The 115,343-nt window shown below is 53.4% G+C and carries 105 protein-coding genes; 58 read left to right on the top strand and 47 right to left on the bottom strand.

The features are described from left to right. Positions 1 to 44 precede the first annotated feature (44 nt). Positions 45 to 3,818 carry a carboxypeptidase regulatory-like domain-containing protein gene (locus IPG22_00635; GenBank protein MBK6586816.1) on the bottom strand — a complete coding sequence of 1,258 codons (3,774 nt, stop codon included), beginning with the start codon at positions 3,816 to 3,818 and terminating at the stop codon, positions 45 to 47. Between the two features lie 342 nt (positions 3,819 to 4,160). Next, positions 4,161 to 5,570, bottom strand: a complete 1,410-nt coding sequence (locus IPG22_00630) for a sigma-54-dependent Fis family transcriptional regulator (GenBank protein ID MBK6586815.1) — start codon at positions 5,568 to 5,570, stop codon at positions 4,161 to 4,163. Positions 5,571 to 5,753: 183 nt separating this feature from the next. Between IPG22_00630 and IPG22_00625 the strand changes: the two genes are divergently transcribed. From IPG22_00625 to IPG22_00605, 5 genes are all read left to right on the top strand, one after another. Then, positions 5,754 to 6,353: a methyltransferase domain-containing protein gene (locus tag IPG22_00625; protein MBK6586814.1), complete on the top strand. Its 600-nt coding sequence runs from the start codon at positions 5,754 to 5,756 to the stop codon at positions 6,351 to 6,353. A 189-nt stretch (positions 6,354 to 6,542) separates the two neighbouring features. Continuing rightward, positions 6,543 to 8,336 (top strand): signal peptide peptidase SppA, encoded by a 1,794-nt coding sequence (gene sppA, locus IPG22_00620; GenBank protein MBK6586813.1) that lies wholly within the window; start codon positions 6,543 to 6,545, stop codon positions 8,334 to 8,336. A gap of 2,308 nt (positions 8,337 to 10,644) precedes the next feature. Further along, positions 10,645 to 10,851 carry a hypothetical protein gene (locus IPG22_00615; protein MBK6586812.1) on the top strand — a complete coding sequence of 69 codons (207 nt, stop codon included), beginning with the start codon at positions 10,645 to 10,647 and terminating at the stop codon, positions 10,849 to 10,851. Positions 10,852 to 11,130: 279 nt separating this feature from the next. After that, positions 11,131 to 11,574: a hypothetical protein gene (locus tag IPG22_00610; GenBank protein ID MBK6586811.1), complete on the top strand. Its 444-nt coding sequence runs from the start codon at positions 11,131 to 11,133 to the stop codon at positions 11,572 to 11,574. A 144-nt stretch (positions 11,575 to 11,718) separates the two neighbouring features. Further along, on the top strand, positions 11,719 to 13,641 hold the full coding sequence (locus IPG22_00605; protein ID MBK6586810.1) for a hypothetical protein: 1,923 nt from the start codon (positions 11,719 to 11,721) through the stop codon (positions 13,639 to 13,641). A gap of 1 nt (position 13,642) precedes the next feature. On the opposite strand, the gene IPG22_00600 is transcribed toward IPG22_00605, so the two are convergent. Next, on the bottom strand, positions 13,643 to 14,164 hold the full coding sequence (locus IPG22_00600; protein ID MBK6586809.1) for a hypothetical protein: 522 nt from the start codon (positions 14,162 to 14,164) through the stop codon (positions 13,643 to 13,645). 99 nt (positions 14,165 to 14,263) lie between these two features. Here IPG22_00600 and IPG22_00595 point away from each other — a divergent pair, with 99 nt between their 5' ends. From IPG22_00595 to IPG22_00580, 4 genes are all read left to right on the top strand, one after another. Then, positions 14,264 to 15,274, top strand: coding sequence for a DUF481 domain-containing protein (locus IPG22_00595; GenBank protein ID MBK6586808.1), 1,011 nt, complete (start codon positions 14,264 to 14,266; stop codon positions 15,272 to 15,274). 79 nt (positions 15,275 to 15,353) lie between these two features. Beyond that, complete coding sequence (gene bcp, locus IPG22_00590) at positions 15,354 to 15,812, top strand: thioredoxin-dependent thiol peroxidase (GenBank protein ID MBK6586807.1); 459 nt, start codon at positions 15,354 to 15,356, stop codon at positions 15,810 to 15,812. Between the two features lies 1 nt (position 15,813). Beyond that, a complete protein-coding gene (locus IPG22_00585) occupies positions 15,814 to 16,116 on the top strand; it encodes a rhodanese-like domain-containing protein (GenBank protein ID MBK6586806.1) in 303 nt (100 codons plus the stop codon). 146 nt (positions 16,117 to 16,262) lie between these two features. Further along, a complete protein-coding gene (locus IPG22_00580; GenBank protein MBK6586805.1) occupies positions 16,263 to 16,547 on the top strand; it encodes a rhodanese-like domain-containing protein in 285 nt (94 codons plus the stop codon). A 158-nt stretch (positions 16,548 to 16,705) separates the two neighbouring features. On the opposite strand, the gene wecB is transcribed toward IPG22_00580, so the two are convergent. Both wecB and IPG22_00570 read right to left on the bottom strand, forming a co-directional pair. Continuing rightward, positions 16,706 to 17,794 carry a UDP-N-acetylglucosamine 2-epimerase (non-hydrolyzing) gene (gene wecB, locus IPG22_00575; GenBank protein MBK6586804.1) on the bottom strand — a complete coding sequence of 363 codons (1,089 nt, stop codon included), beginning with the start codon at positions 17,792 to 17,794 and terminating at the stop codon, positions 16,706 to 16,708. Further along, positions 17,795 to 19,132, bottom strand: coding sequence for a nucleotide sugar dehydrogenase (locus tag IPG22_00570; GenBank protein MBK6586803.1), 1,338 nt, complete (start codon positions 19,130 to 19,132; stop codon positions 17,795 to 17,797). Between the two features lie 189 nt (positions 19,133 to 19,321). On the opposite strand from IPG22_00570, the gene IPG22_00565 reads away from it, so the two are divergent. Beyond that, entirely contained in the window at positions 19,322 to 19,633 is a 312-nt protein-coding gene (locus IPG22_00565; GenBank protein MBK6586802.1) for a hypothetical protein, read from the top strand. Between the two features lie 167 nt (positions 19,634 to 19,800). Then, positions 19,801 to 20,544, top strand: coding sequence for a hypothetical protein (locus IPG22_00560; protein MBK6586801.1), 744 nt, complete (start codon positions 19,801 to 19,803; stop codon positions 20,542 to 20,544). 1 nt (position 20,545) lies between these two features. Here IPG22_00560 and IPG22_00555 read toward each other — a convergent pair whose 3' ends face one another. Then, on the bottom strand, positions 20,546 to 21,079 hold the full coding sequence (locus IPG22_00555; protein MBK6586800.1) for a metal-binding protein: 534 nt from the start codon (positions 21,077 to 21,079) through the stop codon (positions 20,546 to 20,548). A 310-nt stretch (positions 21,080 to 21,389) separates the two neighbouring features. After that, entirely contained in the window at positions 21,390 to 22,043 is a 654-nt protein-coding gene (locus IPG22_00550) for a hypothetical protein (GenBank protein MBK6586799.1), read from the bottom strand. A gap of 110 nt (positions 22,044 to 22,153) precedes the next feature. Here IPG22_00550 and IPG22_00545 point away from each other — a divergent pair, with 110 nt between their 5' ends. Next, positions 22,154 to 23,029: a UbiA family prenyltransferase gene (locus IPG22_00545; GenBank protein MBK6586798.1), complete on the top strand. Its 876-nt coding sequence runs from the start codon at positions 22,154 to 22,156 to the stop codon at positions 23,027 to 23,029. A 17-nt stretch (positions 23,030 to 23,046) separates the two neighbouring features. Here IPG22_00545 and IPG22_00540 read toward each other — a convergent pair whose 3' ends face one another. From IPG22_00540 to IPG22_00525, 4 genes are read right to left on the bottom strand one after another with little or no spacing between them, the layout of a single operon-like run. After that, complete coding sequence (locus IPG22_00540) at positions 23,047 to 24,612, bottom strand: hypothetical protein (protein ID MBK6586797.1); 1,566 nt, start codon at positions 24,610 to 24,612, stop codon at positions 23,047 to 23,049. Positions 24,613 to 24,632: 20 nt separating this feature from the next. Beyond that, entirely contained in the window at positions 24,633 to 25,940 is a 1,308-nt protein-coding gene (locus tag IPG22_00535) for an amidohydrolase family protein (protein ID MBK6586796.1), read from the bottom strand. A gap of 9 nt (positions 25,941 to 25,949) precedes the next feature. After that, the gene (locus tag IPG22_00530) at positions 25,950 to 26,405 is read right to left on the bottom strand and encodes a GNAT family N-acetyltransferase (GenBank protein MBK6586795.1); all 456 of its coding nucleotides are present in this window, start codon (positions 26,403 to 26,405) and stop codon (positions 25,950 to 25,952) included. Between the two features lie 2 nt (positions 26,406 to 26,407). After that, a complete protein-coding gene (locus IPG22_00525; protein MBK6586794.1) occupies positions 26,408 to 27,277 on the bottom strand; it encodes a DUF72 domain-containing protein in 870 nt (289 codons plus the stop codon). A 49-nt stretch (positions 27,278 to 27,326) separates the two neighbouring features. On the opposite strand from IPG22_00525, the gene mqnE reads away from it, so the two are divergent. The 12 genes from mqnE (at position 27,327) to IPG22_00465 (ending at position 34,556) form a co-directional block, all read left to right on the top strand. Beyond that, positions 27,327 to 28,427 carry an aminofutalosine synthase MqnE gene (gene mqnE, locus IPG22_00520; protein ID MBK6586793.1) on the top strand — a complete coding sequence of 367 codons (1,101 nt, stop codon included), beginning with the start codon at positions 27,327 to 27,329 and terminating at the stop codon, positions 28,425 to 28,427. Positions 28,428 to 28,453: 26 nt separating this feature from the next. Then, positions 28,454 to 29,050 (top strand): transcriptional regulator, encoded by a 597-nt coding sequence (locus IPG22_00515; protein ID MBK6586792.1) that lies wholly within the window; start codon positions 28,454 to 28,456, stop codon positions 29,048 to 29,050. Between the two features lie 8 nt (positions 29,051 to 29,058). Further along, positions 29,059 to 29,688 carry a restriction endonuclease gene (locus IPG22_00510; GenBank protein MBK6586791.1) on the top strand — a complete coding sequence of 210 codons (630 nt, stop codon included), beginning with the start codon at positions 29,059 to 29,061 and terminating at the stop codon, positions 29,686 to 29,688. A 162-nt stretch (positions 29,689 to 29,850) separates the two neighbouring features. Then, the gene (locus tag IPG22_00505; protein ID MBK6586790.1) at positions 29,851 to 30,606 is read left to right on the top strand and encodes a hypothetical protein; all 756 of its coding nucleotides are present in this window, start codon (positions 29,851 to 29,853) and stop codon (positions 30,604 to 30,606) included. 6 nt (positions 30,607 to 30,612) lie between these two features. Continuing rightward, on the top strand, positions 30,613 to 31,386 hold the full coding sequence (locus tag IPG22_00500; GenBank protein ID MBK6586789.1) for a hypothetical protein: 774 nt from the start codon (positions 30,613 to 30,615) through the stop codon (positions 31,384 to 31,386). Positions 31,387 to 31,409: 23 nt separating this feature from the next. Continuing rightward, on the top strand, positions 31,410 to 31,895 hold the full coding sequence (locus tag IPG22_00495; protein ID MBK6586788.1) for a VOC family protein: 486 nt from the start codon (positions 31,410 to 31,412) through the stop codon (positions 31,893 to 31,895). 13 nt (positions 31,896 to 31,908) lie between these two features. Next, the gene (locus tag IPG22_00490) at positions 31,909 to 32,244 is read left to right on the top strand and encodes a hypothetical protein (protein ID MBK6586787.1); all 336 of its coding nucleotides are present in this window, start codon (positions 31,909 to 31,911) and stop codon (positions 32,242 to 32,244) included. Between the two features lie 21 nt (positions 32,245 to 32,265). Further along, positions 32,266 to 32,487: a DUF433 domain-containing protein gene (locus IPG22_00485; GenBank protein MBK6586786.1), complete on the top strand. Its 222-nt coding sequence runs from the start codon at positions 32,266 to 32,268 to the stop codon at positions 32,485 to 32,487. Continuing rightward, complete coding sequence (locus IPG22_00480; GenBank protein ID MBK6586785.1) at positions 32,487 to 32,804, top strand: DUF5615 family PIN-like protein; 318 nt, start codon at positions 32,487 to 32,489, stop codon at positions 32,802 to 32,804. Before IPG22_00485 ends, IPG22_00480 begins: the two co-directional genes overlap by 1 nt. Then, positions 32,794 to 33,282, top strand: a complete 489-nt coding sequence (locus IPG22_00475) for a DinB family protein (protein ID MBK6586784.1) — start codon at positions 32,794 to 32,796, stop codon at positions 33,280 to 33,282. Before IPG22_00480 ends, IPG22_00475 begins: the two co-directional genes overlap by 11 nt. Positions 33,283 to 33,605: 323 nt before the next feature. Continuing rightward, the gene (locus IPG22_00470) at positions 33,606 to 34,163 is read left to right on the top strand and encodes a DUF4256 domain-containing protein (GenBank protein ID MBK6586783.1); all 558 of its coding nucleotides are present in this window, start codon (positions 33,606 to 33,608) and stop codon (positions 34,161 to 34,163) included. A 3-nt stretch (positions 34,164 to 34,166) separates the two neighbouring features. After that, positions 34,167 to 34,556 (top strand): DUF1801 domain-containing protein, encoded by a 390-nt coding sequence (locus IPG22_00465; protein MBK6586782.1) that lies wholly within the window; start codon positions 34,167 to 34,169, stop codon positions 34,554 to 34,556. A 98-nt stretch (positions 34,557 to 34,654) separates the two neighbouring features. Here IPG22_00465 and katG read toward each other — a convergent pair whose 3' ends face one another. Both katG and IPG22_00455 read right to left on the bottom strand, forming a co-directional pair. Then, complete coding sequence (gene katG / locus IPG22_00460; protein MBK6586781.1) at positions 34,655 to 36,895, bottom strand: catalase/peroxidase HPI; 2,241 nt, start codon at positions 36,893 to 36,895, stop codon at positions 34,655 to 34,657. A 392-nt stretch (positions 36,896 to 37,287) separates the two neighbouring features. Beyond that, positions 37,288 to 38,250, bottom strand: a complete 963-nt coding sequence (locus IPG22_00455) for an SDR family NAD(P)-dependent oxidoreductase (protein ID MBK6586780.1) — start codon at positions 38,248 to 38,250, stop codon at positions 37,288 to 37,290. A gap of 94 nt (positions 38,251 to 38,344) precedes the next feature. On the opposite strand from IPG22_00455, the gene IPG22_00450 reads away from it, so the two are divergent. Further along, the gene (locus IPG22_00450; GenBank protein ID MBK6586779.1) at positions 38,345 to 39,655 is read left to right on the top strand and encodes a PDZ domain-containing protein; all 1,311 of its coding nucleotides are present in this window, start codon (positions 38,345 to 38,347) and stop codon (positions 39,653 to 39,655) included. 2 nt (positions 39,656 to 39,657) lie between these two features. Here IPG22_00450 and IPG22_00445 read toward each other — a convergent pair whose 3' ends face one another. After that, on the bottom strand, positions 39,658 to 40,509 hold the full coding sequence (locus tag IPG22_00445; GenBank protein MBK6586778.1) for an RDD family protein: 852 nt from the start codon (positions 40,507 to 40,509) through the stop codon (positions 39,658 to 39,660). Between the two features lie 146 nt (positions 40,510 to 40,655). On the opposite strand from IPG22_00445, the gene IPG22_00440 reads away from it, so the two are divergent. The 6 genes from IPG22_00440 (at position 40,656) to IPG22_00415 (ending at position 47,960) form a co-directional block, all read left to right on the top strand. Next, positions 40,656 to 41,153, top strand: a complete 498-nt coding sequence (locus tag IPG22_00440; GenBank protein ID MBK6586777.1) for a 6,7-dimethyl-8-ribityllumazine synthase — start codon at positions 40,656 to 40,658, stop codon at positions 41,151 to 41,153. Beyond that, a complete protein-coding gene (gene nusB, locus IPG22_00435; GenBank protein ID MBK6586776.1) occupies positions 41,143 to 41,631 on the top strand; it encodes a transcription antitermination factor NusB in 489 nt (162 codons plus the stop codon). The genes IPG22_00440 and nusB overlap by 11 nt, the downstream gene beginning before the upstream one ends. Before the next feature lie 24 nt (positions 41,632 to 41,655). Next, positions 41,656 to 42,183, top strand: a complete 528-nt coding sequence (locus IPG22_00430; protein MBK6586775.1) for a hypothetical protein — start codon at positions 41,656 to 41,658, stop codon at positions 42,181 to 42,183. A 115-nt stretch (positions 42,184 to 42,298) separates the two neighbouring features. Further along, on the top strand, positions 42,299 to 45,967 hold the full coding sequence (locus IPG22_00425) for a multifunctional oxoglutarate decarboxylase/oxoglutarate dehydrogenase thiamine pyrophosphate-binding subunit/dihydrolipoyllysine-residue succinyltransferase subunit (protein MBK6586774.1): 3,669 nt from the start codon (positions 42,299 to 42,301) through the stop codon (positions 45,965 to 45,967). A 140-nt stretch (positions 45,968 to 46,107) separates the two neighbouring features. Then, positions 46,108 to 47,229, top strand: a complete 1,122-nt coding sequence (locus IPG22_00420; GenBank protein MBK6586773.1) for a CapA family protein — start codon at positions 46,108 to 46,110, stop codon at positions 47,227 to 47,229. 209 nt (positions 47,230 to 47,438) lie between these two features. After that, positions 47,439 to 47,960, top strand: a complete 522-nt coding sequence (locus tag IPG22_00415; protein ID MBK6586772.1) for a prepilin-type N-terminal cleavage/methylation domain-containing protein — start codon at positions 47,439 to 47,441, stop codon at positions 47,958 to 47,960. 74 nt (positions 47,961 to 48,034) lie between these two features. On the opposite strand, the gene IPG22_00410 is transcribed toward IPG22_00415, so the two are convergent. The 9 genes from IPG22_00410 to IPG22_00370 form a co-directional block, all read right to left on the bottom strand. Further along, positions 48,035 to 48,820, bottom strand: a complete 786-nt coding sequence (locus IPG22_00410; GenBank protein MBK6586771.1) for a hypothetical protein — start codon at positions 48,818 to 48,820, stop codon at positions 48,035 to 48,037. An 86-nt stretch (positions 48,821 to 48,906) separates the two neighbouring features. Continuing rightward, positions 48,907 to 52,716, bottom strand: coding sequence for a chromosome segregation protein SMC (gene smc, locus IPG22_00405; GenBank protein MBK6586770.1), 3,810 nt, complete (start codon positions 52,714 to 52,716; stop codon positions 48,907 to 48,909). Between the two features lie 235 nt (positions 52,717 to 52,951). Further along, on the bottom strand, positions 52,952 to 53,713 hold the full coding sequence (locus tag IPG22_00400) for a DUF4388 domain-containing protein (GenBank protein ID MBK6586769.1): 762 nt from the start codon (positions 53,711 to 53,713) through the stop codon (positions 52,952 to 52,954). Positions 53,714 to 53,898: 185 nt separating this feature from the next. Then, positions 53,899 to 56,526: a TonB-dependent receptor gene (locus IPG22_00395; protein MBK6586768.1), complete on the bottom strand. Its 2,628-nt coding sequence runs from the start codon at positions 56,524 to 56,526 to the stop codon at positions 53,899 to 53,901. Next, positions 56,502 to 57,089, bottom strand: a complete 588-nt coding sequence (locus IPG22_00390; GenBank protein MBK6586767.1) for a carboxypeptidase regulatory-like domain-containing protein — start codon at positions 57,087 to 57,089, stop codon at positions 56,502 to 56,504. The genes IPG22_00395 and IPG22_00390 overlap by 25 nt, the downstream gene beginning before the upstream one ends. 138 nt (positions 57,090 to 57,227) lie before the next feature. Continuing rightward, positions 57,228 to 57,629: a helix-turn-helix transcriptional regulator gene (locus tag IPG22_00385; GenBank protein ID MBK6586766.1), complete on the bottom strand. Its 402-nt coding sequence runs from the start codon at positions 57,627 to 57,629 to the stop codon at positions 57,228 to 57,230. 63 nt (positions 57,630 to 57,692) lie between these two features. Next, positions 57,693 to 58,871, bottom strand: a complete 1,179-nt coding sequence (gene dnaJ, locus IPG22_00380; GenBank protein ID MBK6586765.1) for a molecular chaperone DnaJ — start codon at positions 58,869 to 58,871, stop codon at positions 57,693 to 57,695. 135 nt (positions 58,872 to 59,006) lie between these two features. Beyond that, the gene (gene dnaK / locus IPG22_00375; GenBank protein ID MBK6586764.1) at positions 59,007 to 60,944 is read right to left on the bottom strand and encodes a molecular chaperone DnaK; all 1,938 of its coding nucleotides are present in this window, start codon (positions 60,942 to 60,944) and stop codon (positions 59,007 to 59,009) included. A gap of 110 nt (positions 60,945 to 61,054) precedes the next feature. Beyond that, positions 61,055 to 61,255: a hypothetical protein gene (locus tag IPG22_00370; protein ID MBK6586763.1), complete on the bottom strand. Its 201-nt coding sequence runs from the start codon at positions 61,253 to 61,255 to the stop codon at positions 61,055 to 61,057. A gap of 162 nt (positions 61,256 to 61,417) precedes the next feature. Here IPG22_00370 and IPG22_00365 point away from each other — a divergent pair, with 162 nt between their 5' ends. Then, positions 61,418 to 61,816 carry a hypothetical protein gene (locus IPG22_00365; protein ID MBK6586762.1) on the top strand — a complete coding sequence of 133 codons (399 nt, stop codon included), beginning with the start codon at positions 61,418 to 61,420 and terminating at the stop codon, positions 61,814 to 61,816. A gap of 160 nt (positions 61,817 to 61,976) precedes the next feature. Here IPG22_00365 and IPG22_00360 read toward each other — a convergent pair whose 3' ends face one another. Further along, entirely contained in the window at positions 61,977 to 62,198 is a 222-nt protein-coding gene (locus IPG22_00360) for a hypothetical protein (GenBank protein ID MBK6586761.1), read from the bottom strand. Positions 62,199 to 62,569: 371 nt separating this feature from the next. Continuing rightward, positions 62,570 to 64,138 carry a carboxypeptidase regulatory-like domain-containing protein gene (locus tag IPG22_00355; GenBank protein MBK6586760.1) on the bottom strand — a complete coding sequence of 523 codons (1,569 nt, stop codon included), beginning with the start codon at positions 64,136 to 64,138 and terminating at the stop codon, positions 62,570 to 62,572. A 524-nt stretch (positions 64,139 to 64,662) separates the two neighbouring features. Here IPG22_00355 and IPG22_00350 point away from each other — a divergent pair. Beyond that, positions 64,663 to 65,247 (top strand): cation transporter, encoded by a 585-nt coding sequence (locus IPG22_00350; protein ID MBK6586759.1) that lies wholly within the window; start codon positions 64,663 to 64,665, stop codon positions 65,245 to 65,247. 230 nt (positions 65,248 to 65,477) lie between these two features. Then, the gene (locus tag IPG22_00345; protein MBK6586758.1) at positions 65,478 to 66,428 is read left to right on the top strand and encodes a hypothetical protein; all 951 of its coding nucleotides are present in this window, start codon (positions 65,478 to 65,480) and stop codon (positions 66,426 to 66,428) included. Here IPG22_00345 and IPG22_00340 read toward each other — a convergent pair. The 6 genes from IPG22_00340 to IPG22_00315 form a co-directional block, all read right to left on the bottom strand. Beyond that, entirely contained in the window at positions 66,425 to 67,030 is a 606-nt protein-coding gene (locus IPG22_00340; protein ID MBK6586757.1) for a CDP-alcohol phosphatidyltransferase family protein, read from the bottom strand. The genes IPG22_00345 and IPG22_00340 overlap by 4 nt on opposite strands. A 33-nt stretch (positions 67,031 to 67,063) precedes the next feature. Continuing rightward, positions 67,064 to 67,426 (bottom strand): four helix bundle protein, encoded by a 363-nt coding sequence (locus IPG22_00335; GenBank protein MBK6586756.1) that lies wholly within the window; start codon positions 67,424 to 67,426, stop codon positions 67,064 to 67,066. A gap of 76 nt (positions 67,427 to 67,502) precedes the next feature. Further along, positions 67,503 to 68,363, bottom strand: a complete 861-nt coding sequence (locus tag IPG22_00330) for a metallophosphoesterase (GenBank protein ID MBK6586755.1) — start codon at positions 68,361 to 68,363, stop codon at positions 67,503 to 67,505. 193 nt (positions 68,364 to 68,556) lie between these two features. Further along, complete coding sequence (locus IPG22_00325) at positions 68,557 to 69,759, bottom strand: tyrosine--tRNA ligase (protein MBK6586754.1); 1,203 nt, start codon at positions 69,757 to 69,759, stop codon at positions 68,557 to 68,559. Between the two features lie 15 nt (positions 69,760 to 69,774). Continuing rightward, positions 69,775 to 70,029 carry a hypothetical protein gene (locus IPG22_00320; protein MBK6586753.1) on the bottom strand — a complete coding sequence of 85 codons (255 nt, stop codon included), beginning with the start codon at positions 70,027 to 70,029 and terminating at the stop codon, positions 69,775 to 69,777. Positions 70,030 to 70,297: 268 nt separating this feature from the next. Continuing rightward, on the bottom strand, positions 70,298 to 70,783 hold the full coding sequence (locus tag IPG22_00315) for a GNAT family N-acetyltransferase (protein ID MBK6586752.1): 486 nt from the start codon (positions 70,781 to 70,783) through the stop codon (positions 70,298 to 70,300). Positions 70,784 to 70,911: 128 nt separating this feature from the next. On the opposite strand from IPG22_00315, the gene IPG22_00310 reads away from it, so the two are divergent. Both IPG22_00310 and IPG22_00305 read left to right on the top strand, forming a co-directional pair. Next, the gene (locus IPG22_00310; protein MBK6586751.1) at positions 70,912 to 71,118 is read left to right on the top strand and encodes a hypothetical protein; all 207 of its coding nucleotides are present in this window, start codon (positions 70,912 to 70,914) and stop codon (positions 71,116 to 71,118) included. A gap of 29 nt (positions 71,119 to 71,147) precedes the next feature. Then, the gene (locus IPG22_00305; GenBank protein ID MBK6586750.1) at positions 71,148 to 71,987 is read left to right on the top strand and encodes a pyrroline-5-carboxylate reductase; all 840 of its coding nucleotides are present in this window, start codon (positions 71,148 to 71,150) and stop codon (positions 71,985 to 71,987) included. Positions 71,988 to 71,998: 11 nt separating this feature from the next. On the opposite strand, the gene IPG22_00300 is transcribed toward IPG22_00305, so the two are convergent. Continuing rightward, entirely contained in the window at positions 71,999 to 74,635 is a 2,637-nt protein-coding gene (locus IPG22_00300) for a protein kinase (GenBank protein MBK6586749.1), read from the bottom strand. Between the two features lie 7 nt (positions 74,636 to 74,642). Next, the gene (locus IPG22_00295; GenBank protein MBK6586748.1) at positions 74,643 to 75,206 is read right to left on the bottom strand and encodes a sigma-70 family RNA polymerase sigma factor; all 564 of its coding nucleotides are present in this window, start codon (positions 75,204 to 75,206) and stop codon (positions 74,643 to 74,645) included. A 313-nt stretch (positions 75,207 to 75,519) separates the two neighbouring features. On the opposite strand from IPG22_00295, the gene IPG22_00290 reads away from it, so the two are divergent. Beyond that, a complete protein-coding gene (locus IPG22_00290; GenBank protein MBK6586747.1) occupies positions 75,520 to 77,718 on the top strand; it encodes a Vps62-related protein in 2,199 nt (732 codons plus the stop codon). Positions 77,719 to 77,775: 57 nt separating this feature from the next. Here IPG22_00290 and IPG22_00285 read toward each other — a convergent pair whose 3' ends face one another. Genes IPG22_00285 through IPG22_00265 form a run of 5 tightly spaced genes read right to left on the bottom strand, consistent with a single transcriptional unit; the run spans position 77,776 to position 82,940 of the window. After that, positions 77,776 to 78,369, bottom strand: coding sequence for an energy transducer TonB (locus IPG22_00285; protein ID MBK6586746.1), 594 nt, complete (start codon positions 78,367 to 78,369; stop codon positions 77,776 to 77,778). Positions 78,370 to 78,372: 3 nt separating this feature from the next. Next, on the bottom strand, positions 78,373 to 78,774 hold the full coding sequence (locus IPG22_00280) for a hypothetical protein (GenBank protein MBK6586745.1): 402 nt from the start codon (positions 78,772 to 78,774) through the stop codon (positions 78,373 to 78,375). 33 nt (positions 78,775 to 78,807) lie between these two features. Continuing rightward, entirely contained in the window at positions 78,808 to 79,464 is a 657-nt protein-coding gene (locus tag IPG22_00275) for a hypothetical protein (GenBank protein ID MBK6586744.1), read from the bottom strand. 19 nt (positions 79,465 to 79,483) lie between these two features. Continuing rightward, positions 79,484 to 82,753 carry a tail fiber domain-containing protein gene (locus IPG22_00270; GenBank protein MBK6586743.1) on the bottom strand — a complete coding sequence of 1,090 codons (3,270 nt, stop codon included), beginning with the start codon at positions 82,751 to 82,753 and terminating at the stop codon, positions 79,484 to 79,486. Further along, complete coding sequence (locus IPG22_00265) at positions 82,743 to 82,940, bottom strand: hypothetical protein (protein ID MBK6586742.1); 198 nt, start codon at positions 82,938 to 82,940, stop codon at positions 82,743 to 82,745. The genes IPG22_00270 and IPG22_00265 overlap by 11 nt, the downstream gene beginning before the upstream one ends. Positions 82,941 to 83,106: 166 nt before the next feature. Here IPG22_00265 and IPG22_00260 point away from each other — a divergent pair, with 166 nt between their 5' ends. The 4 genes from IPG22_00260 (at position 83,107) to IPG22_00245 (ending at position 88,992) form a co-directional block, all read left to right on the top strand. After that, on the top strand, positions 83,107 to 85,278 hold the full coding sequence (locus tag IPG22_00260) for a PD40 domain-containing protein (GenBank protein ID MBK6586741.1): 2,172 nt from the start codon (positions 83,107 to 83,109) through the stop codon (positions 85,276 to 85,278). 252 nt (positions 85,279 to 85,530) lie between these two features. Next, a complete protein-coding gene (locus IPG22_00255; protein ID MBK6586740.1) occupies positions 85,531 to 87,702 on the top strand; it encodes a M4 family metallopeptidase in 2,172 nt (723 codons plus the stop codon). 84 nt (positions 87,703 to 87,786) lie between these two features. Further along, a complete protein-coding gene (locus tag IPG22_00250; protein MBK6586739.1) occupies positions 87,787 to 88,257 on the top strand; it encodes an NUDIX hydrolase in 471 nt (156 codons plus the stop codon). A 120-nt stretch (positions 88,258 to 88,377) separates the two neighbouring features. Beyond that, positions 88,378 to 88,992, top strand: coding sequence for a phosphoribosyltransferase (locus IPG22_00245; protein ID MBK6586738.1), 615 nt, complete (start codon positions 88,378 to 88,380; stop codon positions 88,990 to 88,992). A 163-nt stretch (positions 88,993 to 89,155) separates the two neighbouring features. Here the strand turns inward: IPG22_00245 and recR are convergent, their stop codons facing one another. Both recR and IPG22_00235 read right to left on the bottom strand, forming a co-directional pair. Then, positions 89,156 to 89,770: a recombination protein RecR gene (recR, locus tag IPG22_00240; GenBank protein MBK6586737.1), complete on the bottom strand. Its 615-nt coding sequence runs from the start codon at positions 89,768 to 89,770 to the stop codon at positions 89,156 to 89,158. Positions 89,771 to 89,859: 89 nt separating this feature from the next. Next, positions 89,860 to 90,165: a YbaB/EbfC family nucleoid-associated protein gene (locus IPG22_00235; GenBank protein ID MBK6586736.1), complete on the bottom strand. Its 306-nt coding sequence runs from the start codon at positions 90,163 to 90,165 to the stop codon at positions 89,860 to 89,862. 374 nt (positions 90,166 to 90,539) lie between these two features. Between IPG22_00235 and IPG22_00230 the strand changes: the two genes are divergently transcribed. The 11 genes from IPG22_00230 to dps all read left to right on the top strand — a co-directional run bounded on the left by IPG22_00230 (position 90,540) and on the right by dps (position 101,232). Beyond that, positions 90,540 to 91,238: a hypothetical protein gene (locus IPG22_00230; protein ID MBK6586735.1), complete on the top strand. Its 699-nt coding sequence runs from the start codon at positions 90,540 to 90,542 to the stop codon at positions 91,236 to 91,238. 79 nt (positions 91,239 to 91,317) lie between these two features. Beyond that, entirely contained in the window at positions 91,318 to 92,025 is a 708-nt protein-coding gene (locus IPG22_00225; GenBank protein ID MBK6586734.1) for a hypothetical protein, read from the top strand. Positions 92,026 to 92,086: 61 nt separating this feature from the next. Next, on the top strand, positions 92,087 to 92,698 hold the full coding sequence (locus tag IPG22_00220; protein MBK6586733.1) for a hypothetical protein: 612 nt from the start codon (positions 92,087 to 92,089) through the stop codon (positions 92,696 to 92,698). Between the two features lie 116 nt (positions 92,699 to 92,814). Continuing rightward, a complete protein-coding gene (locus tag IPG22_00215; protein MBK6586732.1) occupies positions 92,815 to 93,588 on the top strand; it encodes a hypothetical protein in 774 nt (257 codons plus the stop codon). 3 nt (positions 93,589 to 93,591) lie between these two features. Then, entirely contained in the window at positions 93,592 to 96,123 is a 2,532-nt protein-coding gene (locus IPG22_00210; protein MBK6586731.1) for a hypothetical protein, read from the top strand. A gap of 145 nt (positions 96,124 to 96,268) precedes the next feature. Continuing rightward, positions 96,269 to 97,201 (top strand): GGDEF domain-containing protein, encoded by a 933-nt coding sequence (locus IPG22_00205; GenBank protein ID MBK6586730.1) that lies wholly within the window; start codon positions 96,269 to 96,271, stop codon positions 97,199 to 97,201. A gap of 113 nt (positions 97,202 to 97,314) precedes the next feature. Continuing rightward, positions 97,315 to 97,944, top strand: coding sequence for a hypothetical protein (locus IPG22_00200; protein ID MBK6586729.1), 630 nt, complete (start codon positions 97,315 to 97,317; stop codon positions 97,942 to 97,944). Beyond that, positions 97,944 to 98,864: a hypothetical protein gene (locus tag IPG22_00195; GenBank protein ID MBK6586728.1), complete on the top strand. Its 921-nt coding sequence runs from the start codon at positions 97,944 to 97,946 to the stop codon at positions 98,862 to 98,864. Before IPG22_00200 ends, IPG22_00195 begins: the two co-directional genes overlap by 1 nt. A gap of 17 nt (positions 98,865 to 98,881) precedes the next feature. Beyond that, entirely contained in the window at positions 98,882 to 99,949 is a 1,068-nt protein-coding gene (locus IPG22_00190; protein ID MBK6586727.1) for a hypothetical protein, read from the top strand. A 16-nt stretch (positions 99,950 to 99,965) separates the two neighbouring features. After that, positions 99,966 to 100,628 carry a hypothetical protein gene (locus tag IPG22_00185; GenBank protein ID MBK6586726.1) on the top strand — a complete coding sequence of 221 codons (663 nt, stop codon included), beginning with the start codon at positions 99,966 to 99,968 and terminating at the stop codon, positions 100,626 to 100,628. 127 nt (positions 100,629 to 100,755) lie between these two features. Continuing rightward, entirely contained in the window at positions 100,756 to 101,232 is a 477-nt protein-coding gene (gene dps / locus IPG22_00180; GenBank protein MBK6586725.1) for a DNA starvation/stationary phase protection protein Dps, read from the top strand. Positions 101,233 to 101,315: 83 nt separating this feature from the next. On the opposite strand, the gene IPG22_00175 is transcribed toward dps, so the two are convergent. The 6 genes from IPG22_00175 to IPG22_00150 all read right to left on the bottom strand — a co-directional run bounded on the left by IPG22_00175 (position 101,316) and on the right by IPG22_00150 (position 110,464). Next, complete coding sequence (locus IPG22_00175; protein ID MBK6586724.1) at positions 101,316 to 102,602, bottom strand: amidohydrolase; 1,287 nt, start codon at positions 102,600 to 102,602, stop codon at positions 101,316 to 101,318. A 57-nt stretch (positions 102,603 to 102,659) separates the two neighbouring features. Beyond that, positions 102,660 to 103,421 carry a hypothetical protein gene (locus IPG22_00170; protein ID MBK6586723.1) on the bottom strand — a complete coding sequence of 254 codons (762 nt, stop codon included), beginning with the start codon at positions 103,419 to 103,421 and terminating at the stop codon, positions 102,660 to 102,662. A gap of 41 nt (positions 103,422 to 103,462) precedes the next feature. Beyond that, positions 103,463 to 104,407, bottom strand: coding sequence for a nuclear transport factor 2 family protein (locus IPG22_00165; GenBank protein ID MBK6586722.1), 945 nt, complete (start codon positions 104,405 to 104,407; stop codon positions 103,463 to 103,465). A gap of 81 nt (positions 104,408 to 104,488) precedes the next feature. Next, positions 104,489 to 106,144 (bottom strand): M20/M25/M40 family metallo-hydrolase, encoded by a 1,656-nt coding sequence (locus IPG22_00160; GenBank protein MBK6586721.1) that lies wholly within the window; start codon positions 106,142 to 106,144, stop codon positions 104,489 to 104,491. Between the two features lie 186 nt (positions 106,145 to 106,330). Next, positions 106,331 to 108,442: a glycosyltransferase family 39 protein gene (locus tag IPG22_00155; protein MBK6586720.1), complete on the bottom strand. Its 2,112-nt coding sequence runs from the start codon at positions 108,440 to 108,442 to the stop codon at positions 106,331 to 106,333. Between the two features lie 6 nt (positions 108,443 to 108,448). After that, complete coding sequence (locus IPG22_00150) at positions 108,449 to 110,464, bottom strand: hypothetical protein (GenBank protein MBK6586719.1); 2,016 nt, start codon at positions 110,462 to 110,464, stop codon at positions 108,449 to 108,451. A gap of 126 nt (positions 110,465 to 110,590) precedes the next feature. On the opposite strand from IPG22_00150, the gene IPG22_00145 reads away from it, so the two are divergent. The 3 genes from IPG22_00145 to IPG22_00135 all read left to right on the top strand — a co-directional run bounded on the left by IPG22_00145 (position 110,591) and on the right by IPG22_00135 (position 113,108). Then, entirely contained in the window at positions 110,591 to 111,460 is an 870-nt protein-coding gene (locus tag IPG22_00145) for a hypothetical protein (protein ID MBK6586718.1), read from the top strand. 217 nt (positions 111,461 to 111,677) lie between these two features. Then, positions 111,678 to 112,781 carry a redox-regulated ATPase YchF gene (gene ychF, locus IPG22_00140; protein ID MBK6586717.1) on the top strand — a complete coding sequence of 368 codons (1,104 nt, stop codon included), beginning with the start codon at positions 111,678 to 111,680 and terminating at the stop codon, positions 112,779 to 112,781. A gap of 108 nt (positions 112,782 to 112,889) precedes the next feature. Next, positions 112,890 to 113,108: a hypothetical protein gene (locus tag IPG22_00135; GenBank protein ID MBK6586716.1), complete on the top strand. Its 219-nt coding sequence runs from the start codon at positions 112,890 to 112,892 to the stop codon at positions 113,106 to 113,108. A 44-nt stretch (positions 113,109 to 113,152) separates the two neighbouring features. Here IPG22_00135 and IPG22_00130 read toward each other — a convergent pair whose 3' ends face one another. Then, positions 113,153 to 113,749, bottom strand: coding sequence for a c-type cytochrome (locus IPG22_00130; protein ID MBK6586715.1), 597 nt, complete (start codon positions 113,747 to 113,749; stop codon positions 113,153 to 113,155). A gap of 84 nt (positions 113,750 to 113,833) precedes the next feature. On the opposite strand from IPG22_00130, the gene IPG22_00125 reads away from it, so the two are divergent. From IPG22_00125 to IPG22_00115, 3 genes are all read left to right on the top strand, one after another. Further along, entirely contained in the window at positions 113,834 to 114,157 is a 324-nt protein-coding gene (locus IPG22_00125) for a DUF3703 domain-containing protein (protein ID MBK6586714.1), read from the top strand. 133 nt (positions 114,158 to 114,290) lie between these two features. Continuing rightward, on the top strand, positions 114,291 to 114,740 hold the full coding sequence (locus IPG22_00120) for a hypothetical protein (protein ID MBK6586713.1): 450 nt from the start codon (positions 114,291 to 114,293) through the stop codon (positions 114,738 to 114,740). A gap of 242 nt (positions 114,741 to 114,982) precedes the next feature. Then, the coding region (locus tag IPG22_00115; GenBank protein ID MBK6586712.1) for a hypothetical protein at positions 114,983 to 115,343 on the top strand (361 nt) is incomplete at its 3' end.

Below are 115,343 nucleotides of genomic sequence, written 5' to 3'. Positions count from 1 at the left end.
GGTCCTGCGACCGGCGGGTAAATGGTTGGTCAAGCCCTTGAAGCCTAGAACTCGAACCTAAGAGCCAACTGAAGCTGGCGAGCAGCACCGGCACTCGTGACCTGGCCGAACGAAGTGCTGTTGACGTTCTGGATGGTTGCACCTGGGAAGAAGTTAACCTTATTCAGAACGTTGAACGCTTCAACGCGGAACTGAAGACGCGTGGTGCCATCGCTGTTGAACCTGAAGTTCTTCAGCAACGCGGCATCGATGTTGAAAAACGCCGGTGCATTGATGGTCGCACGTCCAAGGGTCCCGGTCTGGCCTGGATCAACGTTGAAGAACACCTGACCAGCGCAAGGGGTTTGTCCGACTCCGGCAGTTCCGGCACCGTTCGAACAGATGATTGACGGATCGATCCAGTAGATGCGGCCGTCTTTTTCAAATGTTCCGAGCAGTGCACGAAGTTGTGGAGTAGTGAGGCTAGTATTTGCCGTCTGGCGTCCCGAGCGTCCTGCACGATTAAGCGTTCCTCGCGGATCGACAAAGGTAATCGGTGCACCCGAGTTCCAGCTAGCGATACCCGACAGTTCCCAGCCGCCGAAGATCGTATCTACAATACCGCCGTTGTTTAAAAACGCTCGGCCTTTTCCAAACGGGAGCTGATAAACACCGTTGAAATTGAACGCGTGCGTCTGATCAAAATCAACTCGCGTACGGTCAAGTTCAGGCTGCAGGTTGTCCAGATACGGTTCAACCAGGGACTGCGAACCATTCGAGGCCGACGCGTTTCCGATATTCTTCGAGAACGTGTAGTTAGCCTGGAAGTATAAGCCCTGCGAAAAACGACGTCGAACTTCCGTCTGAAGCGAATTGTACTTGTAGTAAGCACCATTCTGCAGCAAGTTGACTACGCCCGATGCCGGGTTTGGCAGGAACTTGATGAACGGAACCGCACCAGGAGTCGCAACCGAAGGATGGTTGTTCAGGTTGTTCTGGATATAGACAAGAGCGAGATCGGCTGGCGTTCCAGCACGGATCTGTCCGAGGATGGTTGCATTCGTGAGAAGGGCGTTGCCACCAAGGAGGCCGAAAACAGGCAATGCCTGGCTGCCGGCAATTGCCGCGTTGAAGCCAGCACCCGTGGTGCAGCCGGCTGTTGCCTGACACAAGCGGTCATTGTTTCTTGCACGAATGAAGTCCGCTGCAAATCCATTGCTGCGAATGTCGATCTGGTTGTAATCAACGCTTCGCACCATGTTGTTACTGTCGGTACCAACATAGCGAACTTCGAAAGCAGTGTTGCCCCAGAATTCACGCTGAATACCCAAGCTGTACTGCTTTACACGCGTGACTTCGATATTCGGATCGGTCGCGAAAACCGTTCCAAAGAAACCGAAGGCACTCGTGTTGTTCTGCAGATAGCTGCGCGGAGGCGGAATGAACGTCGGGGTTGACGGAAGCGTGAAGCTGCCCGAAAGCCGTCCGTTCTGGTTGGGTACCGAGATGTTGGTTGCTGCGAGGCCTTGGTTACCAACTGCGGCATTACGGATCGATGTAATGATCGAGTCGTTACCGAACGAATGGCTGTAACCGCCACGGATGACCGAGCGTTTGCCGAAAAGGAATTTGCCGAGGCCGCCTTCAAAACTAGGCGTCCAAGCAAAACCGAGGTTCGGTGCGAAGTTGTCGTACTGCGGCTTGTAGTAGGACTTTTCCTTGCCCGCATTCGTTCCAACCGGAACATACGAACCAGCGGTCGACAAGAGCGACGGGAGCGGATCATCGAGGTTCGAGATCAGCGGCTCAAGTGCCACACCCGTACCGAGGTTTAGGGGCGGATAGTATTCCCAGCGAACGCCGAGCGACAGCGTCAACTGTGAATTTACCTGCCAGCGGTCCGCAAAGTAGAGTGAATGTGCACCATGCTTGTAAGGTTCGTTAACACGTGTCGACTGGAAGCCAGTCGCGAGGTCAGGCACGCTGTACATGCGGTTAGTTGAGTTAACAAGACCTGCAAACAGTCCAAGCATTGCGTTAGCAGTGCCGAGCTGTGCGGTGCTTATGCCGCCGATGTTCGAAAACTGTGTTGCAGCGAACTGCGGCGTATTTGTTCCGATACCGACCGTCACCGTAGGTACGATGTTGCCGTTCGGCGAATCGTTATACGCGTTAACGTCGAAGAACTGTAGCTGTCCTCCGAACTTAAAGCTGTGCTTTCCAGCGATCCAGTCACCGTTAGACTGAAGGTTCCATGACTTGGTCGAACGACCCTGGTTACCAAAAGTGTTTCCAGGGTTCGATACAAGCGGGATCGCGAGGTGATATTCAGGAGCGCTGCTCAAGCGATAGAACGGTACCTCTGATTTGAAAAGGCCACCGCGAACCTCGTTCACGATGTTCGATGAGAACACGCGTCTGTAAGCTGCGGTGTACTGTTTGTTATCCGACGACTGTTCGCCATCCGGCACCGCCGAAAAACCGCTGGTGTCGATGTCAGGCCTGAGATTGACCTCTTTGTTGTAGTTATAGATGAACAGCAATGAGTTCGCATCGTTGATGTCAAAATCAAACCGCGATGCGTACTGGTCACGGGTCTGGTCCTGACGGCGAAGCAGACGATAGCCGGCGGTGTTAAAACCGTCACCACCAGTGAAGTTGCTTGTCGTCGGGAGTTTCGAGAGGACGCGTGCCTGAATGATCGGATCTACCGTCGAAGGGACCGCCAGGCCATTCGAAACAGCGAAGCCGAGTATGTTCGGGATCGTGCAGGTGCTGCCGATCGTCTGCGATGCGCAGAACGGCGTGACTGAGGTGCTGTTGGTACGTTGGTATGTGAATCCGCCGGTCTGTGCCGTTGGCGTCAGGATGGTGCGGGTTGCCGCGCCGCTTACAGGGTCCTTAATTCCTTCATACGAGAAGAAGAAAACCGCCTTGTCTTTAATGATCTGCGGACCTCCCTCTCCAAAACCAGGCAGCCAAAGCGGGGAGCTGAACTTGCCGCCGTACTGCCAGCGATTACGGAAGGACGGCTTGGCCGAGATAGACGGGGTCGTGCTTCGATTATTGAAGAAGTTATTTGCTGCAAAACCATTGTTACGGTTATATGCAAAAAGAGCTCCGGTGACATTCTTGGTGCCGCGCGGTGTCACGAGGCGGATCTGTGCAGAACCATAGCCCTGGTCTGCTTCCTGGTTGGTTGTTGTGATCGTGAACTCAGCGGTATCATCCACCGACGGGCGGCCCGGAGCGAAGTCCGTTGCGTTGGATCGGATGAAGGTATCCTGAATATTGATACCGTCTCTCGTGATGTTGGTCATCGAGGTACGCATACCGTTGATCGTGGTCGCACCGTTCGATGACGTTCCTGCCTGCAGCAGTGTCAACGAAAGCGGGCTGCGGGTGACGAGCGGCAGGGTCATGATCTGCTGAGGGCTGATCGTGCTGCTGACCTGTGCCGTGCCGGAAGTGACGACGTCAGCTCCCGCTGTTACAAGTACCTCAGCCGCGACATCGCCAACCTGAAGGACTGCGTCGAAGGTGGCCGCACGGCCGATGTCGATCTTTTGCTCGCTACCGACGAGCGTCTTAAAGCCGGTGGCTGAAACTCTGATCGTGTAGGTACCGAATTCGAGCTGGTTAAACTGGTATGATCCAGAGCTATCGGTAGTTACTGTGACCTCTCTGCCTGTGCTGTTGTCTTTTGCGACGACTTTTGCCCCTGGAAGTAATCCATCGGGTCCCGACACAGTGCCCGCGAGCCTACCGGTCGTTCCCTGGGCAAATGCCATTGCCGAAGAGATCAAAAGCAAAACGAGAGTAAATAAAACTTTTCTCATTAATACATCTCCATTTCTTAAGTTAGTAAATTGTCCGAAATTGCACTACGGAATTGCAGGAATTTACATTTAGCAATTTATTAAGACGCAATCCTTGTGCCATCCTAACCAGCCTGAAAAATCATATTAATTCGTATATTTCCGGTCACACCTCGTATCATAGCGATCACGTTTTTGAAGGTATATACGAATTTTCGTATTTTGAGGGCCTATGCTTAAGTTGAATTTGTGGGTTTGTCTCAGAGGTAGGGATAGTGGGGTCGATACACAGGTCACGGATTTGCTGAAGTCGGGTTCGTCCCGTAGCACACCGTTTGTGGTCGATCTGATCCGAACTGGCGGCTAGTCCTTCCTGAAGAGATTGTAGGATTTGATCTTTGAGTTGAGAGTGGTGGCATTTAGCCCGAGCAGACGGGCTGCACGCGATTGGTGGCCGCCAGTTTGGTCAAGCGCCCGGCGGATGAGATCTATCTCAAAGCGTTTAACTTCGTCGTAAAAATTGACGCCGCGGGCAAGATCGATGTCACTAGAAACACCTTCGGTATCCGCGATCATTTGAAAGGCGAGCTCCGGATCTCGAACTTCGGGCCGGAGACATTCAACCGTAATCTCATTGCCAGGGGCAATGACTATCGCACGCTCGATAATGTTCTCAAGTTCGCGAACATTGCCCGGATAATTGTAACTCTCCAGCAGCGATAGTACGTCCGGCCCCACCGTTTCCGAGATCTCCCGGCCATTCTCAGCCGCATATTTTCTGATGAAATGCTGCGTAAGCGGCAGAATATCCTCTCGGCGTTCGCGTAAGGGCGGCAGTTCGAGCGGCACGACGGACAAACGATAGTACAGATCCTCTCGAAACTGTCCGTTTCGGACGGCCTCTTTCAGATCAACGTTTGTTGCGGCGATGATCCTGACATCGACCTTCACGGGCGTTGTATCGCCAACCGGCGTAAACTCACGCTCCTGCAAAACACGCAGCAGGCGAACCTGCGTCTCCGGCCGAAGGTCGCCGATCTCATCGAGAAATATAGAGCCTGTGTCAGCAACTTCGAACAAACCTTTCTTCGCGGCGACCGCCCCGGTGAAAGCTCCTTTTGTGTGGCCGAACAGTTCCGATTCGAGCAATTCTGAAGGAATGTTCGAGCAGTTCACGACAACAAATGGATCGCCGGACCGCGGACTGGATTCGTGGATCGCTTTCGCAACGAGTTCCTTTCCGGTTCCGCTCTCGCCGGTGATGAGCACGGTTGATCGGGCCTGAGCAACCCGTTCGACCAGGCGGAAAACAGTTTCCATCACCTCCGAACGTCCGATAAAGCCTTCGCGATTTACCGAGCGGACCATCGCCTGTCGAAGCGTCTGCCGTTCTTCTTCCTTCCGGCGTTTCTTAATGCCCTTACCAACGAGAGCAATTATCTGCTCGTTTTGAAACGGTTTGCGAATAACGCCTGCCGCCCCCTTTTCCCAAGCAGAGATCGCTGTGTCAAAGGTCGCGTACGCGGTCACCATGAGAACCACCGCTTCCGGGTCGAGCTTGATCAGGCCTTCAAGTGCGGTCAATCCGCCTATGCCCGGCATCGAAACGTCCATCAAAACGACGTCGAAGGGCTTTTGAGTATATACCTCCATCGCCTCCTCGCCGGTTTTCGCGAGTTCGACCTTATACCCCGCACCCGAAAGTATCGTTTCGAGCACGTCACGCATTATCTCTTCGTCATCGCAAATTAGGACCGAACCTTTCTTAGCCATAAAAATAATTTGATCTAACCGACACCGAAGGCCGAAAAAGTCTGATTATAGACACTAGCTGGTGAAAAACGAAATTTCAGCTAGCTTCCGACCATCTCTCGCGCTGCCGCGAAGTTACAAAAGACTGCAAAACAACGCGGCTCTCTTCTCGGCGTCTCAGCGTCTCTGCGGTAAACTACCCCCGTGCAGCAGTCCTACGACAAACACGCCCACCGCTACGACCGGATGCTCGCTCCGATCGAGCGGCACTACCTCGCGAAACTCCGGCGTGAAACGCTCGGCCTGCTTCCCGATAACGGCACTATCCTCGAGATCGGTGCCGGAACAGGAGCAAACTTCAAATTCTATCCCAGGTGCAAGCGGGCGATCGCGAGTGAGATATCCTTCAATATGATCGAGATAGCTAAGGGCAGATCGGCATTCATCAGCCTCGTGCAGGCTGATGGACAAGATCTGCCTTTCCCCGCAAATCATTTCGATGCCGCATTTGCAACGTTGGTTTTCTGCTCGATACCCAAACCTGAGAAAGCCCTCGCCGAGATCATTCGTGTCCTCAAACCCGGCGGCAGACTTATCCTACTCGAACACGTCCGCCCGACGGGATTGCTCGGACCGGTTTTCGATCTTCTAAATTTCGTGACGGTCGCTCTCATCGAAGACCACTTCAACCGCCGTACGGCTGATTTGGTTCGGGCGGGCGGGTTTCAAAACGTCACCGAAAAAAGATACCTCGCGGGAATCCTAAACCTGATCGTCGGCGAAATTAAGACACAGGGCAGCTAAGATAGATCACGACCGATCGAAAGACCGATGAGAAGTGCATAAAAACGATCCGCCCGATCCGTTTCATCCGTCAAATCTGCGTCCAATTGACCGGCGGCGAAATATTAATCACTAAACAATACCAAGCGAACTATCGTACTATTTATATGTCGCCCGGCGATCGATCATAAGATCATCGGCACAAGAATTATGGCAATGTCAAAAACTTCAAAAGTCTTTCTCATATTGGGTGGTTTACTGCTCGTTCTCCTGATCGTTGGTGTGATCGGACTGGTTCTGATCTCGCGATCTGTGGGACAGCCGAATGTTGCGAGCAACAGTGTTCTCGTCCTCAAGCTGGCCGGCGACCTGCCAGATTACGTTGCGGAAGAACCTCTCGCCAAAGCCTTTGGGATCGCCCAGGCTCAGTCTTTTACAAGTTTGCTAACGCAGCTTCGCAAAGCTAAGGTCGACAATCGCATCGGAGCGGTCATGCTTGATATCGACTTTCCCGGCATTGGCTGGGGCAAGGCGGACGAGCTTCGCGACGCGATCAAGGAGTTCAAAACGGGCGGGAAACCGGTTTACGCCTACATGGAGATCGGCACGAACAAGGAATACTATATTGCGACCGCAGCCGACAAGATATTCCTGCCGCCATCCGGCGACATTTACGTTAATGGCTTTGCCGCCGAGGCGATGTTCTACAAGGGCTCGCTCGATAAACTCGGCATCGAGGCCGAGGTCATTCAGATAGGCCCAAAATACAAGAACGCTCCCGACCAGTACACCAAGAAAGAGATGGGCGAAGGCCAGCGTGAGGTCATCAATGCCCTGCTCGACGAATATTTCGGCCGATTCACGGCCGCCATCGCCGAGTCGCGAAAGAAATCTGTCGAGGACGTAAATACTCTGATCGACGCCGCTCCTTACAACGCAGTAAAAGCAAAATCGATCGGCCTCATCGACGATGCACTTTATCGCGATCAGGTCGAGAATGATCTGAAAGCAAAGCTTGGTTATAAAGAGACCGACAAGCTTCGCACCGTCAGCGGCGGAGACTACCGTGAGATACCGTCCGACAGCCTTGGACTCAATAAGGGCGAACGCGTCGCCGTTATTTACGCGTCAGGAGCAATAAACATCGGCCCGTCTAGCAGCGGCCCGCTTAACGGTGAAATGGTCGGTTCCGACACTCTGGTCGAGGCGATCAATGATGCCGGGAACGACAAGTCGATCAAGGCCATCGTCCTGCGCGTCGATTCGCCGGGCGGTTCGGCACTTGCTTCGGATCTGATGTGGCATGCGATCGAGAACGCGAAAGCCAAAAAACCTGTGGTCGTATCAATGGCTGACGTTGCTGCTTCCGGCGGCTATTACATCGCGTGCAACGCGAATAAGATCGTCGCCCAGCCCTCGACAGTGACGGGATCGATCGGAATGTTTATGGGCAAACCAGTAATGAAAGGGCTTTACGACTGGCTCGGGATCTCAAACGAATATGTAATGCGCGGCAAAAACGCCGGCATCTTCCGCGAGACCGAAAAATGGACGCCTGAAGAGCGTGCCAAAATGGAAGAGATGGCTCAAAGCGTCTATTACGACAACTTCGTTCCAAAGGTCGCCAAGGGCCGCAGCAAAACTGACGAGGAGGTCAACACCCTCGGCCAGGGCCGCGTTTGGACCGGCACGCAAGCCAAGGCAAATGGGCTCGTTGATGAATTCGGCGGACTCGAAAAAGCGATCGACATCGCTAAAGAGCTTGCGTCGCTCCCGGCAGATAAGGACATTCGCCGCGTCGTCTTCCCCGAACCGCGTCCATTCCTGGAACAGTATTTCGGCCGCGGCAACGCCGAAGCCTCAGCCGAACAAAAAACTCAGGCCGCGATCCTCGGATCGCTGCCCAGAGACGTCCGCCGCTCATTCCGCTTCGCCGCCATGCTTGACCAAATGCAGCGAGGCCAGGCAATGCTTCTGATGCCGTATGAGCTAAACATCAAGTAGGCAGCAAACATCGGCACGAGGGGTAGGGGAAATAGCGATCGGCATGGTATCGTGACCTCGTATAAGTTCAACACGGTTCATTTACTGAACTGGAGGTTCCTATGCCCGATCATGCTTTTTTGCCCACGCTTATAATTTCTTTTTGCCAGAGAAACCTGCTTGTTTTCTTGGTCCTAGTAGTCTTGGCAGCTTCCGGCCTTGCCGCCGCTCCCGTGAACGCTCAAGATCGCATCCTCCGCGTTTCAAGCATGGCAACTGCCGGGGGTGTTCAATCACAGGTCGAGATGCCGATCCGGCTAGTTTCGCTGGGTGATGAAAGGTCGGCAAGTTTCAGCATCCGTTTCAATCCGTTTTTTTTACAATCCCCGGTTGCCGCACTCGCGAGCGAAATGCCGCCCGGCTCTACTCTCGCGGTCAACACCAACAACCTTGCACAAGGCGAACTTGGCGTCATCGTTAACGCACCGTATCCATTCACCGCAGGCACTCACAAAATTGTTACCGTAACGTTCACGATTCCCGCGAATGTACCGCCCGGCATTTCTCAGGTTGCTTTCGGCAGCGTTCCGACGCCACAGTTTGTTTCAAATTCGGCGCGTCCCCCCCCCCTCCCCCCCCCCCGCCCCCCCCCCCCCCCCCCCCCCCCCGCCCCCCCCCCCGCCCCCCCCCTCCCCCCCCCCCCCCCCCCCCGCCCTGCCCCCGCCTTGTCCCCCCCGCGGCGGGCCCCCCCCCCCCCCCCCGCGCCCCCCCCCCCCCCCCCCCCGGCTTTTCTTTCCCCCTTCTTTTCCCCCCCCCGCTTTTCCCCCTCCCCCGCCTCCCTCTTCCCCTTTCCCCCTTCCCCCCCTTTTTTTCCTTTTTTCCCTCCTCTTTTCTTTTTCCCCTCCCTCCCCCCCCCCCCCCGCCCTCCTCTCTCCCTTCCTCCTTCCCCCTCTTCTCCCCCCCCGTTCTCCCCCCCCCCCCCCTTTCTTCTTCCTCCCCCCTTTTTTTCCCCCCCCCCCCGTTCCCCCCCCCCCCCCCCCCCCCCCGTCCGGGGGGGGGGAAGGGGCGTTTTTGGGCCGCCCCCCCCCGGCCGGTCCCTGTCTTTGCTTTTCCCCCCGGCCCTTTCTCCCCCCCCCCCCCCGCCCCCCCGCCCCCCCCCGGGGGGGGAAACCCCCCCCCCCCCCCCCCCCCGGGCCCCCCGCAATTCCTTTGGGCCCGGCCGGGCCGTCGTCCCCTTCCCCCCCCCCCCCGCCCGGGGGGGGGGGGGGGCCCCCCCCCCCCCCCCCGGCCCCCGGCCCCCCCCCCCCGGGTCTCGGGGGGGGTTTTTTGGCCCCCCCGCGGTGGTCGGGAAGAGCCCCCCCCCCCCCCCCCCGGCCCGGGGGGGCCCCCCCCCCCGGGGGGTTTTTTTCCCGCTGGCGGGGGGCCGGGGGGGGGGGGGGCCGCCCCCCGCCCCGGGGGGCGGGGCCCCCCCCCGCCCCCCCCCCCCCCCCGCTCCCCCCCCCGCCGGGGCGGGGGGCCCCCGCCCGGGCCGCCCCCCCCCCCGCCCCCCCCGCCCGCCCGCCCGGCCCCCCCCCCCCCCCCCCCCCCCCCGTTTGGGGGGATTTGGGGCGGGCCGCCGGCCCCCGGCCGCCGGGGGCGGGGGCGGGAGGGGGGAGGAAAAGCCCCCCCGCTGCCCCCCCCGCCCAACGCGCCCCCCCCCTTCCCCCCCCCCCCGCCCCCTCCCCCCCCCCCCCCCCCCCCGCCCCCGCCCCCCCGGGGGGCCCCCCCCGGCCGGTTTTCCCGGGGGGGGGGGGGGGGGGCGTCGGGGGGCTCCTCTGCCCCCCCCCCGGGTGCTCGGGGAATACCGCTTTGAGGTCCCTTCAGCCGTTATTTCCGACGCCTGATAGTTGGGAAAAAGGACAAGGCTTACCATCGACGGCAACTTGGCCGTGTCGTGGCAACCGTCGTCACCCCTTGCCCCCCGCGGCGCGGGGCCCTCTAATTTTTTAAGGGGGCTAAAGGGGGCTCGGATTCGCTGCCGGACGGCAAGATGATCCAGCTAAATCTGGACGGCGGCGAGGAACGCGAAGTTCCCATCACCTGGGACACGAGCGGCTACGGCCCGACGGTAAATGGGGCCCCCCCCCCCCCCGCGGGGGGGGGGGGGGCCGGGGGCAGAAGGGAGAAGGGGAAAATACAGACCAAACCGCGGCCGCCCCGCGCCGGGCCGGGGGGGCGGCCCGGCCGGGCCCCCCCCTCTCTGGGGGGCCCCCCACCGCTCCCCCTGGCCTGGGGCGGCCGCCCCGGCCGGCCCCCCGCGCTTCGACAGGCCGGCGGGCGCAGGGTTCGCGTGATCGACGAAACGGTCAAGAACCTACAAAAGGCCGAGAACGCCTGGCATGTCGACATGGTGGCTCACTCGACCGGCGGCTTGATGGCAAGGTATTACGTTCATGGATCGATGCCCCGGGTATTTGACGGCAAACCAACCGTCACGCAGCTCGTGATGGTTGGGACATCGGACCCCCCCGCGGGGGCGTTTTTTAAAAAATTTTAGCCGCAACGTTCCGGCTTTCAACGAGGTGTCGATCAAGAATATGAAGGCATTTAATGAACGCGTAAAAGCACGAAAGGGTACGAAGTTCTCCGTCTGGTCGTTCCCGGCGACGGGCACCCGCCGAACCGTTCGGCGATCTGGAATATCAGGCAATGGAAATTCTCGACGGTTCCGGCTCGACACGAAAATCAGCTCGGCCACCAGCCGAATTTCGTCCAGATCGTCAACTGGCTCGCGATTCCACCTAAAGGCGATCATAAGCCGGACACGGACAATTTCATGGGCAGCCTCCAGGAAGGCGAGAATATTGGCAGGCTCAGGCGTTACGGAGCGATGGCTTACGCTGATAGCCTTGGCAGCGAAGCTGATCCCGCATTTTTCGGTGACGAAGACGCCGAGCCTGACTTTGCGACCGGCATCAAGGTGGCGACAGGTCAATCAGCGACCGTCGAGATCCCTGTTAAAAAGGGATCGCGGTTCTCAGTCACGTACGTCGCTCCGCCAAATGTCTCGGCAACGCTCGTTGATACGAACGGCAATGTTCTCGGCAAGATCACCGCGGGAACACCCGAAGCCGAAGGTGCGTTTCGCACGATCACCGTCAGCAAACCGTTCGAGGAAGGTACGTGGCGGCTTAAGTTCGACAACGCCGAAACCAGCGAGGCCGAGATCGCGGTAATTGCATTTATTGATTTTGCTTCAACCATCTTCCACGAACCGTAACGCGGCACATCTAAAACCCTGTCGTTTGGCACCGACTCTTGATCCAAAGGCCCGAAAAAGACCCACATCTTTTTTGGGCCTTTTGTTTTTTCGGCTGTTGGCGTAAACTTCGTTATCCCCTTCAATTTCAATAAACGAGGCCCTATGAAAACGAGATCTTTTGTTATCTTTGTGGCTCTTGCAACCATCCTGCAAGGCCAGATGTTATTTGCCCAAGCACCGGCAACTGCCGAGTGGACGCTAATGTTCTACATGGATTCGGACAACGATCTTGAACTTCCGCAGATGATCGATCTGACCGAGATGATGGAGGTCGGCAGCACCGCTCAGATCAACATCGTCGCCCTGGTTGACCGCAATGCAAGCGGTGACGAAGACAATAACTATACCAATGCCGAAGTCGGCGGGCTGAAAAACTGGACCACCGCCAAATACCTCCGTGTCGAAAAGGGCAAACTAAAGGAACTTGCCGATCTGGGCGAGATAAATATGGGTGATCCGAAAAACCTAGCCGATTTTATTGAACACGCGGCTAAGGATTTCCCTGCCAAGAAGTATTCGCTCGTCTTCGGCGATCACGGAAGCGGCTGGCCTGGTATCCTCCACGACGAAGGCAACGGAGAGGACGGCCTGAATATGACCGAGCTGAACACCGCCCTCGGCCGTGCGACCAAGAATATTGGTAAGCTCGAATTGATCGGCTTTGACGCCTGTCTGATGGCAAATTTTGAGGTCGCGAGAACCGTCAGCCCCTATGCCAAATACATGGTGGCTTCCCAGGAACTCGAACCCGGAGACGGATGGAACTACGTCGCGATAATGAACGGCCTGAACGCTTCACCTGTGATGGACGGCAAAACGCTCGGCGAGGGGATAACTCGTTCCTACAAGAGCTATTACAGCGGCGGAAACCAGGGTAATCGCGATGCCTCGATCACGCTTAGCGTAACCGATCTCGGCAAAATTGACGCATTAAATACTGCATTCGCTGACCTCGCAGTTCGAAATCAGACGATCATCAAAACCGGCGGGCGCGAAGGCCTTCTTAGAACCGCTCGTGCCCGCTCGGCAAGTGAGAATTTTGGATCGAGTGGTCAAGGGCCGGCAGCAGCCGAGTTCTTTGATATGGGCCATTACGCGACGAACCTCAAAACGCTTTCGCCCGATCCGGAAACGAAAAAGGCTGCAGATGCCGTACTTGCAGCACTTTCAGAGGCGGTCGTCACAAAGGTTTCGGGTGCGGCCCATCCACGGGCGAGCGGGCTGACCATCTATTTCCCGAATACCGGGCAGCAGCTGACGGAAAGCGGATACAGCAAACATCCATTCCAAACAGGTATGAAGTGGAACGGCATGCTTACCGACATCGCGGCTATTCTCGCCGGAGATACGACGAAACCGCAAGTATCGCCTGTGCAATCGAGCAAACCAAATCTTGCCAAAGACGGCGTTGTCACGGTCAGCGCAAAAGTTAATGCCGATGATGTCGAGGAAGCGACATTCGTCATTGCAGAAGAACACGAAAAGGAATCGATCATCATCGGGGCCATACCGACAGAGCCTGATGAAAAAGGCAACCTGCACGAGGAATGGGACGGTTCGTGGTTCTCGATCGGCGATGGCACAAAGGAAGTGATCTGCCCGATCACCGATTTTGCCGAGATCGATGATGGCAAAGATGTCTATTACGTCGAGGTGCCTGCTCAAGTAAAATACCGTGGCCGCAAGGAGTGGAACGACATAACGCTATATTTTGTGATCGACTTCAACGAAGAAGAGGCTACCGGCGAATTTGTTTATGCCGTTATGGAATCAAAGGGCCTTCAGCGCGAGGTCAAGCTCGACCGCGGCGATTCGATCCGCCCCGTCTACCTCTCGATAGACGACAATGGTGACGAGTCAGATGTCGCGTCAACCGACCCGGCCGACATTCTAACTATTAGCGATAAGGAAGACCTCTACGTCGGCAATATGGATGTTGCCCCCGGGGATTATTCGATCGGCTTTCTGGTAACGGACTTTGCGGGAAACGTCAGTGACAAATTCGTCGACGTAAAGATCGACTAGCTCATCGTCTCCTGATCGCCAGCGGGATCGGCAGCCACTGATCTCGACGCCCGTATGTGCGGGCGTTGAGGTCATCGATCTTTTGTTCTTGGGCGATCTGCAATTCGTCAGGCGGCAGATCGGCTGCGTTTTCGTAACAGGCATGCATCGTACAGGCAACCGGCTTTCCATCGTCGTGAACGAGGCAGCCGGTTCCTTTTTCAAAAAGCGGACAGGCGAATTTCTGGTCGAACGTGTCCCCCTCACGTGACAAATTGTATTCCGCGATCGTCGCCTCGATCCGCCTCAATACTTCGCCTCGATGTTTATCATTCAAAGTCTCCAACTTTGCGTTGATCGCCTCGGCCTCCAGGCGTGAGATGTGAACATTTACAAAATGCGCATCAAGACAGCACGCTCCCGGCGTCGGGCAGGTCAGGCAAGGAGCTGCCTTGTGCTCATAGCCTTCGCGGATCTCGCGAGCAAGATCATCGCGCAAAATTGCGAGTTTCGTGAGTGCATTTTTTTCGGACAGAAGCTTCATCAACACAACCATTCTTTTACGCGGTTGCCGATACGTCAAATACAGTCATCACGAGACCTAATTCACATCCTTTTTTCATAATGTTATTTTATATTCGTGATGAAAAACTTTTCCTGGCCCCTCGCAACATTGCTGCTCTTTTCACTAGCGCTTAACATCGCTGCCAGCGAGATCACGTTGAAAAACGGTGACCGCCTGACCGGCAAGATCGTCGATGAAAGTGACGATACGATCACCGTCGAAACTGTATACGCCGGCAAGGTAAAGATCGCTCGATCACACATCGAGAAGGTCGTGGCAGATCCCGCGACCAAAGATGCGATAAAGCCTGTCGCGACGGCAGTTCAGCCAAAACCAGAAAAAGCTCCTGTGTCGGTTCCGTCTCCTGCAGTCGTAAAAAAAAGCTCTAACGGCTTTTCCGGCCGCTTTAGAGCCCTCGCGACAGGTTGGGAAGGCAATGCAAATATCGGGTTCAGCTACACATCCGGAAACTCGAACAACATTACGATGTCGACAGGCCTTCGAGCTTCGAAAACGCGCCCTCAGGACGGATTCATCATCTACGCTCGGAGCCTGTGGAACAGTAATCACGGAAATCACGTCAACATCACGACCCAGAATGCATTCTGGGGCGGTGCCCGCTATGACCGAACGATCGACCGGCGGTTGTTTGGTTTTATCTCCTACGATTTTGAACGTGATAAACCTCGCCACCTGAATTTCCGCTCAGTTCCCGGTGGCGGCCTTGGACACCGTACGATAAAGAACGACCGTACCGAACTTGAATTCATTGCCGGCGGAGCGTGGAACCGCACGTGGCAGACCGGAAACGACACCAACACACCGGAAGCCCTGGCCGGATTCACATTCAAGCAGAAATTGAATGATCGTATGAAATTTCAGAACACGATGACCTTTTTCCAGAACGTCACTGACCGTAACGAGTATCGCTTCATCTTCGACGCGACGCTCTCGGCCGACGTCACGAAAAAAGTCGGCTTCTATTTCTCGGTCGGCGATCGGTTTAATAACGACCCGAACGGTAATGCCCAGCGAAACGACTTTCTCTTCACGACCGGCATGAAATGGAACTTTGGCAAGAAGAAATAGCGATCCAGTATTGCGCCGAAAGGCTCGATTGTGGAGAATTGGATTATTCTAAAAACGATCAAGCGAGGTTTTGCATTAAATGTTGAAAGAAGGCGATAAAGCTCCCGATTTTACTTCGAAGGACCAGAACGGCAATGACGTAAGCCTATCGGATTTTGCGGGCAAGCGTGTGGTGCTCTATTTTTATCCGAAAGACGATACACCAGGCTGTACGAAGGAAGCGTGCTCGTTCCGCGATGCTGACGATGTGTTTCGTGAAAAAGGTATTACGGTCCTCGGCGTTTCGACCGACAGCGAGAAATCGCATCAGAAATTTATCTCAAAGTATCAGCTTCCGTTCGATCTGCTCGCCGACGTCGATAAAAAGATCGTCGAAGATTACGGCGTCTGGGGCGAAAAGAGCATGTACGGTAAGAAGTACATGGGCACATTTCGCAAGACTTTTTTGATCGATGACAGCAAGATCGTCAAGATCTTTGAAAAAGTGGATGTCGCAAAACACGCCGATGAAGTTTTGGCGGCGTTTGGAGAGAAATAGTATGAATAAACTGAAAGCCTCAGGCTTGTCGCTTTTCGTCCTGGTTCTTTTCCTGGCGTGCCAGAAACCGGCCGTGATCGAATACGTCAAATATACTAACGATCTCGCGGTTCCACGGATCTCAGCGGAAGAAGCTAAGAAGGAATACGATGCTGGAAATGTCGTCTTCGTCGACAGCCGTGGGCAAGCCGCCTTTGACGTCGAGCATCTGCCTGGAGCGATCGTCGTTCCGTATCAGCCGGGTGTTGAACAGAGTTACGATAACCTTCCTAAAGGCAAAAAGATAATTGTCTATTGCTCCTGAGGAGGCGAACACACGAGTGCCAGTTTGGCATTCCAAATGAACCAGAAAGGAATCCCCGGAACCTACGCTCTGACAGGCGGCCCTAACGCCTGGAAGACGGCAGGTTATCCAGTCCAAGGCTCAGCCCAACAACCATAAGGAGAAATATGAGATCGCTACTTTTAGTGTGTTTTATCGCGCTCGCTGCTCTGGCCGCTTTGGGCCAGTCTGGCGATGTCAAGAAACCGTCGACCGACGCGGAAGTGCCCAGAATCGGGATCGAGGAAGCAAAGAAGGCGTATGACGATTCAAGTGCCGTCTTTGTCGATGCCAGGGCGGTCGAAGTTTACAAGGCGGACCACATCAAGGGAGCCGTGGTCATCGAAGGTGCGGCAGAAAATCGATTCGACGCCCTGCCAAAAAACAAGAAGATCATTGTTTACTGTTCCTGACCGGCCGAGCACTCGAGTGCCAGTTTGGCATTCCAAATGAATCAAAAAGGAATTTCAAATGTATTTGCCCTCAAAGGCGGTTTTCAGGGATGGAAAGCGGCGGGGTATCCGACAGAGTCGACAAAATAGTATCTAGTTCCCATACGCCGATCAGTTCGTCACTTAGATAACGTCCAATTCGTCGCATATCGTCCATCCCACAGCGGCGGTATCTTAGCGTCTTCACGCTGTTTTCCGCCGTCGAGAACTTCAGCCGCAGCCTGTTTTATCTTCTCAGGATCGGTTCCGACGAGTACGTTAGTTCCGAGTTCAATGGTCACCGGCCGTTCAGTATTGTGGCGAAGCGTTAGGCACGGAATGCCGAGCACCGTCGTCTCTTCCTGCAGCCCACCCGAATCGGTCAGCACCAATTTCGCACCGCTGTAGAGCCGCATGAAATCGAGATAGCCGAGCGGATCGATGAGGCGGATGTTTGAGCTCGCGATCTTCGCGTCAAACCCAAATTCCGCGATCTTGCCGCGTGTCCGCGGGTGAACCGGAAAAATGATCGGCAGTTTCTCAGCGACCGTGACCAACGCGTCGAGAATTCCCTCGAACACATCTCGCTCATCCACATTCGACGGACGATGCAGCGTCATCACGCCGTATTCGCCCGCCGCAATGCCAAGATCCTCGCGAACGGTCGAGTTTTCAGCGATCTTCAGATGTTCGAGCAGCGAATCGATCATCACGTTGCCGACGAACTTCACCCGCCGCCCTCGAATTCCCTCTTGATCGAGATTTACATCCGCATCCTGCGAAGTCGTCAGCAGCAGGTCCGAGATCGAATCCGTCAGAATGCGATTGATCTCCTCAGGCATCGCTCTGTCACGAGATCGCAATCCCGCCTCGACGTGAGCGATCTTGATCCCAAGCTTTGCACAGACAAGTGCGCAGGCGATCGTGGAATTGACGTCGCCTACAACGAGAACCCACTCCGGCTTATGCTCAAGCACGACCGGCTCGAATTCCGTCATGATCTTCGCCGTCTGCACCGCGTGCGAACCCGAGCCAACACCGAGATAAATATCCGGCTTCGGCATACCGAGATCGTCAAAAAAAGCATCCGACATCGCCGCATCGTAATGCTGGCCCGTATGCACGATCATCGGCACAAATTCCGACGGCCGCCGCTTCATTTCGGCGTAGATCGGAGCGACCTTCATAAAATTTGGCCGTGCACCGGCGATGAGGAGAACCTTGAGCATTTAGAGCCTCACAACCTTCGCATTGCAGGCCCCGCGGATCTCGGGTGACAGGGCATTTCTTGTATCGACAACCACTTTTGCCAGGCGGCAGATGCGTGAGTAGTCAACGGTCGTGTGTTCCGTGCAGATGATCACGCAGTCCGATTCGGCGATCAGTTCGTCGGTCAGTTCTTTGTTGTAAAGCGGGTCGGCATCGCCGATCGTGTAGGCGTGGTCAAATGTCACAACCGGAACGAACGGATCGTGGTAATAAACATCGGCTCCATCGGCACGCAGCAGATCGATGATCGAAAGTGCCGGCGATTCGCGCATGTCGTCGATGTCTTTTTTGTAGGCGACGCCAAGAATCAGGATCTTTGAACCGTTTACCGCTTTTCGCTCTTCGTTCAGCGCGGCGGTCGCGAGTTCGACAACGTAGTTTGGCATCGTCGAATTGATCTGTTCGGCAAGCGAGATGAACTTCGAATCAAATCCATGCTGTCTCGCCTTCCACGACAAGTAGTGCGGATCGAGCGGAATGCAGTGCCCGCCGATTCCCGGTCCCGGATAGAACGGCATAAAGCCGAATGGCTTGGTCGCCGCCGCACTTACGACTTCCCAGGTATCGATACCGAGAGCGTTACATACCTTGGCCATTTCGTTTGCCATTCCGATATTGATAGCGCGGAATGTGTTTTCCCACAGTTTCGCCGCCTCGGCAACGCGTGCTGACGAAACCCGATGAATATTGCTGACGATCTGGCCGTAAAGAAAAGCCGCCACGTCAGTCGAATCGGGCCCGACACCGCCGACAACCTTTGGAATATTGTGTGTCTGAAACTGCGGATTGCCCGGATCTACACGCTCTGGTGAGAATGCCAGAAGAAAATCTTCGTCGAGCTTAAAGCCTTTTTCTTCGAACATCGGCAGCAGTACTTCGTCTGTCGTGCCGGGATAAGTTGTTGATTCGAGAATGATAAGCTGTCCGCGACGCATGTATTTCTGGATCTCGCCGCCGGCGGTCAGAATGTAGGACATGTCCGGATCTTTCGTCTTTCGGAGCGGTGTCGGGACGCAGATGATGATCACATCACACGTGTTGAGCTTGGCAAAATCGGTCGTCGCGGTGAGTTTTCCTTCGTCAACGCACTTCTTTACGTTCTCACTTGTAACATCGACGATGTACGAACGTCCGGCGTTGATCTCGCTGGTCTTTTTCTCATCGACCTCAAAGCCGACAGCCTCATAACCCTTGAGGCAGAATTCAATGATCAGCGGTAGGCCGACGTAGCCAAGCCCGATCACACCGATGCGGGCGCTCTTGTCTGAAATAAGTCCTTTAAGTTCTTCTTTTATCATTATATTTGCTGTATATAGGCGGTATGTGGAGTTATACAATAGAGGCAAAATATGCTCTACGTTTAAACTAGTTTAAGCAGTTGGTATTAGTCAAGATTATAATCATCTATGCTAGAATTAGGCAGGTCTTGATCGACCAGGCCTCTCCTTCAATTTATACGCGCAATAGTGGGATTTCTCCCGCATTATATGAGTTCCGAGATCTCTTCAAGTAATCCAGTCGTCAAAGCCATGATCGAAGGCACGGCTCCGCGTCCAGCCCAGCTTGCGGCGGCCAGAGGTGCACTTCCGCTGCCGCAGACGGATCTTCTTGAGATACTTGTCAATTTTTTCGAAGGCTCCGATGGCGAATTAAGAGACGCGGCGACCGAAACCCTCCGTTCACAGCAGCATCAAGCACTTGAGGCGACGATCCGCTCGGCTGCTCTCGCTCCCCGGGTTCTCGCTCATTTTCCCGGCAGTCCGATCTGTCGCCGTCGATCTATGAAGCGATCCTGCTAAATCCCCACACACCGCCCGCGGCGGTCGCCGATTTTGCAGCGAAGACACCACATGGTCCGCTGATCGACCTGATCTCGTTCAATCAGCAGCTGCTGATCCAGAATCCCGCGATCCTCGATGCGATCATTTCGAATCCGAACCGCACGCCGGATGCTGAACGGCGGGCGTTGGAAATTAAGCGCGAGTTTTTCGAAAAAGAACGCGGTGCCCAGCAGATCGCGAACGAACTTCGCGCTCAGGGTAACGAGGCCGCTGCCGAATTTATCGAGCAGGCAGAAGTTGCCGATGAACGCGGAGGCTCGGGTTTAAGCCTCGAAGACGCCCTTTTTATCGCCCAGCATATTGAGGTTCCCGATCAGGAAACGGATGATTCGTGGCTGGCTCTCGAGTATATCGAGGAGATCTACGAGGAAAGCGAGGAAACCCGCAAAGCGATCCTCAACAAGATACTCGGCGAAATGCAGGCCGAGGACGAGGCGTCGAGCGAACGCATCTCGATGCTCAACCGCATCATGCGAATGGGCGTCAAAGACCGCGTCAAACTCGCCATGAAGGGCGACCGCGAGGCTCGCAATATCCTGATCCGCGACCCGAACAAGCTCGTCTCAACGGCTGTCGTCAACAACCCGCGTATCAGTGAAAAAGAGGTCGAGAATATCGCCTCGATGCGGTCCATCTCCGAAGAGATCCTCCGCCAGATCGCCGCCAACCGCCAATGGGCGCGCAGCTACCCCGTCATGCACAACCTCGCCCGAAACCCGCGGACGCCGCTCGCCAACGTCATCACGATCATGAGCCGCCTCCAGCTCCGCGATCTGATGGCACTCTCGAAAAACCGCAACATCTCCGACGCCGCCCGACGCCAGGCACTGAGGCTTTTTACCGCAAGATCCGGCGGCGGACGAGGTTAAGTCACAAAAACTTCGCAACCCGCCCTGTCTTCACGAACGATCCTGCCATGTCGGTAAACGTATGACTCGCTGCCCCGAGCCATAGCCCGGGAAAGATCAGTTCTAACAAATTACTTCCCAACTTCTCACGCGTATATATGCCTATCGGCCGCCATACATCGGCGATCTGGCCGAACGCGGGCAGGCTTCCGCCCGAATTGGCCGCATAAAGATAGACCGTGAGAAATACGATCAGCGACACGATCCCCATAAAATAAACAACCCGGATCAACGCTCCGAAGATCAAACCGTGCGAAAACCGCGAGCGATGACTGAAAAAGGATCTATAGGGAAACCAAAGAAACCGAAAGATGAACCAACGAGAATATTGCCGCGAAACCGTGTCCAGGTCCGGCCCGAACATCAACCCGCCGAAGATGAACGCTAAACCGACGGTTGCCGATGCAGCGATATCCCGCGTCACACTATACGTCACCGCAAATGCCGGTGCCGCGAGCAGAAATGTGATCGCATCATGAGTTCGTCCCCTGGGCATCGTTTCCTCGACTGAAAACTAGTCACCACAACGGGCCGGCGAAGATCGGCACTTGGTCAGTTTGAAACTCTTCTCTCCCCGCCCCCGCGGGCGGCGGCCGGGGGCCCCGGGGTTTCAGCGCTGCCCGGGGTTTTTGGGGGGGGGGGGCCGGGGGGGGGCGCGGGGTCCGCGGGGGGGGGGGGTCCATCCGGTGTTACCTAAATTTGCCCCACTTACCTCGTTTTCTTAATGACTAACCAACACGTTTGACCAATCTGCCAAATACCTCTACCAATCTCACGCAAACCTCTCAAAAACCCCGTTTTTTCCTCTACCAACGAACACCCGGTTTTTGGCCCGAGCGGCTAGGTGCGGATCGCTGAAACCCAGTATTTATCGGCGTCTCAGCACTGGCTTTTGCAAAAGTGTGAATCGATTCACACTTTTTATGCGGTAATTTTTGGTAAAGTTTGGCGAAAAGTGAAAAAACACAAAAAGTCACGGCTACGGAGATGCATTTCTTGCTCCCCATTCCCAGATGCCGTAGAGAATTTTCTTGTCGAGCGGATGGCCGGATTGCTTGAGAGCGATGATGATCTGCGACCGATGATGTGCATCGTGGGCGGTAAGATATCCGACGAAAGCCGTGACGTGCGGTTTGAATCCTTTGACCCGTCCGCCGTTCGAGGCGGCAAATTCGAGAAGCTTGACGATCGCCACGCCGGACTGCTCGAGCGAGAGTCCTAGGAGCTCCTTGTCGCCGGCATTTTCCTTTTTCGACCTTTGCCTGGCCGGCGAGTTCCTCGGGCATCGAGGCCTTGAGCCACATCAGCCGTACATTATGAATATGTGCGAACTGCTCGCCGACATTCCTGCCCTTCGACGAAAGGCCGTCCGCGAGATGTTCAGGTGCTATAGCGTCGAGCAGATATAGGTTAATGCGGTTGTTGATCTGCCATGTTTCGATTAGCTGCTGGATGTCCATAGATTATCTGGCTTATCGTATTAACTCGGTCTCGATTTTGCAACCTCCGCTCCGAGGGCATATTTTGCCTTTATTTGTTACACTTTTCGTTTGGCCCGAGGGCCGGAACGATGGCATCATTCGCTGAAAAACTTAAGACCACGCTCGCGATGATCAAATTCGAGCATACGCTGTTCGCTCTGCCGTTCGCATTCCTCGGAGCGATCCTCGCAGCGAACGGCCTGCCGACCTGGTGGCAGCTGCTGTGGATCACGGTCGCGATGTTCGGAGCCCGCTCGGCCGCGATGACCTTTAACCGAATCGTCGACCGCGACATCGATGCCAAAAATCCTCGAACCGCTAACCGCGAACTGCCAAGCGGCAAGCTCTCGGTCGGCTTCGCCTGGGTCTTCCTCTACGTTTCTATCGGCGTTTTCCTGCTCGCGTCTTACTCGCTGAACTGGCTCACATTCGCCCTTTCTCCGGTCGCGTTGCTCTTCGTACTCGGTTACTCGTACGCCAAACGGTTCACCGCGCTCGCTCATCTGATCCTCGGTATCGCTCTGGCGATCTCGCCTTCGGCCGCCTGGATCGCGGTTCGCGGAACACTAAATGACGAGATCCCGATCCTGCTTTCGGTGCTGGTTCTGATGTGGACGGCGGGATTTGATGTGCTGTACGCGTGCCAGGATTTCGAATTTGACCGTAAGGCCGGATTGCGTTCGATACCGGCTCGTTTCGGCATCAAAAACTCGCTCTGGATCGCCCGCGTATTTCACTTTCAGGCTTTTATCGTCTTGGTTTTGCTGTATTTGGTGACCGGACTTGGCTGGCTAGCCCTCGCGGGCGTGATAGCCGTCGGGGCGTTGCTGATTTACCAGCACACCTTGGTAAAAGCCAATGACTTGAGCAAAATGAACGCCGCATTCTTTACAACCAACGCCTTTGTAAGCGTGATTTTGCTGATGACTTTCGGTGCGTCAGTGATGCTCAATCAATCCCGCTAGCGTCCAAGTTACAAATACTAGGCCTTCGCGATCGCCTTAACTGCCGCCGCTCCCAGCCGGTCTTTCAGCTGTTGTAAGTAGAGGCTTGCGGGTTCTACATGTCGGCCCAGAGACTCCCAATACCCATCCTGACGCGGCGCAAACGCCCCTGGCTGTTTTTCGCCTACGTGCCCGATCGCCCAATTCTGAGCCGTCGGCGGTTTTTGACAAACTAGCGGACCTTCACAATTCCAAGCGACATAATTTGCACCGGCCCATCCATGTCCCGTTCCCATCCACTGGCGATCCTGTATCGCCATCGGGGCCGAGACATTATCATAAAGTCCGCCGACCGACCATCTGTGGTGAGGTTCGCTCGTATTGTACGAATTTGTCGCCTTGCAGGAAAGGAACACATTAGGGCCGCAAACTCTGGATCCGACAACAAAGGCATGCCGCCCAGTGTCCGCAAAGCATCGCTGCACAAGGCTCAACTGCCCCTCAAGGTGAAAGCAATAACGGCGGCTGCCGGTGATCTCGGAGATCATGTCGAGGCATTTGCTGTCCTGCACCGTTACCCACCTGGCATCCTGACTGACATGAACACCGGTGTAGCCGAAGTGGATCGCTGTCACGTCGCGGACCCAAACATTCTCGGCAAAGTTTATGGTTATAAATTCCCATGAATGCTGTTCATCAGAGAAATATTTGCCTTTGCCGCCCTCAAGGTCGGCCTTGATCTTTGGATCGAACTCAGAGTCGCCACGCAGATCTTCGATACCGACCTGGCTGATACGGCCGCTGTTGTCAACGCTCCGGACCTCGCCGCCGCCCCAACGACCGTCGATCGCACAGGCAATAGGAGCATCGATCGTTATCGTGTCGCCCTTGATCGCTTTGATCACCCGTTCAAAATCTAGATCGAATGGCTCCCACTGAACCGTTCCCCCCGTGGACCTTGGCGTTATCCGGTCCATCCCGATCTCGCGGATCCACTCTTTGTTGCCAATACGCCTAACAATGATCTCATCACCGACGGAAAATCCCGCCGCAGACTCGATCTTGAAGGACCGTGAACCGACAGGCACGTAAGCATCTTTTATCAGAGTCCTCCTACCTGTCGCTTTCCCGGAACCTTTGCCCTTGATCTCGATAAGCGTGTGTTGCTTTCGCTGCGTAGCGACCAGAACTGTACCTTTTTCACTATCGCCCTCGCCCCGCAGTACAACTCCACTCGTTCGGATCATAAGCGTTCGGTCGACCTTGTAAGTGCCTCTCCGAATTAGAACGGCGCCGCGAAATCCATCTTTACCCAACGCCAACGCCGAGACCTTATCGATCGCATCCTGGATCGCTTTGCCTGCATTTTCCGAGGTAGGTTCTACCGTTGCCCGGATCGGCACGGTGGGGAGCTTTACGCCTCCGCCCATATAGCCGCAATTAGAGAAATCCGGGATCGTGTTCCCCTCGCCGTCCGGAACATAGACGAGCCGACCGTCCTTACCCGGATAAACTACTTTGCTGAAGTTCGCGGGAGAAAAAGCACGCGCCGCTCCAAGCAATGGCAAAGCTCCAAGAATGCCGACGAATTCTCTTCGGTCCATATTTTTTTGTGCAAACTGAGCTATTTCTTGACGTTATTCTTATAGATCGTTCCGCCCTTCATCACGAAACTCACATTTTCTAGTATCCCGATGTTTTGTATCGGATCTCCGCTGACGGCGATGATATCTGCATATTTGCCGGCGGTGATCGAACCGATCTTATCGGTCCAGCCGAAAAGGTCAGCGTTACCTACGGTTGACGCCTGAATTGCGGCCATCGGCGTCATTCCCCACTCGACCATCTTCGCAAACTGCTTTGCATTCCAGCCGTGCGGATAAACGCCCGCGTCGGTCCCAAACGCTATCTTCACACCGGCTTGAACCGCCTTCTTAAAATTCTCGCGCTGAAGCCTGCCGACAAGCTTTTCTTTATCGATGATCTTCTGCGGCGTCCCAAACTTCGCAAACTCAGCCAAAATAAAATCGTCGTTGTAGATATCTGCCGACAGATAAGTTCCCTTTTCCTTCATCATCCTGATGCCATCGTCATCGATCAAACTTCCATGTTCGATCGAATCGACTCCGGCCCGGATCGCCATTTTGATCCCCTCGGTCCCGTGAGCGTGGGCAGTGACCTTTATCCCGTGCAGTTTTGCTTCGGCGACTATTGCATTCATTTCTTCCTGAGAGTACTGCGGAGCACCCACGCTAACCTCTTCTGAAAGCACACCTGCGGTCGCTCCGAACTTGATCACCTCAGCACCGTTTTTGATCAGGTACCTTACTTTTTTTCGCACCTCGTCAACACCGTCGGCAATACCCGACATTTCGGGCGGCGTACGATCGGCGAGCCAGGCCGAAAACCCGTTCAGATCGCCATGACTGCCGGTGGAACCGATGTAATACGTCGCCGGAATGATCCGCGGCCCTTCGATCTCGCCGCGATTGATCGCATTCTTAAGTGAAACGGCGAGAAATGCGGTAGACCCGAGATCGCGGACGGTCGTGAAACCGGCGTCCAGCGTTCGCTTCGTGTAAATGTGAGCCGTTACCGCTGTATCGATATAGGTCCGCCGAAACAAGACATCGTAATAGTTCGCGGTTCCCGCCTGTCCCGAGATGTGAACGTGAGAATCCGTCAATCCCGGCAGCACGGTCGATGTCGAAAGATCGATGACCTCAGCTCCAGCGGGAATGGCCACATTTGAACCGACCGCTTTGATCAGGTCGCCTTCGATAAGGATCGTTTGATTCTCGAGAACGCGGCCGTTTACGGTATCGATCAGCCGGCCGGCTTTGATAGCAGTAATTTTCGGAGACTGTGCAATTAACGTTGTCGAAAGCAGGAATAGCGACAGGAATGCGAAAAGGCGTGATGGTTTTGTCATTTTAATATTCTAAGCGAGTTTTTTGTGCATGCAGACGCTGTTTTCGACGCCGACGTATTGTCCGTAATTTGGTATCACGTCGTAGCCGGAACGTTCGTAAAGAGCGATCGCCTCGGGCTGTTTGAATCCGGTCTCCAGCACGTATTCCGAGAATCCAACCTCATTCGCCCACTTTTCCAGTTCCGCCAGTACCTCGGCAGCGATCCGAAGCCCGCGGCGATCGGGCCGGACGTACATTCGTTTGATCTCAACCGAATTTGCGTCGTATTTCTTAAATGCTCCGCAGCCGACTTCCTCTCCTTCGCGATATGCGACCACAACGCCGGTGAGTCCAACCGGTTTATTGAACTGTGCGTAAAACGAATGCTCCTCGCCATCCCGGTCAGCCAATTCGACATCGAGCAGCTTAACGAGCGAAAGAAAATCAGCATCTTCTTCGTTCGTGCGTTTGATAACGTTGGTCATACCTACAATGTCTTCGGGATCTGCAGATCGGTGCCGAGCTTTTTGTTGAGTTTCTCGATGAAATAGGCCGAGAGCAGCGGCGATTCTTTTTCGATGTTCTGATGGACGAAGAAATTAAGCTGCTGCAGACCCTGAGCTTTCCAATCCGCGATTCGCTCGACCCATTCGTCGAGGCGGGCACGATCCGATTCCGGATGATTTGCGCCGACCCAGCGAATGAAAGCGTTCGGCGTCGTCAGCCGCATGTGCATCAGGTCGCGGCGTCCGGCGGTATCGACGAGGACGTTGGTCATCTTGTTTTTCTCGAGCAGTTCATAAAGCCGCGGAGCGACCTCGGGGTCGTTGTACCATTCCGTCTTGCGAAACTCCATCGCCAACGGAACATCGTACTGCCAAAGCTCAACAAACGCCTCGACCCGCTCAAAATCCTTCGGCCCGAAATTGTTATGCATCTGCAGGAACGGCATTCCGAGCTTTTCCTTAAGATGCGACATGTTGGTCACCGAAATATCAACCAGTTCGTCTATATCCTTCAGCCGCCGAAAATGCGAGATGGACTGCGTCAGCTTCGGGAAGAATTTAAAGCCCTCCGGCACGGCATCGTACCAATTCACATAAACGTCAGACTTAAATAGCCGGTAGAACGTCGCGTTCAGCTCGATACAGTTGAACTGCGTCGAATAATAAGCCAACTCGTCCTTCACACCCTTCGGATAAAACCCTTTCAGATCGGTCTTATTCCACTTCGCACAGCCAACATGGATCTCCAGCGAATCCGCCGCCTTCCCGCCCAAAACCGCTGCCGTATCCGCATGATCCGGCGGAATCGTAAAATCGATCTCTTCCGGGTTTTCGACCTGTCCGAACTTCATAATTAAGTGTGTTACCTACCGCTTTTTGTTAGAATCATAGCATACACATATGTTGTTTTCATTTGATCAAAACTTAAGAGACATCGCGGAAAAGGTCGAGGATGGCGAGCGGTTGACGTTCGAAGACGGACTATCGCTGTTTGCGACGGACGACCTCAATGCATTGGGCAAACTGGCCGATCACGTTCGCCGCAAGAAACATGGCAAGACGACGTATTACAACGTCAATCGCCACTTTAACCACACCAATATCTGCGTCGCGGACTGCAAATTCTGCGGCTTTTATCGCCGGGCGAGGCAGGATGATGCCTACACTTATTCCGTCCAGGAAGGCCTCGATATCGCTCGCCGGGCTGTCGAGGAAGGTGCGACCGAGCTGCATATTGTCGGAGGGCTGAACAGCAAACTTCCGTTCGAGTACTACACCAACCTTTTCTCGTCGCTCAAACGCGAATTCCCCAAACTCCATCTCAAAGCCTTGACCATGGTCGAGCTTGATTTCTTTGCCCGCTTTTACAAAATGTCGGACGAGGATGTGATCGAAAAGCTTAAGGCAGCCGGCATGGATTCGTGTCCGGGCGGCGGTGCTGAGATCTTTGCCGAACCGACGCGAAGCAGGATCTGCGACCACAAATGCGACGGTGACCGCTGGCTCGAACTCGCCGGCAAGGTCCACAAAGCCGGGCTCAAAACCAACGCCACGATGCTCTACGGCCATATCGAAACGATGGAAGACCGCGTAGATCATTTCGTACGCCTCCGCGAACAGCAGGACAAGACCGGCGGCTTCCAGTGCTTCATCCCCCTCGCGTTCTATCCCAGCGGCACCGCGCTTGACAGCTTGCCCGGCCCCGACGCGATCGACAATCTCAAGACCATCGCCGTTTCACGCCTGATGCTCGACAACTTCGACCACATCAAGGCCTACTGGGTCATGCTCGGCAAAGCCACCGCCCAGACCGCCCTCCACTTCGGCGCCAACGACCTCGACGGCACCATCACCGACGGCGGCGAACTAACCCACGCCTACGCCGCCGAAGGCGAAGTAAAAATGACCAAACAAGAGATCATCGAAATGATCGAGCGTGCCGGTTTTGAAGCTGTCGAGCGAGATACCGTCTACAACCGCGTGGATAAGGTTGCCGCTTAGGTGAAAATTGCGAGGAATTTTCGGCTATGCATGCAGAAGACAATATCGACTTCGAAGCTTTTCTGCAAGAGTTGCAGACGGAGTCAGACCGCGGACTTGCCCTAATCTCAGCGGCCCTAATTGACGAAAAACTTCTCGAAACACTTTTGTCCTTCACTTGCGAGGACGAGGTGAAAGAACGTTTATTAAAGAGTCCTAACGCCCCTCTTGGAACTTTCTCAGCAAGATCTGATGCCTGTTTTGCATTAGGCTTGATTGACGAGTTTGAATTTCGTGAAATTTCCCTATTGCGAAAGGTTCGAAACGAATTCGCTCATGCGAAGCATGGTATGAGTTTTCAAAACGATCGCGTGAAAGGGCTGTGCTCAGCATTTAAGTCAGGCCTTCCACCGGGGGCTGAACCTGATTTCGCTGACGCGCGAGCCAGATTCATTAACGCAACTATCACGCTCGTTACGAGACTTTACTATCGAGCGGATTGGGTATCTCCAGAACGTCGTCAAACAAAATCTTGGGTTCCAGAAGGAACTTCGCAATGGCGGTCAGTTAATGATGAATTACCTCCCGAGGGCGTACCCGTTCTCGGATTCGTAAAGAAGAAGACTGTGGCTGACAAGCGCTAACTCTGTTTATGAACTGGTCTGATTATCAGAAAAAGGCGGCGGAATTTTTCTCCTCCCTAGGATTAAAAACTGAAATCGAACGAAAACTGGAAGGTGTACGAACTGTCCATGCCGTCGATGTTTATGTGTCCGGAAACTTTAGCGGTGTTGAATTTATCTGGATAGTTGAATGTAAGGCATGGAAGAATAATATTCCGAAGGAGAAGGTAATGGCCCTAACGTCTATCGTTCAAGATATAGGTGCTGACCGTGGGTTCCTGCTTTCGGAGGTGGGCTTTCAGTCGGGAGCTATTCTCGCAGCTCGTAGTTCTAATATTACTTTGACAAGTCTCGAAGACTTATCTGCTTCTGCCGAGAAATTCTCGATCGATACTCTTATTGGACGAAAAGTATGGGAAGTCCAAAAAGCGAAATCTAGATTGCTCGAACTGCGCAGAAAATCTGACGCTTACAAATACAATCCGTTCAGAGTCGGACTTTTTGGAGAACTATCAGTTTTTGAGCTTTTGCTGGACGATGCCTTGCAAGGAAAGTATCCTGTCGTTTATCCAACGAAGGGCCATTCTTTCACTACTTTGGAAGAGTTGTTCGCGTACGGAGACCAAATAATTGAACAAGCCAACGTATGGGACCTTTAATGCAATGTCCTGCGTTGTGTGGTTAATCAATCGTAGGCCTGAAAGTGCCTCACGAAGCGGTGCAAATGGCTTACAAAGCGATTAAAGTCGCTCATTATTCGATAAACAAATGGCAGACTATTTGCCGAAAACACGACCCCAGCACGCGGAATCGAAAAGTTCATGGAAAACCTAATAGCTATTTGTATTCTCTTTGTCATATTGCTTTTATTATTCCACTCTTTTCTTCTATCGGTATCGATAAGAAAGAGTGGCGTCTTCTGGCATTTCGTTGACTATGTATGGTTATCAACGGCTACAGTTGGACTTATGTTTGCAATTATGGATGTGCAAAGGCTTAAAACTCACGATGTATTAGAACAGCGGCATTCTCACGCCAAAGGTGAACTTAACACTGTCAGAATGCATGCGGGACATATTTGGCAATTTCTTCAAGGTGATCTGGATAAGGATGGCGGACATACATGTATCGAGTGGTTCAATAAGGTCGCCGACGAATTGGAGTACGGTTTAGATAGTCCAAAATGGGAATCATTCGCTTCACAGAACCACAATGAACTGATTAGCAACAGAGAATACCCTGGTGAAGGTTCACGTTATGTTGATAATGCTCGATGGAAAGAATACAAATTTGATCTCAGTCAAGCAAATCCAAGGCTAGATAAAGAGGCAACCGAGATCGTGCGGAAATTGGAAGAGTTGAAAAACGAGAAGGAAGAAATTTCTAAGTTAGAAAGTGAGGCAAATTCATCCGAATCCGAAAAATCTTTTCGCTGGACTTGGCCTTGGATCTTTTGCTTTGCTCTAGCGTTGAGAATTACTAAGGTCACGGCCGACCTATGCAAATACAAGGAATCGGACAAAGGCAAAGAGAAGGATATTATTCCTGAAGCGCCAGTGGAAAGTGATGCCCCATAATTATTTATGCTATCAGCGAAATCAACCAAAGAGGCCTTCCGATTTGTCGCTTATCTTGATCTTCTGGGAATGAGTGCCCTAAGTTTGAAAGACCCCGAATGTGCGATAGGAGTTTTGGTCGCTTTCGACGAAATTGTATCTCAAACGAGTAAAATGGCTGTTGTCAAAGTAAAACACAAGAAACCCCTTTCGCATCCTATAACTTGGACTTTTTCTGACAGTGTTGTCATCGTGACTCAAGGAGACAGCGACGCCGACTGGTGGGCAATAGTATCCGTTACAACCACTCTATTTCTCATGGCATTGTCAAGAGTAATTCCATTGCGGGGAGCAATAGCCCACGGCAAATTTCTAATTACTGGCCAGGAGGGGAATATCTTTGGGGGACCGGCTTTGGTTCGCGCACATGACCTTGGCGAAGATACCGGATGGCTTGGAGTCGTAGTTGATGATGAAGTTGGATCTCGATATTTTGATCCGGAATACAAAGGAATAAAGGAAATTAGCGGCAATAATTCCGTTCTTGTGAAATGGCCGGTGCATACTAAGTCTCGTGGAAAACAAACTCTAACTTGTTTGAATTGGCCGGTGTTTATTGAAAATTTAGAGAGCAAAAGAACAGTAAGAGCAGAAGACGTATATGGCAACTTCAGTGTCCTATTTGGAGATTACGACAAACTATCAGCGAGAGCAAAAAGTTTCTACCAAGCAACAGCGGATTTCATGAATCAAAAGTCCTTTGAATTGGCTCCTGCATCACCTTCCAACTCTAAAACTTAATCAGAAGCGCCCGAAAAAGTGACATTATGACACAAGCAAAAAATACAATTTGTCTTTGGTACGATAAGGACGCTGAAGAGGCGGCGAATTTCTATGCGGCGACGTTTCCGGATTCGAGCGTGACGGCAGTGCATAAGGCTCCGAGCGATTTTCCGGGCGGGAAGGAAGGGCAGGTTTTGACGGTGGAATTCACGGTGTTCGGCATTCCCTGCCTGGGGTTGAACGGCGGTTCGTATTTCAAACAGACGGAGGCGTTCTCGTTCCAGATCGCGACCGAGGACCAGGAAGAGACCGACCGCTACTGGAACGCCATCGTCGGCAACGGCGGCCAGGAAAGCGAGTGCGGCTGGTGCAAAGACAAATGGGGCCTCTCCTGGCAAATAACCCCCATCGCCCTAACCAAAGGCACCACCGACCCCGATCCAGCCGTAGCCAAACGCGTCTTCGAAGCAATGATGAAGATGAAAAAGATCGATGTTGCGGTGATCGAAGCCGCTAGGCGGGGTTAGAAGTGAGACGCTCGTGTTAGTTGCTGAAAGAATGAATTGGGGCGAAACTCAGTACATAGACCGAATTGAAATGCTGGATACCGGTGAGCTTTTCCTTGGAATTGCAAACAAGGGTGATGCAGACTACCAGTATGTCTACCGCGAAGCAGCCGGTGTTTACTGGGATCCGTCATTGAATGGTTTCAAGTCAACGCAGTTGAAAGAATGGACATCTTTGCAGTGGTTTCTTCATATGGTCGAGATAATTCGTCAAGGCGTAGGAGTTAGACTTTTACTCCTTGATACCGTCCAATGGCGAGGCATCTCTGATCTCGAGAAAGCAGCCATCGAAGGTGCACGACAGTGTTGACTATTGGGTTATAATCACCGTATGAATACAGCGATCGAAACGAGTGTAATTTCGCAGTCACCTGATGTGATGAGCGGTGCGGCTGTTTTCGCGGGAACCCGCGTAACTGTTCAAAGTTTGCTTGACTACTTGGCTGGCGGGCATTCGCTCGACGAGTTTCTCGACGATTTTCCAACCGTGAAACGTGAACAAGCGGTCGAGCTGCTCCACGAACTCAGTCATTCTTTTGAGGTGATCGGTTAATGAGGGTCCTGCTCGACGAGTGTTTGCCAAAGAAGCTAAAAGCTCACATCGTCGCGGATCTTGTTCAGACCGTCCCTGAAGCGGGCTGGGCCGGAACGCAAAACGGTGAGCTATTGCGGCTTGCGGAGCAGGAATTTGATGTCCTCATCACAAACGACCAAAACATCGAGCATCAACAAGTCATCAGCCGCTTTGGTATCGCTTTCGTGGTCTTAATAGCCCCCACAAACGACATTGTCGACCTCCTGCCGTTGGTGTCCGACCTCAATCGAGTACTACCCTTGGTTAAGGCCGGAACGATCGAATATGTTAGATAAAGTCATGAGCGATTCGTCCTCATTGATCTCCGCTCTCGCCACCGCTCCCGGCGTGATCATCCCAATGATCCGCGAAGTTCCGCCGCAGATACTGAAGCGTCGTCCCGCCCCGGCGAAATGGTCGGCGTATGAGCATGCGATCCATCTGTCGCAGTCGGACGTTGCGTTTCGGGCACGGCTCGATCTGATCTTGTCGACGCCGGAGCCTGTCATTAAGACGATCGAAAATTCTGCCGAGGACGAAGCTGGGGCGATGCTGGAGGTCGATCTGGACGAAAGCCTCGACCGCTACGTTCGTGAACGTGCGTCACTCGTGGAAAGGCTCAAGAAACTATCTCCGGAAGAGTGGCACAAAACCGCCATCCACGAGGCGTTCGATCACTATTCGGTGTTCATTATGTTCCGGCATCTGTTCAATCACGAGATGCTCCACTCCTACCGGATCGAAGAACTGCTGCTCAAGGATGATTGGGATTGATACGTCGTTCACAGTAACCTCTCAACCGATATATCAAAACCACCAACACCGGAGGAAACAAAATCCTTGACTTCTATGCATTTTTGTGTCACCCTTGCAACGTTTTTGGATCTTTGACATTACAGAGGTAGCGATCAGATCATACGAGATAAACTTTTTTGTAAAAATCGTCGAAATTGCCGAGAAACTTGCGGTAAGTAGCTTTTTATCAGTGGTTTAGCTGTCCACGACAACCCGCGGACAAGCCGCGGACAAGCTGCGGACAGCCGGTGGACATCGAGTGGACAAAATAGTCTAATATCGAGAGCAAAAAGGAGGATCTTATGAGTAGCGAACTATTACCCGCGGACCTCGAAGAACTGCTCGAGGAACTAAGAAAACGCTTCGAAAAAAACATGAAACGCCACGAGGGCGTTGAATGGGCCAAAGTTCGTGCAAAACTCGAAGCTAACCCGGCGAAACTCTGGTCACTCAGCGAAATGGAACGAACCGGCGGTGAACCAGACGTTGTCGGATTTGACAAGACGACCGGCGAGTATTTTTTTTATGACTGTTCGCCCGAAAGCCCTAAAGGGCGTCGGAGCCTGTGTTACGATCGTGCGGCTTGGGAATCGCGAAAGGAGCATAAACCCGCGAGCAGTGCTTTGGAGATGGCGGCCGCAATGGGAATCAAGATATTGACGGAAGACGAATTTCAGGAGTTGCAAAAGCTCGGAGGTTTCGACCTGAAAACATCAAGCTGGCTTGAAACTCCTGCCGAAGTGCGGAATCTGGGCGGAGCGATCTTCGGCGATTGCCGCTTTGGTCGCGTCTTTATTTATCACAACGGAGCTGAGTCTTATTACGCAGCCCGCGGTTTCCGTGGTTCGTTACGGGTGTAAATTATGAGCCGAATCTTCCCTTTACCCGGCGCCGTAAAACGAGATCCTGCCGTCGCGAAATGGTTTGACGATCGTGGCGAACTGGGAGCGATCGCCCTACGCTGGTTTGATGTGATGCGTGCGTGCGGCGATGACGTTCGCGAACTGCTCCACGACGGCCATCCAACAGCTTGCATCGGCGACATCGCGTTTTGCTACGTCAACGCATTCACCTCGCATATTAATGTCGGATTTTTCCTCGGTGCCGAGCTCGACGATCCCACCGGCTTACTGATCGGAACCGGAAAATTCATGCGTCACGCGAAAATTGAGCCGGACGCTGAGATCGATACTGCCGCTTTGACCGATCTCATTGCTGCTGCGTACCACGACATGAAAAGTCGGATCAGATAACTCTTTCCTCGTCTTGTTCGGTGTTACTCCGTGCGTTCCGTGGTTAATTTCTTAGATAACTAACCACTGAACACACGGAGCGACACGGAAAGAATACGTCACGCCATATCAAAACGGTCGAGGTTCATCACTTTATTCCACGCTGAAACAAAGTCTTTCACAAATTTCTCCTGCGAATCCGAACACGCATAGACCTCAGCCAGTGCCCGCAGTTCGGAGTTCGAACCGAAGACGAGATCTACGCGCGTGCCCGTGTACTTGAGTTCGCCGGTCTTGCGGTCCACACCACTGAAGACCTGTCCGTCGCCGTTCGCGGGTTCCCATTTTGTGCTCATGTCGAGCAGGTTGACGAAGAAATCGTTCGTCAACTGGCCCGGACGCGAGGTGAAAATGCCGTACCTCGAGCCGTCGTAGTTTGTGCCCAGCACACGCATGCCGCCAATGAGAACGGTCATTTCCGGCGCGGTGAGCGTTAGGAGCTGGGCTTTGTCGATCAGCATTTCTTCGGCCGGTGTTTTGTGATGGCCCTTCTTGTAATTGCGGAATCCGTCAGCCTGCGGTTCGAGATGCTTGAACGAATCAACGTCAGTTTGCTCCTGCGAAGCGTCGCCGCGTCCTGATGTGAATGGCACCGAAATATCGTGGCCCGCGTCCTTCGCCGCTTTCTCGATCGCAGCACATCCGCCGAGAACGATCAGATCCGCCATCGAAACGGATCTGCCGCCCGCGTTGAATTCGCTCTGAATTCCGCCAAGCACGCCGAGCACCTTATCGAGTTCTACAGGGTTATTCACTTCCCAAAACTTCTGCGGCGACAAACGAATGCGGGCTCCGTTAGCACCGCCTCGATTGTCCGAACCCCGAAACGTCGAAGCCGATGCCCAAGCGGTCGAAACAAGCTGCGAGACTGTGAGTCCTGAGCCAATTATCTTCGCTTTTAGAGCAGCTTCGTCACCGGCGTCGATCCGCGTTCCGGCGGGAACTGGATCTTGCCAGATCAGATCTTCCTGTGGAACCAGCGGCCCGAGATAACGGGCTTTCGGGCCCATATCGCGGTGCGTAAGTTTGAACCAAGCGCGAGCGAATGCGTCGGCAAACTCCGCCGGGTTTTCCATAAACCGCCGCGAGATAGCCTCGTACGCCGGGTCCATACGCATCGCCATATCGGCGGTCGTCATCATCGGCAGGTGCTTTTTGTTCGGGTCGGCGGCGTCGGGAACATTCGGCTCGACGCCGACCGGACGCCATTGATGTGCACCAGACGGGCTCTTGGTCAGTTCCCATTCGTTGCCGAAAAGAGTTTCAAAATAGCTGTTGTCCCACGTGATCGGCGTCGCCGTCCACGCACCTTCAATACCGCTCGTGATCGTGTCCGCACCTTTTCCAGATGCATAACTGCTCAGCCAGCCAAAGCCCTGAGCCTCGATCGCTCCGCCTTCCGGCTCGACGCCGACATGAGCCGCGTCGCCTGCACCGTGGGCCTTTCCAAACGTGTGTCCGCCCGCGGTCAGAGCTACTGTCTCTTCGTCATTCATCGCCATTCGGGCAAACGTCTCGCGAATATCGCGTGCCGAGAGCAGCGGGTCAGGATTGCCGTCCGGACCTTCGGGATTTACGTAGATCAGGCCCATCTGTACAGCAGCAAGTGGATTTTCGAGTTCGCGTTCGCCGCTGTAGCGGCTATTCGGTTTGTCGCTGGTCGCGAGCCATTCGCCCTCGCCGCCCCAATAAACATCTTCCTGCGGCTGCCATACGTCGGCACGTCCACCACCGAAACCGAATGTCTTGAATCCCATCGATTCGAGTGCGACATTTCCGGTTAGCACAAAAAGGTCGGCCCACGAAAGCTTGCGGCCGTACTTCTGCTTGATCGGCCAGAGCAGGCGACGGGCTTTATCAAGGTTGCCGTTGTCGGGCCAGCTATTGGTCGGGGCGAAACGCTGTTCACCGCTTCCAGCTCCGCCGCGTCCATCACCGATTCGATAGGTTCCTGCAGCATGCCATGCCATGCGAATAAAGAACGGCCCGTAATGCCCATAATCCGCCGGCCACCATTCCTGTGAATCCGTCATCAAGGCGTGAAGGTCAGCGATCACCGCATTTAGGTCGAGCGACTTAAATTCCTCGGCGTAATTAAAATCCTCGCCCATCGGATCAGCCAGCGACGAGTTTTGCCGCAGGATCTTGAGATCCAAAGCATTCGGCCACCAATCGCGGTTTGAACGCTTGGTACTAGTCGTAAAATTGATCGCTCCTCCCGTAAATGGGCATCGGCTCGAATCGTTTATCTCCAGTGCCTCGCCACTATTCTGAACTTCGGTGTGTTCTGTATTTCCCATTTTTCTTAGCTCCTTTTTTAGATGTTCTAGGTCGTAAAAAGCTGACTGCGTTAATCAATTGGAACGATTATTAGATTTAGAATAATTCTAATCCTTGATGCTGTCAAAGCTCTAGTGGCTTTCTTTCTTCAAAATGCACGGCAGAATGGGGGCGGAACGGTAACTCCCTTCCCAACAAACGAACCAACCTCCTTCAGACCTCTTAACAAAAAAGAAGCAACTATCGTGCCCCCTCTAAAGGCGGAACACTCCTGTTTTTTCTATGGTATCTGCGATCAAACCTTTGAACGCGTGAAGTTTCTCGCGCGCGACAGCGAGTATTTCCGGTCAAGAAATGAATCAAAAATACGTCAGATCGTAAGATCTAGATTATGAGAGAATTGGTTTAGAATCTAACGGCTATTTAGGAACCATTCTACGAACTTCGGAATACCATCCTGGATCTTTGTTTTCGGGTTGTAATCGAGTAACTGTCGGGATTTCGTTATATCTGCATAGGTTGCCGGAACATCGCCCGGCTGCCAGGGTTGGCGGTCGATGATGGCGTGCAAGTCGAGACTCTGTTCGATAAGCTCGATAAGTTCTGAGAGCGTTACGGTTTGCGATTCGCCGAGGTTGAAGACCTCGTGGATCGACTTATCGTAATCGATCGCGGCACGGACGCCCTCGATAATGTCGTCGATATAGGTGTAATCACGCCGTGACGAGCCGTCGCCGAATACCTGTATCGTCTTACCTTCCGAGATCAGTTTCGAGAATTTGTGTATCGCGAGATCCGGCCTTTGACGTGCTCCGTACACGGTGAAAAACCGAAGGCAGACCGTGCGGATGTCGTAGAGATGCGAGTAGGTGTGGCAGATAAGTTCTCCCGCTGCTTTGGTGGCTGCGTAGGGCGAGATCGGTTGGAATATGCGATCATCTTCGGCGAACGGGACTTTTTCGTTAATTCCGTAAACGCTCGACGACGAACCGAAAACGAACTGCTTGATGCCGTGTTCGCGGGCGAGTTCGAGCAGGTTTACCGTCCCGTTGATGTTCGTTTCCATGTACAGTTTTGGCTCGGAAAGCGAGGGCCTTACGCCAGCACGAGCCGCTAAATGGGCGATAACGTCGAATTTCGTCTCACCGAAGATCTCCGCCAGCTTTTCGTCATCGCGAATATCTGCTTCGATCAGCCGGTAATTCTCACTTTTGAGATGATCTGCAATGTTCGCCCGCTTAATTGCCGGTGGGTAAAAATCATTGAAATCATCGACCACCGTCACGTGCCAGGAGCCTTCGCTCAAAAGGCGATCGACCAAATGTGAACCGATGAATCCCGCTCCGCCTGTTACAAGAATATTTTTCTGTGTCATCTAAGTTACTTACTCCACCAACAGCATAAGTTAAAATTATATCGAACTGCCCTTGCCTTATCAGCATCGCAGAAGTTTATTTTAGGAGAATTTGATGTTTAAGCTTTCTGTAACCCACAAAATAATTGTTTCGCTCTTGTTTCTTCTCTCGATCCCGCTCGGCATTACCGCCCAGAGTTACGATCGCATTGAGCGGAGTCGTATGAGTGCGATCCTGGATGTAGTAAAGGACACCGTTAAAAAGAACTACTACGATGAGACATTCCGCGGGATCGATCTGGACGCACGCTTCAAAAAAGCTGAAGAAAGACTTGGGCAGGTCAATTCGACGCCGGCGGCCCTTGCCGTTATTGCTCAGGTTTTGGTGGATTTTAACGATTCGCACCTGTTTTTTATTCCGCCATCGACCGATCTTGCCGTCGAGTATGGCTGGAGGATGAAGGCGATCGGCAATGATGTGTTCATAACCGCCGTCAAACCCGGCAGCGATGCTGAAAAAAAGGGCGTAAAGGTCGGCGATCAGATCCTGAGCGTCGGCGGTTTTCGGCCGACGAAAAGCGAATTATGGAAGGTCCAGTATTTCTACAATGGCATCAGCAAACGTGATCACCTCGTCCTTAAACTCCTGAGCCCCGGAGTCGAGGCTCCGCGCGATGTAGATGTAATGTCCGAAATGAAGCGAACCCCGCGTAACATTACCGCACAGAGCTTTTTCAGATTATTTGATGATTTTTACGAGCCGGAAAATAACAAACATCGCTTTTATACCTTTGACGGGGTTGCACTCTGGAAAATGCCTGGCTTTGACTTTGAGGAAGGACAGGTCGATCAATTGATGGATCGCGTCAAGAACAGCCGTTCTCTGATAATTGACATGCGCGGAAACGGCGGCGGATATATAAAAACCCTCGAACGCCTGACCGGCTTTTTTCTGGACAAGGACGTCAAGATCGCTGATCTAAAAGGCAGAAAGTCGATGGATCCGATATTTGCAAAAACCCGCGGCAAGGATGTTTACAACGGCCGTCTCGTTGTACTCGTCGACAGTGCATCGGGCTCGGCTGCCGAGATGTTTGCAAGATTGATACAGCTTGAAAAACGCGGAAAGGTCGTCGGTGACGTTTCAGCGGGAGCCGTAATGCAGTCGCGTTCCTTTGACCAACAAGTAGGCGTCAGCGGCATTGTGTTGTTTGGCGTAAGCGTGACAAATGCGGACGTTTTCATGTCGGACGGTAAGAGCCTGGAACATATCGGTGTACAGCCGGATGAGGTCATCAGGCCTACCGGTGAAGACCTAGCGAAACAAAGAGATCCCGCACTTGCGAAGGCGGTCGAATTGCTCGGCGGCAACTTATCGGCCGAAACAGCCGGTAAGCTCAATGTTTACTATTGGAAAAAGAACTAGGGTTAGTTCAAAAACCGCTGCTTAGCGTGAAAGCTATGAAGGATCTCCTCGAGAAATCCTTCATAGCTAAAATCTTCCTCGTTGTAGCCGGGCTTGAGTTTGTACATGATCGGCAGAGCGATGCGCCACGCCATCCATAGTCGCTGTCGCTCGGTCAGGTCCCATCGCCGACGTAAAAAACTCTCGACAACTTCGACTTCCCGCTCAGTTAGCAGGCTGACGTTCGCCTTTACGCCGCTGCTCTTATGAACCCGCGTGAAAGCGATGTCCGTCACGCGATTTGAAAAGGTCTCGGCAAACGTCGGAGCCTCATCTGTTCGCTCGCGGACAACGACCGTTCCCGCAAAAATATCTCCAAGGCGCTGATCGCGGCCGCTCAGAAATATCACGATCAACCCGACCGAGTAGACCGGAAGGACAAATCCGGGAACCGCATCGCCGATCCGAAGCAGATTGCGAGCGATCGCTTCCCACAGCGTCAAAGGGCGGCCGTCGTCGCGAATGACCCTGAGTTTCATCAGCCGTTTGCCGGGCGTTTGACCGTTCCAGAGCCATTCAAACGCGATAAAATACCCGGCGAAGATCAAAAAGAGAGTGATGATCAATATGGCGATGGTCCACTTCGGCATCTCGCTCACCAAACGATCTGGAGCATCAACAATGTCGGAGGAGCTAAACCCCGCCAAACTGAGTGCGAACCATGCAACCAGAATGATAGTGAAGTACTGAATAAAATGATCGATCGCCACGGCCAAAAACCGATTCCCTATCGAAGCAAGAGCAAATTCCAACTGCACGCGTTCCGGCGTTTCTATAATCAGAGTTTCTTCGGTTTCTATGATGTGCTTCGGCATCGCCCCTATTATCGCGGACTTCGCCGATGCATTGCAAAAATGAGCGGTTGCTTGTAAATGCTAGGCGGATGTCACTATACTTGGAGTAGATGAGTGATGCCGATGGCAGGTGGTGAGAATTGAAAACTGAACTCAAACGCAGCGACATTTCGGCCGCCGGACGTAGCTTTGCTATTGTTGTGGCCCGCTGGAACGACGAATTCACGTCGAAACTTGCCGAAGGAGCGATGAAGGCATTGCTCGGAGCGGGAGTCAAACGCGAAGACATCGATATTTTTCACGTTCCCGGAGCGTTCGAATTGCCGACCGCATCGCTAAAAGCTGCTGATAGCTGCGAATATAACGCAGTGATCGCTCTCGGCGTCGTAATCCGCGGTGATACACCTCATTTTGATTACGTCGCGGGCCAGGCAGCAGCGGGATTGATGCAGGCATCTATGCAGACAGGCGTCGCGATTATGTTCGGCGTGATCACTGCGGACAACGTCGAGCAGGTTATCGAGCGAACCGGCGAGGGCTCCGATAATAAAGGTTTTGAAGCAGCTATTTCGGCGATTGAAACAGCCAGCACACTTAGCGAGATAACCCGGAAAGCGGAGGCTCGTTTTGAAGCTAGAAAAGAGAGTTATTTGAATGTCGCTTGATAAAGCAGAGAAGAGCTCGGGCACACGTCACAAGGCACGCGAATGTGCTTTGCAGATGCTTTTTGCATCGGATCTCGTCGATCGAGATTGCCCGAGTTTGACAAGAAATTACTGGAACGAACTTGGCGATAACGCCATCGACGATAAGACCCGCGAGTTCGCCAACGGCCTCGTTTGCGGCACGCTGGAAAACCTCGAGGCGATCGACAACGTTATAAAAACACGTGCCGAACACTGGCGTATCGAGCGAATGGCGATCGTTGATCGTAATGTTTTGCGGCTCGCCGTCTATGAGTTCATTTACCAGGATACGCCAAATGCAGTCGCGATAAATGAAGCCCTGGAGATAGCCCGCCGATTCTCTTCATACGAAGCGACCCAATTTATCAATGGTGTTCTGGATGCGATCAAGCAGGACCGTCAGGCTGACCCGCCGTCCGATGCAAAAGCAAAAAAGTCTCAGGCATCATCGAACTAGTGCCGCACTAACAGCTCTTTTTTCATGTTCGTCGTTTGCACGTCGGGTTCAATCGCGCAGGAATGGCCGGGCAAGATCCTTGGTTACAAGACCTACGACGCTAAAATATCGATCTCAAATTCCGACATTCTCCAAACAAACAATTCCGACGCTTTTGTACGGCTCACCGATCCGACGCTCGCTGACATCGGATTTTCGGGAGCTACGATCGAGATCGGCGCCTCCGTTACCTCAACTAAAGAAAGCGGCAGCATTGATTTTGTTACCTTCCGGGACGTATTTGTCAACGGTTTAAAGGTTGATGTCGATGATTACAAACACGCCTTCTCGTTCAAAAATGGCGAAACGGCGATTCTGCCAAGACCCGCCCGCATCACGCTAAAAGCTTCCAGCCTGCCACGTGCCGCCTACAATGAACTCGTAAACAGCAAAAGCAAACTCTCAGTCACCGGAACTGCTTTCGTTTTCGGAAAATTCAAGAAAATGGGATTCAGCTTTAGGCGTGTAGTGCCGGTCAGGATCGATCTGAAGCTAAAGAATCCGCTTCGGTAACACTTCCTTCTCCGCCAAACACTACGTTTTTTCGCTTGACTGCGTTAAAATATGAAGTTTAGTCGAGGTTAATTGAAACAAAGTGAGCGAAAAACAAACTAATTTGTCCGAATTTATAAGTGAAGCATTCGGTTCGAATGCTACCTACGTCGAAGGTTTGCTCGAACGATATAAGACCGACCCGAAACTCGTTGACGAATCATGGCAAACCTACTTCAGCGAGCTGCTCGCTGGTGGAACACCGTCAACCAACGGGCATTCTGCGGCCCCTGCTCAGCAGTCGGCTGCTGCCGTAACGCCTGAAAAACAAACAGCACCCGTTCAGTTAACCGCTGATACTGAGACGAAAGCGATAACTGGCCCGAGCAAAAAGATCGTTGAGAACATGGAGCAGAGCCTAACCGTTCCGACAGCAACAAGCTTTCGGAACATTCCGGTCAAGGTTCTCGAGGAAAATCGACGCATAATCAACGAACACCTCGCCGCCTCGGGCCGCGGTAAGGTTTCGTTCACACACATCATTGCCTGGGCGATCGTTCAGGCCGTTAAGGCTTATCCGCACCTGAATCACGGCTACGGAGTAGCGAATGGGGTTCCGTCGCGGCTCGAACACGAGGACGTCAATCTCGGCATTGCGATCGATATAGAGAAAAAGGACGGCTCGCGGAGTTTGCTCGTTCCCAACATCAAGGGAGCGAACCAGATGGATTTTGCCCAGTTCTTCGCTGCTTATAACCAACAGGTCAAGAAAGCGAGAGAGGGTAAGCTTGAGATCTCTGATTTTCAGGGAACTACCTTATCGCTGACGAATCCGGGAACGATTGGAACCGCCGCATCGAATCCCCGTTTAATGGCCGGCCAAAGCGCGATAATTGCGACCGGTGCGATCGAATATCCGGCCGAGTATCAGGCAATGACCAACGCTGCTCTTTCGCAGATCGGCATCAGCCGTATCGTGACGATCACGAGTACATATGATCACCGCGTGATCCAGGGAGCCGAAAGCGGAATGTTCCTTGCGAAGATCCACGAATTCCTGAAAGGAAGTCACAATTTTTACGACGCGATCTTTGCCGATTTCGAGATCAACTTTCCGCCCCTGCGGTGGGCTGAGGATTATAACCCGAACCTTTTTGGCGCCGATCGAGAACAGGTTGAGAAACAGGCAAATGTTCTGCAGATGATCAACGCGTATCGTTCCCTCGGGCACCTGCTTGCAGATATTGATCCGCTCAAAATGACGCTGCAGCACGCCTCGGAACTCGACCTCGAGAACTTTGGCCTTACGATCTGGGACCTCGACCGCGAATTCATCACCGGCGGCCTGCATGGAGAGAAAACTGCGACGCTCAGACGGATCATCGAGATATTGCGCAAAGCTTACTGCGGAAAAGTCGGTATCGAATACCGTCACATTCAGAGCAACGAGCAGAAAAACTGGATGCGGCAGAAGGTTCGCGAACAATTCGTCGACACCCAACCGCTGCCGGTGGAGACTAAGAAGGAACTGCTTCAGAAACTCATCGAGGCAGAGCAATTTGAACAGTTTCTTCACAAAAAATATCTTGGGCAAAAACGATTCTCGCTCGAAGGCTGTGAAACCGTCATCCCGATGCTCGACCAGCTTGTTGAGGGAGCTTCCGCTCGCGGTGTGGACGAGATCTACATGGGAATGGCCCATCGCGGGCGTCTGAACGTGCTATCCAACATAATTGGCGACCCGGAAACCGGTGAAATGGCCGAACGCATCTTCACAGTTTTTGAGGGAACATCGCACCCCAACTTCCCCGCCGATGAAGGCGATGTGAAATATCACCAGGGCGCAATCGGCAAGAAAGTGACGAAGGCCGGCCGCGAGTTAATTATCCAGCTTTCATGCAATCCGAGCCATCTGGAAACCGTAAATCCCGTCGTCGAAGGTATGGTTCGTGCACGTCAGGATTACCTCCGCGACGGTGAAGGCATGGAGCGTCAAGAAACCTACAAACACATTCTGCCGCTGCTTCTGCATGGTGATGCCGCGTTTGCCGGACAAGGGGTTGTGATGGAAACCCTTCAGCTCGCCGGGCTTCCAGGCTACCGCACGGGCGGTACGATCCACATGGTGATCAACAACCAGATCGGATTTACAACCTCGCCGGGCCTCAGCCGTAGTTCGATATACTCGACCGACGCGGCTCATACTACGCAGTCGCCAGTTTTTCATATAAATGGCGACGACCCGGAAGCCGCATACCGCGTGGTACAGATCGTCCTTGATTACCGCCGCGAGTTCGATAAAGACGTGGTGCTCGACCTGGTCGGTTTCCGCCGCCTCGGCCATAACGAGGGCGACGAACCGAGCTATACGCAGCCTGTTATGTACGCCCGCGTCAAAGCCCATCCCGGAACGCGTCACCTTTACGCTCAGCAATTGATCCGCGAAGGCGTGATCACCGAGAGCGACTTGACCGCGATGACCGACAGGGTAGTAGAAAAGTACGAAGGTATTCTCGCGAGAGCGAAAGAGATCGCGGCAAAGAAACCTGCGAGAGCTGTTCTTGCGGCTCATCCGGTTGATGAAGACGGTTCTGGCGTACTTGAGACCGGCGTTCCGGCAGAGACACTTAAACGCGTTTCTGACAAGATCTCGCTTGTGCCGGAGGATTTCAACATCAATCCGAAAATGGTCGGCCAGTTGGCAAAGCGTGCAAAGATGGGAGCCGGCGAAGTTCCGATGGATTGGGGCTTTGGCGAAGCAATGGCGATCGGATCCCTGGTTCTGGAAGGTATCCCGGTGCGTTTCAGCGGACAGGATTCCGGTCGCGGAACTTTCTCTCAGCGCCATGCCTCGATGTACGACACGATGACCGGCGATCGCTGGGCTCCGCTCAACGAACTAAGGAATGAATCTAATCCGTTTGCCCGGGCATACATTTTCGACAGTTCACTGTCGGAATACGGTGTGCTTGGTTTTGAGTACGGCTATTCGGTAATTTCGCAGGATCACCTGGTAGCGTGGGAAGCTCAGTTCGGCGATTTCTCAAACGGCTCACAGATCATGATCGACCAGTACATTTCAGCGGCTGAGGATAAATGGCAGCAGAAATGCCGTCTCGTTATGCTGCTGCCGCACGGTTACGAAGGCCAGGGACCTGAGCATTCGTCGGCACGTCTTGAGCGATATCTACAGCTTTGCGCCGAGAACAATTTGCAGGTTTGCTATCCGACGACGCCGGCTCAGTATTTCCATCTGCTTCGCCGTCAGGTCAAGCAGGATATCGTTCGCCCGCTGATCGTGATGACACCGAAGAGCCTTTTGCGTCTTCCGGCCGCAAGCTCAACGATGGCGGAACTAGAGCATGGCGGCTTCCAGCCCGTGATAGACGACGCTCGCATCACGGACAGGTCAAATGTAAAGCGTATTGTCCTGTGCAGCGGAAAGGTATTTTATGATCTCGAGGCTGCTCGTGAGGCAAGTGACAGCACTGATGTAGCAGTAGTTCGGTTGGAACAGTTCTACCCCTTCCCTACTTCCAAGCTAACTGAGGTTCTCGCATCGTATCCAAATGCGACTGAGGTAGTTTGGACCCAGGAAGAACCGCAAAATATGGGCGGCTGGACGTTCGTTGAACCGCGTCTGCGAAATATCTTGCCAGCCGGCAAAACGATCGCTTACATCGGCCGGGCTGCCTCGGCATCGCCGGCGACAGGTTCGTATGCTATTCACAACCTGGAGCAGGCTCAACTGGTCAACGGATCGCTATCGATCGGTACGAACAGTACGTTCGCGGCAACCGAATAGGGAACCCCGAAATAACACTAAAAGGCCACGAAACGGAGAGAGTGTTGCTCCCACGTTTCGTGGCCTTTTATTGGTTTTTCGGGCTAGGATTTTTTCTCACCGAAGTTTGCATTAAAGCGATTTAGTGCGAAAATCTCCGTATGAAACACCTCCGGTCCACATCGATCACGATCATTGCTCTCGTTTTTTCTACCTTGGCGGTTATGGCATGCCAGCCAAAGATAGTGGGAAGCGAAGTACCGGTGAACGGAGAAAAACCGAAGGCCGAGGCTACTCCAAAGAACACCGAACCGATCACCGTTGCCGCCGTAGGTGACATTATGCTCGGTTCCCCCTTTCCTAACGACAGCCGAATGCCGCCGAATGACGGCGTCGATATGCTTAAGGACGTCACACCGATCCTTTCAGCAGCGGATATCGCATTTGGTAATCTTGAAGGCCCGATCACTGACACCGGCGTATCTGCAAAATGTAGACCCGGTTCAACGAAGTGTTTCGCGTTCCGCGTCCCGACGCGTTATGGGAAATATCTTAAAGCCGCAGGCTTTGATGTAATGAGCGTTGCCAATAACCATGCCGGTGATTTTGGCGAAGTTGGGCGTATCAGTACCCAAAAAGTTCTCGATGAACAGGGCATAAAGTACGCGGGCAGTCTGCAGCCGCCAGCGACTATCGCCTATCTTGATGTTAAAGGAAAGCGTGTAGGCTTCGTTGCTTTCGGCCATAACAACGGCATGCCCAGCATTAACGATCTCGCGGGAGCCCGATCTCTTGTTGTCGAGGCAAGCAAGAATGCGGATATGGTCATTGTCTCTTTTCACGGTGGAGCCGAGGGTACGGATAAGCAGCACGTACCAAACAGCAGCGAGATCTTTCTTGGCGAGAACCGTGGCAATCTACCCGCATTCACCCACACAGTAATAGACGCCGGAGCCGATCTGGTTCTCGGCCACGGCCCGCACGTCATGCGAGGTCTAGAGATCTACAAAGATCGCCTGATAGCATATTCGCTCGGTAATTTCGCGACCTATGGATGGTTCCAACTCGCTGGCGAAACCGCGATGAGCATGATCCTCGAAACAACCCTCGACGCCGAAGGAAGGTTCATAAGCGGCAAGATCAACAGCGTCAAGCTCGAAGGCCGCGGCATTCCAGCTCTCGAACCAACCGGTGCGTCGACGCGTCTGGTTCGAAGCCTCTCGACCGCCGATTTCGGCCAGAACGCTCCAAAGATAGCAGATGACGGCACGATAACGAGGTAACTTAAACACCTTAAATTCTTCCCAAATGAATACTAGCGATGGCAAGAATATCCCGTGCAATGTCACTATTTTGTAACATTTTTTGTCATTTTACCTAACTCCCCGGATTCTTTCCTTCCGTAAGTTGTTGATTTTATTCGTATATCAACTGGCATAAAAATTGAACTTCCACGTCGGCGGGGGTTCCTCATTCTCTGAGGAAAATTTTTATGCGTAAACACACTGGATCCTTCGATCAAGGATTCTCACTGATCGAACTATTGATCGTTGTGGTGATCATTGGTATCATTGCGGCGATCGCTATTCCAAATCTTATGGCGTCACGGCGGTCAGCCAACGAGGCCAGCGCCGTAAGCTCAGTACGGGTAATTTTTGGTGCTCAGGCGACTTACCGTGCGACCGAGGGTAATGGCTTCTATGCCGACAATCTGGCACAGCTCAGCAGCAGCGGTATCGTTGACAGATCTCTTGGCTGCGCGGCTGATCCGTGCGTTAAGTCGGGATACAGTTTCTCGATCGATCAGGACCCAGGTTCATTAGGCGGAACTCTGCCGAATTGGAACGTCATGGCGGCTCCAATCGTAGCGTCCGGGGCGACACAAACAGGATCACTTTCCTTTTATTGCAACGAAATGGGTGCGATCTATTATAAACTAGGCGGCAGTCCGCCGGTCGCTGGCTTAGGTCCTGGTGTTCGAGTACCGACCGACGGATCTCCTTTGTCGAACTAGCAACGCGCGCGAACAAAATAAGCTGCGACGCGGAAGAACATTTCCGCGGAGCAACTCATTTCTTTTCTCAGCCGTCACGGCTTCTTGCTCTTTTCGATCTCTTTTATAAGCTTGGTCCCGCGGTTGCGAGCCATTAGAGGGAGCCGTTCATCATTCGAAAGTTCCGTTAAGAACGGCACAAGGTGAACCGGATCTGAGATCTCGCCGCGGCGATAATAGGAATCAATGGCATCCATCAAGCTGGGTGTCTGAAGCGGCATGTTCTGCCGCGCGAGCAGGATCTCAAAACGCCACGTGTATTCATTAGAGATCCGCCGATATTCGTCCATCAGGGCTTTCGCTCCTTTATTCTCGGTCCAGTTATATTTGACGGTTCGCGCACGTCCACCCTGCTTCAACGTAAATGTAAGGTTGCCAAGATGCGAATAGTCACGCATGTACTGATAATCCTCGGTCGAATCGAGATAATTAAGCTCGGAAAGAACTTCGGTTATCTTTTTGAGGGTGACAGCCGAGAGTTGGATCGGGTCCGTGAGCATCTCATCGTATCCGTCCTTTAGAAAGGAGATCTTTCCTTTCCCGACATCATCGTGCTCAATTACGATCTCTCCGTAGGAAAAGCCTGGGCGTGTGAATTCGTAGAAGTGTGTCGCTGGAGAGGAAGTTTCGCTCTCTTTGGAGGACTTCGAAGGAGCAGTATCGGGTCGTTCATTACGCTTGCCAGCCGCAGGAACGGTCGGTTCCTGAGTAGGCTGGGGCGTTGGAACAGCCCTTGCGTTGGCTTTCTTTTGTGCCGCTCCCGTTATAGCTAAGAGCCCTATAAACAGCAGGCAAAGGGATAGTTTTGTGGGTATTTTCATTCCTGACAATCCTACCGAAGTCTTGAAAAATAGCTAGTTTTACTCGTAGCAATTGTCTTTGATGCTGCCTTAAAGAATGCGGTTGGTTACTCGAATTTAACCGAAACTACCTTAGAGACGCCAGCCTCCTGCATAGTAACGCCATACAAGGCTCTTGCCGCCTCCATCGTGCGTTTGTTGTGAGTAATCACGATAAACTGTGTCTTCTCAGACATTTCCGCGATCTTAGTGGCGAAACGTCCGACGTTAGCATCGTCAAGCGGAGCATCAACTTCGTCAAGCAGACAAAATGGTGAGGGGCGGTATTTGAATATCGCAAGCACCAGAGCTATCGCGGTCATTGCCTTTTCGCCGCCAGAAAGCAGCATAATATTCTGCAGACGCTTGCCCGGCGGCTGAGCGACAACTTCGATCCCGGCCTCTAAAATATCGTCCGACTCCAACAAGGTCATCTCGCCGCGGCCCCCGCCAAACATATCGAGGAAAAACTGCTTGAAATGCTCGTTGATCGCTTCAAATGCTGATCTAAATCGTTCGCGCGACCGCTGCTTGATCTCTTTCAGTGCTTCTTCGGTTGCCTGGATACTATCTATAATGTCGGTCCGCTGCGACGTCAGGAACAAATGCCTTTCTTCCGCCTCGCCGAGCTCTTCGAGAGCGAGCATGTTGATCGCACCAAAATTATCGAGTTTCTCCCGCAGATCATCCGCATCGCGACGGGCATTTTCGAGTACGAAATTCTCATTCGGCTCGGTGTTTTCGACCAATTCTACAAGTGGAATGTTCAATTCCTGCTGACAGTTATCGCTCGCATTTCGTAACCGCGTCAGAGCCTCGGCCTGACGGATCTCGACCTCGGCTTTCTCGTTTCTCGCCTCGACAGTGCGGCGGTTGATGTCGGCAAGTTCCTCGCTGGTCTTATCTGAAAGCTCTCGGGCCGCAGCCAAACCGGCGATCGCGGCTGCAAGTTCCGTATTTTCCTTCTCGATCTCAGTGCCAGCGGACGAAATGCGATCAGTGATCTCATTGATGGAATCGCGCAGATCTTTGATCTTCGCCTCGGCCTCGGTCAATTCGAGATTCTGCACGGCTATTCGGGATTCGATCTCACGATGTTCGTTCTCTACCCGACGAAGAGCCGACACCGCTGAGCGCCGACGTTCGTCAGATGTCGCGGCGATCATGCGTTTATCATTGAGGATCGCGATCGCTGCTTCGGCCTTTTCGCGAGCAACGTGGAGTTCGAGGCCGACAGAGTCAAGTCTCGCCGACGTTTCTGTTCTCGCGTCCTCAGCACTCTGCTTGTTCGAAATCGCATCGGCACGCCGCTGTTTAACTTCTTCGATCTCCGAGCGGATCTGTCCGGCTTCGTCTGATACGACCTTGCGGTGCCGCTCTGCCCTCGCGATCTCCTCACGGGCGGCGTGAACCTGGATCTGCAGGCCGTGAATACCGCGATCGACCTTGATGATCAGCGACTGCAGATCGACCGTTTTGCTCTCGCTGTCAACTAGGCTCGCTTTCGCCCTCTCGACTACGGCGTTAGCCTTTTCGATCGCCGCCTCAAGCCGTGTACATTCCTTGCCGAGTTGACTCAACTCGCGTTTGAACGCGAGCAGAGAGGAATTTTTTCCCGTCGATTTCTGCTTTCCGCCCACAAACATCCGTCCGCCAAGTAGCAGGTCGCCCTCGTAATTGACAAGTAACTCGCCATCGGAAACCTTCTGGTCGAGATCCTTCACAAGCCTCGCCGACATCTCTCGCGGAAATATCTGCTGCAAGACCTTAGCGAGTTCACCTGATACTCCAAGATGATCTGCCATAGAGCCATCACCTGTTCTTGCCTTATCAGTTCCTGCTTCTAAATCCTTCGGCAGGATGATCATCGCTGTGCGGCCGATGTCGTTCGTTTTTAACCAATTAGAAACCAGCTTTGCATCCCTGACGGATTCGACTACGACAGCTTCCAAAAAATTACCAAAGAGCATCTCGACAGCCGTTTCAGCTTCGCGATCGACGTTCAACCGGTCGGCCAAGACACCGGCGAGATTTACGCCAATATTTTTCTGCTCCGCGAACAACTTCTGCACCTGCGGAGTGTAAACGGCTTTCTTTTCTTCAAGTTCACGCAGGGTCGCGAGCCTGTGACGCTTTGCCGAATGCTCGTCATTTAGAGTTTTGAGTTCGGCCTCTGCAGTTCGAACAACGTTGCGGGCTTCGTTCGTCGCCGCCACAAGAAGATCTTTCTCAGCGTTCAACTCCTTAAGTTTACCTTCTTCCGAAGTCAGATTTTGAGCGAGTTCGTCGGCCTGCTTCTGATTCGCGGCGAATGTTTCTTCTGCTCGATACCCTTCTTTCTGCAGCCCGTCGGCACGCATTTCGAGGCGTTCGAGGTTGTTCTCGAGTTGCCGCGATATCTCATCAAATCGCTCGGCCGCACCTGTGTGCTGCATCAGTTCGCTGCGGAGTTTTTCGATCGTACCTTCGATCGCTGCCAGCGAAGCCGCTTCCTTGCGGTGCTCGTCTTCGGAACTCCGGAGAATTGCTTCTGCCTTGGCGTATTCCGCCGTCTCATTCTGCTCGTCTTTTCGCAGCTTTTCCAGCTCGTCACCGAGCGAAGCATGACGCTCTTTGCTGACCTTGATCTCAGCCCGCAGCGCTTCGCACCGGGTGTTCAGCCCTACGATCTGATCGGACTTATAGATGTGTTCTCTTTCGGCACGGTCGCGTTCGAGGATGTTATTAGCGTGTATTTTTCGAAGCTCAGCAAGGCTTTCCTCAGCATCGCGGGCCTTTTGCGTCGCGTCACGAGCTGCATCTTCCTTTGCTTTGACCTGGGCCTGGAGTTCCGCCTCGATCTCTTCTGATCGACCAAGCTGGATCGCCAGTTCGTTTGAAAGATCGGTCAAATATCGCCCTTCAGCCGCATAAAGCTGGCGGAGAAGTTCGCGAAACTCTTCCTGCAGGATCTTGAACCGCCGTGTTTTCGCAGCTTGCCGACGAAGTGAATTGACCTGCGTTTCGACCTCAGAAATGATGTCGAAGATACGGCTCAGGTTCGATTTTGCACTGTCGAGACGCGATTCCGCAGCGCGCTGGCGGGCACGGAATTTTGAGATCCCGGCCGCCTCCTCAATTAGGTTGCGGCGGTCGGCCGGTTTTGCCGACAGGATCTGCCCGATACGTCCCTGTTCGATGATCGCGTAATGGGCACCTGACAAACCCGTACCGGCAAAGAGATCGGTAATGTCGCGCAAACGGCACGTTTTGCCGTTGAGCTGATATTCACTCTCGCCCGACATATACAAGCGCCGCGTGACCGAAACCGCCTCGCCCGGAGCAAAATCCAGGGCGAAAGAACGCGGACGCCAGTGACGCTTCGTTTTTATCTTGCTCTCAAGCACCTGCGTCGAACCGACAGCCATCGCCTTCACCGCTTCGATCGGTTCGCCTTCTACCGCCTGATCGTCGTGAAATCCGTTCTGCTCGTCAGAAACCTGAGCAGCGATCTCCTCCAATTCCGGCTCGATGCCTTCGATCTCATCCATGTCGACCGCGGCTTCATCGATACCAGATAGAGCCTGATCGATATCGGAAAGCTCGTGATCGTCGCCATCGAAAACGGTATCGTCGCGGACAAGATGCAGGACGACCTCAGCCATTCCGCCCGGTTTTCGGCTGCGGGTTCCGGCAAAAACGACATCCTTCATTTCGCCGCCGCGAAGCGATTTTGCACGCTGCTCGCCGAGCACCCACGACATTGCGTCAGAGACGTTTGACTTGCCGCAGCCGTTTGGCCCTACCACCGCAGTGATGCCGCTGCCGGTAAAAACTATCTCAGTGTAGTCGGCAAATGATTTAAAACCTGATATTTCGAGACGCTGAAGCTTAAACATTCTATAGTGCTGTGAGTTGTGTTGAGCACTATATTTTGTAGGATTGGGCCGTCGAAGTCAACCTTTGAAACCACTGGAACGCAGTTGCCCTCGCCCGCAACGCCGCCACTTCGGCGGGTGTAGAGAACGTCAGGTAAACTCACTTGAGTATTGCCTCAACGTCGTCACGCCGGAGGAACCTGCGTTCCCGGCAAATCGGCAAAAGAATGTCGATCTGAGCAGGCAGACGCACAGCCTACATCAATTCGTCACCGACACTCCGTAAGCCTTGCTTTTCGGCCCGTTCATTATCGAGTTCGGTGAGTACGTCGAGAAGGAAGTTGGTATTACTCGTGATAGCGATCACGATCGGGAATTCCTTTTCGGAAATATTGAACTCAAAAGTGCCGGAGTTGATCTCGATCAGGTCGCGAAAAGCCGCGTGGCCATTAGCTCCATTGCATTCGGCATCAACGATCTTGCCTTCGTTAAAGGAAACGCTGCCCATGTGTAGGTCGGATTTGATGATGCACAGGCCGGTCATTTTCGCACTCTCGATCACCTGCACGGCGTCAAAAATGCTCACGTACGCGAGGCTGCCCGCAAATGTGACATCCGTACGAACTTGCTGAGGCGAACGGTCACGATCGACCGCAAAATCCGGGCGTCGGGCTCGGCGAATGGCTTCAAGGCCGGGAGCGACAGAGATCCGCGGATCGAGCAATTTCGCTTCCTGCAGACGGTCATACGCAAGGTCAAAGTCTTCGCGGGCGATGTATAAGCTGACCAGGGCAAGGCACTGCTTTGCCGCCTCATTCAGATTCTTCTGCTTGACGCAGATATCCCGCATCTTCTCCCGCAGACTGATCGAACGCGGGCTGCGCTCCAGCGACTGCCGAAGCAGTTCAAACGCCTTCTCGGGCGAGCTGTATTTAACAAAAAGATCCGCATCGAGCAGCACAGACTCGATCGTGGTCTCCGTTACGGGAAGTTGAGGTTCAGCGACGGCGAGGCTCATAAATAGAGGTGTGAACAAAAATGTTCAACACATAGGTTAGCATATTCTACGAAGCGGCGTCACCATATTTTTACCCCGATCTTTGACAAAAAAAAGGCTTTCGCCCCCCGGTCAGAACCGCCGGCGTATGCCGGCGGAACGACCATAAATAGCGAAAGCCTAATTAACGACGCTAAGCGTAAGCCTTAGAAATCAAAACGAATACCAGCCCGGATCTGACGCTGGCGATAGGTTCTCGTCGGCACCAGGAAGTTCTGCCGAGCCAGAAGCTGGGCTGACGTCGGAGTTCCGTTCGGATCGTTTCTGAGGGCCGTAAAGTCGATAAATTCCGAACCATAGCTGAAGACCGCCGCGTTCAGAATATTGCCAAACTCGATCACCGGGCGGAATTTAAAGCGTTCTTTAAGCTTAAACTCACGCGACACACTCAGGTCAAAGGTGTAGAAGCTCGGACCAGTACCCGAATTACGCGGTAGATTACCGCCCTTGGCTCCGATCGGCTGCAGCGAAAACTTAGAGATCAATGCATCAGGAACCGGTGAGCCCGGATTTCGGGTTTTGATCTCACTCAGATCGCCGTTGTAGATCAGGCGGTCGGTGCTGACGTCATCGAGGTTCCGGTCCGTGCCGCCGGCTCCGAGATTGAACGGAGCTGACGTACCAAATCGGAAAAGCGGTGAGAATTTCAATTTGCCGAACCACCAAGGCGTATCGAACGTTCCTGACAGAGCAAATCGATGGCGGCGATCCTGTAGATTTCTCGCCCACTCGCGGCTGAAATCGCCATTGATCTCGGCGTTTGAAGTATTATTCAGACCGTCGTCCTTAGTGCTCGAAAGCGTGTATGCCATGCGGAAAGAAGCTCCAAATCCGTATCCAAGTTTGCGATAGCGGCTGCGGAGCTCAAGGATCAGCCCTTGGTAGAACGCGTTACCGATCGAACCAATGCGTGATGTTTCCTGCACCGTCTGATCAGGGCGGAAAGAAGCGATCGCAGCCAAAGCTATACCGATCGGTCCGCCGGTCGCCGCGTTGTTCTGTCCTGGAACCGCCACAGCCGGAGCGGTTGAACTCGTATTGATCGTGTTCAGATTGACGTAACAGTTAGGGGTCGTGGTGCCGCAAACAGTAGTGCCATTCGGAGTCGTGTGAAGTCCGCTGCCATCTGCGGTGTTAGTTCCAAGATAGAAAGTATATTGTCTGCCCGGTGCAAGAGTGTAAGGATTTGCGACCAGATATGCGGTCCAATCGGCATAACCGGAAGGAAGACGCGGCACGTTCGGGTTGTAGTCGCGCCAAAGGTGCACGGTCTTGTTCCAGGTGTAGTTGGCCTCAAAAACCCAGCCCTTTATGATCTCGCGCTCAAATCCGATATTGAACTGATAGCTCTCTGGGATCTTAAGATTTGCCTCAACCGAGCGGAGCGGATTACCTGCAGTCGAAAGATTGTTGACTGAGAACCCGGTGTTCGACGTACACGGTCCCGGAGCACCAACAACGGTGGCACAAGTTGAAGTGACCAACGTGCGGAGTTCTGCGGTCGTCGGGTAGCTGTTAGGGAAATTATTCGCGATCGCCGCGAGAATAGCGACGCGACGCGGATCGGTCGCCCCCGTTCCGATGGTTGTCGAATCGAAGGAAACAAGTGTGCCGCCGCTGTTCTGGATCGAATCACCAACGGTCCGAAGGAGAACGCGATTGTAGAAAATACCGGTTCCGAAGCGGATAACGCCGCGGCCCGATTTGAAAGGATCCCATGAAACCCCAAATCTTGGGCCGATGTTATTCGAATCGTCGACCGCAGTTTCCTTCTCGTACCTGACACCGTAGCTCAGTGTGACATTCGGCTTTACCTGAAGTTGATCGTTGAAAAAAGCCCCATAATAGCGGTTGCGAACATCCTGGCTCGTACCGAAATTCTGACGGTAACGGTTGATCACATTCTGCGTGTAGGAAAGTACGCTGCCGAAATTAAATGTGCCTGTCGCATCGCCCAGTCCGGTGACCTTGGAGACGACGTTCTGGATATCGAAGCCGAACTTGAGGGAATGATCGCCAACTACATGCGTTACAGAGTCCTGAAACTGCCAGCGGGTTTCGTTGCGAGTATCAGCGAAGTTGGACGACGTACTGGTGGTCGAGTTCCCCATGATGAGTGTCCTCACGGTATTTACGACGGGATCACGATAGCTGACCAGCACGACGGGATCGAGCGGGTCCGGAGCCTGAAAACTGGGCTGGTACCGCGACCACTGCATGCGAAATTGGTTGACAGTGCTCGCGCCGAAAACATGATTATCCGTAAAGTTCACGGCATCGGTATTAATGTTTTTCGCCTGAAAGGCATTTTCGAGTCGCGAGGTCGCCGTGCCGTTCGTCCGCCTGTTATTCTTGCGGCCAAACTGGAAGCCGACCGTCAGATCGTTGTTCTCGAACAGTTTATGGTCGATCCTGGCAGTCAAAACGTTGCTCTTATTCGGGGTGTCGTAAAGCTTGTTGTATGGCGAGATCAATCCGGCGGTGGGCGGGACCGCGGTGCAGGCGGCCGGGCTCGCATTATCACAAAACTGACCGCTGCCCGTTGGGGACGGCAAGGTGTATCTTGAATTGGTACCGACCGGCAGATATGCGTCGATCAGAGTCGTATCCGCGAGCTTATTGAATTCGTAAGCAACGGCAAAAAAGGTCTTCTGCTTGATGATCGGCCCGCTAAGGGTGAATCCCGGGTTCAATTCCTGAAGCGGAACGCGGCTGATACCGCGGCTGTTGTTGTACCACGAATTGGCATTCAGGCTTTCGTCTCGAAAGAACATGAAGGCTCGTCCGCGAAGCTGGTTTCCACCGGAACGTGTTCGTATGTTGATACGGCCACCAGATGCCCTGCCGTATTCAGCCGAAAACTGATTAGCAATGACCTGAACCTCGGCGATCGCCTCGAGCGACGGCTGAAAGCGGTCACGTGAGGAACGGTCGTCATTGTTGTCGAGACCGTCGATCGTAATGTTGTTCGAATATGCTGTACCACCAGAGATGGAGAAATTACCCTGCTCGAGTGGGGCAGATGATGGATTAGTACCGTTGCGATCTCAGGCGTTTCCTGGGTTCCAAATCCACTGGCTGCGACCTTTATCTTGTAGGTTCCCGGCTTCAACTTGACAAGCAGATAACGCCCTTCGCCGTCCGTGACTACATTGCGAGACTCTTTGGTCTCCGTCATCGTCGCCGTGACGGTGGCACCAACGATAGCAAGGCCATTAGCGTCAAGCACTTTGCCAGTGATCGTTATATCATCGAGGTCTTGTCCAAAGTTAAGAATGGCCGTGGCCAAAAGCACCAGGGTAAGCGCTAAACTGCGGGTAAAAATTCTTCCAAACATCTATTGCTCCTAACGAATATCCGTATTTTGATTAACCGAAATCGTATCCCAAATTCGCTGGTAAAGCAATCACATTACGGAGGGATATTAAGCAAATGGTAAGACCTTTTAAGTTGGGAAACAGGAGGTTTGGGTGTGTTAGTCATCGAGCGAAGCATCTTGCCGGACTCGCGAAACGCGAAAACGCGACACTGGAATGAGGGCCTCACTCGACGAAAACGCCTCGCTATTACGTGAGAATTCACTCGCATGGGTCTTGAGATATTCAAAAAACTGTTCGAATTCACGCTGCATCTGATCCATCTTGGCACGCATGTTCAGGATGATCTCGACACCGGCAAGATTGACCCCAAGTTCACGTGTGAGCGAGAGAATTATCTCGAGCCGTTCAAGATCCGAATCCTCGTAAAGCCGAGTGTTCCCAATTGATCGAGAAGGCAGCAGCAAACCCTCGCGCTCATAAAGGCGCAAAGTTTGCGGGTGGATATCATACAACTCCGCCACCGCACTGATCGTATAGGTTTTGATTCGCTTCTTCATAGCAAATTGGTATTCGGCATTTGGTCCTTGGTTTTCAAAGGCCAAAAACCAAAAGTCAAAAGCTTATTCCAATCCCATCACCTTTCTCGGATTCTCCGGATTCAGCTTTTCAAACTGCCGCAAAACTTCCTTAGTTTCCTCCGAGATAACACGCGGCAAAGTGATCTTCACTTCTACGAACTGATCTCCTCGCAAACTCGGGTTTCGCAAACTCGGGAATCCACGCTCGCGAAGCCTGAATTTCTGCCCCGATTCGGTTCCCGACGGTATCTTCAACTGCGCCTTCCCCTCGACGGTCGGCACCTCGATCTTCGTACCAAGAGCCGCCTCGGAAACCGTGATCGGTACCGTGATATAGACGTTATCGCCTTTTCTGGTCAGAAAGGGATGCTTACCAACATTTGTCAAAATAAACAGATCGCCGGGCTCGGCTCCCAGCCGCCCGCCATGGCCTTTCTTAGGTACTCGTACGCGAGAACCAGTATCAACACCGGCGGGAATTTTGATCTTCACCTGCTCGGCCTTCGGAGTGACGCCTTTGCCTTGACAAACTGAACACGGCTGGCGACGACGGCCCGTGCCTTCACAATCTGAACAGCTTTGCGAAAATTGCAGCCGTCCCCCGGTCTTCATTACCTGGCCGCTGCCTTTACAGGTTGGACAAGTAACGACAGGCCCTCCGGTGTCGCCCGCACCCTGGCAACGTGAACACTGCTCGCTTCGATTGACTGTAATGTTAGTCGTAAGGCCGGTAAACGACTCCTCAAAACTCAATGCCAGCGGGATCTCAATGTCACGTCCACGCTTTGGCATCGCCCGAGGCGGTTCTGGCTGAGCAGCCCTGCCGGAACCTGCACCGCCACCCCCAAAAAGGTCAGAGAAAATGTCTCTAAAACTCGACCCACTTCCGCCCGTCTGTCCGCCGCTAGAAAAATCGAATCCCGAGAAGTCAAATCCACCCGCCGGCCCAGATCCACCCGCGGCCCCGGAACTGAACGGCGAGGCGTCCGGATCGAGATTGTCCGCGTAGTAACCAAACCGGTCAAAAACCTTACGCTTTTTGTCGTCCGAGAGGACGTCGTACGCTTCTTGAACCTCTTTAAATTTATCCTCGGAAGCCTTGTCACCGGGATTTACATCCGGATGATGCTTACGTGCGAGACGACGGTACGACTTTTTGATTTCGTCCGCTTTGGCGTCTTTTTTTACGCCGAGGATCTGGTAATAGTCTTTTTTAGCCATTTGCTGGTAAGCCGTAAACGTCGGGCCCTGAGCAGTTTAGCTCAAGACCCTGGCATCTTCAATCAACGATCGCAACATAGAAAAGCGGTGGCAGTGAACGACGAAGCCCACTGCCAACCGCTTACTGATCACTGCTTACTTTTTCTCATCTTCCACGTCAACATACTCGGCATCAATGACGTTATCATCGCTTGCAGAAGCCCCACCATCACTATCGGCACCAGCTGCGGCAGAAGACGCCTGATCACCGGCACCGCCGTCCGCTTCAGGTGGCGGCGTCTGGCTATAGATCGCCTCGGCCAGCTTGTGCGAAGCAGTTTGCAGACGCTCGAAGGCATTGTTCATCGCGTCGACATCCTCGCCGCTGAGGGCGGTTTTGGATTCGGCGATCGCGGCTTCGATCTCGCCGGCGGCTGCAGCATCGACCTTATCTTTGTTCTCGGACATGGTCTTTTCAACGCTGTAAACCAAACCGTCCAGACGGTTTCGGCCTTCGATCACGGCCTTTTTCTTTTCGTCCTCACCGGCATGCGACTCGGCATCCTTCATCATCCGGTCGATCTCCTCCTTCGAGAGGCCCGACGAAGCGGTGATCGTGATCTTCTGCTCGCGGCCTGTGCCGACGTCTTTAGCAGATACGTTCACGATGCCGTTGGCATCGATGTCGAACGTAACCTCGACCTGCGGCACCCCGCGCGGTGCGGGTGGAATGCCGACCAGGTGAAATTTACCGAGCGTTTTGTTATCCCCTGCCATCGGGCGTTCGCCCTGGAGCACGTGGACCTCAACCGAAGTCTGGTTGTCCGAAGCGGTCGAAAAGATCTCCGACTTACGCGTCGGAATGGTCGTGTTCTTCTGGATCATCGGCGTTGCTACGCCACCAAAGGTCTCGATTCCCAGCGTCAACGGCGTTACGTCGAGCAGGAGAATGTCGGTCTTCTCACCGCCCAGAACACCGGCCTGAACCGCTGCTCCGAGAGCCACGACCTCATCCGGGTTGACCGATTTATTCGGCTCTTTTCCGAAGAAGTTCTTGACCATTTCCTGGACCTTAGGAATACGCGTCGAACCGCCGACCAGTACGATCTCCTCGATATCCTTGGCGGTCAATCCGGCGTCTTTGATGGCCTGCTCGACCGGCGGCATCAAGCGTTTGAGGACGGGCTCGACGAGCTGCTCGAACTTCGAACGCGTGAGCTTCATCACCAAATGCTTCGGACCGCTAGCATCCGCCGTGATGAACGGCAGATTGATCTCCGTTTCCATCGCCGACGAGAGCTCGACCTTGGCCTTTTCACCGGCTTCTTTCAGCCTCTGAAGGGCCATTTTGTCGTTATGGAGGTCGATCCCCTGATCTTTTTTGAACTCATCGATGATCCAGCTAACGAGGATCTCATCCACGTCATCACCGCCGAGGTGAGTGTCGCCGTTGGTCGATTTTACCTCGACAACGCCTTCGCCAACCTCGAGGACCGAGATGTCAAAAGTACCGCCGCCGAAGTCAAAGACCGCGATGATCTCATCCTTTTTCTTGTCCAAACCGTACGCCAAAGCGGCCGCGGTCGGCTCATTGACGATACGTAGAACTTCGAGTCCGGCAACCTTGCCGGCGTCCTTCGTTGCCTGCCGCTGAGCGTCGTTAAAGTAAGCAGGCACAGTAATTACAGCCTTGTCGACTTTTGACCCGAGGTAATCTTCGGCTGACTGCTTCAGTTTCTGAAGCACCATCGCTGCGATCTCGGGCGGGCTGTACTGCTTGCCTTCGGCGTCGATACGCACGTCGCCATTCGAAGCCTTTTCTACCTTGTATGGAACCTGTTTGATCTCCGAGTTGACCTCATCGTACTTGCGGCCCATAAAACGCTTGATCGAATAAAGCGTGTTCTCAGGATTTGTAACGGCCTGACGCTTGGCGACCTGGCCGACCAAACGATTGCCGTCCTTTGTGAATGCAACGACCGACGGAGTTGTACGTCCGCCTTCGCTGTTCGTGATGACGACGGGCTCGCCGCCTTCCATCACGGCGACGACCGAATTGGTCGTTCCCAGATCGATACCGATAATTTTGCTCATATATTTACTCTCCAAAAATTATGATTGCCACTGCTCTAATAAAAATCATTTAGTTGAGCATGGAGAAATGATAATAGTTGAGTGTGTTGTTGTCAAGTTTATTTATGCCCTTATATGCGCGGGACTTTACCAGACAAAATAACCAGATCATTGGTCGAGCGGCCAGCCCTTTTTGGTCGAGTGTATTCCCAGCGTTTGGTATAGGTGTTTGCCAGTTTGGTAAAGGTGCTTTTTGGCGAAAATATGCTCAGGTATTCTTCAACGATCCACCTTATCGTCGACAAGATCCCCTTGCCGTTCTCGCCGTTCATTGAGCGAACTAGCTGTTCTCACCAAAAAGTACGCAAAACATATCAATCTGAGAAAAACATGTCATTTTGTGCATAACCTATCAATGTGAGAAAAATGGCATTTCAATTCGAATTTGGTTTCGGGATAATTCTGGCTGTACGAACTATCAGGAGGCAAGAATTATGAACAGCAAATGGACCAGATTCGAAGGAAGGCAGCATGGCAGGACGGCTCGGCCCGGATTGCGGGTGACGATCGGCCCGCGGCACGTTATCTATCTAAATGGAAAGGCATTCGATGCGATCGATCGACACCCGGCGGTCGAAATGCTCTATGACGGCAATCGCCGGATCATCGGCATCAAGCCGGTCGATCCGCACAAAAGCTACGCATTCCGCGTCAAAAAGCACGGCAGCTCAGGCGACTATCACCGCATCTCGGCATCGGCATTCTGCCAGCACTTCCGCCTGCAGATCGACAGGACACTGCTTTTCGAAGGTGCGGAACTAGATAACGACGGCGTCCTACTCCTCGACCTGAACCGCACCGTAACGGTCGGCCGCGGGTCAAGATATAAATGAGCGATGCTCGACTGGAGCGGCAAGCATCCCTGCCTGCCACGCCGGTTCCTCCGGCGTTAAGAGTTAAGGTTTAAGGGTGACACCAGCTTGCGAAAATCAAGAGTTTATAACACCGAGGAAGCCTCGGTGTGGCAAGCAGGGATGCTTGCCGCTCCAGTCGTCAGTCTTTATAGCTATTTTCATTGATCTCGAGCGGCCGGTGAATGGTTGGGGGAACATGGGTGTAGCGGCTCAGGAACTTTTCGACCGCCGGTGTTGATCCGACGAAGATCAGCTTCGCACCCTTGTAAACCCGCAGCCGCTTTTCGCCGCCCGTCAAAAACTCGACCTCTACGGTCAGCCCTAACGAATCGGCAATATGACTTATGAACTTTGGTGCCATGGTCTCTTTATTGAATACCCTAGACAACCTGACGACCATATTCAACCCGCCGGAAAACAGCACCTTAAATAGCTGTTAAATGGCACAAAATTGTAATTCCGTTCACAAAGCCGGGAACGCAGGCGCCCTCGCCTGCAAGCGTCCTGCTTTGAGGACGCTGATGGCCGGGGTTATTGATCGATTTGGAAGATACTAACGTCGGTCACGCCGGAGGAACCGGCGTTGCAGCCGAGGGCGGCCGCGTTCCAGTCAGAAGCCGATTACGCCGGAGGAACCGGCGTTGGCAAGCAAAATGCTTGAGCTCCAGTCGAAAGCCTTAAAATTACGCCCCGCGTTGATCTAGCGATCAACGCGGGGCATTTTGTTTTCTACTACTGAAGTCCCCAGAAATCGATGTTCGTCATGTTGGCGGTGACGAGCATGCTTCGGGTTGGGTAGCGGTAGCGTTTTGAGCGGACGCCGATCATGTAGACCTGTGTCGCCGGGACATTTTCGAATGTGAAAATGCCGAACGAACTGGTGGTCGCGATGCGACGGAGGCCGTTCGGGTCGATCAGGACTACCACTGCGTTCTGCACGCCGAGGCCGTTCGGGGTTAGTACCCTGCCGGTAATGGATGCGGCCGTTTCGCCGCAATTAATGCCGAGGGCGGCGTCGTCGATCATGACCACATCGCTTCCGGATGTTCCCGCAGGACGTGTGTAGTTAAAACTCAGCGTCCGCGGCACTCCGTCCGCGAATGCCGACAGATCGACGAACCGGAGCACATAATCATTGTCCGCGACCGCCGGCTCGTTGATCGTTTGGACAACCGTGCCTCCCAGAGAAATTGTAACCGCCGAATTTGCCGGGGCAGTCAGCATGCCGGCTTTCAAATAGTATCTGAGCACCGCATTACTGCCGACCGGAATGACCACGGTCTGCTGGACGCTCGCCGTGTAAGCAGATGACCCATCGCTGAGGCCGTCGAAACGAATAAATCCGGCTCCGGTTCGCGGTACCGCCCCGAGTCCGCACCCCGCCCCGCTGCAGAGAGTTGAACCGGTTGTCGAGACGGACGTCCAACTCGGATTTACAAAAGCATTAGTCGACTCAAAGCCGCCATCCTGAAGCGCGTTCGCGTTCGGCAAACAGGCGGGCGTTGGAGTCGGCGTCGGCATTGGTGTCGGCGTTGGTGTCGGCGTCGGCGGTAGTGGCGTTGGAGTTGGAGTTGGCGGCAGCGGCGTTGGCGTCGGCGTCGGCGTTGGCGGCAGCGGTGTCGGTGTCGGCGTTGGCGTTGGCGTTGGCGGCAACGGTGTCGGCGTTGGCGTTGGTGTTGGTGGCAACGGTGTTGGTGTCGGTGTAGGCGTTGCTGCGGCTCCCGGGGAGAGAGTTAGGTTCGTTAGGAACATCTGATCGCCTGTATCATCGTCCTGATTATCAGCTTGAAGTCCGGCGGCGTAGAATTTGACCGGCCCGACGCTTGCGGCCGGGGCTGTCCAGTTAAATGTCCAGGTTGCTCCGTTTGCCTGCCCTCGAAATACGCCGGTTCCGGATTGGTTCATATACTGCCGCGTCGAAGAATTTGCAACCGCTGTGAAGGAGGTCGTGGCGGTGAGCGTTCCTGCCTTCGAATTTGTCGCCGTATCGAGCGCCGTGAGCTGAAATCCCCATGCTCTCCGCGTGGTGTCGGTCGTGGCTTGCGTGACCGTTATCTGAATAGTTTGGCCCGGCGTATAGGTCGCGGGTGCTAATATCTGGATCGTTCCGGGGCCGCTATTTGAGTTGTGACAGCTGGTGCACGTTTGCTCACTCGGAGCTCCCGTGCGGGCATTTGGCGAACCGTTTGAGCGAGCCTCAACCTCCGTGGCCGAGCGGTCGCCGGTAAAAACTATGATCAAGGAACCGAGAATAAATAGGGCGAGAACGATGAGCTTTAGCTTATGAATATTCGGGACCATTTTTGAACCTCCTTGTTTAGACACTGCGTATGACCGGCATCGAAAAACGTTGTGCGGGAGGCCAACCGATGTATGCGTACGCGGAAAGATCGTGAAGTTGTCAAAGCGGGGTCAATTCGAACTTGGCAATTACCGTTCCATCAGAAACGACGGTATTTTGCCCGCAAAATGTAGCTCTGCGATCAGGAACAGGGCGGAGATGCGCGGATATTTTTTCGCAGCAGTGCGTATTTGTTCACAGTAAACAATTTTTAACACGAGGCGAGTTAGCTTTGTAGGGATGTGCTGTTTGGCTCTCTATCCAAGCGGTCAGATCAAAAATGGAGACGATTTAATATTCGATGAGATTCCATACTAATTTTGCGCTGCTTTTCCTGTTGCAGTCGTGTTACCGCTAGTGGCAGTGCCCAGAAACCGAATTCGAAGAACGAGGTGCAATCGCTCAGTATCCACTCCGATACGCTACAGAGTGGTAAACTAAATCCATGGATACGGCATTTGAAATCGACCGCCGGAACGGTCAGATGATTAGTCGCGGGCGTCGCCTCGCGTATCTGACGATCATTTGGAATTCCCTTGAAGGTATTCTTGCGGTCGGAGCGGGAATCCTCGCTGGAAGTATAGCCTTGGTCGGCTTTGGCGTTGACTCGGTCATAGAGGTTTCGTCGGGCGCGATAATCCTTTGGCGGTTGGTCGCGGGTGACCGCAGAGAAAAGCTAGCTCTGCGGCTCGTGGGCATCAGTTTTCTTGCCCTTGCGACCTACGTTGGCTTCGATGCCTTGAAATCGCTGGCTTATCGCGAACTTCCAGAAGCCAGCTATGCCGGAATCGGCATCGCCGCTCTCTCGCTGGTTGTCATGCCCTGGCTTGCGCGAGCGAAACGAAAAGTGGCCGCCAGTCTGAACAGCAAAGCTATGCACGCGGATTCACGCCAGACCGATCTTTGCACGTATCTTTCGGCTATCTTGCTCGGCGGCCTGCTTCTCAACGCGATCTTCGGTTGGTGGTGGGCCGATCCGGTCGCGGCTTTAATAATGGTTCCGATAATCTCGAAAGAAGGCGTTGACGCACTTCGGGGCGAAACTTGTGACAACTGTCATTGCGGATAGCGTGTCGCAGTAATGTCTTTCTCGCCGCGAAGAGCGGGAACGACCTGCATCCGGACCAGGTAGATCCGCTGGTCGAAGCTATGGCATATTATTCCGCCGTCCGAGCGGTCCTTATCCGCTTATCTGCGTTTTTTCGCACCAGCTGTTTGGCTCGCTTGCTTAGTAAAAACGAACCTGTGTTTGATAAAATCCAAGCTGTCAGAACAAAACTGGAGACGATTTAATATTCGATGAGATTCCGTACTAATTTTGCGTTGCTTTTCCTGTTCGCGGCCTTATTTACCGCTGTTGGCACTGCCCAAAAACCGAAGTCGAAGGACGAGGCACTCAAGGAGATCGCCGCCCTGGTTGCCACCAAAAATCCCGAAGATATGGCGAAGGCGTATCCGCTGGGGAAGGATTTTGTCGCCCGCTTTGGGAAGGACAATAAGGACGGGAAAGACAAGGCTGTCAATCAGGTCAAGGCTTTCGTTGAGGGTTATCGCGAGAATTCGTTCTTCGCCGCAGTGGACGGAAACAAGCCCGCCGATGCCTTTGCACTGGGCAAAGATATTCTGGCGGAGCACCCCGACGATGTCAGCGTTATGATCAATCTGGCGCACGCTGGTTACAACTCCTTGGGAACGACCCGCAACAAGACCTACGCAAATGAGACGATCAGCTTCGCGAAAAGTGCGGCTCAGGCGATCGAATCGGGCACGACGCCGAAGACCTTTGCCCCATATAAGGACAAGGACGAGGCCCTCGCGTGGATGTACTACATTCCGGGCTACATTGTGATCGACACTGACTACAAAGAGGCGGCGGCAAACATCTACAAAGCCACGACTTTCAACGCCCCGGTCAAGGAAAGCTCGCTGCCGTACTATCTGATCGCCTCGTATTACGAAGACGTTTACGCCAAACTCTCGACCGATCTGAAGGCCAAAGTTGCCGCCAAAACGATCAACGATGCGGACTTCAAAACGGCTAACGACCGCATAACTAAAGCCATCGAATTGATGATGGATGCGTACGCACGAGCATTCAAGAAAGGTGAAGCCGAGAAGAACCCGAACGCCGCTCAATGGAAAGAGCGTCTCACGCAGGTTTACAAATTCTCTAAGAAGACCGAGGAAGGGCTGCCGGAGTTTATCAAGTTCGCGGTGCTGTCGCCGATGCCGGATCCAGCGAAATTCTAGTCGGCGGCCTTGGCGGCTTCCTCTTCGCGCCTCAGTCGAGCGACCTGGAAGATGTAGTGAATGCCGGAAACAACCGCGAAAAAGGCAACGGTCGTGTAAACCGTCGGCAGATAAAAGCCGCGAAGCTGTGGAAACACCGCGGCGATCATGATCAGGATGACGCCGAGTACCTGAACAAAGGTACTCGCCTTGCCGAGCCACGAGGGTTTGAATCCGCGAAAGCCGGTCATGACATTTATCGTGCCGGCGATGGTAATGATGCCGATATCGCGCCCGATGACGCACGCCGTGACCCAAAACGGTATTGGCAAATGCCGCTCGTTGCCGACCACGCTCGATAGCGTCAGCATCACAAAAGCGGTCGTCATCAGCAGTTTGTCGGCGATGGGATCAATGATCGTCCCGAGCTCCGATTCCTGCTTCATCCGCCGCGCGATAAAGCCATCGATGCCGTCAGAAACGCCGGCGATCGTGAAAACGATAAGCGCCCAGCCTTCGCGATGATAAACGAGTAGGATCGCAAACACGGGAATCAGGCCGATCCGCAGAAAGGTCAGCATGTTCGCAACAGTAAGGACTTGTGTGGAAATATTCGAGGCCATTTTATTGCGGAATGCGGAGTGCGGAGTTCGGAATCAAGATCGCTTTTTACCTCGGGCAGTATTTATTGAAGAAACCCATATTGCAGTCAGTTGGTTGGCCTCGTCGAGCAGATTCGCGACCAATTCGGCCTTGAGAGTTTCTGAGTCAACTAACATTTCAATCCAAAAAGCTGATTCATCGGTTTCTTCTTCGACAATTCCAAGCTTTGAGATGAACTCCGCCGTTGATCGAGCCCTGCAAGCTGCCCGATAATTTGCAGCGACGGATGTTCCCGAACGTATGAGCTGATTCCCAATTGTCTTCCCCGTAACAGTTTTGGGTAGACTCTCCACAAGTTTGATTACACGCAAAGCAAACTTTTTTGTCCTGTCCTTTAAATTGTCATTTTTATCCATACCAAATCGTCAGTAAGTCCTTCATTTAACCCAAAACAAATTCCGCACTCCGCATTCCGCACTCCGCACTCCGCACTTAAAAGCATTTCAGCTCCAATAACGAGATCTCGGGCGGGCATTGGTATCGCATTGGAACGACAACGGTGCCGATGCCGCGTGTGACGTAAACCTGCGAGCGTCGGCGTTCGTAAAGGCCGGCTCGCAGCTTGCGCGGACGCAAAAGGCGTTTTTGGTCATCGCGAAATTTGATCTGGCCGCCATGCGTGTGGCCGCTGAGCGTGAGATCGACGCCGTAACGGGCGGCTTCGCGAAAGATGATCGGATTGTGCGCAAGCAGGAGTTTCATTTCGTCAGGGAACGAACCTTTGAGCGCCGCCGGAACGTCGGTTCTGCCGACCATGTAATCGTCAACCCCAGCCAGCCAGAACGATGCCCCGCGAGCCTCGAACCGGAAACCTTCATTGACCAGCATATTAATGCCTTCGCCCCGGAAAAGATGCGTGACGAGGTCGGCGTCGGTCCAGTGATCGTGGTTGCCAAGACACGCGTGAACGCCAAATTTTGCCTTTAGTTTAGCGAGCTCAGCCGCCACCGGAGCGATATATTCACGCTCGTGCGAGACATAATCGCCCGTCAGGAGAAAAATGTCAGGCCGGAGCCGATTAGCGACCTTTACAACGCGCCGGATGTGCTCGATGCCGGTAAAAGGACTGTGGTGAATGTCAGAGAGATGAATGATCTTAAACCCGTCGAGCTGTTTCGGCAGACGCTTCAGACGAATTTCAACCCGCTCGAGCGAAAGGCTGTTCGCCTCATTAAGGGCGGTTCGCGCGGTCTTCGACCAGTTCCCAGCAAGCTTCCGTATCGGCTCCTCAGATGCAACGTACGCACTGATCCGTTCAGACAGCTTTACCCGCTTTGTTGCAGTTTCTCTCATCGTTGGATTACTGAGTATAGCCCCTCGGGCAGGAGAATACAACGGTTTTCGACTGGAGCGGCAAGCATCCCTGCTTGCCACACGGCGGCTTCCGCCGTGTTAGGCCCTCGAACATTACTCCAATCGACTTAAAACTCAGAGCATAAGCGGCCTTCGACCGCTGGCAAGCAGGGATGATTGCCGCTCCAGTCCGCTACGCGATCACTTTTAAAAACTTCCGCTTCCCAACTTGAAGTAAAACTCCATCGGCATCAATAGCTATCTCGGCGTTCGCTGCGGACGCTTTTTCGCCGTTGACCTTGACGCCGCCCTGTTCGATCAGGCGTCGGGCTTCGCCTTTTGACGCGGCGAGGCCGGTATCGGCGATGAGTGCCGCGAGGGCGTATGTTCCGGCAGCTACGGTCTTTTCCTCGATCTCGTCGGGAACTTCTTTTTGAACAAAACGTTTGACGAATTCTTCCTCAGCCGCGTCAGCCGCTGCTTGAGAATGAAAATCAGCTATGATCAACTTAGCGAGATTCACTTTAACGTCACGAGGATTTTTACCTTCCGCGATTTCAGATCTCAGATTCGAAATTTCAGACGGCGACAGATCCGTCAGCAGCTCGAAATATCGCCACATCAGGTCGTCGGTGATCGACATTACCTTGCCAAACATCTCGCCCGCGGGTTCGTCGATGCCGATGTAGTTGCCGAGCGATTTTGACATTTTGTTGACGCCATCGAGGCCTTCGAGCAGCGGCGTGGTAATGATGACCTGCGGTTCCTGAGCGTATTCACGCTGCAGGTTGCGCCCCATCAGGAGGTTGAATTTCTGATCGGTTCCGCCTAGTTCGACATCCGCATTCAGAGCAACGCTATCGTAACCCTGGACCAGCGGATACAGCAGTTCGTGAAGCGAGATGGGCTTTTCCTCGTTCATCCGCTTGGTAAAATCGTCGCGTTCGAGGATCTGTTTGACGGTGGTTTTGGCGCAGAGCTTAATGAAATCAGCCGCGTTAAATTTATCCATCCACTCGCCGTTAAACCGCAGTTCCGTCTTCTCCGGATCGAGCAGTTTGAACATCTGCCGTTTGTAGGTTTCGGCGTTCACATTTATTTCTTCCCGCGAAAGCGGCGGTCGCGTGACGTTCTTGCCCGAAGGGTCGCCGATCATCCCCGTAAAATCACCGATCAAAAAGATAACCGTATGCCCCAGGTCCTGAAACGCCTTCAATTTGCGAATGACAACCGTGTGTCCGACGTGGATATCCGGCGCGGTCGGGTCAAGCCCAAGCTTTACCCGAAGCGGCTTTCCGGTCTTCTCGGCACGCTCGAGCTTTTTGCGGAGGTCTTCCTCGCGAATAACGTCAACGGTGCCTTTTTTTAGGAATTCTATTTGTTCGTCAATGATCATGAAAAATTATGTGCCTTATGGCATCAGCTTGTCGTAATCCGCATGTGACCCAATCCAAAACCACAAGGTAGCTCCATTATATTCAACCGCCAGAGCCCGATAGTGAACTCCGACGCGGGCTGACCACATGTCATCAATCTTTTTGAAATTTAAGGATGGATGGTGCGGATCTGTTTTGAGTAGCAAAAAATTCTTATCCGCCAGCTTCTGAATGTGGGTTGGCAGTTTTTCATAGAGCTTCCAAAATTGCGGCGTAGTTCGATGTTTCACAAGGGACGTGTCCGTCCTGCATCGCTCTCGGCTCTTGCTTGACTGATTAGAGATTCAAATCTCCCCGCCTGTGAATCACTCTCGATCTGATCGTCCCATAACCGAGACCGATGCTCCTCGAACCAAACTTCAAATTCAACCAAGTCACTATGCGGCAATTTCTCGACTGCATTTTCTATCTCTTTAACTGTCATCGTGTCCATATCTCACAAAAATATCAGTTTTAGCTGCAAAAATACAGAAATCGTCCGAATAAATGATTCTGCAGTCATAACCTTCGATACATTATATATGCATTCGTCAGGCCGTTTTTTGAGTGGTTGATGGCATCCGGGATCTCGCCGATGATCTCGAAGCCGACGCTCTTCCATAGATTTACGGCGACGGTGTTGCTTTTTACGACGAAATTGAATTGTATCGCGGTGAATCCGAGTCGGCGGGCCTCTTTAATCGAGTGTTCGGCCATTTGTTTGCCGATCCCTTTACCCTTCGCATCTGGCGAGACCATGTATGCACCGTTTCCAACGTGGGCACCAAGGCCGGGATTGTTTGCTCTGAGCCAATAAATGCCAAGCACTTCCTCGCCTTCGACTGCGACATAATTGTGTTTGTCCGGGGTGAACCAGTACGCCATCATCTCGTCTTCAGGCGAGTCAGGCGCGAAGACGTATGTATCTCCGCCAGCGATCACCGCTTTGATTATTTGCCATATCGCAGGTTTGTCGTGGGTCTCGGCTTTGCGGATCTCGATCATTTTTGCTGCCTTTGCGTTCTAAGCTAGTTTGCGTAAAACTCATAAAATGTTCCTGTTATTTTACGCAAAGGCTCAAAGTTCGCAAAGAGTCGTCTATATAACAAGAGCGGTTCTCGGAAAGATCCAATATGCGAAATATATTTATCGAATTGGAGTTCATTCACGACACTTTACAGAAACATGGTCCGGTTGCCGCGCTTGGCGGCATCGTGGTGGTCGGCCTAGGGCTGATACTCGCGAGATTAGAAATGATATTGGCCGGTGCTATCGTGATTTTCGTGGTTGCCGTGGACTTTGTCATAATGCTCTTTCTCGGCAATCGTAAATCAAACTGATCCGGTCGGAGCAAGGAATTTGAATACTTATGGCGAACGATCTGAAGAATCTGCATTTAGCATTTATCGGCTGTGGTGTGATGGGCGAATCGATGCTCGCGGGGCTCTTGCGAAAAGACCTCGTCGATCCCAAGAATATCGCGGCGAGTCACCCGCGTGAGAGCCGCCGGAAAGAGCTGGCGGGAAAACACGGGATCGCAGTTTTTGAGAGCAATGCCGAAGCCGCGAAAATGGTCATCGGCAAAGAGAATTCGGCCGTTGTGATTTGCGTCAAGCCGCAGCGGCTCGCAAGCGTGCTGAGCGACCTGACCGGCGTGCTGCATCTCGACCAGCTCGTCCTCTCGATCGTCGCCGGAGCCCGGATCGAGCATCTTGCCGACGAACTCGGCACTGCCAAGATCGTCCGCGCAATGCCAAACACGCCTTCGCAGATCGGTGCTGGGATTACGGCCTGGACCTGCACCAGTGCGGTCGATGAGACCGAGCGCAGCCACGTGTCCGAGATGCTTTCGGCCCTCGGAAAAGAGCTTTTTGTCGAGACCGAGAACATGATCGACATGGCGACCTCGCTCTCCGCCACCGGCCCGACCTACATTTTCATGGTCATGGAAGCCCTCACCGACGCGGGCGTCCACCTCGGATTCTCACGCGACATGGCCAAGGAACTCGTCCAGGAAACGATGCTCGGCTCCGTTAAATTTGCCATGGAATCCCACAAACACCCCGCCGAACTCCGCAACATGGTCACCTCCCCCGGCGGCACCTCAGCCGAAGCCATCTACCAAATGGAAAAAGGCTCGCTCCGGACGGTACTATCGAAGGCGGTTTATGCGGCTTATAAACGGGCGGTCGATCTTGGAAAGAAGTAGGCCTGGCGATATTAGACCGGAAGTGAGACCTTACTGAGCAGGGCGGTAAAGCGCGGTTCGGAGCGGAGGCTGTCGAAATTCGGTTCGACCAGCAAGTACTGGATCTGCGAATCATGCTCATCGTAAGCCCGCTCAAGGGCAGCAAGTGCTTTATTGCGTTCGCCGAGACCTACATACAAGATCGCAAGCTCAAGCGGCGACACATATGCCGTATTGTTTTCAAGCCCGCGAAGAATGGCTTTCGCTTCACCAAGCTGTCCATCCCGGGCAAGGGCAGAGCCAAGATAACAACGGACGCCCGCGTGATCCCCGCCAATCCTCAGCATGTCCCGGTAACCGGAGATAGCTTCTTTAATGCGCCCTTGAGCTGAATATGTCAATGCCCTGCCGTAATGGCCGCCGCCGCTAGCCGGATCCAGTTCGATGCTTATATTGTACTGCTCCAGTGCCCGGTCGTATTGGCGGGCAAAGTAGAACCCATAAGCAATATCCGAGTTGATCGTAGACTTTAATGGATCAAGCTCGCGGCCAAGCCTCATCTCGGCCGCGGCCTCATCATGCCGGGCCTGCGTAGTGAGGAAGAATGAGTAGCCAAAGTGGACCGCCGCAAGATTCGGGTTTAGCTCGATCGCTCTTTTGTATTCGCGTTCCGCCCCAACCCAATCCCAATCCAAACGGCAAACTCCAGCCATTGCGAGGTGAGCCTCGGCTAGGTTGTCATCTAATTCGATGGCTCTCTCCGCAGCTGCCCTAGCCTTCTGGGTCATTTCGATCGGGTCCTGAAACCCATTTTGGCCAAGATAAAGATACGACCCTGCCAGCGAAGCATACGCCGATCCATAATTGCTGTCGATCACAAGAGCCTGCAGAAACAACTCAATAGCTTTCTTCGAGTTTTCCGCTCCGCTTTTTGCACGATAGAAATGACCTTTTTGCAGCAGTTCGTAAGCCCTTGGATCTGCTTGATCGCGCTCGGCCAATCGCCGCTGCTCGCTTCCCGTAAGCCCCAAATTAAGTTTAGCGGCGATCTGACGTAGGATCTCACCCTGGATCTTTATTAGATCTGCCGGCCTGCCGTCGAATTGCCCTCCCCAGATCTGCGAATTATCGGTCACATCAATGAGTTCCGCTCTCACATTCAGCTTGTCGTCCTGTTTCGTCACGCGGCCGTTCAGGAGAGCCCGTACGCTTAACTCCCGACCGATCTTTTGATAATCGAACTCCGTTCCTTTGAATCTAAATGACGAGCCCCGGGCAATGACCTTAACGCCGGACAGTTTCGAGAGCTCGTCAATCAGTGAGTCGGCAAGGGCGTCGGACAAATATTCCGATTCCAGATCGCCCGTTGCGTTATCAAATGGCAAGACCGCGACCGTATTTACCGGTACAGGATCTTTCCCATTATAAAAATATGCGGTGACTGAGGCGATCGCTGCCGCCAGAAACAGGATCCCGATCATAATAGCCCTTGGGCCAGACCATCTTGCGGCAGAAGATCTAACTGCACGACCTTCAGTATCATCTTTTCCGGCGGTGTCGATTTTTCGGGTGCTGCCAATGGAATTATCATCCGGCCAGATTTTTCTCACCGCCTTGATACCGGAGAGCATGTCGGCAGCGTCCTGATAGCGTTCATCAGGATCTCTCCTCATCGCCCTGCAAATAACTTTTTCCAACCCACCCGGCAGGGTTCCAATGAAAGTTTCCTGATCTTTTTCCTGCATCGACGCGAGCATTTCACCGGCCGTATTGCCTTTGAACGGCTTACGTTCGTAAAAAAACTCAAACATCACCACGCCGAGACTCCAGATATCGCTTCGGGCGTCGACCGGTTCGCCTGCCGCCTGTTCGGGCGACATATATGCCAGGGTTCCCATCACTAGTCCCGCTGCCGACAGGAGCGGATCGGTTGGAGCAGCGTGCGTAATATTGTCTGACGCGATTAACGGCACTCCCGCTATCTTTGCCAGGCCAAAGTCGAGAACCTTTACCAACCCATCCGTGCGGAGCATTATGTTCTCGGGCTTTATGTCGCGGTGAAAAATACCCGCCGAATGCGCTGCAACGAGAGCCGACGCGACCTGGGAAACCAGATCCAGACGCTTCTCAAATGTCATTTCGCCATCATCCATTGCCTTTCGAAGCGTGATGCCGTCGATGAACTCGGTGGCAATGAACGGGGTATTTCTTGTCTTGCTTACCTCGTGGACAGTGATGATATTTGGATGATTGAGTGCGGAGGCAGCTTTAGCTTCGCGAATAAAACGCCGAAGTCCGTCAGCATCGTGATCAAATTGAGCAGTAAGGATCTTGATGGCAACTTTGCGCTCAAGAGCCGTATCCAATGCGAGAAAAACATCACCCATTCCGCCCGCACCGAGCTGCGACAGTATCTTGTAGTGCTTGACCCTCTTGCCGACCAGGTTTCGTCGCAGTTGTTCCCTAACTAGGTCAGCGGCGACGTCGGTCGGCGGATCGTCGATCAGGCTGAGTGGTTTATTTGCAAACGAAAGCAGGGATTCAACTTCAAGGCGAAGTTCGAGGTCGCCGCCGCATGAGCTCGAGAGAAACGACGGCCATTCATCGGCGGGCACCTCGAGCACCGCGTGATAGATATCTTCAACCTGAGCGAGTCGTTCGGGTTCCATTGAGTGTTTAGTTCGATAGTTCCCGCAAAAGCCAGGTTCTCGCGAATTGCCAATCGCGGATGACGGTTTTAGTGGTCACTTTCAAGACCTGGGCCATTTCTTCGTTGCTTAGGCCGCCAAAGTATTTCATTTCGACCACTCGGCCCTTCCGTTCGTCGATCAGGGAAAGCCTCGTCAGAGCTTCATCAAGCTCGACAAGCCCATCCGAGCGCTCGTCGGAAATGATCATTTCTTCGTTAAGATCCACTCGCTGTCCGCCGGATCGTTTCCTCGAACTGCGATTTCGCGCGTGGTCAACCAATATGTGACGCATTGCCTTCGACGCCACCCCGAAAAAATGGGCTCGGTTCTGCCAGTTTTGCTCCTCCTGACCGGCGAGTTTGACGTACATTTCATGGATCAGAGCTGTCGGCTGTAAGGTATGCCCGCTCGGCTGGCTCTGCATATACCGCCGGGCCATGAGATGCAATTCGGCATAGACGAGCGGCATCAGGTTCTCGAGTGCCAGCTCGTCGCCCAAGCTCCATTCGCGCAAGAGTTGGGTGATCTCATTCGGTGATCGTTCGCTCATTTGCCGGTGTCTGGAAATGTTCATTATAGACTATTTTCCCAATAGACAAATACGCACTCGGTTTGCGTTTCCAGTTAACGAAGAATGCCGATGCACCTGATCCATAATATTGAAGAGATCTTCTGCTGAAATGTCTCTTTTTTCTTGCGCCTCTCGTTTATTTGGATAGAGTCCCAATAATTTATCGAAGGGAATAAAGATGCTCGGAAGCCTATTTTTTGAGAATCCGGATCCCGTCATTTTTGGGAAAGATCATTCAGAAAAAATGTGGTCGAACAATTCGTTTTGCCACGAATGCTTGAGAGGATAAAAAATGAAAAAGTGTAGACGGTCAATCATGGTTTCGTTGCCGATATTCGTTATTTGGATCTCAGCGATCACATCATCGACGATCGCCAACGCTCAATCGGTGCAATCGGCGGGACTTGATATTGATTTTACTCGCAGTTACAGCCTCGTTTGGACGGACAAGGGCAGCGGAGCCGCTGCCGACGTTTCGTTTTGGCGCCCCGAACCGGCCAGCGGCTGGTTCCGTGTCGGACACCATGTGAAACGGGGTTATGGAAACCCGACCGAAGCGACGATGGTCGTGCGTGCGCGAAGCGGCGCTCCTCTCGCACGGCCGGTCGACTACATTTTAGTTTGGGATGACTCTGGTTCCGGATCTGCCCAGGATGCGTCGGTGTGGCGGCCGGTGTGCCCGAGCGGATTCAGCTCGATGGGAGACGTCGCCAGCGGCAGCCGTGTAAAACCGGCGCTGGATGAGGTAGTCTGCGTTCAACAAAGCTTTCTCGGAGCCGCAAATCCCGGCAGCGAGATATGGAACGACACCGGCTCGGGAGCGGCTCGTGATTTCGCAGCGTGGAATGTCGTTTCACCGGCAGCGGACGCCAGCTTCAGCTATTTTAGCCGCGGCCTGTTCTTTGGAGATGCATCTCATAATCGTCCTCAACCCGCCAGCGTGGGCGGACTTTGGGCGATAAGGGTACCGAAGCCGACCATAGCAGGATCTCCTTTACCGGTCGATCCGTCAGGCGGATCGGCGGACCAACAGTTCTGGGACGCGATCAAGACAAGTCAGCGAGTTCAGGATTATCAGGCGTATTTGCAGAATTTTCCAAATGGACAGTTCACCGCATTGGCCCGGTTAAAGATCGACCAACTCGCACCATCGGCACCGACATTCCAGCCGCCTATCGCATCGACGGGCAGCTCCCCGGATCAACAATTTTGGGACGCGATCAAGGCCAGCCAGCGCGTCCAGGACTATCAAAGTTATCTACAGAACTTCCCCAACGGACAGTTCGTACCGCTGGCTCGGTTAAAGATTGATCAGCTGAACCAAAGTACAATGCCGGTCACGGCGCCGTCAGCCATCAGCCAGGATCAGATATTCTGGGATGCCGTCAAAAACAGCCAGCGCGTTTCGGATTACCAAAGCTATCTCAACAACTTTCCAAACGGGCAGTTCGTCGCAGTCGCCCGTCTGAAGATCGATCAGTTAAGTCAGAGCGGAGGAACTTTTCAGCCTCCTATGAACGCGGGCAACGGAGCCGATCAGCAATTCTGGGACGCGGTAAAGAATAGTCAGCGCGTTTCGGACTTTCAAAGCTATCTGCAGAGTTTCCCGAATGGCCAGTTCTCATCGCTCGCTCGACTTAAGATCGATCAGCTATCCGTTCCGATGGCCCCGTCGGTTTCGCAAAATGCTCGATTCCTAAATCAGTTAGCTGCCGAGAACCGGGCAAAACTGCCACTTACAGTCGGGGATATACAGCTATTTGATGCGTTTTCCATTTGTCGATCGGGATGCCAACAAATTGGTAACAGCGAGTCGCTCGTGATCCGTGCCAGAACGCCAAATCTCGCGAAACAAAATGTTTCTATCGGCCAGGTTGAACAGACCCTAAAACCAGCGATGTTGCAGGGATACTGCGGATCCCCCGAGCAGAGGAATAATGTGACGTTTGATATTGACGTTGCCGATAGGTTCAACCAGAAGATCGGAAATTTCTTCATCAACGCTCGCGATTGTGGTGGCGGCACTACCGCGGCCGTGCCGCCAACGATCCCTAGGTCGCAGGCTCCATTAACCGGGTTTCAACAGGTTATAGCCGCCGCTCAGCCCGGAAGCATCAATGAGATCGCACGGGCTCGGACGTTCTTTGTCGTTAGCAATGATTTTTCGATAAAGAGCAAGATCTCAGCCACACTGACGAAGGAAATTCCTCAGCTGCAGCCCGCGGCTAGCGAGCAAAGTGCGGACTTTTTGATCGGATTCGAACTGACAGACCGGATCACCGGCCAGGTCACGGCAAATGACCAGTCGAATGCGAATCTGCGGGGAGAGCTTATCGTCTTTACCGTAGTTCCGGCGATCGGCAACCGGCCCGAGAACATCCGTATTCTGTTCCGGATAAAGAAGGACCGAAGTTTTGGTGTTTTCAGTTCCACGCCCGACGAGAATGCCGCAAAGGACTTTGCTAAACAACTTGCGAAATTGATCATCTAGATCTCTGCTCGCTGTGAGGCGCGTGGTTTTTGTGACAGCGGTCGGCCGCAGTGTAGTCTATTCATCTTCAGCGGGCCCGAATCTGTAGACGAGAAAGCCGGTCGCTCGCGCTGGGCGGCCGTCGGCGGTTGGGCGGTTGAATTTTGTGGCGAGTGCGGCTCGTTCGGCTTCGGGCCAGAGCTCTTTGCTGCCGGTGCGTGGTTTTGCCGAGATCACGGAGCCGTCGGTGTTGACCAAAACCTCGACCTGAACGAGGCCTTTTGCACCGCTGGCTTTTGCGGCTCGTGTGTAATACGGCTTTTCGGCCGAGGCGACCTCGAAATTAAGGAAAGTATATTTGTCGCCGAGTACTGGCCCCTTGAAAACCGCAGGTGGCGGCGGAGGTGACGGATTTGATTTCGAAATTGTCGAGGACTTCGGCTTCTTTGCTGTCGAAGCGGCTTTTTGAGCATTGCCGCCGCTCTTTGGTTTGGTGTTTTGGGTCGCCTGTTTGCCGGCAGATCTCCCGGCCGAACCGCTCGCCTCGGCGGCGGGTTCAGGTTCGTCGACCGCTGCGATAGCAGCCATCTGTGCCGAAGCTTTGCCGGCAAACAATGCGCATGACATCACGAGGGTAAAGCCCAACAAGATCTTCCGAAGATTTGGATTCATAACTCAATCGTCAGCTCTATTTAGAGTAAATTTCCACACCATTCTACCCGCATTTTCGTCAAGAATGTAAACGCCGTCAGTGACTTGCCAACGGCCAAGATATTCCCAACGGCCGGGCGCGAGTTTGTTGAAGAGAGGAACGGTGGCCTTGCTTTCGATCGCGTCAAGTAACGCGCGGTTCGACGCTTCCAGCTTTTGGTTGCCGCGGCGGCCGTAGCCCGTGTAATGGATCACATCCGTAGTATCCCCGTGGAAATCCGGATAGCACGGATTGATCCGGCCAAAATCGGTAAGCAGCGAGATCAGCCGGCCATTTCGCTGATAGATGCCGTTGCGGACCTTGTGGACGTCGCTGACGTTATCCCAAGAATAAATGCCGCCGGGTTCGAAGGTGATCGGTTCCACGGCATTTATTCTATGAGATCGCTGCTAGGATCGCTATTTGTCGAGAAGGTAGCCGGAAACGGTGTAGCGTATCGTTACCGAATCGGTCGATCCGAGACGTGTTGCTCTCACCGCGACACCCGGCGCGTCCGCGTAGAGCTTGAGCGATTCGCTGACGGTGTAGATTCCACCGGTCGTAAGTTGGCGGCGATCGTTATTCAGATAGTGCGTACGTAGAATGGGATCAGGTGCGATGTGGGTCAACAACGCGAACGTATCTAGCGTCTGATTTGTGGACGAAAAAGCAGAAACATGCTCGATTACGAAAAGCTTGCCCGGCGGAACTGAGATATCAGCATTCTCGCCGCCTTGTCCTGGCCCAATGATCAAATCGACCGATGCCTGATACGGCGTTTGGGCGTTAAAGTTCGCATCGCGGATCACGACAGGATTCGTTTCACCATTAGTGATCCTGACTGGCGGCGTACCGACCAAACCGACATTCCAGGTTCCCTGCTGGGTCGCGTTGACGGTATGCGTACCGATCACGTTGACAGGCACAGCTTCGGTTGGCGTGTTGATGACGCGAACATCCTTATCGGGGGCCATCGCGGCAGCGTTGCTATGCCCGGTCTGCGGCAGCGAAACTCCTATCACCACGGTTAAAAGTATTACCCCGATGCTAAGCGATACATGCTTTTTGTTATTCATTTTTTCTACTCCTTGTTTCTTACTTTTTACAGATCTCCGATGATGGATTCATTTCACACAGGGCTTTTTTGAGAGCATCGATCAGTGCATTTTGCTCACGAACCTGGTTTCGCAGCTTTTCCATCTCAGACTCGTGCTCCTTGATCCCGTTGAGCATTGTCCACAGGATCGGGTCGACGTTGAGCTGCAAATAGCCATCGCGGCTCGTGGTTACTGCCTCGGGAAGTATCTTTTGCACTTCCTGCGCACTAAAGCCGATCTGTTCGCCGGCAGCAGCGAGGCCCAACGGGTTGTCCGCCCGGTATTCGAATCTGATCGGCTGGAGTCGCTTAATAACGTCGAGCCCAAGTGAGAATTGACCCTTTATGTTCTTCAGCCGCTCATCCGAAAAAACGGCCCAACTCGTTCCGCCGGTTTTTGATGCATTGCCGTTGACTGTGAGTTTTTGATCCGGTGCGGTTGTGCCGATGCCGACATTTCCAGTTCCGCCCTGTATCAGGTGAACATTTCCGCCGTCGGCATTTAAGGCAAGTGTGGCGGTTGCCCCATTGTTGCGGGCCATGATCTCGTTATTGTCGATGACAATGTTTGTCGAACTGGTGAGCCCCGAAATAATGTAGCCGCCCGAGCCGGGCTCGGCATCCGTCCCATTCAGAACAAATAGATCGCCGGGTATGCGAACGGTATCCTGCCCACCGCTGCGTCCTAGAGCGATCGTATTGCTTGAACTGACGGTCGCGCCGGAACCGATCGCTGCAGCAAATGACAGATTGCCTGACGTAACGTCCGCATTCGACCCGATCAGTGTGTTGTTGTCGCCGAGCGTGTTGTTAAAGCCGCTGCGGTAGCCGACAAATGCATTTTCATCGCCGGCGGTGCTCCCCTGGCCCGATTGGTAGCCAATAAACGCGTTCCCCGTGCCGACAACACTGGCGGGGCCGGCGGAAAAGCCAAAAAAGGAATTGTAATCTCCGGTGATATTATCCTGACCGGCGGCTCGTCCAAAGAAAGAGTTTCCCGCGCCGCTGACGTTAGCCTTCCCCGCATCCGCACCAAAAAAAGCGTTGCTGCTGCCCGTCGTAGTGTTTTGACCGGAAAGGTACCCAAAAAAGGCATTCAGAACTCCGCTGCTGTTTTGACTACCGGAAAGATGGCCGAAAAAGGAGTTTTGGGTACCCGTATTCGACTGTCCGGCCTGAAGCCCGGCAAAGAGATTGCCAGTACCGGGGCGGCTTAGTATGTGAAAACCTCCAAGATTGAATTGGTTCGAGGCATTAACATTATTCGCCGACAATGTGCCGCCGGCCGTACCGTTTCCCGAGACATTGAAATTGGTTGAAGCCTGCTGGACGGTCGTATTCTGAACGTAATTGGCGCTGCCAGCCGCAACGGGCCCAGTGAATGTGCCGGCGACGGTCAGATTTCCAGGTATCTGCACGGTGTCGAGATTGCGGCCTAACACAACGGTATTGCTGGTGCTGACCACTGCATTGGAACCGAACGCCGATGCGAAGCTAAGGTTGTCGGAGCCGACGTTCGCCGAGCGTCCAACTAGAGTATTATTCGATCCGCCGTTGTTTCCCTGGCCCGCAAAACCACCAACGAATGTATTGCTGGCCCCGGTCGTGTTTTGATTCCCGGCGTTTGAGCCTGCAAAGAGATTAGATCCACCAGTTGTTGTGTTGATGCCGGCGGAGGTTCCAAAAAATGAATTTGAATCGGCGGAGGTATTCTTGTTTCCGGCATCGGCGCCAAAAAAAGCGTTGCTGTCTCCATTCAAATTCTCAAATCCGGCGCCCTTGCCAAAAAATGAATTCCGATTCCCGATCGTGTTTCGGAATCCTGAACTAAAGCCAAAGAACGCGTTATTGTCACCTTCCGTGCTCGCGTCGCCCGCGTTTGTCCCAAAGTAGGAATTCCCCTGTCCGCCCGCATTACTACTACCGGCGAAGGCTCCGAAAAATGAATTATTACTGCTAGTATTTGCCGCACCGGCAGCGTTACCGAAAAAAGAGTTATTACCACCAGTGACGTTACTCTGACCGGCGACCGTTCCCACAAATGTATTGCTTTGGCCGACGGTATTGAGGCGTCCGGCCGAAGATCCGAGAAATGTATTCTGAGCTCCACTCGTATTCGATAGACCGGCGTTTGCCCCCGTGAACGTGTTATTTGTTCCGCCCGTATTGGCATTCCCGGCGAAATAGCCAAAAAACGAATTTTCAAAACCCGTGTTATTTCCGCCCGTTCCCGTACCGGCAAAGACATTATTGGTGCCCGCCACGGAAAAGACGCGAAGTCCGCCGATGTTGAATTGGGATACAGCATTGAACGTATTCGCTGTACCGATCCCGGAAATATTAAAATTACTGGACGGCTGTTGGCCGTTCGTATTTTGAATATAATTTGGACTGCCAGGCGTCGGCGGCCGTGCATCGGTCAATCGCGAGTCATTGGTCTGCACGTACTGATTGGCAGCGATGCCGCCCAATTGTTGGGAATTTGCGACCGCCCCGATTATTTTGGTGGCGCTCACCGAGAATATTTTGGGATCGGTGACGTTGCTATCGGCAAGTTGGGCCGTGCCGACGCCGCCGTTGGCGATGCTTAAGGCGACATTTCCGGAATTGCCGCCGCCCGCGAGCCCGGTTCCAGCAGTAACGCCTGTTATTGTTCCACCGCCGCTGCCGCTCGCGGTTTCGTCCGTGGCTGGTTCCCACTGGCTGGTAGTTCCGTTGTATTTAAGGACCTGGCCAGTGGCCGGGTTGGTGTTTGCAACATTTTTGCCCTGCAGACGGGCAACCGTGGTGGCGGACTGCGTTCCGGTGACGTCACCAGCCAAATTCCCCGTAAAACTGCCGGCAGTCGTCGCACTCGTCGCGGACGTTGCCGTCGTCGCACTAACCGCGGATTCGGCTGTTAGGCTTTTAACGGCATAGGGTGAACTTCCGATTCGCTGCCGCGGACTTAGCGTCGTAAATGCTCCGCCGCCGTTCCGAACTCTGATCTCGAGGAAGCGGTCGGGGCCCGGAAAGATCGCCCCAAAATCGAGTTTGACCGAGAATATCCCGGCGGAAACGCCGACATTCAAACGTGTTTGCGACGATCCGATCTGCGTTCCGCCGCTTTCCGCGTCAAAGATGGCAAACTCCATGTCGTAGTTTCCGCTGGCGAGATTTGCTCCATCCTTAAGGCTTCCCTGATAAGTAAATTCGGTCGTCTGGCCGCTGGCATTCAAGGCCAAAGCTAATAAAATGATCGTCAAAAATAAAAGCCGTCTATTTTTCATACGTAGTTCCTTTGGTATTCAGCCGGATCGGGGGCTCATTGGTTTCGGGCACAAGTTCACTTATCGCTTCGGTTGAAAAGTCGACATTCACGGAATTGGTCGCAACACGGCGTATTCGTGTGACGGTCATTGTCTCGATAGTTATCTCGCTCCGCCTGACGAGCGTCTCAATACGTTTCGGTCCCATAGATTTTTTTATTGTCCACTCGTCTCGAATCTGATATTCTGCGCTTTCTAATATTGCCTCGGAGACAGCGATCGCATTACGGTTTTTCAGTACGCCCATTATTGTTCTGCTCGGGGCTCGGAATCCTTAATTTAAGGTTAAACTTTCCTAATTTTTCCTAACGGCTATGGAATCACCTGCGGATGGCAAATTCAGGTTCGAAAATTTCGAATTAGACTGCGCCAAACGGGTTCTAAAACGGGACGGAGAACCGGTTGCCCTGAAATCCAAAACCATTGACCTCCTTCAGCACCTCGTCGAAAATCACGGCCGACTGATCACCAAACAAGAGCTGTTGGACTGCGTTTGGCCTGAGCAGTTCGTCGAGGAAAACAATCTTACGGTCCAGATATCGGCATTGCGAAAGGTTTTTGGCCCGGGGCAATTCATTGCCACCATTCCGGGCAAGGGTTATAAGTTCGTTGCCGAGGTTTCTCAAACCGGCGTGCCGGAAGAGCTGATAATCGAACAGCGCAGCTTTTCTCGGATAACTATCGAGGAACACGAATCCCGAACGGCAACCGAGACGGAACGGGCCAGCCGTGGTGTCAGTTCGACCGCGTTAAAAGCGATAGCCGCCACGGCGACCGTCGGCCTGCTACTGCTCTCGACGCTGGGATTTGTTTACTGGCGGCAAACTGCGAACGCCGGAACTGACAATTACAAGCTCGCGAAACTGACTACCAGCGGCGACATAACGTCGGCAACGATCACACCGGACGGCAATTATACGGTTTTCGCCCGTAAGGAAGCTGGAGGCGAAAGTCTCTGGCTCCGGCAGATCGCATCCGGCAGCCAGCAGCAGATCGTGGCCCCAAAACCGATCCGCTATGTCGGGCTCACCGTGACGCCGGACGGAAGATCGATCTACGCAACGACCTTTTCACCTGAACTGCCTGACCCGCAGGTTTGGCAAATGCCATTGCTGGGCGGTGATCATAAAGTGATCGACGGGGTGACATCCGGCGCGGCGGTCAGCTTTTCGCCGGACGGAGAGAAGATCGCCTACACAGAATCGCGTTCGTCGATGAACGAAACACAGCTCCTGACATCGAACGCCAACGGTACTGACAAAAAAGTGATCCGAAGAGCAACGGACGGCAGGCGTTCGTTCCCCAATTTCAATGCAAACCCGGTCGCGTGGTCGCCTGATGGCTCAGTCATTGCTGCCGCGGTTGAGCAGAGTACGGATAGCGTCAAATGCGGTATTATCCTTGCAGATCCTGAAAACAAGACTGAAAAGTACGCGACCGACCGCCGCTGGGACGTGATCGAACATCTTGCCTGGATCGACAGTGATACGCTCGCATTCATCGGCTATACCATCGACCCATGGATCGGCCAGGTGTGGACGGTCTCCCGCTCCAGCGGCGAGGTGAGGCAAATTACGAATGATCTGAGCAACTATTCGTGGCTCGCGAGTACGGGCGGCAAGATCCTTACGGTACAGCGAAATTCTTCATCGCATATTTCCGTCAACGATCTGAATTTTGCGGACGCGACGGCCTCGGGCCGTGCTGTGAGAGCCGAATCAGGTGAGATCAATCAGGTCGCGTTCGCACCGGACGGATCAATTCTTTTCGGCTCGAGTGCAACCGGAAAGCGTGAGATATGGAAGATGGACGCTGACGGATCGAACGCAAAACAGTTGACGGCGAATGCCAATATTACATTTGGCCTGTCGGTTTCTTCGGTTGATGGCTCGATGGTTTTCTGTTCCAGCGAGAACGGAAAGCACCTGCTCAAACTCGCGGATGCGGATGGTAGAAATATCAGACTTCTGACTGATGGCCCCGAAGACGTCAATCCAAATTTTACGCCTGACGGGAGATCGGTGATATTCCAGAAAGGTTTGAATAATAAGACAGTTACACTTTGGAGAATGGCGATCGACGGCGGCAGCCGCAAGCAGCTCACCCAGACATCCGGCGTTAAGCCGACCGTCTCGCCGGACGGCTCGAAGGTTGCCTACTACTTCATGGATCAGACCGTTGACGGCCTCTGGAAAGTCGGCATTATTTCTACCGACGATGGAACCCCTCTGAATAAACTAAGCTTTCCAAAGCCGGTCACCGAACGCCAGATGCAATGGCTGGCAGACGGATCTGCGATCGGGCAAATATTCTACGAGGGCGACCGCATCGATCTGCTGGTAATGCCTTTGGACGGCAGCGGATCAAAGCTGATAAGTGACGTTGGCAGAGGTGAGGTTCAATCGCTGGCTTTCTCGCGAGATGGAAAAAAACTCGCGATCTCCTACACCGAACAGCGGCCGGATGTCGTCCTCATTTCGAGATAACCAATGAATTAACTCCCCAGAAAAACGGTTATCTGCATTTCATTGGTGAAAATCTGCCGTTCATTGCCGCTCTTCCTTTGACAGAACACAGACTAGTGCTAAAATTCGTCGCGTATTTCCGGTACACCGCTGTTGTTCTATAACGGCAAGAAGCAGACATACTAACTGGTGACTATGGAGATTTCCCCTTCGATCTCTGCGGTCGTCACCTCGCTTTTGAGCTTACTAATTACAATCTGAGGAGAAAGATCAGTGAAAAAAGTTTTCGGCATTTTGGCAGTAGTTATTGCAGCCTTGATTGCCTTCGGCGTCGTGTCAAAGCGAGCTGAGGCAAACAGGGCCGTCTTTTCGACGGGTTCGCAGGATGAACTCGAAATTGCTAAACAGATCAGTCTTGAAGTTCTCCGCGGCCGGGCGGTAAACCGGGCGATAGGGAGTGTTGACGAATATGACGTAAAACGCGTCGAGATCGACGAACTGCGGATGGCTCACACCCGCGTTCAGCAGAAGGTAAACGGGATCCCGGTTTGGGAAGGCGAGGCGATCGTGCATCTGAAGGCCGATGGCTCGGTTTCGTCGATAACTGACGACCTGAAGGACGGCATCTCGGTCCGCACTACTCCCGATCTCGGTGAAAAAGATGCCGAGCGTCTGGCGTCCGGCAATTATAAAGGGCGTGCTCGTCAGACCGATCCGTCGATCGTGCAGATGTACATCTATCGCGGCGAAGATCGCGACCACCTGACCTACCGCATCGAAACGCCGCGGCTCGACGGAACAAACGACACGTCGGCTCCGGTAGTTTTCATCGACGCCCACACCGGCGAGGTCGTCGATCAGTACGACAATCTGCAGACCGGTACGGGCTCATCGCTTTACAGCGGAACCGTTGCGATCAGCACGAGCCAGTCGGGTGCTAATTTTTACATGGAAGACACCACCCGCCGCCAGGGGACGTTCAATATGAACAACACGGGGAACACGTCGACTGGTACGGGCGGCACACAATCCCGCTACACCGACGCTGACGATAACTGGACGGCGACGAACGCACGTGCCGGCGTCGATGCCCATTACGGAGCGGCAAAGACCTTCGATTATTACCAGACCGTCCACGGCCGCAACGGCATCGATGGCAACTACGGCCCGGGCACAACGACGGCCGCCGCAAACGGCGTCAGCATCGTCGCATCGCGTGTACACTTTGGCAGCAATTACAACAACGCCTTCTGGTATCAGAATATGATGACCTACGGCGACGGGAACGGTACGACCTTCACGCCGCTCACAACCCTGGACATCTGCGGCCATGAAATGACACATGGCGTGACAGAACGATCTGCAAACCTCACATATTCCAAGGAATCCGGTGCTCTGAACGAATCGATGTCAGACATCATGGGCTCGATGGTCGAGCTTTATGCTGACGGCGGAGTTGTCAGCGGCGATACTTGGAAGATCGGCGAAGATGCTTACACGCCCGGAACGGCCGGTGACGCATTGCGGCGAATGGACAACCCGAACGCTGTCGGTGATCCGGACCATTACAGCCTGCGTTTGTATCAGGGAACCTGCACCCCGTCGAGCGCAAATGATCAGTGCGGTGTTCACACTAACTCAAGTATTCAGAACCATGCGTTTTATCTGATGGCCGCCGGCGGCACGAACCGCGTCAGCGGCGTAACGGTAACGGGCATTGGCGGAACAGATGCGGCAAAGATCTTCTACCGTGCACTGACCGTTTACATGACGGCGAGTACGAATTTTGCCGGAGCGAGAACTGCAACACTTAGTGCAGCAACCGATCTATTTGGAGCATCGAGCTCTCAATATACGACCATCGCGACCGGGTGGTGTGCCGTCGGCGTCGGAACGTGCCCAAGCACGAATCCAACCCCAACCCCAACTCCGACCCCGGCGCCGACGATCACGCCGACTCCTTCGCCAACTCCGACACCGGGAGCGGACCTGATCGTTAACGGCGGTTTTGAGGTCAGTGCGAGCCCGTGGGTTAGCTCGGGAACCGGCTATTTCTACACAGCGAACGGCAATTCGCCGCACGGCGGCACCGGCTACGTCTACTTTGGCGTGAACAATAGCGTCACGGGGCAGGCTTATCAAACGGTCTCGATCCCGACGACCGCGACCGGAAATCTGTCGTTCTGGCTTAATGTCACCTCGAGCGAAACAACGACCACGAAGGCCTATGACAAACTTTTTGTCGAGGTCCGGAACACTAGCGGTTCATTGCTCAGGACTCTTGCGACGTACAGCAATCTGAACAAGACCACACAGGGTGTTTACTCGCAGAAATCGTTCAGCCTGGCTGCCTATAAGGGCCAGACCGTGCGGATCCAGTTCCGCTCGACGATGGACAGCTCGATAACCTCGACGTTCCGCGTCGATGATGTGTCGCTGCAATAGAGCATATTCAGGCTTCACATGAAATGAGAGGGAATGGCTTCGGCTGTTCCTTTCTTTTATTTCGCGTAAACTTCTCCGTACGAAATGCTCTACAAGATCGCCGGTAAAATTTGGAAGATCATGCCGCGAAAGATGCGCACCTTCGTCGCTCGAAGCGTTCAGGTAAAATTTACCGTGTCGGCCGCCGGTGTAATCAAAAATGAAAAGGGCGAGGTTTTGCTGCTAAATCATCTATTGCGGCCGATGTCCGGTTGGGGCGTTCCGGGCGGCTTTATGGAAGCCGGCGAGCAGCCCGAGGCCGCTTTTCGTCGTGAGATAAGAGAAGAAACGGGCCTCGACCTGAAAAACGTTACGATCTACCGGGCACGTACGCTTAAACGCCATATCGAGATCATCTTCCTGGCCGAAGCGGTCGGCGAAGCGAGCGTTCAGAGCCGCGAGATCATAGAGCTGGGCTGGTTCTCCATAGACAACGTTCCGAAGGAGATGAGCCTCGATCAGCAATTTCTGGTGAGAAAAGCTCTGGGTGTCGATGATGAGGACGCCCGCGGGTAAGCAATGGATCTTGGACGGGGCGTTGATATTTCCGCGCTTGCGCACGTGCGAGCTTCCGCACTTCTTCAAATTGCATTCGCCGTTGTATAATTTTAGTAATTTATTAGGAGCAATAATAATATGGTCAATCTCGTACCGCCGCCAGAGACGGTGATGGAAATCCTTACGAAAACCGGAGCCTATCGCAAAGGCCACTTTGTCTACCCTAACGGAAAGCACGCATCGCATTATTTTCAGATGCCGCTGGCATTCCGCTACTACGATAATGCCCGCATTCTTTCGGTTGGTCTCAGCCGGCTTTTTCGCGCTGAGAACTCGATCTCAAAAAGCCTGCCGAGAGTTTCAGTTATCAGCCCGAGCCCGGGCGGCATCATGGTCGCATTCGGTGTTCGCGAGGCACTCGGGGCAGATCAGATCTACTGGGCCGAGATGGAAGGCGGCAAGCGTCAATTCCGCCAGTACATGGCAGATTATGAGGTCTATCCTGCGATAATCGTCGACGACATCAACCGTTCGGGCAAAGCGATCAGAGAAACTATCGAACTCGTTAAAGAGGTCGGTAGTGAGGTGATCGGCATCGGAACGATCGCAAAATTTGAGGATGCCCCGGACGAATTTGACGGTATCCCGGCGAGATCACTGCTGAGTTTTGATGTGAATTTCTACGATAACGAAGATGAATGGCGTGGCTCCCGCAGCGCATCCGATGCGGTTGAACAAACGGTTAGGTTCTAGATCGGGAACCACGAAAGAACACGAAAGAACACCAAATGTATCTCACATGTGGTGTTTTTTTGTGTTTTTTGATTACTTCTAATTGTCGACTTGCGAGGGATTAAAAGGCACGAAACGGTATTCCGACATTTAGTGTTCTTTTGTGTTATTTCGTGGTTACTTCTTAAATGGCGTGGCGATTCGCGAGGGCTCGGTCCATCGTTACTTCATCGACAAATTCCAGGTCGGAGCCGACCGGCATTCCCATGGCGATCCTTGTTACCAGGACGCCGAGCGGTTTTAGAAGGCGGGCAATGTAGTTTGCGGTCGCTTCGCCTTCGGTTGTCGGGTTGGTGGCGACGATGATCTCTTTGATCTCGATTCCCTCGTTATTTTCGGGCCGCAGCCGAGGAAGCAGGTTGGCGAGCATGAGTTCATCTGGCCCGATGCCGCGCATCGGCGAAAGCGTACCGTGCAGAACATGATACAGCCCGCGAAATGACCTGGTCTTCTCTACCGCGACCAGATTATACGGTTCCTCAACGATACACACGATCGAACGGTCGCGTTTCGGATTAGCACAATACAGACAAGGATCGACGTCTGTCAGATTGTTGCAATTGGCACAGAAAACGATCTTTTGCTTGACCTCGCGGAGCGAATCGGCAAAATGATCGACCTCGGCCTGTGGCCGGCGCAGTATATAAAAAGCCAGCCGTTGAGCTGACTTATGTCCAATGCCAGGCAGGCGTTTGAATTCGTCGATCAGTTTAGCGACGGGTTCGGAATAATCGAGCATATTTTGGAACGCCGCCGTCTTGGCGGCCATCGCCGCGGCTTGTGATCAAATATGAAGCAAATCATTGCCGGTAAGATGCCGGCGTTCCATTACATTAACCCTGGAGGAAGCATTCCGCCGAGTTTTCCTTTTAGCGATTCTTCGACCTTGCGGCGAGCTTCATTCAGAGCTGCGACGGTCAGGTCCTGGAGCATCTCGACGTCACCGTCCTTTACTAGATCGGGCGAGATCGTTAGTGACAATACTTCAAAATCGCCGCGCATTTTTACGGAAACGGCTCCGCCGCCCGCTGCCGCGTCGACAACCATTTCCTTCATCTGACGGCCCATCTGCTCCTGCATCTGCTGCGCCTGCTGCATCATCGCCTGGAGGTCCATTCCACCTGGTAATTTCATATTTTCGCCTCAATAAAACAACAAATTTTGTCTACGCAATTATAGCACCGCATAGTGCGTAAACGCATTTTCAAGAGCTGTCTTGAATAGAGAAATATTCTCATATCGGCTAACATTGTTAAAACTTTAGCAAAAATGATTGACATAATGGCGTTTTTTTTATAGTCTGTTTCCGGTGCAGTAGTTTAAGCGCCAGTCTCTTCACGGACTATCCCCACACGAAAGTCGATTGAAATAAGGAACATTTAGGTTCAGCCAGCATCTTTCATCACCAAGATGACCAGTTGACTGTTTCTTTTGCGGACACGAATCAATTGTCCGGAGGATATCCGTGTATTTTCGCATATCAAACCTATAGGAGTTACGAGTAGAAAATGTTCAAAACCATCATAATGGCCGCTAAAACGGCCCTCGTGACCGGTCTCGTGGTAATCGCAGCAAATGCGCAGACCACCACGGGAACGGTCAATCTCAGCGGAACGGTCTCAAAATTTGTCGAGATCAATTCCGGCGGCGCCGTCACATTGAGCGGCAATTCCGGCGGCGGCGTCACAACTGACGGCACTGCCAACAACCCGCTCGCGGTCGTCGTCAATCTTGGCGAACTTGGCCCGAGCAACACAGCCAGCTTCGTTACAGCAAGCGTACCGCTAAAGCTTCGCAGCAATGCGGCTTACGTTATGTCGCTTGCGGCTACCGTTGCAAGTTCAGGATCGACGGCTAACAAGATCGGAGCTGCCGACGTCGGCTTCGGCCTCGGAGCGGTCACGCGTGCGGGTGTCGGCGTAAATACGACCGGCACGGATACGAATGCGACCTCGGGCGACCCAACTCTTGCAGCCAACGGAGCGATCAACGCGACCAGCGGCCGTTTTGAGTTCACGACCACGCGTTCAAACCTCGGAGCATTCACATCGGCAACGACCGCTCTGAATGGTTCCTTCATTCTCAATGCCGTACCGCGAAGCAATACGCAGGGAATGACGGTTCCGGCGATCTTCGCAGTCAAGCCTCAGTTCTATGAGGTCGGTACTACGACGGTAACGGCGACGTTCACCGTCACGGCACCATAACTTAAGCCATTTTGGCTTTTTCGGCGCGTACCGCCGCAGCCCCCCCGCGGCGGTACGCAGCCTTTTATTGGAGAAGAAAATGAAAGGATCAGAAGGAACTTTCCCGATATTGGTTGGGATCTTCGCGTTGCTCGTCGCCCTGGCGTCGACGGCATTGTCCCAGAGCACGACGGGAACCGTGAGTATGAGCGCGACGGTTTCAAAGTTTGTCGAGCTGAATTCAGGCGGAGCGATCACCCTGACCGGAAATTCAGGCGGCGGTATTACGACGAACGGCACGGTGAACAACCCGCTTGCTGCCGTCGTAAACCTCGGCGAACTTGGCCCCGCAAATACCAACAGTTTTGTTACAGCGAGTGTGCCGTTAAAGCTTCGCAGCAATGCGGCCTACGTACTTTCGCTGTCGGCGACAGTGTCGAGTTCCGGTTCGACAGCAAATGAGATAACAGCGGCCGACGTTGGCTTCGGCCTAGGCAGCGTCGTCCGCAGCGGCGTAGGCGTAAACACAACTGGAACCGATACGAACGCGACAGCCGGTGACCCGACGCTCGTTGCCAACGGCTCGGTCAACGGAACCACGGGACGCTATAACTTCACGGCTGTCAGATCAAATCTAAGTGCTTTTTCGGCATCAACGACAGCTCTAAGCGGCTCATTTATTATGAACGCGGTCCCGCGTTCCAACACCAATGGCCTGACCGTTCCCGCGATCTTCGCCGTCAAACCCCAATTCTACGAAACCGGCACGACTACCGTCGTCGCCACATTTACTGTTACAGCACCTTAGTAAAATGAACGGGAATACCTACTGTATTTTAGTTCTTTTCTGCCTCTTGTTGATCGGAGGTGTGAGCCTTGCACCGGCTCAGGCCCTCGATATTTCAAGCGGCGGAAGCCCGACCATAACCGGGGCCTTGAGCGGCTCTGTGTCCGGCAGTTCCAGTGTTCTAAATAACCTCTCGGTAACTGTCGATTTTGGCGAGGTCTCACCACTGAATACGAATAATATCGTCAAAGTTGTCGTCCCGATCGCTGTCCGCAGTAACCAACCGTACCGCGTGAGGGCTTCGCTGACGACTTCGACCAACGCAAATCCGCAAGCTGTACAGACAACAGATATCGGTTTCGGCGTAAACAATTTTCGTGCGATGGGCTCAAATTCCCGTGTCTGCACACGGAGCAGTCACATATTTTATTCGCCATTTAACAACGACCCGTCGAGCGGAGTTACGATCAACGCCAGCGGCCGGGCCCAATATCCGTCGGACCTTAGTGACATCGTCGGAAGTACCACAATACTGAGCGGCCCGCGGCTCTCGAATGGCGGAGCCTCACGCGCGACGAACGACGGTTATATCTTCGACGCGATCCTTGTTATTACGCCGCAGTTTTATGCTCCCGGGACTACGACTGCTGTTATCACTTTCACGATCTCAGCCGGTCCGGCCGTCCCCTGTTAACTTGGTTCCCATCACAACCAATCATGAAATCGATTATATTTTTGCTTTTAATCTCGTTTTCAGCTGTCATTTCGGCTCAAACACCCCCTAATAGCCCTGTGTCCGCAGGCGGTAGCATGGCGGTTTCTCCCGCTCGTTTCGAACTCGACATGAAGCCGGGTACCGAGACCACGGTCGTCGTCAACCTCGATTACCGTGCCGGCGGCGAAAGCAAGGAACCGGTCAGGATCGTCGCCTCGCTCAACGACTGGACTATTACGAAGGACGGCCGGGTGGAATATTTCAAAGCAAACACCCGCGAGAATTCCGCCAGCCAATGGCTCATTTATACACCGGGAGAGGCTGCTATCGTTCCGGGTACGATACATCAGATCCGCGTAACGATCGCCGTGCCGCAGAACGCCCTTCCTGGGGATCACCTGACTTCCCTCATCATCGAGCAGCGTCCCGAAAAGCTGAAGTACGAGGCAAACGTCAAACAGATGATCGTTCGCTACCGCATGGCTTCGGTTTTTTACATTAAAGTACCGGGCCTGACGAAAAAAGGAAGCGTTGAAAACCTCATCGCCGAATCAACGCCAGACGGTATTCTCGTCACGCCGACGCTCAAGAACGATGGCAACAGCGTCATCCGGCCGGTCGCAAACGTCAAGGTTTTCGACGTGGACGGCAAAAGGGTCGCCGACGTTCCCGAATCCGAGATCCTGCCGGTACTTGCCGGTTCCCGGCTTGATCAGCCGGTAACAATAGCAAAAGCCCTTGCTCCCGGAAGCTACACGGTCAAGTACCGCATCGATTTCCAGGATGGTGGAAAAGTAACGGAAGGCATCACCGACTTGGTCGTCAAGACACAGATCGCTGCCGGAGACAAGCCTGCCAAGAAGCCGTAAAAGATGAACTCCAAGCTAGCCAACATAACGATCATCGGCCTTCTGGCGCTTATTACAGCGTTCGGGCCCGTGTTTGCTTTGGCGGCGAACAGTGATACCGCAGATTCTTCGCAGATCCAATTTGCAGCGGTAACGGTCAACGGGCGGACCTTGTCCGGCCCCAACAGCAGTGCCCAGCGGCTTAACGGCCGTATTCTTGTGCCGGTCGCAGCGATCGCCCAGGCTCTCGGCGATGTGGTAACTATGTCTTCTGCATCGCGTTCGGTTAGCGTTCGGCGATCGAATGGCGTTGTCGCGGAGCTTAACGCCCGCGTCGGACAGGTGCGGGAAAACGGCTCGGCTATTCTCTCGGTTGCGAACGCCAGCGAGATCAATTTTCCTCCTAATACTTACGAATTCATGCTCCCGATCGAGATCGCGGCGAGCCTTTTTGAGGTGTCGATCCGTTACGAAAGCGATAAGAACATTGTCACGATCACCCGTGGAATTCCGGCCTCTTCAGCCAATCAAACCAAGAACGCACGAGGCATAGCCGACATTCAGCAGATCGATTACGAATATAACCTCAATCGATATTCGTCGACAGCAGCTCACAGTTTGGTGCTGCTAGGCGCGGGACGGCTCGCCGATGGCCGATTTTCGTTTTCTTCAAATGCAAGCAGTTCTTCCCGCGGCATCTCGGTGCAGAATGCCACCTTCAATCTCCAACGCCCGAACGGACAGCATATCACGGCGGGAGACATGGGTACCGGCGGAACTCTTCAGTTCATGGCTGCGAATATTAGAGGTCTTTCAGTAAGTACTCCGGTTGGTGATCTCACGGTCACCGGGTTTGGCGGACGAACTTATTCGGGGGTTGTGCTGCCATTCACCAACGAGTTTTCCGGGGAGTATTTCGGCATTCGCAAATTGGCGCGCTATGACACGAATATCTTCGGAGCATTTGTCACCGGCAGATCAGATGTGTTTGGCCAAAACAGCAGAAAAGTTACTTTTTCGGGCGGAGCAATGCGGTTTAGCTCGGCGAACCGGAACGGCACTTTCGGTACCGGAAACGTTTCGTATGAGTCCGAACGCATCCGTCTGCAAAGCGACATAGCCTACGGAATCTTTGACCGGCTTGACAACTCGACCCGCCGCACGGCGGGAGCCGGAACAGCCGTCGATTTCACTGGAACTTTCCAGCTCCGCGAAGACCTCGCCGTTCAGGCACGATATACGAATATCAGCCGCAATTTTCTCAGCCCGCAGTCCGGCGTTCGCGAACCGCTCGACATGAAAGCCGCCGGCGTGACTTGGTCACCGGCAAAGTGGCTTTCGACGTCGATCAACGCCAGTATTTCGCGTCGGCCCGGCGACAACACGCAGAATAATAAGTTTGTGACCGCGGCGTTTGCTATCACGCCTTCGGCGGCAGCTCCGCGATTTCATTTCTCGCATACCCAGAGCAGCACAAGCCAGATCCGATCGGCCTCGTTTACGACACTGAACGCTTCGAAAGATTTTTCCCGAGTGCGGCTATACGCGAACGCGACGCGGATCAAGAATATCGGTGCCGCGTTGGTGAATGCTCAGTTTGGGGCCAATTTCTCGGTAAACGATACGAACGCGATCGAAATTAGCCAGGGATTCGGAAATAGGCGTTCTTACAACGGCCAGATCGATTGGCGAACGTCGAATCTGCTCAAACAGCGTCTCAGCTTTAGCGCCGGAGCGGGTTATAGTTATTCGCCGGCCTCAGGATTTTCGCCGTACCAACGGCTTGCAGCATCGGTCAAACTGCCGCGTCAGGCATCGCTACAGGTCAACTATTACAACACGAACAACGGCGCCACCGTTCTCGTCAGTCTTCGCGGAACGCTTTTCAGAAAGCGTGAAGCTCAGGCTTTTCTCGATTCGCCAACGTCGGAGATAAATTCCTTTGGCAAGATCTCGGGTCGCGTTTATCAGGATGTGGATCAGGACGGAAAATTCGATCCATCGGTCGATAAACCGCAGTCGGACGTTAAGGTTCGTGTCGACGGTAATCGCTACGTGGTCTCGGACGAAAACGGCATTTATCAGTTCGAATCGATCACTTCCGGCGATCACGAAGTCTATCTTGATCTGCTTTCGGTGCGTGCCGATCTGACCTTGCTGAGCAACGCTGCCGAGAGAACCAAGCTTAGGCCCGGCCACACGGCGAACCAGGATTTTCGACTTGTCCGGACCGGCCGCATCTCCGGCCGCGTGTGGCTCGATACAAACGAGAACGGAAGATTCGACGAAGGCGAAATACCTCTCGCTGACGTTCGCGTCGTAACGGGCAGCGGGCGCGACACGCTGACCGATGCGGACGGCAGCTTCACCATCGCAGATCTGCCGCCGGGCGAACATGTTTTTCTACTCGACGAAAAAACTCTGCCGGAGAAAATGGTCTCAGCTCAGAAACCGCTGGCGGTCCAGGCTTTCGCCGGACGCGAAACGAGCGAAATAAACCTCGCTGTTATCAATATTCCCGCCGAAGTCAAGAAATTTCCGGCTAAGCAGCCTTGAGGTTTTCTGATAAGCAACCGCATAGGAAGACGGCCCTCGCCAGGGCCGTCTTTTTTATTGGGTTTAGCCCAGAAAAAAAGTCTGGAAATTATTGTAACGAATAGGTTATTCTGGTAAATGCTTGCCCGATTCCCACCCGGCCTATATGAACGATTCCGAGATCACCCGCCGCGACCTTAAGCCTGCTTTGGTTTTCCTTAGCGGTGAGCTTATCGCCGTTCCGATCCCGCTGGAACGCGAGGACGTTATTCTCGGCCGGGCTCTCGAAGCAGACGTTCGTGTGAACGATACGCAGGTTTCCCGCCAGCATGCCAAGGTCTCGACAGTTCATGGCGACCGTCCAAGCGCAACGGAATATATTCTGACCGACCTCGATTCTCGAAACGGAACCTTTCTTAACGGCCGCCGGATCCGCCGCGAGAAGCTCAACAATGGCGATAAAATAACGATCGGCGAGACGATACTGAGATTTGACCTGCTTGACGAGATCGATCGCGAATACCAACGCCAGATCCACCGACTGATCTCGCACGACGACCTGACCGGGCTGCTCTCGAGCCGTTCATTCTTCTCCGAACTTCGCCGCGAGGCTGGCCGTGCGACAGCTGAGGATAGGCCATTCTGCGTACTGATGATGGACGGCGACAATTTCAAGAGCGTAAACGACACGCATGGCCATCTGACCGGCAGCAAAACTATAGAAGAGATCGGATTTTCGATCATGACGAACTTGCGAACAGGTGACGCCGCTGCTCGATTCGGCGGAGACGAATTTGCGGCCTTCCTGCTCGATGCGGATCTCCCTCAAGGACTCATCGCGGCGGAAAGAATTCGGGCGAGTATCGAAAGCTATAATTTCAGCGTCCTTCGTCAAGCAGACACTAAGGGAACCCACAATATAACAGTTAGTATAGGCGTCTCGTCGTTCCCCGAAGATTCGCATGACCCGATCGAGCTTGTCGAAATGGCAGATTCTGCCCTGTATCGAGCTAAACGCGAAGGCCGCAACCGCGTCGCCGCATATCGCGACATTACGCAGGAAGAAGCCGAGCGCCCGCCGCGGCCGCGTCGCGACTAAATATTGCAACAATTAGACCCCGATAAACGTGAAAGACAATGGAAATCTTTCGTGCTAGTATTTTATTTTGCAATTTTCGCCGCAGGGCTTGAGCATAACGTAGTAAATCACAGGTGATCACGAAGCTAAATCTTTCAACCCATCCGTTCAGAAACCGGGTGCTGCCGTATCTTATCGCTGGCCTTTTGCTCGTTGCGAGCGCGTCTGGCGGCGTCTACTGCATCGCTAAACTCAGAGATAACAGCAGTAAGAACGATCTCCTCGCAAAAGCCATTCAAGAGCGTCAGGCCGACATTCTGAAGCTGAAAGGCGAAGGAGAAAAAGTACAGCAGCTTTTAACGCCGGATCAGAAAGCGATCCTTTCGGCTTCGCACAAACTGGTGGCTAACAAAACGTTTGGCTGGTCACGCCTTTTTGCCGACCTCGAAGCTGTGCTTCCCGGCAGCGTCAGCGCATCGCGTATCTCGGTTGAGAACATCTATCAGGATGGCGACCGCATCAAAGCGGAACTGGAACTGGGTGTTATCAGCCGTGATTATCCGGCCGTGATGCAGATGATCGAGCGAATGAATAATTCGGGCCTTTTTCTCGCTGAGCTTCGCGGGCAGGATCTGCAAAAGAATGAGCGGGTCACCTTTACCGAATATACGTTCCGCCTGATCTATACGCCGGGCTACGGATATTCGACATCGGCCGCGGTATCTGAGACGGCTCAAAATCTCCAGGGAGGCAACGCTCAATAATGGCTGAACCTGAGATCGATCAAAAAGAATTTTCCGACGCACTCGAAGTTAAAGAGACGGTCATCGTCGTCGAGGCCCCGGATTCGATACCCTCGAACCGGCCGAGAAAAGTCTATGCAGGAATGTGGGGACCGCCCGAGATCGGAGCGGTCGCCGCCGGAGTTCTGGCAGTATTGATGGCTCTGGTAGCGTACTTTTTTTGGGTCGTGCCTTCCAACAATTTACTCGTTAAAAACAAAGCCGAGGCTGACCGTCTCGAATCGGAACTGCTTACCGCCAAATCAAAATACGGCGAGATAACGAACACCGAGTCGCAGGTCACGAAGATCGTCGATAGTATCGATGATTTTGAAACACGCTTTTTGCCGGTCACATCAACCGGACAAGCCGCACTCTATCAGCGGCTAAATGGGCTCATCAGTGCCTACGGCCTCGTGAATACAACCGGACCGGACTACGTGCCGCTCGAGACCAGCGAGATCAAAGGCGAAGGCCAGACAGAAGAAGAAAAAGGCCGTGCCAAGTTTAGAAGTATTTATCCTGGCGTTTATGCCACGATGACTCTTGAAGGTTCGTATCAGAATCTTCGGCGCTTTATACGTGAGATAGAGACCGGGCGGGAGTTTATTATCGTAAGTACGGTCGAACTCGCCCCCTCGGACAGCAACAACCGCCGCGACCAAACGGCTCCTGACACAAATCGACAGACCGCCGCCGCCCCAAATCCGATGAATCCGGGAACGCCGGGAATGGTCGACCCGAGAAGCATTCCGGGGGCTCAGCCGGGTTCAGTTCAGGAACAGCCGCGAGTTTCGGCCAAACAGCAGGGCAAGACACACGGTGAAACCGTCAGCCTGCATATTGAATTAGCAGCGTATTTTCGCCGGCCAAATAAAGCTCCGGCACCCGCGGCGCAGTAAGCATTGAATAAGAAGTAATGGGATTGTTCGACGGAAAAACTCCAAGCGAGAGAAATAAGATCATCGCCGCAGCGGTGCTCGGCGTTGTATCGCTCGTGGCACTCTATATGGCATTTGGCCGCAGTTTCTTTGGGGGTTCGGCTACCACTGCAACGACGAAGGCTTCTCCGACGCCAACACCGAAAAAAGTGACGACTGTCAAAAATGACCAATTCACTTTACCCACTTCGGACGAAAATGCCCTCAACATCACTGTTCCTGTCGTGTATAGACCGGGTATGTTCGGTGCACCGGATCCGGGCCGGAATATTTTCGCTTTTTACGAGCCGCCAACGCCAACGCCGTATCAGCCACCGCCGTCGACGCCACCGCCAACACCAGTCGTACCGCCTCCGACAGTAGCTCCGACACCCGTTTTTTTGGCTAATTCGGTCACACCAGCGAGTGTTTATGCCGGTACGAAGGGCATGATAAAACTCGAGATCTCCGGCGACCGATTTACGCCTGACGCACGAATTTACTTTAACCAGTCTGAACTGCCGACTAACTTTGTTAGTTCGCAACAGCTAACGGCGATGATCACAGAAAATATGGTCGCACAGGAAGGGCAGCGACAGATCATTGTGCAGACTCCTAACGGCGTGGCGTACTCGGGTCCGCTCTCAATGACCGTTATGGCTCCTCCTCGGCCATCGACCCTGCAGTATATAGGCATGATCGGCCGGAAGCGTTACAACAACGACACGGCGTACTTTCTCGAGACAGGTAAAACTGTCCCGTTCGGTGCCCGTCTGAATGATATTGTCGGAGCACGATTTAGACTTATTGACATTTCTGCGGCTGCCGTCGTCCTGGAAGATGTCAATCTGGGATTCAAACACCGGATAGCGATCACTCCCGCCGCCGGCCCGGGCGGCACACAGCCGGGCGGAGCCTTCGTTCCGTACAACCCGGCGGGGCAAGGTGGTGCTAATCCCAATATGCAGCGCATGGTCCCGCAGCCGCCGCAGCGTCCGGACCAGAAACGTCCACCGACGACAAAGGATGATGTTGACGACAATGACGATCCACCACGGCCGAGATAGAAAAACCGAAAGCGGTATGACCTTGCTCGCTGTCATGGCCGTCATGACGGTCTTCGCTATTGGGCTGCTCGCAGTCGCACCATCGATCCAACAGGAAATACAGCGCGAGAAGGAACTCGAATCGATCCGCCGCGGCGAAGAGGTCGCTGAAGCTATCCGGCAGTATGTCGAATTCTATCGCGGCTCTCGTCTGCCAAGTTCAATGGATGACCTGCTCGAAGGACTTCCGCAGGGCACGAAGAAACGTCAGATATTGCGAGCATCAGCAGCGATCGACCCGCTCAGCGAGGACGGACGCTGGCGATTGATCAAGGCGGACGCAACGTCGCTTGGGCCCTTCGCCAAGCGGGTTCAGGCATATAATGGCGGAACCTTGCCATCGAACTCAAGCCCTACTCTCGACCGCTATGGAATAGTGGTGGTCAGCGCTCTGAACACTGAAACCGATGATGAGGTCGAAAGTGAGGATGATGACGACCTCAGTCTTGATCTAATGACAGAGAATACTCCGTTCATCGGCGTCGCCAGTCAGAGCAAAGGAAAATCGATCATTTCGTATTACGGGATCGAAAGCCGCTCGAAATGGGTTTTTACTCCTCTATTCCGCGGCACGAGTGGAAACCGGTTCGTTCCTAACCGCGGTACCCGGCCGTTTGGCAATACCAGGATCACAAGATAGGTCGCCGCATTGCGACGCCGTTAATAATCTCTCACGGTCAATTCGATCCCAGGATCTGTTCATACCACACCCGCTCTTGACACTTGGCATTATAAGAATTAGAATAATTCTAACGATAGGGAAGACTATGCACAATACAAAAATAGACATTGCGAAAGGAAAACGGGAAAAGATAATTGCGATCCTAAATCAGCGGCTCGCGGACGCTTCGGATCTGAAATCACAGGCAAAACAGGCTCATTGGAATGTAAAGGGAATGAACTTCATCGCCCTCCACGAGCTTTTCGATCAGGTCGCAACAGAGCTCGATACGCACGTCGATGATATCGCAGAACGCATCACGACACTCGGCGGAACCGCCCTCGGGACGATCCGAGTGGCCGCTCAGAACTCATCGCTCGCGGAGTATCCGCTTGAGATCACTGACGGTGCTGCCCACGTTGATGCACTTTCGACGGCACTCGCGGATTTCGGCAAAAAAGTTCGAGCCGATATCGATACGACTGACGAACTCGGAGATGCCGACACCGCTGATCTGTTCACGGGTATTTCAAGGGCGATCGACAAACAGCTCTGGTTTGTCGAAGCACATCTGCAAAGCTAAGAGCATTAGACTGTCAAAATAGAAAAAAGCGGGCGGCAATTGGGCCGGACCCGCTTTTTTTAATATATTTATCTCGCTGGCGGCTATTTCGTGTAATCAAACACAATATTACAGAATGCTTTCACGCCAACGTCCAACCGGCTGTCATCAATAAGGAAATCGGGCGTATGGTGCGACGGCGCTTTTTTCGGATCGTTACCCTTAGGCATTCCCCCCACAAAGAAAAAGAACGCGGGAGCCTTTTCGCCATAAAAAGCAAAATCTTCCGCTCCGGTCACCCATTCGGCGTCGATAACATTGCCGATTCCTGCTGCTTTTTCGAGTGATGGAAGCATTTTTTTGACTAGCGCGGGAGTGTTATACGTTACCGGAGTTTTGCGATCGATCGTAACTTCTGCGGTAGCTCCCATGCTTTCCGCTATCTTGGTAGCGGTTCGGCGGATCTTTTCGTGAACCTCATTCTGCATCTCAGTATCAAGCGTTCTGATGGTTCCCGCCATGACGACTTCCTCAGGAATGATGTTCTCACGGACGCCGGCGGTCATCTTGCCTACCGTGATGATCACCGGAGCTTTCGGAAGTTCAGACTGCCGTGAAACGATCATCTGCAGACCCGTATATATCTGCGTCGCCACCGCTATCGGGTCGATTCCCTGCCACGGATACGCACCGTGCGATTGCACGCCCTTTATCTTGATGCTGAACCAATCGCTCGCCGCCATCTCGGCCCCGGATTTATATTTGATCTTACCGATCTCGGTCGCGGAGTTGATATGAATTCCAAAGATCGCGTCTATCTTCGGATTGTCCATCACGCCTTCCTTGACCATATCCGAAGCCCCGCCGGTCTCACCCGCCGGAGCACCTTCTTCAGCCGGTTGAAAGATGAATACGACCGTTCCCTTGATCTTGTCCCTCATGCCGGAAAGAACTGTCGCCGTTCCCAGCAGCATCGCTACGTGCGTATCATGTCCGCAAGCGTGCATAACGCCAACCGTCTGGCCGTTATACTCGCTTTTCACCGTTGATCTGTAAGGAACATCGACGCGCTCCGTCACCGGCAGGCCGTCCATATCGGCTCGCAAGCCAATGACGGGCCCTGGCTGGCCACCTTTCAGGATTCCGACAACGCCGGTCTTTGCGACGCCCGTTTTGACGTCGATGCCAAGCTTTTTCAAGCGTTCGGCGACGTATTTGGCGGTTTCGACCTCGCGATTGCCAAGTTCAGGATGTTGGTGCAGATAACGCCGCCATTCTATGACCTGCGGCATTACCTTGGCCGTAGCCGCATTGATCTCGGCCGACATATCGACTCCGAAGGCCGATACAGCAATTGAACAAAGAATAAAAAAAGCAGCAAGCACTCTCATTTAATGAACTCCTAAGACTAGAATGCCTGCAATTGTAGCGCGGTGCTCCGCGACGGGCTACTTCTTTTTATAATAAGTCTTGTCAACCGTCGTCCATTTATCAGGATTCCAAAGGTCAGGATTCAGGGACATGCCCGCCTGAATGTCCGAATACTCCTCAGTGGTCGTTGGCTTGCCATCGACAAAGAACTTGACTTCGGCCGCAACCCAGCCGCCCTTGGCTTTTACATATCGGTTGAACTGGGTCTCCGCGACGCTCTTTTTATCGCGGCCCTGAGTCTGTATTAGCCGCACAAAAACTAGATCTTTCTCATCGACCCAGAATTGCGGCGTTGTCACGTCACCCTGTTTGGCACCGACCACGTAGACATCCTTGCCCATCCATTTTTCCTCGTGAACAACGGACAGGTCGATACCCAGGCCTTTGACCTGTTCGACAGTCGTCGCCGCCGGCTGGCCATAAACGTCGAAACCCAGCACCATCAACGGATGCACCAACGGCCGTCCAGTCGCGGGCTTTCCGTCACGGAATGAGTAGATCTTGCCGTCCGCGAACAGAATGCCATCACCGGTCTTCGAATCCGCAAAATCGATCCTCAGTTTGCCGGGAACGGTCATCGCCTCGTACCAAATCTCCGACGTCGAAGTTCCGTCATCCTTATGATGAATCGTCTTCTGAACGAATGTCAGCGTTTTGTACCATTTACCGGCGTATTTCTTGTACATCGCGGCAATAACGTCGTCGCCAGATTTAATGTCGCCAGCAAAAGCCGGCATTGCCAGGAGAATCAACAAAAGGGTTAATTTGAATATTTTCATAATGAGTTAACGAAGAATCGGATCAAAAGGTTTGCTCTAGACTACGGTTTCGCTTTGGGCAGATACTCTTTCGGGATCGGATTATTCGGCCGTTCGTCATCCCAGCTCGCAGCCGAGATCCACCAGCGAGTTCCGTCCCAATAAAGCTCGATGCTGTTTACGCCGCAGCCCTTTTCGGATCTATCGTCGTTGGAGTATTCGTACGTCGAAAGGACATGTGCGATATTACCGAACCGCTGGGTAACCCGGTTGATCTCGCGTTCTGTAAAGCCGTTCGTGACAAAATTCTCGTTGTTACCATTGACGAATTGCTGATGACTCAACACTCCGGCACGGATCTTACCGTCCTGTTCGCCCATGCTGACAAAACGGACATCCGGAATATACAGCGTCCGGTCTCTGGCCCATTGTCTCGGTTGTCCCTTTGGGCCAGTGATGGTCGCGTAAAACGCCTTGATGATGCCGTCGAGCGTTGCAACGTCAGCCGGATTCGCGTCGATCTTTGGTACATCAACCGCTTTCAGGTCACGATCGCATTGAAACTCGAGCGTGAATGCTCCCTGCGCGATCTTCCAACCCGCAACCGTGCGAACGAGATTAAAGACGTCGGTCCCGCAATGCGAGAATTTATCGCCGACGTAGAATGTATACCTGCCCGAGACCGTTGCCATATCGCCGGATATCCGTACGTCGGGATTAATCATCTTCTCGACATAATCGGGGCTCTTCGATTCGGAGATCATCTTCACGAAGGCCTCGCCGGTCGTCACCCTCGACGTCGAGATCCCTTTGCCGTCGAGCGGTTTGTCGATCGCTATAAATTGAGCTTCAGGGGTGAAGACGCCTTTGAGCTGCTCAGCGCTCTTCAACTTCATTCCGGCAAAAAGCTGATCTACGACGGCCATCACCATTGATCGGTCATCCTGGGCAAAGGCAACAGTCGATAGCACGCATATGATCACGGGCAGCAATGTTATTTTCATCATTATTTGATTTCCTTTAGTTCCGCACTGCGAAAGCGTCGTCGAACGGATTTGCATCGAGCAGGACGATGTCTGCCTGCTAGCCTAATTCCCAGCAAGCACGGATGCCGGCAGGGGCTTGTCGACCGTCGGACGTTTTGCAGTGTTCGCCAATGTCCAACCGGTCGCCATTATGGTCTTGGTCACTTTCTCCATCGATTCGAAATTTATCTTCTCGACCGAATCAGACGGCTGATGATAATCCGCGTGGCTGCCGTCCATGTAAAAGATGATCGGTATTCCTTTTTTCGCGTAATTGAAATGATCGGAGCGGTAAAAGAACTGTTCCGGATCCTTAGGATCGTCGTATTTTGTATTGAATGCGAGATTCAAAAACGTCTTGTTGACACTATCGCTGAGATCACCGAGTTCGGTGCTCATCATTCGCGAACCGATCGTGAAGACCTCGCCCTGTTTCGGGAGGTTCTTGTTCTGCGGATGATTTTCATCGCCCGGATTCTGGTAGCGTCCGATCATGTCGATGTTCAACTCGGTGATGATCGACGTGATCGGCACCGTCGGATTATTGGCGAAATACTCACTGCCCCAAAGTCCTTTTTCCTCGCCGGCGTGCCAGATAAACAACATCGAACGCTTCGGCCGTTCCTTGCCCTTTGCAAAAGCCTCGGCGATCGACAGTACGGCGACCGTGCCGCTGCCGTCATCGTCGGCGCCGTTCCAGATCTTGTCGTCGCCCGCCGCGAAGGGATTCATCCCGACGTGGTCGTAATGTGCTCCGATCGCAACGTATTCATTTTTGAGGACCGGATCCGAACCTTCGAGTATCCCTACGACATTTTGCGTGTGAATGTTCTCGGTCTTGACAGCAACGGTCGCGTTCAACTTCTTCGCGGCCTTGAGGTCGAATGAATCCATCGCATCGCCGGTGATCGATCTGGTGAACAAGCTGCCGCCACTCGCCTTTTCCCCGGCGAACATTGCCCCGATCACCCGCGGCGTCACGGTGAATGTCGGTATCGTGATCTGAGTCTGCGGCTTGCCGAATTCGACCTGCCCTTTCTCGGACTGGTTCCACTTCACGCCTTCCCAATTTGCCAGGTTACCGAACGACGAGAACGCGATCACCGCCTTCGCACCATTCGTCTGAGCGTAAAGCGGCGGCGAAAACCAATCACCGCCAGCCGGGCCTTTGAGATCATTGAATGTAATTCCCTTCGGCAGCGTATTGACCACGACGACGACCTTGTCCTTGATGTCGAGCCCAGCGTACGGATCAATGTTCTTCGATTTGATGACCCAGCCGTTACCGACAAAGACGAGCGGTGCTCCCGCGATATTGGCACCGATCTGGCTCGCCAGGAAGTCCTTGCCGTATGTGTACGACTGCCCGTTTATCTCAAGCCGCGTCTTGTCCGTGTCGATCTTGTTCAGCCGCAGCGGGATCTTTTGAAAGTAGCTGCCGTTGTCGCCCGCCGGCTTGATTCCCCAGCTCGACAGGTGCTGTGCAATGAACATCGCGGCGATGTCGAGCCCCCGCGAAGGCGTATCGCGGCCCTCGAGCTCGTCCGACGCGATGAACGTCAGATATTCGCGAAGCTGCTTCGCGGAGATCCCGTCCACATTGCCAAAGCTCGGTGTCGACGGCTTGGCCGCAGGCTTGGCGGACTTTTGTGCGAGCGCAGCAGGGGCAGCCACCCACATTACAAAAACGAGAATCAGTGATAAATGGCGTCTTGTCATGATCTTTCTTATTCCTTTATATCTATGTCCGAAAACCCCAACGGATGCAGCCGTTCAGTTCTGGATGGTTACTTTTATACGAACAATGACCAGAAAAGGTTTTCGGTCATTCATAACGAAAATGCGCCGATGACGCTCTTCACTTCGTCATCGGCGCTTGATGGTTCTGCTCGGCGTCTTTCGGCCCTAGTTCGTGTAGCCCGGAATAGGTTTATATTCGGTTACTTTGTTTATCTCCTGATCCTTGGCATCGGCGATATCCTTTCTAACCAGAAGTACCAAGTTGACCCCCGGACGGAGCGGATAGACGCCTGCGTATTTATAATGAGTCGAGTATTTCTGGATCATCGCGGTGTCCTGGTCACCCTTTTTTGCCACGATCATTTCGGACGTACTCGCATCGACGAGAGAACCGTGGAAATTTGCCTTATAATTGTGCAAATACCAGGTCAAGGGCCAATAATCGGGCGAAACGATCTCTATCGTTGCGTCCAGGTCCTTCCCGCTCTTCGCTGCATAACGCTCGATCTCGCTAACCATGTCATGAAGCCCGCGACGCGTGTGTGCGTATACGTACGGCTCATCTTCATCGTCGTAGCGAACGAAATTATGCTGATACGATTGATAGGCAAGCAGGCCCGAACCGATGATGCCGAGAGCGATCGCCGCATATTTCTGATTCTTGCTGCCCGAGTTGAACATCTGCCCGAGCCCGTATCCGGCGGCGATGCACATCGGAAGCAAGAAGCTGAGAGCGAGCCACGGAGTCTTGTACGGGATGATCGAATACGCGGCCGCGAGGCCCATCGCCCAAAAAGCCGTGAAGATGGCAAACTTATGCTTGCCTTTCAGCAATGCGATCAGGCTGCCGAGGATCGATAGAACCATGATCGGGGCTTCGACCTTCATTCCCCATTTTATGTATCCGACGTAACCGCTCTGCGTGTGGTCTTTATTTCCTGTTTTGGTCCAGATCGCATAAGCCTCGAAAGCTCTGGAAACGCCTTCCGCATAGGTAAAGAACGACGAGAAAAACAACACGCTCACGTAAACAAATGCCGTTGCAACAGCCGCGCAGGTGATGATCATCTCAGACCGTTCACCGAGGCCCTGACGGAAAGCTTTCCAGGACACCTCGACGGGTTCGGCGAATTCAGTGTTGTTTGCCTTTCTAAGATCCGACACGAACACCAGCCATGCCGCGACCGTTCCGACTAAAATGAAGATGATCGCGTAGAAAACAAAAGGCTCGGCGGGTTTATTGGCCGGAAAAAACGCATCGGAAAGCCACTTACCGCCATCGGCGATCGTATCGCGCTTGAAGAGTGCCGCCGCCACTACGACTCCGTGAATGCCCAGGATGATCCCAAACCAGTTCGTCCGGTACGGTTCGTTGTCCTTTATCTGCTTCCAGACCCAGACGCTGAAACAAGCGATGGCCATCGTTCCGAGCGTGATAAATGCGGTTTCCTTTGTTGCAAAAAACAGAGCAACCGACGCCGAGGCGAGGACTAAATAAAGTGGGCGGCCTTCGTCCCAAGCAAGCAATCTGTTGATTATGTAGTAAACAAAACCAGCATTGACGACAAAAAAAGCGATGCGGAATGCAAACAAAGCTCCCTCGTTGTCGCCGCCAATAAATTTTGCAAGGTTAAGCGAAACCGGAGCTAAGGCAGTAAAAAGCAGTACCGACATCCACGCGATCGCTCCGGGCCCGGCTTTTCGTTTCTCCATGAAAAGCAGTACCGAAAGCACGATCGCAAGGCTCAAAAAGACAAAGAAGATCTCGTGGATAAAATACCTTGAGATAAACACCATTCCCGGCGAAAGGGCCACAAATAATGCTGCAACGAGCGTTCCGACCTTGCCAATATAGCGTTTTAGGTACAAAACCAGCACGACCATCAGTACGCCAAAGATCGCCATGCTCATTCGCACCGGAACCGTTTCGAGGCCAAATAATTTGGCGAAGACGACCGAGATGTAATACAAAGTTGGCCCATGATAATTCGCCGGGTCGTATTTGTAAATGCCGTCCTTAAAAAGCGTGGTCAGGAAAAAGCCGTTGACGCCTTCGTCGTGGTGAAGAGGCTTGAGGCTGAGCATGAAAAAGCGCAGGAACGCCGCGAGGGCGATGATCGCGCCTGAGCAGGCGAGCCAGACTTTATCTCGTTCAAGAGCCGCATTTACGGGTTCGACAAAATCTGTTACGACCGCTCTTGCCGGAGCTTTTTCTTCAACTATCGCTTCGACCGTAGACTCTGAAGCCTTTGGTGCTATCTTCTTTTTCTTTGCCATCTCGACCTACTTCACCTTGTAAACGCGGTATTGCCCTGCCTCAGCAAGGACGGGGAATTTCTTAAAATAATCTTCGTTTGCCTTGAGCGTATTTCGCTCTTCCGGCGAGATCAGGACGTAATCGACATTATATTTGTTGAGCAAAATATCCGCTACGCCGCCGCCCTGATAGATCTGCTTGATCTCAGCCTCACGCGGATAATAATCGATCCCGTGCGAAGCGAGGTGGCCGCTGTACCGCATGACGGACTGCCGCCCCGAGAGCACAACCGCCGAGTTAAACGTCGGAGCGTTAACAAAAACAGCCTTCTGATCGGTCTTCTGCTTTATCTGATCGGCGATCTTGATCGCGTCTGCGTCAAATACTCCGTACTTGATCTGTCCCGAAACGGTCCGCCAGACATCGAGCGAGCCTGACAAGATCAGCACAGCAAAACAAACGCCCGAAACGATTCTGAGAACTTTATTCTTCTCCCACGCCCACGCCAATGCCAACGCTACCAGCGGCAGCGAGCCGGTGAACCAATAGATCAGGATCTTGATGTTATCCCATTCCCACGGGGCAAGCTTTGCGGAATTCGACAGGACGAAAAGGAAAAAGAACGGTACATAGAACAACACCAATGTCTTTTTCAGCTCGATAGGTGCGGCGTTTTCAACCTTGCCAACCTCGCCCGAAGGTATCGCGAGCTTTCCGCCCGTCATATAGACCCAGATGCCGGCTATGAGGACAGGAAATAACAGGCCGGTATTTGTAAACCAGAACCAGATAAACTCGGTCTCCCGCTTGTCCCAGCCGAAGAAGAATTCGAAAAACTTCGTCGATTCGGTCGCAGTTCCGGTCATCAGCCAGGCGAGTTCGGGGATCGCGACCGCCGACACGCCTAGGCCGAAGGTGATCCATTCCATCCAACGCCCCGGACGCATCACGAATAGGAACGCCGTCACGATGAAAAGTACCACAAGGCTGTGCATGTGGATCAGCGGGAGAGTTCCCGCGAGAAGGCCGATGAGAAAGGCGGAAACAGGAAAGCTGGAAAGTGACAAAGTGCTACGGTCAGTTTCCTCACTGTCGATCTTTTCAACTGCCGCCGTTTCGGGCTTTTCAGAGGCGAAGACCTTCCACAGATAGTTCAGAACGAGCAGCGTGAGCGGCATTCCGAGCAACAGGCTTCGCTGCGTCATAAATAATACGACAAGCGAATTGCCCCAACGGTACTTATCGTTGATCGTGTAATCATGCGGCAGGTTCATCAGCGTGTCATAGAATCCTTTGCCGGAAGCCGCCATGTCGGCTGACAACGCCCAAAAGCCAAGGCCGCCGCTCAGAAACAGCAGCGGCGGAGCAATGCGGCCCGCGAGTTTGCTGCCAGTGAGCGAAACGACAAAACTTTCGAGTATTACGAACAGCGAGAACGCCCAGGCCACATTCAGCACGAACATCGAATTGATGACGTCCGAACCGAGCTTCACAAAACACGCACTCAGCAGATCGGCGACGAACGGATATGTGTATTTTGCCCCGGCCCACGAAGGATTTACGATCGGAAAATTATTGCCCTCTGTAAAGCTGAATATCGTACCGAGGTGGTACGGCAGGTCGCCGAGATTCTGTGAACCGCCGGTATGGATACCGCCGTTCATCATGAACATCGTCTTGTCGAAGAAGAGAAAGAAAAGCAGAAAGAAGCCCGCGTAATACGCCAAATGCCGCATTTTTTTGGCATTTGCACCTTGCAGCGTGCCTTTCGCCTTGGCCCAGTCGTGCAGGAAGTTCTTTCGAATATCCGGTCGCTGCAGCAGCAGTAATGGCAGCAGCGTGATCGTCAGTGCCACGATCAAAACCGGCACACTAAAACCCGCGACAGATGCCGCGACGAACGACGCGATGCCAAAAACAGCCGAACCGATCACCGTTCCCGCCGACAGCCGCCAGACCATCGGTTTTTCCATGGCGACGAGATATGTCAGCGCCATTCCGCCAAAAGCGAGCAGAGCGATCAGGATCAATGATATAAACATATTTTACGCGAGGCGGACTTCTAGATAAGTTACTTTAATTCGCGCAGAAAACACAATTTTAGTTAACGTTTTGAAGCGGAACGCGGGCTCGCCAGCAACTGCCTTTTTCAGATAGAATTTTCCTCGATGCTCATCTATCTCGGCCCCAATCCATACTTCCCCGAGGGCACGCTCTTTGACCTCGATGACCAACCGCAATTGGCCCTGCCCGATCGGGGCGACGGCACATCGGCGACGATCGATCGACAAGGCTCGATCATCTGCCCGCCTTTCGCCGAAAATATCCCGCCCGGCCAATGCCCGGTCGTCGTGACTTCATACGCGATCGGCGAAAGAGCCGAAGATATTGCGAGCATAACAGTCGACGAATCGATCCATTTTCAAGTGCTCGTTATTCCGCAAAGCGTTGAGTCTATACTCGTTAACGACCGTGTGAGATCGGTCGAGGTGGACAGCTATTTTCCGTCGGCAAACGGCGACGAGACCGAGTACCGATTCCACATCGGCCACCTGCGGCCCGGGTTTTTTGAGGCGATGATCACCTTTGCAGACCGTTCGACCGGACGGCTGACGTTTATCAAGTTCTTCCCGCCCAGATTCTCGGCCGCATATCCGGGCATTCGTAATGACGAACGTCCGATCGCACCTCGTGAAGAGGTAAAAATGATCTCGGTCACCGCCTACGAACCCGACCACGAAGCCGAACTCCTCAACAAAGACCTCGAACTCGCAACCGAATGGGGCGAAAATTTCCGAAAACCGATCCACGACCGCATCCGCGTCTTCCACCCCGAACTCGACGACCCCGAGATCGACCGCCTCACCACGCTAGCCAACGAAGCCGAATCGTATATCTATCAGCTCGGCGAACGCGAGTTAGCCGGCGAGATTCGCGAAGCTGACATTCCAAACCTCGCTCGCGAGAGATATCCATGGCTAAGCAAAAATAATGTAAATCGTTTGACTGGAATTAGTATGTTCTACGCAAGAAAGTGATCCAGCGAGTAACCAGGGTGTCTAGCTGCTTAGATCGTTAATTGTAAATTGTTCGATTGTTAATTGGTTGGCGGAATATTACCACCAATTGCCAATTTTCCAGTTTACAATTGACAATTAGTTCACGGACATCACGGCCCGGGTTCACGTGAGCTTCGCAATATCCGCGGAGAATTGTAGAATAAGAGTTTTTGAAACGGGACGGAAAAACGCTCTTATGTTACAAGCTGGAATTGTTGGGCTGCCCAACGTTGGAAAATCGACACTTTTTAATGCTCTGACCGCTCAGGAATCGGCCTTGGCGGCGAATTATCCTTTTGCGACGATCGAACCGAACGTCGGCATGGTCGCGGTGCCTGACGAACGGCTCGGCGTGCTGGAAAAGCTGAATAAGGCTCAAAAGACCGTCCCGGCAATGGTTGAGTTTTTGGATATTGCGGGATTGGTTCGCGGAGCTTCGAAGGGCGAGGGTTTGGGGAATCAGTTTCTCGCGAATATTCGTGAAACTCACGCCGTGATCCAGGTTGTTCGATGTTTTGACGACGACAATATCGTCCATGTCGAAGGCTCGGTAAATCCGATCCGCGATATCGAGACGATCCAGATCGAACTCGCTCTCGCCGACCTGAACTCGGCCGAAAAACGCCGCGACAAGGCCAACCGAGCGGTCAAAGCCTCGGGGGACAAGACGGCAAAGCTCGAGATCGAGATCCTCGACAAGATCCAACCGCTGCTCGAAGAAGGCCGGCCCGCTCGTGCCGCCGACCTGACCGACGACCAGCGTGCGATGCTGAAAACCTGGTTCTTCCTCTCGACGAAGCCGACGATCTATGCCGCCAACGTCGACGAAGCAACGCTCGCTGACCCTGACAGCAATCCGCACGTGCAGGCCGTAAAGAAACACGCCGCCAGCGAAAATGCGGACGTCGTCGTCATCTGTGCCAAGCTCGAAGCCGAACTCGTCGCCCTCGACGCCGAGGAACGCACCGAATACCTAAAAGACCTCGGCCTCAACTCCAGCGGCGTCGACGAACTGATCAAAGCCGCGTACCATATGCTCGGCCTGATGTCGTTCCTGACCGCCGGTGAAAAAGAAGTTCGCGCCTGGACGATCCCTATCGGCACCAAAGCCCCTCAGGCCGCCGGCGAGATCCACACCGACATCGAACGCGGCTTCATCCGCGCCGAGATCGTCTCATACGACGACCTAGTCGCCTGCGGCTCAAGAAAGGCAGCCAGCGAAAAAGGCCTCGCCCGCCTCGAAGGCAAGGAATACATCATGCAGGACGGCGACGTGGTGGATTTTAGGTTTAATGTTTAATTACAGGGATGAATGGGATGAAATGGATCTAGAGAAAGTCTTTTTTCTTATCCCCATCATCTCCTTTATCCCTGTAGTTCCCTTCCCCAAAAGTGATAAAATCCGGACATGCGAAACCGCGACGTAAATGACAATAGATCGGACATGCCGGAAACGGCGATAATTCGCAGGATGCGTTCGCGGCGGTCTTTTAGAGTTGAGTCGGCTGAGGCGATCTATTTTGACGTCGCCGCGTTTCGCCTCGATCGGAAACTCGGTATCGCTGAGCATATCGCGGTCGAGCGTAACCTTAGTCTTGTGAACGCGTGGCCTGATATTCTCGGCTAGAAACGCCTCTGAGTTCTGCTCCTGTTCGATCTCGCCGCCCGTGGTCAATGCTTGTGACCTTCGTTCCGTTTCAGGCCTTTTTGAATATCTTCGCGAACGAACCGCACCACCTCTTTGATCTGCTCGGCCGTTAGTTTGTCGCGAAACGCGGGCATCTTGTTTCCTTCGCCATTGGTTACCTGCTTGATATGGCCCTCCTCCGAATGGTCGAGAGCGTGGCCGCTCGTCAGCGGAATTCCTTTCTTCGTACCTTCGCCGCTGCCGCCGTGGCATTCGGCACAGTTCGTTTTGTATATCTCGCTGCCGTTGACGACGGCAACGGTGCCGATCTTTCTGAAACTCGTATAAATGACCGTCGAACCGCGCCGTTCTATCTCGAATTCGACCTTGTCGCCAACCTTGATGCTGCCGAGCAGTTCGTGATCGGCAACCATTTCATTCATCTCCATCGCAGCCATATAGCCCGGAATCTCTTCGTGATCTACGGTAACGCGGTCGGTGTCGATATCGATGGATCTTACGATGCCGACGGACTTGTAGGTTTGTCTTTCGACTGCCGGCGGGACCACTCTGTTCGCGGGGCTCGGCGTGGAACAGGCTGTGAAAAGAAGAGCGGCGGCGGTTATGAATAACAGCTTCATATAGTTAATAAGACTGCCCCCCTAATTCTAGTTTGCGACAAGTCGATTGACAATGTTTAGCAAATCCAAGATGCTTGGGTTGTTATGGCATCACTGCGGGATCATATCGAATCCGAGCTAAAGATCGCGAGTGAATTTCGTGAGCAGGGCGATCGTGCGTCGGCATTTCGAGACCTCGAGCGAGCGCATGTGCTCGGCCAGGCCTCGACCGTCGATCACACGCGTATCCACTGGAAGATGTTAAAGCTTGGGCTGCAAATGCGGTCGCCGCGGGAGATCTGGGGACAATTGATCCGCATCGTAGGTGCCGCGACCAAAACTCCGCTCGGCATCTATCCCAAAGGCAACACGGGCGGTGCGAATGTCTGGTTTTTTCGAACCGATGCCGGTCGAGAAGGACCTGGCTGAGATTTTAGATTCCGCAAAATAATGCACCTTTGTGATTGCCGTCACACGCATTCTTTCCAGGCATTCCTATCATCGTTCTGGGTAGACCAGATAATGATTTGCAAAACCCGACGTTAGTGCTATATTGAGTTTGATGATGCAGAGATCGACGACAAAAAAGACATTGGCCGCGTTCGTGCTGGCTTTTCTTTGTCTAAATGTCGGCGGTTTCGTTTGCCTCACCTACTGTTCGCAGATCGCGATGGCATCCGCAATGCCGTCGTCCGACGATTCACACCTTTCGGAACATTGCCGCAGGGCTAAGAAAGAAGCCGAAGAAAAAGATCAAAACGCCGAAAAGGTCAGTGCAACTGTCGCTTCGTGCTGCATGATGCCGGTCAGCATGTTTGCTGTTCCGCTTGAAAAGCAGACGCGGGCAACATTGGTTTTGGCTGCTGATTCAGTTCCGGCGGCAAATGTAGAGATCTACAGATTTGCCTCGCCTTCGATCGTTTCATTGCACATAGATCCTACGCCTGTCTATCGCCCTCCACCGCTCGACCGACGCGGTGAACGCATACTTCATTCTGTCATCCGTATCTAAAGCCAGGTTCGTGCGAAGAGCCTTTCTTTGCATGCGCCGTAACCCATGTTCGTGTGCCTAGACACGTTACTAATTACAGCTTTATACGGAGACATATCATGAGATCGAAAATTATTAGTCATCTTTACAGCCGTCGTCCTTTTCGGACTCGGCATCGCAGTTACGCATTCAATTCCACCACGACCAACGCTGAAACAACGGTAGCAGCATCATGCTGCAGCTGCTGCGGCGATTCCTGCCCGATGAAAAAAGCCGGGGACAAAACGACCGGCGAAGCGGCTCACGAATGCTGCTGCAAAGGCGATTCGTGCCCGATGATGTCAAAGGACGCCAAGCACGGCGAAAAAATGGCGATGGCCGCTAACGGCGAGCATTCCTGCCCGATGATGGCCGAAAAGAAAGACGGCATGGCCGGCCACGACATGAAGGACATGAAGATGGCGAACGGCGAATCTTGCCCGATGATGAAGGACGGCGAAGACGCCAAAATGGCCGAAATGCACAAGGGTATGGCCGGCATGGATCATACCGCACACGCCAAGAGCGGCGATGCCTGCTCATGCTTTGCTGCAGTCACAACAAAGAAAAGAAAGTCACAAAAGA

It is taken from the genome of Acidobacteriota bacterium, assembly GCA_016703965.1.
Classification (GTDB): domain Bacteria; phylum Acidobacteriota; class Blastocatellia; order Pyrinomonadales; family Pyrinomonadaceae; genus OLB17.
Note: the sequence above shows the minus strand (reverse complement) of the source record. Positions and strands in the feature narration are given on the sequence as shown.

Excerpts from the sequence above, each read along its gene's own strand:
- IPG22_00635 (MBK6586816.1), bottom strand. The coding sequence starts at position 3,818 with ATGAGAAAAGTTTTATTTACTCTCGTTTTGCTTTTGATCTCTTCGGCA.
- IPG22_00630 (MBK6586815.1), bottom strand. The coding sequence starts at position 5,570 with ATGGCTAAGAAAGGTTCGGTCCTAATTTGCGATGACGAAGAGATAATG.
- sppA (MBK6586813.1), top strand. The coding sequence starts at position 6,543 with ATGGCAATGTCAAAAACTTCAAAAGTCTTTCTCATATTGGGTGGTTTA.
- IPG22_00610 (MBK6586811.1), top strand. The coding sequence starts at position 11,131 with ATGGGCAGCCTCCAGGAAGGCGAGAATATTGGCAGGCTCAGGCGTTAC.
- IPG22_00605 (MBK6586810.1), top strand. The coding sequence starts at position 11,719 with ATGAAAACGAGATCTTTTGTTATCTTTGTGGCTCTTGCAACCATCCTG.
- IPG22_00600 (MBK6586809.1), bottom strand. The coding sequence starts at position 14,164 with ATGAAGCTTCTGTCCGAAAAAAATGCACTCACGAAACTCGCAATTTTG.
- IPG22_00595 (MBK6586808.1), top strand. The coding sequence starts at position 14,264 with ATGAAAAACTTTTCCTGGCCCCTCGCAACATTGCTGCTCTTTTCACTA.
- bcp (MBK6586807.1), top strand. The coding sequence starts at position 15,354 with ATGTTGAAAGAAGGCGATAAAGCTCCCGATTTTACTTCGAAGGACCAG.
- IPG22_00585 (MBK6586806.1), top strand. The coding sequence starts at position 15,814 with ATGAATAAACTGAAAGCCTCAGGCTTGTCGCTTTTCGTCCTGGTTCTT.
- IPG22_00580 (MBK6586805.1), top strand. The coding sequence starts at position 16,263 with ATGAGATCGCTACTTTTAGTGTGTTTTATCGCGCTCGCTGCTCTGGCC.
- wecB (MBK6586804.1), bottom strand. The coding sequence starts at position 17,794 with ATGCTCAAGGTTCTCCTCATCGCCGGTGCACGGCCAAATTTTATGAAG.
- IPG22_00570 (MBK6586803.1), bottom strand. The coding sequence starts at position 19,132 with ATGATAAAAGAAGAACTTAAAGGACTTATTTCAGACAAGAGCGCCCGC.
- IPG22_00565 (MBK6586802.1), top strand. The coding sequence starts at position 19,322 with ATGAGTTCCGAGATCTCTTCAAGTAATCCAGTCGTCAAAGCCATGATC.
- IPG22_00555 (MBK6586800.1), bottom strand. The coding sequence starts at position 21,079 with ATGCCCAGGGGACGAACTCATGATGCGATCACATTTCTGCTCGCGGCA.
- IPG22_00550 (MBK6586799.1), bottom strand. The coding sequence starts at position 22,043 with ATGGACATCCAGCAGCTAATCGAAACATGGCAGATCAACAACCGCATT.
- IPG22_00545 (MBK6586798.1), top strand. The coding sequence starts at position 22,154 with ATGGCATCATTCGCTGAAAAACTTAAGACCACGCTCGCGATGATCAAA.
- IPG22_00540 (MBK6586797.1), bottom strand. The coding sequence starts at position 24,612 with ATGGACCGAAGAGAATTCGTCGGCATTCTTGGAGCTTTGCCATTGCTT.
- IPG22_00535 (MBK6586796.1), bottom strand. The coding sequence starts at position 25,940 with ATGACAAAACCATCACGCCTTTTCGCATTCCTGTCGCTATTCCTGCTT.
- IPG22_00530 (MBK6586795.1), bottom strand. The coding sequence starts at position 26,405 with ATGACCAACGTTATCAAACGCACGAACGAAGAAGATGCTGATTTTCTT.
- IPG22_00525 (MBK6586794.1), bottom strand. The coding sequence starts at position 27,277 with ATGAAGTTCGGACAGGTCGAAAACCCGGAAGAGATCGATTTTACGATT.
- mqnE (MBK6586793.1), top strand. The coding sequence starts at position 27,327 with ATGTTGTTTTCATTTGATCAAAACTTAAGAGACATCGCGGAAAAGGTC.
- IPG22_00515 (MBK6586792.1), top strand. The coding sequence starts at position 28,454 with ATGCATGCAGAAGACAATATCGACTTCGAAGCTTTTCTGCAAGAGTTG.
- IPG22_00510 (MBK6586791.1), top strand. The coding sequence starts at position 29,059 with ATGAACTGGTCTGATTATCAGAAAAAGGCGGCGGAATTTTTCTCCTCC.
- IPG22_00505 (MBK6586790.1), top strand. The coding sequence starts at position 29,851 with ATGGAAAACCTAATAGCTATTTGTATTCTCTTTGTCATATTGCTTTTA.
- IPG22_00500 (MBK6586789.1), top strand. The coding sequence starts at position 30,613 with ATGCTATCAGCGAAATCAACCAAAGAGGCCTTCCGATTTGTCGCTTAT.
- IPG22_00485 (MBK6586786.1), top strand. The coding sequence starts at position 32,266 with ATGAATACAGCGATCGAAACGAGTGTAATTTCGCAGTCACCTGATGTG.
- IPG22_00480 (MBK6586785.1), top strand. The coding sequence starts at position 32,487 with ATGAGGGTCCTGCTCGACGAGTGTTTGCCAAAGAAGCTAAAAGCTCAC.
- IPG22_00475 (MBK6586784.1), top strand. The coding sequence starts at position 32,794 with ATGTTAGATAAAGTCATGAGCGATTCGTCCTCATTGATCTCCGCTCTC.
- IPG22_00470 (MBK6586783.1), top strand. The coding sequence starts at position 33,606 with ATGAGTAGCGAACTATTACCCGCGGACCTCGAAGAACTGCTCGAGGAA.
- IPG22_00465 (MBK6586782.1), top strand. The coding sequence starts at position 34,167 with ATGAGCCGAATCTTCCCTTTACCCGGCGCCGTAAAACGAGATCCTGCC.
- katG (MBK6586781.1), bottom strand. The coding sequence starts at position 36,895 with ATGGGAAATACAGAACACACCGAAGTTCAGAATAGTGGCGAGGCACTG.
- IPG22_00455 (MBK6586780.1), bottom strand. The coding sequence starts at position 38,250 with ATGACACAGAAAAATATTCTTGTAACAGGCGGAGCGGGATTCATCGGT.
- IPG22_00450 (MBK6586779.1), top strand. The coding sequence starts at position 38,345 with ATGTTTAAGCTTTCTGTAACCCACAAAATAATTGTTTCGCTCTTGTTT.
- IPG22_00445 (MBK6586778.1), bottom strand. The coding sequence starts at position 40,509 with ATGCCGAAGCACATCATAGAAACCGAAGAAACTCTGATTATAGAAACG.
- nusB (MBK6586776.1), top strand. The coding sequence starts at position 41,143 with ATGTCGCTTGATAAAGCAGAGAAGAGCTCGGGCACACGTCACAAGGCA.
- IPG22_00430 (MBK6586775.1), top strand. The coding sequence starts at position 41,656 with ATGTTCGTCGTTTGCACGTCGGGTTCAATCGCGCAGGAATGGCCGGGC.
- IPG22_00420 (MBK6586773.1), top strand. The coding sequence starts at position 46,108 with ATGAAACACCTCCGGTCCACATCGATCACGATCATTGCTCTCGTTTTT.
- IPG22_00415 (MBK6586772.1), top strand. The coding sequence starts at position 47,439 with ATGCGTAAACACACTGGATCCTTCGATCAAGGATTCTCACTGATCGAA.
- IPG22_00410 (MBK6586771.1), bottom strand. The coding sequence starts at position 48,820 with ATGAAAATACCCACAAAACTATCCCTTTGCCTGCTGTTTATAGGGCTC.
- smc (MBK6586770.1), bottom strand. The coding sequence starts at position 52,716 with ATGTTTAAGCTTCAGCGTCTCGAAATATCAGGTTTTAAATCATTTGCC.
- IPG22_00400 (MBK6586769.1), bottom strand. The coding sequence starts at position 53,713 with ATGAGCCTCGCCGTCGCTGAACCTCAACTTCCCGTAACGGAGACCACG.
- IPG22_00395 (MBK6586768.1), bottom strand. The coding sequence starts at position 56,526 with ATGTTCTTTCGAGACGAAAGCCTGAATGCCAATTCGTGGTACAACAAC.
- IPG22_00390 (MBK6586767.1), bottom strand. The coding sequence starts at position 57,089 with ATGTTTGGAAGAATTTTTACCCGCAGTTTAGCGCTTACCCTGGTGCTT.
- IPG22_00385 (MBK6586766.1), bottom strand. The coding sequence starts at position 57,629 with ATGAAGAAGCGAATCAAAACCTATACGATCAGTGCGGTGGCGGAGTTG.
- dnaJ (MBK6586765.1), bottom strand. The coding sequence starts at position 58,871 with ATGGCTAAAAAAGACTATTACCAGATCCTCGGCGTAAAAAAAGACGCC.
- dnaK (MBK6586764.1), bottom strand. The coding sequence starts at position 60,944 with ATGAGCAAAATTATCGGTATCGATCTGGGAACGACCAATTCGGTCGTC.
- IPG22_00370 (MBK6586763.1), bottom strand. The coding sequence starts at position 61,255 with ATGAACGGCGAGAACGGCAAGGGGATCTTGTCGACGATAAGGTGGATC.
- IPG22_00365 (MBK6586762.1), top strand. The coding sequence starts at position 61,418 with ATGAACAGCAAATGGACCAGATTCGAAGGAAGGCAGCATGGCAGGACG.
- IPG22_00360 (MBK6586761.1), bottom strand. The coding sequence starts at position 62,198 with ATGGCACCAAAGTTCATAAGTCATATTGCCGATTCGTTAGGGCTGACC.
- IPG22_00355 (MBK6586760.1), bottom strand. The coding sequence starts at position 64,138 with ATGGTCCCGAATATTCATAAGCTAAAGCTCATCGTTCTCGCCCTATTT.
- IPG22_00350 (MBK6586759.1), top strand. The coding sequence starts at position 64,663 with ATGATTAGTCGCGGGCGTCGCCTCGCGTATCTGACGATCATTTGGAAT.
- IPG22_00345 (MBK6586758.1), top strand. The coding sequence starts at position 65,478 with ATGAGATTCCGTACTAATTTTGCGTTGCTTTTCCTGTTCGCGGCCTTA.
- IPG22_00340 (MBK6586757.1), bottom strand. The coding sequence starts at position 67,030 with ATGGCCTCGAATATTTCCACACAAGTCCTTACTGTTGCGAACATGCTG.
- IPG22_00335 (MBK6586756.1), bottom strand. The coding sequence starts at position 67,426 with ATGGATAAAAATGACAATTTAAAGGACAGGACAAAAAAGTTTGCTTTG.
- IPG22_00330 (MBK6586755.1), bottom strand. The coding sequence starts at position 68,363 with ATGAGAGAAACTGCAACAAAGCGGGTAAAGCTGTCTGAACGGATCAGT.
- IPG22_00325 (MBK6586754.1), bottom strand. The coding sequence starts at position 69,759 with ATGATCATTGACGAACAAATAGAATTCCTAAAAAAAGGCACCGTTGAC.
- IPG22_00315 (MBK6586752.1), bottom strand. The coding sequence starts at position 70,783 with ATGATCGAGATCCGCAAAGCCGAGACCCACGACAAACCTGCGATATGG.
- IPG22_00310 (MBK6586751.1), top strand. The coding sequence starts at position 70,912 with ATGCGAAATATATTTATCGAATTGGAGTTCATTCACGACACTTTACAG.
- IPG22_00305 (MBK6586750.1), top strand. The coding sequence starts at position 71,148 with ATGGCGAACGATCTGAAGAATCTGCATTTAGCATTTATCGGCTGTGGT.
- IPG22_00300 (MBK6586749.1), bottom strand. The coding sequence starts at position 74,635 with ATGGAACCCGAACGACTCGCTCAGGTTGAAGATATCTATCACGCGGTG.
- IPG22_00295 (MBK6586748.1), bottom strand. The coding sequence starts at position 75,206 with ATGAGCGAACGATCACCGAATGAGATCACCCAACTCTTGCGCGAATGG.
- IPG22_00290 (MBK6586747.1), top strand. The coding sequence starts at position 75,520 with ATGAAAAAGTGTAGACGGTCAATCATGGTTTCGTTGCCGATATTCGTT.
- IPG22_00285 (MBK6586746.1), bottom strand. The coding sequence starts at position 78,369 with ATGAATCCAAATCTTCGGAAGATCTTGTTGGGCTTTACCCTCGTGATG.
- IPG22_00275 (MBK6586744.1), bottom strand. The coding sequence starts at position 79,464 with ATGAATAACAAAAAGCATGTATCGCTTAGCATCGGGGTAATACTTTTA.
- IPG22_00270 (MBK6586743.1), bottom strand. The coding sequence starts at position 82,753 with ATGAAAAATAGACGGCTTTTATTTTTGACGATCATTTTATTAGCTTTG.
- IPG22_00265 (MBK6586742.1), bottom strand. The coding sequence starts at position 82,940 with ATGGGACCGAAACGTATTGAGACGCTCGTCAGGCGGAGCGAGATAACT.
- IPG22_00260 (MBK6586741.1), top strand. The coding sequence starts at position 83,107 with ATGGAATCACCTGCGGATGGCAAATTCAGGTTCGAAAATTTCGAATTA.
- IPG22_00250 (MBK6586739.1), top strand. The coding sequence starts at position 87,787 with ATGCTCTACAAGATCGCCGGTAAAATTTGGAAGATCATGCCGCGAAAG.
- IPG22_00245 (MBK6586738.1), top strand. The coding sequence starts at position 88,378 with ATGGTCAATCTCGTACCGCCGCCAGAGACGGTGATGGAAATCCTTACG.
- recR (MBK6586737.1), bottom strand. The coding sequence starts at position 89,770 with ATGCTCGATTATTCCGAACCCGTCGCTAAACTGATCGACGAATTCAAA.
- IPG22_00235 (MBK6586736.1), bottom strand. The coding sequence starts at position 90,165 with ATGAAATTACCAGGTGGAATGGACCTCCAGGCGATGATGCAGCAGGCG.
- IPG22_00230 (MBK6586735.1), top strand. The coding sequence starts at position 90,540 with ATGTTCAAAACCATCATAATGGCCGCTAAAACGGCCCTCGTGACCGGT.
- IPG22_00225 (MBK6586734.1), top strand. The coding sequence starts at position 91,318 with ATGAAAGGATCAGAAGGAACTTTCCCGATATTGGTTGGGATCTTCGCG.
- IPG22_00215 (MBK6586732.1), top strand. The coding sequence starts at position 92,815 with ATGGCGGTTTCTCCCGCTCGTTTCGAACTCGACATGAAGCCGGGTACC.
- IPG22_00210 (MBK6586731.1), top strand. The coding sequence starts at position 93,592 with ATGAACTCCAAGCTAGCCAACATAACGATCATCGGCCTTCTGGCGCTT.
- IPG22_00205 (MBK6586730.1), top strand. The coding sequence starts at position 96,269 with ATGAACGATTCCGAGATCACCCGCCGCGACCTTAAGCCTGCTTTGGTT.
- IPG22_00195 (MBK6586728.1), top strand. The coding sequence starts at position 97,944 with ATGGCTGAACCTGAGATCGATCAAAAAGAATTTTCCGACGCACTCGAA.
- IPG22_00190 (MBK6586727.1), top strand. The coding sequence starts at position 98,882 with ATGGGATTGTTCGACGGAAAAACTCCAAGCGAGAGAAATAAGATCATC.
- IPG22_00185 (MBK6586726.1), top strand. The coding sequence starts at position 99,966 with ATGACCTTGCTCGCTGTCATGGCCGTCATGACGGTCTTCGCTATTGGG.
- dps (MBK6586725.1), top strand. The coding sequence starts at position 100,756 with ATGCACAATACAAAAATAGACATTGCGAAAGGAAAACGGGAAAAGATA.
- IPG22_00175 (MBK6586724.1), bottom strand. The coding sequence starts at position 102,602 with ATGAGAGTGCTTGCTGCTTTTTTTATTCTTTGTTCAATTGCTGTATCG.
- IPG22_00170 (MBK6586723.1), bottom strand. The coding sequence starts at position 103,421 with ATGAAAATATTCAAATTAACCCTTTTGTTGATTCTCCTGGCAATGCCG.
- IPG22_00165 (MBK6586722.1), bottom strand. The coding sequence starts at position 104,407 with ATGATGAAAATAACATTGCTGCCCGTGATCATATGCGTGCTATCGACT.
- IPG22_00160 (MBK6586721.1), bottom strand. The coding sequence starts at position 106,144 with ATGACAAGACGCCATTTATCACTGATTCTCGTTTTTGTAATGTGGGTG.
- IPG22_00155 (MBK6586720.1), bottom strand. The coding sequence starts at position 108,442 with ATGGCAAAGAAAAAGAAGATAGCACCAAAGGCTTCAGAGTCTACGGTC.
- IPG22_00150 (MBK6586719.1), bottom strand. The coding sequence starts at position 110,464 with ATGTTTATATCATTGATCCTGATCGCTCTGCTCGCTTTTGGCGGAATG.
- IPG22_00145 (MBK6586718.1), top strand. The coding sequence starts at position 110,591 with ATGCTCATCTATCTCGGCCCCAATCCATACTTCCCCGAGGGCACGCTC.
- ychF (MBK6586717.1), top strand. The coding sequence starts at position 111,678 with ATGTTACAAGCTGGAATTGTTGGGCTGCCCAACGTTGGAAAATCGACA.
- IPG22_00135 (MBK6586716.1), top strand. The coding sequence starts at position 112,890 with ATGCGAAACCGCGACGTAAATGACAATAGATCGGACATGCCGGAAACG.
- IPG22_00130 (MBK6586715.1), bottom strand. The coding sequence starts at position 113,749 with ATGAAGCTGTTATTCATAACCGCCGCCGCTCTTCTTTTCACAGCCTGT.
- IPG22_00125 (MBK6586714.1), top strand. The coding sequence starts at position 113,834 with ATGGCATCACTGCGGGATCATATCGAATCCGAGCTAAAGATCGCGAGT.
- IPG22_00120 (MBK6586713.1), top strand. The coding sequence starts at position 114,291 with ATGATGCAGAGATCGACGACAAAAAAGACATTGGCCGCGTTCGTGCTG.